The sequence below is a fragment of the Formosa algae genome (genome assembly GCF_001439665.1).
GTDB lineage: Bacteria > Bacteroidota > Bacteroidia > Flavobacteriales > Flavobacteriaceae > Formosa > Formosa algae.
Genome location: NZ_LMAK01000062.1, coordinates 1 through 104,774, shown reverse-complemented (window position 1 = coordinate 104,774; position 104,774 = coordinate 1). Strand labels below are relative to the sequence as shown.

Sequence of the window (104,774 nt, the reverse complement as noted above, 5' to 3'; positions counted from 1 at the left end):
CCGGAATTTACGAAACAGGTTCTGTGCTAAACTACTTATATTTTGGAGTTGTAAAAGGAATTTATCCGCCATTAATCTTTTTAGGGATTGGCGCGATGACAGATTTTTCATCACTTATCGCAAATCCGAAATTAATGTTATTAGGTGGTGCTGCACAAATTGGAGTGTTTGCAACATTCTTAGGCGCACTTTACCTCGGGTTTAATTTGCCAGAAGCAGGAGCGATAGGGATTATTGGAGGTGCAGATGGCCCTACAGCTATTTTCTTATCATCTAAATTAGCAAATGGTATCAACATCCTCGCCGATGGAACTACGGTTAAAAACTTAATTGGTCCTATAGCCATTGCAGCGTATTCTTATATGGCATTGGTTCCGGTAATTCAGCCCCCAATTATGAAGTTGCTTACGTCTAAAAAAGAGCGTTTAATTAGAATGAAACCCCCAAGAGCGGTGTCGCAAAAAGAAAAAATGATTTTTCCAGTGGTGGCTTTATTACTAACCACATTTATATCTCCTAGTGCATTACCGTTATTAGGAATGTTATTCTTTGGAAATTTATTAAAAGAATCAGGAAGAACAGAACGTTTAGCAGATACTGCTCGTACTAAATTAATAGATATTGTAACCATCTTATTAGGAGTAACTGTAGGAGCATCTACCCAAGCAGATATCTTTATTACCTCAGATTCTTTATTAATATTCGGATTAGGAGCTGTATCTTTTGTTATCGCAACTATGGGAGGATTATTGTTTGCTAAGTTTATGAACCTATTCTTAAAAGGCGATGAGAAAATTAATCCGCTTATTGGTGCTGCAGGAGTTTCTGCTGTCCCAGATAGTGCGAGAGTGGTTCATGCAGAAGGTTTAAAAGCAGATCCTCAGAATTACTTATTAATGCATGCCATGGCACCTAATGTGGCTGGTGTTATTGGGTCGGCAATTGCTGCGGGTATCATTTTAAGTTTCTTCGGATAAATAGATAATCGTCATGTTAATGTAACACACTAAGATTATGAATATACCAAATAAAATGTCTGCAGCAGATGCAGTGAAATTAATCAAGTCAGGAGATCGTGTTTTAATTCAAGGAGGTTCAGCAACTCCGCAAGCGCTTATAAAAGCCATGGTAGGGCGAGCTTCAGAACTTAGAGGTGTAAATGTCGTGCATTTGCATACAGAAGGTGAGTGCGGTTATGTATCACCAGAATTAAAAGATAGTTTTTATACAAGTGCTTTTTTTATTGGAGGAAATATTAGAAAAATGATTGGGGTTACAGCCGATTATATTCCTGTGTTTTTAAGTGATATTCCAAGTCTGTTTCGAGAAGGTTATATGAAATTAGATGTGGTTTTAGTGAACGTTTCTCCTCCAGATAAACACGGGTTCTGCTCGTTAGGCGTATCTGTAGATATTGTGATTTCTGGAATTGAAATGGGAAAAACAATTATCGCACAAATTAATCCTAAAATGCCAAGAACCTTTGGAGATGCAATTGTGAATATTAATCAGTTTGCAGCTTGTGTTGAAGTGGAAGAAGAGCTTTACGAAATGAACTTTGTAGCGCCATCAGAAGAAGAGAAAGCGATTGGTAAAAATGTAGCTGGTATTATTGAAGACGGCGCAACCTTACAGATGGGAATTGGAGGTATTCCTAATGCGGTATTAACATATCTCACCAATCACAAAAATTTAGGGGTTCATACCGAGATGTTCTCTGAAGGAATCGTAAATTTGGTAGAGAAGGGTGTTGTAAATGGGTCTCAGAAAAAAGTAAATCCAAATAAAATAGTTTCTGGATTTGCCATGGGGACTCGACGTTTATATGATTTTATGGATGACAACCCTGAAATTGAAATGTTAGATATTGGTTACGTAAACGATACGTCGGTTATTCGTCAGAATCCTAAAGTAACAGCTATTAATTCAGCAGTAGAAATAGATATTACAGGACAGGTTTGTGCCGATTCTATTGGTACGAGAATGTTGTCTGGAGTTGGCGGACAAATGGATTTTATGCGAGGAGCAGCCTTGTCTGAAGGCGGAAAACCTATTATCGCTATAAATTCTAGAACTTTAAAAGGCGTGTCTAAAATTGTACCTACATTAAGAACTGGTGCAGGTGTGGTTACCACAAGAGCTCATGCCAGATATGTGGTTACAGAATATGGTGTTGCCGAATTTTTTGGTAAAACGTTAAAAGAACGTGCTATGGCTTTAAGAGACATTGCACACCCCGAATATAGAGAAGTATTAGATGAAGCTATTTTTGAGAGATTTGGAAGTAGCATCATGATTTAATCACACTAAACATAAATAGTATGAGTACTAAAAATAATACGCTTTTTTCCGAGTTTAGTCCAGTGACTAAGGAGGCTTGGTTGGAAAAAGTTAATATAGATTTAAAAGGAGGCGATTTCAATAAAAGATTGGTTTGGAAAAACTTAAATGGTATTGATATTCAACCTTTATACAATACTGAAGATACTATTAAGTATCTTAAAAATACTGGAGAAAATGCTCAAGCATTGGTAAACTACAGAACTGTAGAAGTGGCTTCAGCAGAACAAGGAAATGCTTTGGCTTTAAAAGCGATTGAAGAAGGTATAAACGGAATAATTTTCCAAATAGAATCTAAAACAGTTGTATCAACTTTAATAGAAGGTATAGATTTAAATACCATTACGGTGTCTTTTGTTTTAACGGACTCGGTATTAGATTTTGCGACAGATTTCTTTACATATGCCGAAAAAAATGTTTCAAATAAAGCGAACTTAAAAGGCTATTTTGACCTTGGTGTTATTTCAAATTATGTCAGAACAGCAACTTTAAAACCCCATACATTTGAAATCTTAGCAAAAGTGATGGTGTTAGGAAGGGCGTTTTCAAACTTTAAAACAGTAACCATTTCTGGAACTACGTTTTTAGATGCAGGAGCCAATCAAGTACAAGAAGTGGCATATACTTTAAATGCTTTGGTTTATGTGATTGAAGAATTAGAAGAACGTGAAGGTGTTTCTGCAGGACATGTTTTTGACAGCTTACACATTCAATTAGCCATTGGGTCGGAGTATTTTGTCGAGATGAGTAAATACAGAGCCCTGAACAGTTTGGTGCATAAAATAGCACATAGTTATGGGATAACAGATTTTAAATTCACCCTAACCGCTAAAACATCTGTTTGGACTAAGTCTGTAACCGATGCACATACAAATATGTTACGTGCTACAACAGAGGCGATGTCGGCTATTTTAGGAAATGTAGATGGGATTTTAGTCGATGCTTACGATAAAGAATTTAATGCATCTTCAGATTTTTCAAATCGAATTTCAGGAAATATCACCACGATATTAAAAGAGGAATCTTACTTCGGAAAAGTATCAAATCCTGTAGATGGTTCTTATTATGTTGAAGAAGTGAGTTCTAAAGTGGCAGCTAAAGCGTTAGAATTATTTAAAGCGATAGAAAGTGCAGGCGGATTCTTTACCGCTTTTGAAAACGAAAGTATTCAGAAACAGATTGCAGAAATTCGTCAGAAAAAAATCAAGCTAATAAGTCAGCGACGTTTATCAATGGTTGGTGTTAATAAATATCCAAATCTGATGGAAAAATTAAATGCTGAGGTGTTGTGTTCTGGAGCAGATGTAAATACTAAAGTTTTAAAACCAAGACGTGCGTCTTTAGAAATTGAAATGTTACGTAAAGCCTCTGAAGATATTGTTGCAGAAGCTGGTAAACGCCCAATTGTAGAGCTTACTAGTTTTGGAAACTTAACGATGCGTAAAGCGAGAGCAGCATTTGCCTACGATTTTATTGGAGTTAGCGGATTTGAAGTGTGGCAAGAAAAAAGTTATAATAGTGCAGAAGAAGCTGCCGAAACAAGTGCGAAATCAGAATCGAGTGTGGTTGTTATCTGTAGTTCAGACCCTGATTACGATGCCCATGCTTTAGCTTTTGTAAAAACGTTTAGAGCTTTAAATAGTGATAAAGTGTTGTTATTGGCAGGTTATCCTGAAGCGATTTTAGAAGACCTTACAGCAGCAGGTTTAGATGGTTGTGTCCATATTAAATCTGATGTCATTCAAACCATTTCTAGCATTCAGGGTAAAATTCAGAAACATATTAAAAAGTAGCGGTGTGACATTGAAAAAACGTCTTTGTTGAGGTTTTATCAATAGCATGTGACCATTGATTAACAAAAAAAGAAACACATGAAACCAAATTTTTCAAATATAACATTAGACACTGCAACCAAACAAAATGCAGTGCCCTCAGATAATACAGACATCTGGAATACACCAGAAGGTATTCCCGTGAAAACGCATTTTACTAAATACGATTTAGACAATGCAGAGCATTTACAGTTTATGTCTGGTTTGCCTCCGTTTACAAGAGGACCTTATAGTGCTATGTATGCGTTGCGTCCTTGGACCATTCGTCAGTATGCAGGATTTTCAACAGCAGAAGAATCTAATGCATTTTACAGACGTAATTTAGCCGCAGGACAAAAAGGATTGTCTGTAGCTTTCGATTTAGCAACCCACCGTGGCTACGATTCCGATCACCCTCGTGTAACAGGAGATGTCGGTAAAGCTGGTGTAGCGATAGATTCTATATTAGATATGGAAATTTTATTCGACCAAATTCCGTTAGATAAAATGTCCGTATCCATGACTATGAATGGGGCTGTGCTTCCCATAATGGCATTCTATATTGCGGCTGCCAAAAAACAAGGTGTTGCTTTAGATCAATTAAGCGGAACCATACAAAATGATATTTTAAAAGAATTTATGGTGCGTAATACGTACATCTATCCGCCATTACCTTCTATGAAAATTATTGGTGATATTTTTGAATACACCACGAATAACATGCCTAAGTTTAACTCCATTTCAATTAGTGGGTACCACATGCAAGAAGCGGGTGCAACTGCAGATATTGAGCTGGCTTATACTTTAGCCGATGGTATGGAATACATTAGAACCGGTTTAGCATCAGGATTAAAAATAGATGAATTTGCTCCGCGTTTATCTTTTTTCTGGGCGGTTGGAATGAATCACTTTATGGAAATTGCTAAAATGCGTGCGGCTCGTATGCTTTGGGCAAAAATTATAAAAACGTTCAATCCGAAGAATCCAAAATCTATGGCGTTGCGTACGCATAGTCAGACGTCGGGTTGGAGTTTAAGCGAACAAGATCCTTTTAATAACGTGGCTAGAACATGTATTGAAGCGATGGCCGCAACTTTAGGAGGAACACAATCTTTACACACCAATGCGTTAGATGAAGCGATTGCATTACCAACAGATTTTTCTGCCAGAATTGCACGTAATACACAGATATATATTCAAGATGAAACGCAAATGACTAAGGCTGTCGATCCTTGGGCGGGTTCTTATTATGTTGAATATTTAACGCAAGAAATCGCTAAAAAGGCATGGACACTTATAGAAGAAGTTGAAGAGCTTGGAGGTATGGCAAAAGCTATTGAGACTGGTGTGCCTAAAATGCGTATTGAAGAAGCTTCGGCAAGAAAACAAGCCCGTTTAGATTCTGGTCAGGATATTTTAGTGGGAGTGAATAAATTTAAAACCGAAGAAAAATCGGCTATCGATATTTTAGAAGTAGATAACACAGTGGTTAGAGATTCTCAAATTGCACGTTTGAAAAAACTGAGAGATAATAGAGATCAAGCGGTTGTAGATGCTAAAATTAAAGCTTTAACAGATTGTGCTGGAACAGGAAAAGGTAATTTATTAGAATTAGCAGTAGAGGCAGCAGAAAATTTTGCTACACTTGGTGAAATATCCGATGCTTTAGAAGTGCATTTTGGTAGACATAAAGCAGATACTAAACTAATAAGTGGTGTTTATAGTAAAGAAGTTAGTGACGATAGTACGTTTGCTAAAGCTTTAAAACTAGCCGATCAGTTTGCTGAAATAGAAGGACGTCGTCCGCGTGTTATGGTGGCTAAAATGGGACAAGACGGTCATGATAGAGGTGCGAAAGTTGTTGCCTCTAGTTTTGCCGACTTAGGATTTGATGTGGATATGGGACCATTATTCCAAACCCCAGAAGAAGTTGCAAAACAAGCCATTGAGAACGATGTACATTTTGTAGGTGCTTCAAGTTTAGCTGCAGGACATAAGACGTTAATTCCGCAACTTATAGAAGAGTTAGCTCGATTAGGTCGACCAGATATTATGGTGTTTGCAGGAGGAGTAATTCCTGAACAAGATTACGATTATTTATTAGCACATAAAGTGGCTGCTATATTTGGTCCTGGAACAGTAATTTCAAAATCAGCAATAACCATTTTAGAAAAGTATTTAGAGCACGAAGAAGTTTAGTGTTAGTATTAGTAGTAGTATTGATTTGCAGAAAAACCCCAATGCTGATGTGCGTCAGTGGTGGGGTTTTTTATCTTTTAATTAAATTATTATTTTTTTGCTTTTACCACAAATTCCCGCAATCCAAAAGTTTACATTCTCAATAGTATTTCCAGAAGAACTTTTCACTTCTATATCTCTTTCCATACACTTTACTTTTTCACAAATACTACACTAAAAATCATAGTGATTGTAGGGTGTTAATGAATTTCTTCACATTTTTAGTACTTAAAGTAGTGAAATTTACCATTATCAGAAATTACTTTATGAATAACACCTTCGTGTATAAAACTTTCTACCACTCTGTGAATTTAAACACGATTAAAATTTGGTAATTGACTTTCTAATCATAGAGCTCTTAAACCATCGCTTCTTGCTTTTTCAAAGCCTTATAATATGGCGATTTTTCATTCATTATTGCAACCAAGTTGCAATAAAGGTATAAACATTGTATATTTGTATTATAAAGTTACAGTCATTTTATTCTACAATTATCTAAATGACTTAACAGTAAAAAACAAGGAATTATATAATTAGAAATCACATTTAGACTGTAGTGTTTTCTATAATTTTAATGAATTTTTAGCTCCAGCACAGCAATTAAATTTTCACAAATTAATTATAATATGTATTGCCTCTTGCAATAGTGGTTAATTGTGATTTTGTAAGACATTCAATTAATAGAAATAAACAATTTAAAATTAAAAACGTAATGAGTAATTTAAACAAAAAGGTAGCAATAGTTACAGGTGCAACTGGTGGAATTGGTTTTCAAGTTGCAAAAAGATTGGGTCAAGACGGATATACTGTTGTTTTAAATGGTATTGAAGATGAAGAAGGAGCTAAAAAAGTAGAAGAGCTTACGGCGGAAGGAATAACGGCAGAGTATGTTGGTTTTGACATGACAAAACCTGAAGTTGTTACTGAAAATATCACTAAAATTGGAGAAAAATACGGTAAAATAGATGTGCTTGTAAACAATACAGGAGGTATTGGTGTTAGAGCTAGATTTGAAGAGATGACAACTGATCAATATAGATTTGTAATGGCTTTAAACCTTGATTCAGTATTCTTTGCTTCAAGAGCAGCAATTCCTTTTCTTAAAAAAGGAGAAAACGCTTCAATTATAAACTATACATCAAACGCAGCATGGAATGGTGCAGGACCTGGAGCTGGAATTTATTCGGTATCTAAAGGTGGAGTACAATCTATAACTAGAGCCTTGGCTAAAGATTTAGCTGAATATGGAATTAGAGTAAACGCAGTATCTCCGGGTACTATTGATACTCCTTTCCATGCACAAATTAAAGCGACTAAACCAGAAGTTTTTGCTTCTTGGGCAAACAGTGTTTTATTAGGAAGATTAGGTCAGCCAGAAGAAGTTGCTGGTGTTATCTCTTTCTTAGCAAGTAAAGATGCGTCTTTCATCACTGCTGAAACAATACAAATTGGAGGAGGTCAGGCTTTAGGTATATAGTTTAATACTAAAAAATTATAGAGAAAGATTACCAATATTTCTTATGTGCTAATATTGCTATAATTATTGGATCTGATACTGTAATTTTAAAATGAGGATTAAAATATTAAAGACATATTTAAAATATGGAGTAACCTAGTAGTTTTATATGTTGATTTGCAGAAAAACCCCATTGCTGATGATATGCGTCAGTAATGGGGTTTTTTATGTGTTGTGAGTTTTGTGAACTCGAATATAAATGAGTTTAAATTAAAATAATGTATATCCAAATATTACAGATACTGTATCGTAATTAGATTCCCAACTTCTGTAATTTGAAAGGACATCATTACCGGTAAGATATCTTAATTCTAAACTATAAAGGTCATTATACTTATAGCCTATACCAAAACCATATCTCGATCCAGATTTAAAATCTAAGGAATTGAACTCTGTATATTTTATTTCAGAATTAAAGCTGAAATCCATAGCAAAAGATCCGTTTATAAATAATTTAGACGTATCGTTTAAAAAGAAATAATGTCTTATTCCAATAGGTATTTCAATTGATTCGTAGTTTACAGAGATAAGATCATCGTTTATGTTTGTCTTTTTGGCATTAAAATACTGATAAGTAGGCTCTATAGTTAATGCCCATTTGTTTTTATTAAAAGGCATAATAAATTCGGCTTCTAAACCAAATCTAAAACCTATTTCATTTTTAAAATCGAGGTTTCTACTACTAGCTCCTGAAGGATTATTAGTTGAAAAAGAAGATATATTTATACCCGGTCTGATACTTAAATTGAATAAAACTTTATTATCATTTTGTTCAAAATTTTGAAATTCAGTGCCATTACATTCGTTGTATTTTTTAAAAATATTTATTAAATCGGATTTTTTATAGTCAACCTTTTCAATATAATTAGTTGAAATGGCATCACATTTTAAATCAACTAACAGTTGCTGTCTAAATCTATAATAAGTTCCAATAGTATTGTCTGATGTTTTATACCTCTTATAAATAAGTTGTTCAATAATAGTATTGCTGGTATTGTAAAAATAACGTTTCAAGTTCCCGTCTTCGTAACTATACAGGTTTGCTTTTCCCTCTATAATCACTTTTAAAAATAATTCTTCTTCATTAAAGATAGGATTTCTCACATCAGATAAATCGCTTGTAATATCACTAGATTTATCAATATTTACAGTTTGTCTAATGTATTTAGATGTATTGTCTATTCCGAATTCTTTTACGGTTCTGATAGTTACATTTTTTTCTTCTGAGTTTTCTGAAAGTTTATATTCAAATTGAGTAGGGTTGTTTTTCCAATCATAATTTTTAATTAAACACTCCGTTTTTTTGTTAGAGTTATCTATAAAATAACCTTTTTCGAATGAGATTTGTGAATAAGAATGAATGCTTAGAATTGTAATTAGAATGCAGAGTAATTGTTTGTTCATAGGTTTTGGTTAAGTTGATTAATAATGTTTAATAGCTATTAAATAATATGCAAGTATAGATTTGGGGGCTATTTTTACATGTTTTTTTTAAAATCTTCCATAATATATTGTGCTGCTTTTACAGGAGATATTTGCGAAGATATAACGTCGCTTTCTAATATGGAAAGTTTATTTTTTATCTGTGGGGAACCGTAGAACAAATGTTTGAGTTCTTCGTTGATGTTATTATACATCCACTTTATTTTTTGCTGATTTCTGTTTTTATTGAAATAGCCGTTTTCCTCTACTAGTGTTTTGTATTTTAATACGTGTTTCCAAACGGTTCGTATTCCGGTGTTTTTAGTCGAAGATGCTTTTGTAACGATTGGCGTCCATCCCGAATCTGGTTGCGGAAAAATGTGTAAAGCATTCTGGTATTGTAATCGTGCCATTTCGCTATTTCTTATGTTGTCACCATCGGCTTTATTAATCACAACCATATCGGCCATTTCCATAATTCCTTTTTTTATGCCTTGCAGTTCGTCTCCAGCACCAGCAAGCATTAATAGGAGAAAGAAATCGGTCATGCCATGAACTGCAGTTTCCGATTGCCCTACACCAACAGTTTCTACCAAAATAACATCGTAACCAGATGCTTCGCAAAGTATCATGGTTTCTCCTGTTTTATTGGCTACGCCTCCAAGGGTGTCTCCAGAAGCAGAGGGTCTGATGTAGGCATTATCGTTATTACTTAATTCTTCCATTCGGGTTTTGTCTCCAAGAATACTTCCTTTGGAACGCTGACTACTAGGGTCTATAGATAAAATGGCGACTTTATGATTTAAAGATGTTAAGTATTTACCAAAAGCTTCTATAAAGGTGCTTTTACCAACACCAGGCACTCCAGTAATACCAATGCGGATAGATTTACCAGAATGCGGTAAGACAGATTGAATAATTTCTTTAGCGAGGACTTTATCACTTTCAAGATTACTTTCTATAATGGTAATAGCACGAGAAAGTATCACTCTACTGCCCTGTAATACGCCATCGATATATGCTTGAGCTGTTAATCTGTTTTTGGGTTTATATACCTTCATTGTATCGCTGTAAATTAATAACGTAAAGACGTTTATCGTGTTATACAAAGATACTTATAACTACAAAAATCACCATAAATACGGTGTTGTTTTTTAAGTAAACAATATTGTATTTATGATGATTTTGCGTTAGTGATTGCAGTGTAAATCCTTTTGCTTTTTTGCAAAAGATTGAAGCGGAAAGCACGACCCATAGGGTAACGCCCAAATAAGTTAAACTTTAGAAGTTAACGACTTTAAGAATACATAGCCAAAACCTAAAAATAACATCAGGTGAAATGGGAATAATCCGAAATCTCCACCTTGATCTCCTACAACAAATGCACTGTACATTCCGAAAGCGAAATACAAAGTAAGGAGTCCTTCAAAAATAACATTTACAGAAATATTTTTCTTGATGTATTTGTTGCCTTTCCAGCTGTCTTTAAGATTGTTAATATTGAATTTTGGTGTGCGTACAAATTCACTACGTTTCCCGATATGACCTTCTAAAACCGCAATAGAATTGTGTAATGAAAAGCCCATAGCTACAGTGAAAAACGTAAAAAACATACCTATATATTTGATGAAGTTTTTAATACCTCCACCATAAATATTACGATACATAAACCAATAGCAAATAAAGAAAATAACACTACTTACTACAAAGAAACTCATAACATAAAAGTATGGTTTTAAGTGGGCGTATTCGTTCTTAATATATAGCATTGGGATACTTAAAACGGCTACTATAAATACATTTAAAAACATGGTACTGTTTAATAAATGTAGCACGCCATGTACTTTGGTTTTACCAGAAATATTATCTGATTTTAAAACGCGCCAAAGCATTTTTCTGAAGTTTTCTGCACCTCCTTTATTCCAACGGAATTGTTGAGAACGTGCAGCACTAATAACTACAGGAAGCTCTGCAGGAGTTTCAACATCTTCTAAATATTTAAATTTCCAGTTTTTAAGTTGGGCACGGTAACTTAAATCTAAATCTTCTGTAAGTGTGTCGCCTTCCCAGTTTCCAGCATCTAGAATACAATCTTTACGCCAAACGCCAGCTGTACCATTAAAATTTATAAAGTGGCCTTTACTGTTTCTTCCAACTTGTTCAAGCGTAAAGTGCGCGTCTAGAGCGAATGCCTGAATGCGAGTAAGTAAAGAATATTCGCGGTTAATATGTCCCCAACGGGTTTGTACCACGCCAATATTTCTGTCATTAAAATAAGGTAATGTTCTTAGTAACCAGTCTGCTTCTGGTAAAAAATCGGCATCAAAAATGGCAATAAATTCACCTTTAGCGATTTCTAAACCTTCTTTTAAAGCTCCTGCTTTAAATCCGCTACGGTCTGTTCTTGTAATGTGTACTATATCTAATCCAGTAGCTTTTAATTTTTGGATATGATCAAAAGTAGTTTTTACCGTTTCGTCTGTAGAATCGTCTAAAACTTGAATCTCTAATTTATGTTTAGGATAATCTATAGTCGCAATGTTTTCCAACAAGCGATCCATAACATACATTTCGTTAAAAACCGGAAGTTGAATGGTAACATAAGGGACATCGTTTTCCTTGGAAAGGTCTAAAGGCGGTAAATGTGTGTCTTTCTTTTGTGCAGAAAGATAGTTTAACAATAAATTTAACTGTGCTAAAGCGTACATGAAAATTAGAGCTAAAGACGTTGAGTATATTGCAATTATTATTGTTTCTAAGATCATTTTTTTATACTATATTTAAAAATCCAGTACAAGATTTTTATGCCTGCAAATATAGCACCTTTTATTGTACCTGAAACTTTTGAAACTCCAATTCTGTTACGATATTTTACAGGAATTTCTCGATAAGAAAAATTCTTTTTTAAAACCTTAAGTTGCATCTCTACAGTCCAACCATAAGTTTTGTCTAACATGTTTAATTCTAATAGTTTAGAATATTTTATAGCACGAAATGGACCTAAATCTGTAAAGGTAGAGTTAAAAAAAAGTCTCATTAAACTAGTTGCTAACCAATTTCCAAATTCTTGTGGCACCGTCATTGAACCAGTTTCTCTGAGGTTTTTAGAGCGAGCGCCCACTACAAAATCAATATTTTCTTCTAGAATTGGAGCGACAATCTCTGTTAATTGTTCTGGGTAATCGCTATAATCGCCATCTAAAAATACAATAATATCTGGCTTAATACTTTGTTTAGAAATATAATCCATGCCTTTTAAACACGCATAGCCATAACCTTTATTATTTTCTGTTAAAACGGTAGCTCCGGCTTTAGTGGCATTTTCTACGGTTAAGTCTGTAGAATTATTACTCACCACAATAATTTCATCTACAAGATCTGGTATGTCACGAATAACGTGCGGAATAGAATCTGCTTCATTATAAGCAGGTATAATAACTTTAATTAGAGCCATATTGGGATTATAGAATGGGATAGCAAATATACTTAGTTATTTGGATTTGCTTTTGTGTTTTTTAAATTCTTCTTCTTGTATTGTTTTAGTAATGAGCTAAACACCAAAAAGATCGCTTTTTAAGGTAGAGCTTGTCTAATCTTAAAAAGCGATCTTAACTAAAATAAAGCTTTAATTACTGTTTAACAACTGTACTGTTGTGCTTAGTCTATAAAGCGTGAACTTACTTTCAAAGAATTTAATTTTCTTCTACTTCTATACTTTTAAATGCTTTAATGGCTTTATTAGGTTCTATAATATTATACCCTTTCCAAAATTCAGGATCGTATTCTGGTAAGTAAATAGGAGTAACTTCTGCTTTCTCTTTAAAGGTATTAAAATCTGTTTCTGTTATGGTCTCATTTTCAAACACCACCAATTCTCTTTTAGAATAATTAGTTGCTATAAAGTCTATGTCTCCAGAAAGTTCGTTTTGTTTTCGTCGGCCTTTAACATGTTTGTTTTTTTCGATAATTTTAAAAGGTCTGTCTATTCCTGTTTTGTTTGCCGTCTCTATTTCGGCATATTTTAAACTATAAGTGTCAGATTTGTTTTTAGCATAAATAAAACTACCTTCTCGCTGATAGACGTCTAACCATACGCCTAAAAGTTTAAACGTTTTTAAAGATTTTACGTTTTTAAAATCTAGTCTTATTACTGCAAAATCTTCTGTGTTTATATACAGTACACCCTTGTAATCTTCGCTGCGCTTTGGCTTAAAAGCAATTTTATACACGTATTGGTCGTTTAGGAAAGAATAATCTAAGAGTTCGAATTCGTAACGGTTAGATTTGTAAATTACGTTTAAGCTAGATGCTTCGCTAGCAAAACTGCTTTTTTCAACGCCATTAATCACGTTTTTTCTGTATTTAAGAAAGTTCTTTTTCTTGCGCTTTTCTTTTTCCTTTTCGGCTTCTATAAAAGCTTCTGTTTTTTCGCTGGTTTCATCTTGAAAAAATGAAGAATCTATATCTTGTTTAGTGCCAAATATACCCGACTTTATTTTAAAATAAGAATCGCGTTTAATTGTTTTCTTAACTATGGCATTCAGCTTTTTTTCATAAGCTTCAAATGTCATTTCGTTATTCTTGTCGTATAATTCTGAAGCTTTTAAAATGTCTAATTTTACAATAGTGTCTGCCTTTTTATCAAGTTTGTTTTTGTATAAATCGCCTAGAATTTCTGTGTATTGGTAAGAGTTTAATGGGATATCGCTTAAAATACTATCTGTTAGCGCTTGATTAAATTCTGGAATTGTAGAGGCTTTAATTTTAATCGATTTTTTTAGAATGGTAGAACCGTAAGTTTCTCTGAAAAAGAGTTTGCTTTTCTCGAAGGTGCCGCCGTGATTTTTATCTAAATTTTCTTCAACTTTATCAATAATTTCTTCAACCGTATAGTTTTTGTTGAAGAGCATAACTTCATTTAGCTCAATAGATTTTGGTTTTAAAAACACTAAGCTGTCCTGAAATGTTTTGGCAGAAAATTGTTTAGACTCGTAACCCAGACAACTAAAAAATAAGGAATCTTGTTCTGAAATGGCTGAGTGTATTTGAAGCTGAAATTGTCCAGCATCATTACTAATAACACCAGATGTATTATTAAAAGAGATGGTTGCAAAAGGTATTGGTTCTTGGTTTGTAGAATCTAAAACCCTGGCATGTATTTGCGTTTGTGCAAGTACAGTTGGAACTGTAAAAATTAAACAAAGAAAAATTAAAGCGTAGTGGTGTTTCATATTGGTAGTTTTACGTGAAAGTAAATGATTACATGAAACGGTAAATATACTTTAGTTTTTTATTAAGTAAACTTTATTATTTTTTAACATAAATGTGTTTTAAGTAATAGTTGTACAGGAGGTTAGGTGGGTGTCCTAATCTGTATTTTAAATGAATTACCATAAAATGATATTGCAAATTCCAAATGCCATTGGTTTGATATCGACGTGCAGATGTGGTTATGTTTTTTTGAATGACAGCAAAGTTTGAAGCGTTATAAATACGATGTATTAAATGATTGTCTTCGTAAATTATGTAAGATTCGTTGTAGCCGTTAAGTGCATTAAAAAGCGATTTGGTAATAAACAGACTTTGGTCTCCGCCTCGGCTAATTTTCCATGAAAAACGTGTTAGCCAACCTGCTAATTTTAACCACCAATGCGACGAGTTAAATGACATTTTAAAACAACCTGCTTGCGTTTTAGTATTTATACGCTCTAAAATGTCTTTGTCGAAATCTTTTGGAGGAAAAGAGTCTGCGTGTAAAAAATATAAAATATCTCCTTTGGCTATTTTAGCGCCGAAATTCATTTGTTTAGCGCGTCCTTTCTCTGACTGTACGAGTTTTACTTGACTAAAATGCTGTATTATATTTTTTGTGCCGTCAGTGCTTCCTCCATCAACAATAATTATATCTTTAATGTTTTGAGTAGACGAGTTTTTTAAAAGGTATGGAATTAATTCCTGAAGATTTTCAGCTTCATTTAAAACAGGAATTAGTATCGAAATACTATGCATTTATATCTGGGGAGGTTTTGTATTAAATAATTTAACTATTATTTATTGTCTTTCTTTTTAGTTAACGGGTAAAAGGTTTGCTCTACAAAATGTGTTGGAAATTCTTCGTCGCCTTCAAATCCTAATTCAATATCTCTTCCGTTATGTGGTATATAATCTGTTTTAAAAATATAATCCCAAAGGCTTAAAGTGATACCGTAATTAGATCCGTAAATGGAGTTTGGTGGCAACTCTTTTGCGTGGTGCCAAATGTGCATTTTAGGATTGTTTAAAATGTATTTAAACGGACCATAATTCCATCCTAAATTAGCATGGTTTATATGCCCGATAGCTATCGCGAAAAAGTGAACTAAAACCACGTCTTGTACATCGAATCCGCCAATAATTGCAATAGGTATGTAAAGTAACGACTTGTATATTACAGGTTCCATCCAGTGGTAACGCAAGTGTCCGGCAAATCCCATTTCTTTTATGGAATGATGCACTTTATGAAAGTCCCAAAGCAACGGAAAACGGTGTAAAAGTCTGTGTGTGTTCCATTGTACAAAATCACTCACTATAAAAAAGATAAATAGGCCAACAACTTTTGGTAATTTGTTTACATTAAACAATTGTAGGTTGTCTAAAGATAATCCAACCACAGCTAGAATATCGTTAAAAACTTCTGCAGCGGTATTTGAAAGTGCAATGAGAATAATTAAATTAAGTAGAAAAAAATTAAAGAACATGTAGAAGGTGTCTAACCAAAAATCTTTTCTAAACGCAGATTGATTTTTACGCCACGGAAAGGCAATCTCTAAACCCCAAACCACTAAAGAAATAGCAATTAAGCCATAGAAATAATTGTCCCAATGGTTTATAGAAATTAACTCGTATTTTAAATACCGCCAATAACCATAATACGAGTTTTGAATAAGGTCTATGTATTTTTCCATGTGTAAAAAGTAATGATAATGGGTCTAATGTAAGACGGAGGAGGTTAAGACCTCCTTCGTCATTAATAAGTAGCACTGATATGAGAATAACAGTCTATTAATACATTATAAAACGAGAAGTGTATTACAATGTTTTAATAAGTTCTTTAAAGAGGGTAATCATGTTTGGTTCTGCTTTTTCTGCCATAGCAATAATATCTTCTATATTTACGGGGTGTAAATTATCCGGATCTCCTTTATCTGTAATTACAGAAACCGCAGCAGCTTTTAAATTTAAATGGTTAGCCACAATAATTTCAGGAACCGTGCTCATTCCAACGGCATCTACACCAAATACTTTAAGCATTCTGTACTCTGCGCGGGTTTCTAATTGCGGACCTAACATACTTGCATACACGCCTTCGTGTAATGTGAAATTGTGTGCTTTTGCGATCTCTTTAAACTTTGCATTTATAGCTTTGTCGTAAGGCGCACTCATGTCTGCAAAACGTTCTCCTAATTTAGATACACCTTTAAAAGCTAATGGTGAACCGCCAAGTAAATTAATATGGTCGTCTATTAACATTAAATCGCCTTTGTTGTAATCTAAATTAACCGCACCAGAAGCGTTAGATACTAAAAGGGTGTGAATACCTAATTGATTCATGATACGAACAGGGTAAGTAATGTCTTGCAAAGTATAGCCTTCGTATAAATGAAAACGGCCTTGCATAACCACTACTTTTTTGCCTTCTAATTCGCCATAAATTAATTTTCCTTTGTGAAATTCGACTGTTGCCGTTGGGAAATAAGGAATCTGATTGTAACTTACTTCGTGGATAATAGTGATGTATTCTAATAGTTTTCCTAATCCGGTACCTAGAATAATTCCGATTTCGGGTTTGTCGAAGCCTTTGTTTTGTAAAAATTCGGTGGTTTCGTTAATGTACTTAATCATAATGCATTCTATATTTTTTAAGTTGAGGATAATCTTTTATATCTTCAAATGTATCGATATCATTTAATTCTTCAAGGAAATATACCGATTTGTTCGTTAAGTTTTTTAAGGATGCTTCGAGCACGGTTGATGTGCCCCAAGCTTTATTTTGGAACAATTCTGTCTGCAACGTTTTCATACCTAATAAATAATAACCGCCATCTTTTGCAGGTCCAATAACTGTATCATGATGTTCTAATTCGTCAAAAGCATCGTTAATCATTTCGGTAGTGAGGTCTAAAAGATCACTTCCTATTATAATTACTTTTTGATAATTGTTTTGAAATAATTCTGAAAAGGCATTGTGCATGCGTTCGCCTAAATCGTCTCCTTGTTGAAGTTTCTTTCTGAAATTATTATCGTCCCAAGTATCATTTTTATGAATGTGTTCAGAATAAAATACAAATCTATCAGCTTTTACGTTTTCAGAAATTTTAGCGGTATGTTGTAAAAGTGTCCTATAAATATCTAAGGCATTTTCGTCTCCAATAGTTTTGGCTAAACGGGTTTTGCATTTGCCCAATTCGGGGTTTCTCGCAAAAATAATAAGCGCTTTTTTTGATGTTGGAAAATGAAATGTTGCTATAGCTTCATCATCATTTTCATTATCGTTCGAGGTTAAAAATCCCATGTTTAATTATTTAAATTGATATGTTTGTACATTTCAGTAATTACGTTCCAAACGCGTAGTTTAATTGTAATACAATTAGGTTGTTACAATAGTTTTGTGGTTGAGAGCTTCTTCATTATAATCTGAAATGTATTTTAAGCAGGTGTTTATTAAAAATAAAGACCTATAGGTAAGTCGTTTATTTTTTAATTTATTTACAGCTAATTTACGGTTTTCTAAAATTGAATTTACCGAGTTCTTGTAAAACTGCATAAATTAGATTTAATTTAATAGATTTAAAATTGTGCCATGGATTATTTTATCATCATTACTAGTCTTGTTTTTCTTTCTGCAGCTTTTGGGTATATAAATGTGCGGTTTTTAAAATTGCCTAACACTATTGGTTTAATGCTAATAACTTTAGTGTTTACGTTGGTGGTACTCGGCATAGCGACTATAGACAAAACACTTTTATTAGCAGAAAGACAGCTAATTACAGAGATAGATTTTGAGACTGTTTTGTTAGATATTATGCTGAGCTTTATGCTGTTTGCTGGCGCTTTGCATACCAATTTTGAACAATTAAAAATTCAGAGATGGCCAGTTTTTGTTTTTGCTACTGTAGGAACTTTACTGTCTACATTTTTAATTGGTAGTTTAGTTTATGGTGTGTTAATGCTTTTAGGTTTAAGCGTAGACTATGTGTATTGTTTGCTTTTTGGAGCTTTAATTTCGCCAACAGATCCTATTGCGGTGCTTGGAATATTAAAAAAGGTTGGAGTGCCTAAAGACTTAGAAGCTAAAATTGTAGGCGAATCACTATTTAATGATGGAGTAGGCGTTGTGGTGTTTTTAACCATATTTGAAATTGCAAATGTTTCCGGAGGTGGTGGTATTGAAGTGAGTGCTGTTGTAGAATTATTTATACGTGAAGTTATAGGAGGTATAGTGTTAGGTTTACTTTTAGGGTATGGAACCTATCGTTTAATGAGATCTATAGATGATTACGATGTTGAAGTAATTATTACTTTGGCAACAGTAATGGTTGGAACAGTAATCGCTCAGAAATTTCATTTATCGGCACCTTTAGCTATGGTAACTGCGGGATTGGTAGTTGGTAACGATACGGTAAGAGGATCTGCTATGTCTGAAATCACAGAGAATTATGTGGATAAATTTTGGGAGCTTGTAGATATTCTTTTGAATACCATTTTATTTGTATTAATAGGTATGGAAATGTTGGTTTTGGAATTTCAATGGACTTATATTTTTGCTGGATTATTAACCATTCCAATAGCGTTAATCAGTAGATATATTTCTTTATATGGGCCAATAAGTCTGTTTGAAAAACGGTTAGATTTTGTACCTAAAACAAATAAAATTATGACTTGGGGCGGTTTGCGAGGCGGTATTTCTATCGCACTTGCTTTAAGTTTAACTTCTGAAATGCATAGAGAATTATTCCTAGTGATTACATATATGTTAGTGGTGTTTTCAATTTTAGTGCAAGGTTTATCTTTAAGCGTGCTTGTAAAACGATTAATTAAGTAATGCCAAAGTATTATGTTTTAAGTCTAATTGGAGTTATGTTATATGTGTTTTGTGTAGAAATGAGGGGATATACGGGTTGAATTAGATATAAATCCAAATGCGTTAATTTGGTAAGCTATTATTTAGTAATTTTCAAACCAACTAATACCCTCTCTTTGTAATGGACGACAAATTTTCAAGTGCTTGGACTAAAATGCTAGATAAGCTAGAAACTTGGTTTGATAATATTGTATTGAATCTTCCCAACTTCATCATTGCTTTTGTAGTGTTTTTAATTGTGTTGTTTATTTCTAAAAACATCAATAAGATTACGCTAAGGTTTTTAGATAAAAGCAAACTTCAGCGGTCAATGAAAAATTTGATCTCAAAACTTATTTCGGCAATTATAATCTTATTGGGTCTCTTTTTTATTTTAGGAATTTTAAACCTCAGTAAAACGTTAAATACCATTTTAGCAGGTGCAGGAGTATTAGGTTTAGCAGTAGGTTTGGCCTTACAAGGTGCTCTGGCTAATTTCTATTCAGGAATTGTCTTGTCTTATGTTGATTTTGTAAAGTTTGGAGATTGGGTAGAAAGTAATGGTTTTGAAGGTGAAATTATAGATATCGATTTGCGTTCGGTAACGCTTAAGCAGGTTGATAATAATTTAGTTTACATTCCAAATAAAATGGTTGTAGATAGTCCCATAAAAAATTACTCAACCACGTCTCAATCTCGTGTTATTCTAGGGTGTGGTGTGCATTACGATTCTGATTTAAATTTAGTTAAAGATTTAGTGATGAATACCATTTACAAAACCTTTGATGCGGTAACCAATAAACAAGATGTTTTGTTTTTATATAAAGAGTTTGCCGATAGTTCTATAAATTTTGAAACGCGCTTTTGGATAGATTCTACTTCTGCTTTGGAGGTAGCGAAAGCCAAATCAGAAGCCATTATAGCAATTAAAGCTGTATTCGATGCTAATGATATTAATATCCCATTCCCAATTAGAACGCTAGATTTTCCTGAAGGGTTTTTAGGTGCAAATACGCAAAATAATCCGACCAATACTAACCCGTAAATTAATATTTTGTTGAAGGATATTCTTTCAAAAATAATTTTAATTCTAAGTGTAATTTTATTACAATCACAAGCTATGTCAAGTATTCTAATATCAAAACATCATACTGCTCCAGAATCTATTAAAAAGGAGGCTTTAGAGGCTCTATCTTTTTATCCGGAATTGAAAGATGTTGAGATTGATATCCGGTTTAAAAAGGAGATTAAAAAATCTACTATGCAAGCTCAGCCACAATTTGGTAGCTTACTAAAAGGTAAAATGGGTAGACGCTATGTTATCTTTATTAGTAAAAAGATTAAAATTTCGAATACAGAATTTTCTACTAAAAGTATTCCTTCTAAAGTGATTGTTGGTTGGTTAGGTCACGAATTGGGGCATATTTGTGATTACCAAAACCGAACGACTTTTGGTCTGATTATATTTGGTTTTAAATATTTATTTTCAGAAAAGTTTATAAAAGAAGCAGAGCGTAATGCCGATTCTTTTGCCATCGTGCATGGTATGGAAGATTACATTATTGAAACTAAAAATTTCATTCTAGATAATGCAAATATTCCGGAGAGTTATAAAAACAGAATTAAGCGTTTTTACTTGTCTCCAGAAGAAATTATGTTGTTAATAGACGAGCGTGATAAAGCTTTAGAAATAGATTAATTCTGGTTTACAAAGTCTTCCCAAGTTTTAAATTTTTCCTCGTTCATAACGCGTTCCATTTTTACTTGACCACCTTTCTTTTTATTTTTAGCGCTCCAGTTATTAAATGTATCTGTAGAGGTAAGTTTTACTTTAAGTCCTTTTAATGCTTTAGATCTGGCTACCGCATAATTTTTATTAGCATCTTTTAAAAATGCGTCTATAGCTTCTGCTATTTTAGTTGTGTCTTCTGTAGTCTGTTCGGTTCCTAAATACCAACAGTGGTAAAAGCCATCTTCAAATTCCTTAGCGCAAATAGTAAATTCAGGTATTTTCATACCAAATTTATCTTCTAAATGCATCATGGCATCATTCATTTTATTTACTGAAAGTTGAGAGCCTACAGTGTTTAAGAAGAATTTTGTACGACCAGTAATTTTTATTTCGGCACGTTCTACATCTGTAAACATAATAGTGTCTCCAATTATATAGCGCCAAGCACCAGCAACAGTACTCATAATTAGTACGTAATCTGTGTCGGGCTCAACTTCTGCTAAAGTTATAGATGGTGCATCTGCTGCTAAACCACCATCTTCTAAAATATATTCAGCTTTAAAAGGCACAAATTCAAAATAAATACCATTATCTGTTACCAATTGCATAGCCGTTGTTTCTGGTCGTGCTTGGAAAGCAATAAATCCTTCAGAAGCGAGGTAAGTGTCTATAACTGTAATGGGCTTTCCCATGAGGGCGTTGAAACTTTTTTCGTAAGGCTGAAAGGCGACACCTCCAGTGGTGTAAACTTGAAGGTTTGGCCAAATGTCATGAATATTGTCAAGGTTGTGGTATTCTATAACCTTTTTTAGCATGAGTTCTAACCAAGATGGTATGCCGCTTAATGCTCCAATATCCCAGTTTTTAGCATGTTCTGCAATTTTCTGTACACGAGTGTCCCAATCATCAATTTTAGAAATATCTTCTCCTGGTTTATAATAGCCGCGAAACCAAAACGGGATATTGCTTGCGCTAATACCACTAATTTCACCTTCGAAATGATCTTCTTTTTCAATTAAATCTGTAGAGCTTCCGAGCATCATGATTTCTTTTTCAAAAAAATCTGCAGGCAAGTCAAAATTACTAAGTGCAAAAACTTGGGCAATTCCAGTATTACGGATAGATTCTATCATGGCTTCTGTAACGGGAATACGTTTGCTAGATTTTCCTGTAGTTCCAGAACTCAGTGCAAAATAATCAGGGTTTCCGGGCCAGGTAATATCTTCTTCATTTTGGTGTAAACGGTGCCACCATTCATCATTAATTTTATTGTAATCAAAATAAGGTATGGAGTCTGCAAAGCGTGTAGACGGATTTTGATTTTCTAATATAGCGTCAAAATTATAGTGTTTACCAAATGCGGTATCTTTTGCAGTTTCTAAAAGCGATTTTAAAACTTCCTTTTGATTTTCTACAGGATTAGAATCTGGAGTTAATGTGTCCTTTATCTGTATCACACCTTTAATAATATTACCAATAATAGCCATAACGTTTTATATAAGAATTCTGAAGTAAAAATAGTAAAGCTGTGCGCTAAAACTGAACTCTATACAGTTAAAAAATAATCTAAATGCTACTAATTTTTAGGTTGGGCTATAAAAACAAAAACCCCGAAAACGTAATGTTTTCAGGGTTTTCTGGTGGTGCCTCCAGGAATCGAACCAGGGACACAAGGATTTTCAGTCCTTTGCTCTACCAACTGAGCTAAGGCACCAGTGCGTAATTGCGAGTGCAAATATACAACCTTTTTTTACTTCTCCAAAACTATTTTATAAAAAATGCTTTCGTAAATTCGTTTTTTTAAAAATTAACTATGAATTTAATAATCGATGTCGGAAATTCTTTTGTGAAACTTGCTGTATTTGAATTGGATAGAATTCTGGATAAAAAAATAATGAATGCTGAAAATTTTTTAGAAAATTTTAAAAAATTTATTGAAAAGCACGAAACTATAGCAAAAGGCATCATGTCTTCTGTTGGAAACTTAACTCAGGCTGATCTTTTATGCATAAAAAAGTCCTGCGATATGCTAGTCTTAAATCAGGATACTCCAGTACCTTTTTCTAATTTATATGCCACGCCAAAATCATTAGGTATAGATAGAATAGCTTTGGTTTGTGCAGCAGTGCATCACTATAAAAACAAAAATGTACTTATAATAGATGCTGGTACATGTATTACTTATGATTTTGTGACCAGTGAAGCTGAGTATTTCGGAGGAGGGATTTCTCCAGGATTATATTTAAGATATAAAGCTTTAAACAATTATACCGCAAAATTACCGTTGTTATCTCCAGAAGTCCCAAAAGGTGTCGTTGGAGACTCTACAAAAGCTTCTATTCATTCTGGAGTAGTCTTTGGGATTTTAAATGAAATAGAAGGAAATGTTTTAAGGTACCAAGATAAGTATGAAGATTTAACAATTATTTTAACCGGAGGCGATTCAGAATTCTTGTCTAAGCAATTAAAAAGTACCATATTTGTTAACTCGAATTTTCTTTTAGAAGGATTGAACTCTATTTTACAATACAACCTTAGTGGCCAATTAAAAAATTAATAAAGTCTTTAAAAAGTGCTTCTACTATTTAAGTAAGATGCTATTTTGTCTGAATTAATGGTCTGGTTATTTTTAATAGATATGCAGTAGGATTTGCATATTTGTTTATTAAAAACTAGTTTATTTATAAGTTTGGCATATAATTTGGTATTGAATTGATAATAAATATGTTTTCTTTGATTTTTTTTATAAGATTCGAAAAAGAAGTACGCGAGATATTAATCTCATACCAATTTAAAGAAAACTTTATTAACTTTAGCGCCAAGTTATCTACTAATGATAGATTGATCGTTATACGGAAATATGATTAACTTTACTCAAAAAAAACAAATTATGAAAATGAAAGTTACTTTAATAGTAGCAGTATTATGTTTAGGGCTAACAAACGGTTTTGCTCAAACTCAAGAAGAATGTACTACTAAATTATCTATTTTTCACGAATACGTAAAAGCTAAAAATTACGACGCAGCGTATACACCTTGGATGGAAGTTAGAAAAGCTTGTCCTAAATTTAATAAAGCGATCTATATAGATGGGTTTAAAATTTTAAATCATAAAATTGAAAACTCTGCAGGTGCAGAGAAAAAAGCTTACATCGAAGATTTAATTAAATTCTACGATGAAGAATATGCTAATTTCCCTAGTAGATCTTCTGACGGAGAGGTGCTGACTGATATAGCTTTGGAAAAATATGATTTCAGATCAGAATTAGGATTGTCTAATTTAGATGTTTATAATGCATTCGATAAAGCATATACTACAGATCGTGAAAATTTTGTAAAGCCTAAAGCTATCTACGCTTACTTTTCTTTAATGGTAGATTTATATGATGCTAAAGAAAAAACACCTCAAGATTTATTTAATAAATATGATGATGTTGTTGAACGTGTAGATGAAGAAGTTGCTAACTATTCTGAAAAATTAAACAAGTTAATCGAAAAAGAAGAAGCAGGTACTGCTTTAACAAGTAAAGAATTAAAGTATAAAAAATACTATTCTGATTATTTAGATGCTTACGATAAAATTGGTGGTAGTATTAATGGTAAGTTAGGTGAGCGTGCAAACTGTGAAAACTTAATTCCTTTATACGAAAAAGACTTCGAGGCACATAAAACAGATGCTGTTTGGTTACAAAGAGCTGCTGGTAAAATGTCTGATAAAGAATGTACAAGCGATCCGTTATTCTTTAAATTAGTAAACGCATATCATAACTTAAATCCTTCTGCAAACTCTGCATACTACTTAGGGATCTTAAAAGATAAAGAAAACAAAAGTAGTGAGGCGCTTAAATACTACGAGCAAGCTTTAAGTTTAGAAACAGATTCTTATAAAAAAGCGAAATTATACAGTAAAATTGCTGATAAATTAAAAAGAAGCAACTCTTACTCTAAAGCCAGAAGCTATTACCGTGAGGCTTTAAAATTAAATCCATCTAATGGTCGTCCTCACTTACAAATCGCTGCTATGTATGCTGCAAGTGCAAACAACTGTGGAGACTCAACATTTAACAAGCGTGCTGTATTCTGGTTAGCTGCAGACGAAGCTGCAAAAGCTGGACGTGTAGATCCAACTTTAAAATCTCATGCGTCACAATCTGCTACGAGTTATAGAGCTAAAGCACCACAAAAATCTGATATTTTCTCTGAAGGAAATGGAGGACAAACAATTAATATCGGATGCTGGATCGGATCTAGTGTAACAGTTCCTAGTATATAACATGTTTCTAAAACATTCTAAAAATATATTCATGGTCATAGCAATTGCTATGACCATGTTTGTTTCTTGCGGTAAAAATTTAAGCGAAGTAAATGGCTTAGATGTTTCTGCGAACGAACCCATTGGTGTTGCAGAGGTTTTAAATCTTAAATACACAGATTCAGGTCGGTTAAAAGCTAATTTGGTAAGCCCAAAAATGTTGGATTATTCTAATCGCGAGTTTGCTTTTTCAGAATTTCCAGAAGGTGTGCATTTGTATTTGTTTGATAAAGACAATAACAAAAGTACTGTGATTTCAGATTATGCTATTGTGTACGACCAAACCGGATTAATAGATTTGCAAGGTAATGTTGTCTTAGCAACATCTACAAACGATACTTTGTTTGCAGATCAGTTATATTACGACCAGAATAAACAATGGCTGTCTACCAACCAACCTGTTAAATTTAGAACTAAAGGCGATTTAATAAACGGAAATGGTTTCGATTCTGATGTGAATTTCAAAGAAGCCGAAGTGCTTGAAATAAACGGAATTATTACACTTGACGAATAATTCGCTACCTTTACAGCAAAATTAATTTTTTCTTTAATCATGAATAAATCATTTAAGCTTTTTCAATATGCTTATTTAATATTTGCTGTTGTGTTTTTTTACGATGTGGTATCTAAATATATGGCAACAGGAGTAGTGTCTTATGCATCTTTGTTGCTAGGCGCTGCTGCTATTTTTATGTTTTTCTTTAGACAGAGATTCAATAAGAAATTTGATAATAAAGACTAGTTGCTATAGATGACAACCGCTATCATCATTATCATTGTATCCTTAATTCTATCTGCATTTTTTTCAGGTATGGAGATTGCCTATGTGTCGTCTAATAAAATCCATATTGAAATTGAAAAAAAGCAAGATGGATTTCTTGCCAATATTTTAACAAAACTCACAGCAAAACCCTCAAAGTTTATTGCGACCATGCTTATTGGTAACAATATCGCTTTGGTAATTTATGGTTTTTTTATGGGCGATTTGTTGGTCGATTGGTTTCAGTCTATGCTGCCTTCTAGTTCTACTTTTGTCAATTACATGTTAGACGATTTAAGTTTGCTAACCCAAACGGTAGTGTCTACACTTATCATTTTAATTACTGCAGAGTTTTTACCTAAAGTTTTCTTTCAGATTTATGCGAATTCATTAATTAAATTTTTTGCTGTTCCTGCTTATATTTTTTATTGGTTATTTAGTTTGCTTTCAGATTTTGTATTGTGGGTGTCTAATTTTGTATTAAGACGCTTTTTTAAAACAGAAGGCGATCAGGTGCAATTGGCCTTTACAAAAGTTGAATTAGGGAATTATATTTCAGAACAAATGAAGTCTGTAGAAGAGCATGACGATATTGATTCTGAAATTCAAATATTTCAAAACGCATTAGAATTTTCAGAAGTTAAAGCCCGAGAAGTTATGGTGCCTAGAACAGAAATTATAGCGGTAGAAATTCAAGAACCTACAAAGAATCTTAACAGTCTAATTATAGAAACAGGCTGCTCTAAAATTTTAGTTTATAAAGAAACTATAGACGATATTTTAGGATATGTACACTCCTTCGAGCTGTTTAAAAAACCTAAAAGCATTAAATCTATTATACTTCCAGTAGAACTAGTGCCAGAAACCATGCTTATTAAAGATGTGCTAAGTGTGCTAATTAAAAAGCGTAAAAGTATTGCTGTTGTTTTAGATGAATATGGTGGAACTTCTGGAATTATGACTGTAGAAGATATTATTGAAGAATTGTTTGGTGAAATTGAAGATGAACATGACACCATAGATTTGATAGAAGAAAAAATAGACGACGAGAATTTTACATTTTCTGCACGTATTGAAGTCGATTATTTAAATGAAAACTACAAGTTAGACATTCCCGAAAGTGAAAATTATGAAACTTTAGGAGGTTTTATTGTAAATCATACTGAAGAAATTCCAGAACAAGATGAGGTTGTTCGTATTAATGATTTTGAATTTACAATCCTTGAAGTTTCTAATACTAAAATAGACTTAGTCGCACTAAGCATAGTTAAGCCCGATTAATTTTTCTAATTCCTAGAAATTAAATGAATTATTGATGTTTTCTACTTTTATTATTAAATAGAAAATGGTATTTTCGCGCCCAATATTTCATATAATTTAAATGACAAATGGCAGTTTTAAATAAAATTAGACAACGTTCGCTTTTCTTAATCTTAATTATTGCATTAGCATTATTCTCTTTTGTGCTTTCAGGATTATTCCAAAACGGAAGTGCATTATCGAATAAATCACAAAATGTTGTCGCTACAATTAATGGTAAAGAAATCTCTAGAGAAGATTTTTTACGTAAAGTTGAGTACGCACAAAGACAAATGGGACAAGGAGTAACAAACACACAAGCAATGAACCGTGTTTGGGATCAAGAAGTAAGACAAGCCGTAATGGAGTCTCAGTATGAAACTTTAGGATTTACTGTTGAGCGTGATCAAATGAGAGATTTGTTAAAGTCAACTTTAGCCGGTAGTCCAGAATTTCAAAATGAAGCTGGGTTATTCGACGAGAATAAACTAAACGAATATATTGCTAATTTAAAAGCAACATCTGAAGAGGCTTACCAACAATGGATAGATTACGAACAATCTATCGCTGCTAGTGGTATGCAACAAGATTACGTAAATATGGTTAAAGCTGGTGTAACTGGAACTTTAGCTGAAGGAAAAGTAGAGCATGAATTAGAAAACAATAAAGTAGATATTAGATATGTACAAGTACCGTTCTCTTCTATTTCAGATAGTACTGTAGCTGTTTCTAAATCAGAAATTTCTAGCTATATTAAAGATCACAAGAAAGAATTTCAGGTAGAAGCATCTAGAGATATTAACTATGTAGAGTTTAGAGAAGTTGCTTCATTAGATGATGAAAAAGAAATTGCTTCAAGCTTAACAGGTTTATTAAATAACTCTGTTGTTTATAACGACATTTCAAAAACAAACGATACTATTTTAGGCTTTGCTCAAGTTAAAGACAATGAAACTTTTGTAAATTCTAACTCAGATATTAAATTCGACGACCGTTTTGTATTCAAATCAGCTTTACCTAAAAATTTAGCAGATAGTTTATACAATAAATCAATCGGAAGTATTTACGGACCTTATAAAGATAATGGCTTCCTTAAATTGTCTAAATTGGTTGCAGAAACATTTATGCCAGATTCTGCTAAAGCAAGACATATTTTAATTCCGTTTGTAGGATCTCGTGGTGCAACTGCAGAAACGACTCTAACAGAAGTAGCTGCTAAGAAAACAGCAGACAGTGTTATGGCTATTGTAAAAGCTAATCCTTCTAAATTTGTAGATATGTTAGATTTATCTGCAGATAAAGTGAGTAACGAAAAAGAAGGTGTTTTAGACTGGTTTACATACAATGCTATGGTTCCTGAATTTAGAGACTATACATTCCAAAATAGTAAAGGAGATGTTGGTGTAGTTAAAACAGATTTTGGATACCACGTTATTGAAATCTTAGATCAAACCTCTAAAGAGAAAGCGGTTAAAATAGCAACCATCGCTAGACAAATCGAACCATCTGATGCTACAATAGATAAAGTGTTTAGAGATGCTTCTAAATTCGAAATCGCAGTTGCAGATAAAGATTTTCAAGCCGTATCTAAAGAAAACGATTATGCTGTACGTCCTGTTAAAGGCATAGAAATTCTTCAAGAAAACATCCCTGGTTTAAGTAGTCAACGTCAAATTGTACGTTGGACATTTAACGAAGAGACAAGTGTAGGAGACGTTAAGCGTTTTAATATTCCTGGCGGATATGCAATTGTACAACTTGCTGCTAAAAATGAAGCTGGCTTAATGTCTGTAGAAAATGCATCTGCAATTGTACTTCCAAAATTACGTAAAGAGAAAAAAGCGGCAATTATTAAAGACCGTGTTAAAGCAACAACTTTAGATGCTTTAGCTTCAGAAGAAAAACAAACCATTAAAACCGCTTCTGCTTTAAATATGAAAAATCCAACTATTTCTGGTGCGGGTAGAGAGCCAATTATTGTTGGTGCTGCTTTTGGTTTAAAAGAAGGAGAAACGTCTAAATTAATTGTTGGTGCTAATGGAGTTTATATGGTAGAAGTGACTAAAGTGTCGCCTGCTGCAACCTTAGAAAACTACCAAGCATTTGCAAACCGTGTTGGACAGCAAAAAGCTAATGTAGTAAACACTAAATTATACGAAGCGTTAAAAGATGCTTCTGAAATTGATGACAATAGAGCTGAGACTGTACAATAGTCTGTAGTAAATTGATATAAAAAAATCCTCATCGAAAGATGAGGATTTTTTGTTATCATAAGGTGTCTTTGTTTTAAACGTGTGCTCGTGTTACAATATCATATCCTGATAAGGTAATATGGTGTGGTAGCCTTTTTCTTTAAAATAAGGTGTTGGATTGTCTTTAGAACAAACCATAACAAAATCTCCTCCCCAAGCCCCTAAGCTTTTAATGCTTCCGTTAAAATCTGGAAATAATACAGTTTTTACCGGTTGCAGTTTAATTACATCTGAAATGATGGCTTCATGCATCTCAATTAGGCTGTTAAATGCATTTAAGTCGTCACAATTCATAAGCGCTTCAGTAATGGTATTAATGGCTGCAATCGCTTTAGATTTGTCTGCAGTGTTAGCTTTATAGTGTGCAATACCTTCACGACTGTTTTGTTTCTGATTTAAGTGTACAAAATAGATGTGTTTATAAAATTCTGGATGAAATGTTACCGGCTTTACAATCGGTGATGTTTCATGTAATGTGTATGTAATTGGGGTATTATTACTCGCGCAAGCAATATCGTAACCACTACCTCCAAACGTTAGTTCTAAAAGTTTGTAGGGGTTTATATCGGCCCAATTAGCAATATTATTTATTAACGTAGACGATGTCCCTAATCCCCAGTTATTGGGAAAATCGAGATGTGTTTTTATGGTATATCCAATATGGTGTTTTAAAAATTCCGAGTTCATAGATCTAGCCGTATTTAATATGGAAGCTAATCTATCAGTGATTTCATTAGTGGTTTCAGATTCTAATTTACCATTTTTTAGAAAGAATTGCACATCAAGCCAAACGGTGTTTTCATGATCAAAACTTTGCCAATTTAAAACAGAAGTTTGATTGTTTTCTACTATAAGGGATTGCCCGAATTTAGTAGGAAGCGCCAAAGCTTCAGCTCCGTTTAATACTAAATATTCTGCAGTAATTAAAAGTTTACCATGACTATAAAATCGATTCATTACTGACGTAGTTTTTCAATTGCTTCAACCACAGCGCTATGCGAAACTGTGTGCGTTTTAAAATGATTCACTAAATTGATTTTTTCTTCAGCATTGGCTTCAAACTGATTTAAAATATTCATCAAATGCATTTTCATATGGCCTTCCTGAATTCCTGTTGTTGTCAGTGAACGTATGGCTGCAAAATTTTGTGCTAATCCTGCAACAGCAACGATTTGCATTAATTCTTTTGCTGAAGGTTTACCTAGCATCTCTAGGGATAGTTTTACTAATGGGTGTAAATTGGTTAAGCCGCCAACCGTACCTAAAGCTAATGGAATTTCCATCCAAAATGTAAATATTCCATTTTCAATTTTAGCATGCGACAAACTACTGTAAGCACCATTTCTAGAGGCATAGGCGTGTACACCAGCTTCAATCGCTCTAAAGTCATTTCCTGTAGCTAAAACCACGGCATCTATACCATTCATAATGCCTTTATTGTGAGTTACGGCTCTAAAAGGTTCAACTTCGGCAATCTGTATGGCTTGTACAAACTTATTGGCAAAGGCTTCTGGAGCTATTGTTTTACTATCGCTCAAGTCTTCAACCATACAACTCACTTCGGCACGGACTAAGCAGTCTGGCACGTAGTTAGATAAAATGCTCATAACAATCTCTATCTGTTGTTCTTCTGCAGAGAAGTCTTCGAAGTTTAGTGCTTCAGCTTTAAATGTTTTTGCAAATTGTTCTAAGCATGAATTTATAAAATTTGCACCCATAGCATCTGCAGTGCCAAAAGAAACATGCAGCTGAAAGTAATTAGGAATATCTGCTGTTTTATCGCGTAATTCAATGTCTTGAATACCACCGCCACGTTTTTCCATGTTTTTAGAAAGTGGCTTTACGGCTTCTAAAAGTTGTGGTTTTACCGTGTTAAAATAATGCTTTAAATGTGTGGTATCACCGCGATACATAAAATGGACTTGACCTATTTTTGTGGTAGAAATAACAGAGGTTTTAAATCCGCCGCGATCCAGCCAAAACTTAGCCGCTTTACTTGCTGCTGCAACCACAGAACTTTCTTCGATAGCCATAGGAATGGCATACATACGGTCGTTTATTAAAAAATTAGGAGCAACGCCTAAGGGTAAGTAATAATTTGTAATAGTGTTTTCTATAAACTCGTCGTGTAATTGCTGAAGTTTTTCATCAGAATTCCAATACTGTTTTAGAATTGTTTTAGCTTGATCTTGGTTTGAAAAATAAGTATTTACAATCCAATCTATTTTTTTTGACTTAGATAGTTTCGAAAAACCTGAAATCGTTTTGTTGTGCATTCAATTTTAATTTAACGCCACAAATATAGTACTTATTAGAGGTAAAATACGGTTTTATAGCACTGTATTGACGATATAAACTGTTAATTGAAGTGGTAATTTCGTTAATTTTTAGTAAACTTGGGGACTTTTTAAAATTCTTCAATTTTAACTCTTTTATAAAAAAATATTCGTGAAGCATTACACTCCTCTATTACTGTTATTTTTTCTAATGACAGGCTTAATCTCAGCACAACAAAAACAAATTACTTTAGAAGATATCTGGAATGGAACTTTTAGAACCGAACGTATGGAATCACTGCATTCTATGGCAAACGGGCAAGAGTATTCTGTGTTAGATTTTAATCGAGAATCCAGATCGACGTCTATAGATATTTACGATTACAAAACCTTAAGTAAGGTAAAAACCTTAGTGAGTTCTAGTGATTTATCAGACATTGATTTCTTTACAGATTACACCTTTAGTGACGATGAAAGTAAAGTGTTATTAGCAACACAAGTCGAGTCTATTTTTAGACGTTCAACTTTAGGTTATTATTTTGTTTTCGATACAGCAACAAAATCTGTTACAGCTATATCTGATGACAAAATACAAGAACCTACATTCTCTCCAGATGGTACAAAAGTAGCTTACGGTTTAAACAATAACCTTTTTATTAAAGATTTAAAAACGGGAGAAACAACTCAATTTACGTCAGACGGTGTAGACAATAAAATAATTAATGGTATTACAGACTGGGTTTACGAAGAAGAATTCGCTTTTGTACGTGCTTTTGAATGGAATGCAACTGGAGACAAAATTGCATTTATAAGATTTGATGAAACCAAAGTTCCTGAATTCTCTATGGATCTTTTTGGTAAAGATTTATACCCTACACAAGATGTATTTAAGTATCCAAAAGCGGGTGAAGCAAACTCAGACGTATCATTACATGTGTTCGACCTTAAGCAGAATAAAATAACTGAAGTGACTTTAGATAAAAGCTACTCAGATTTTTATATTCCTAGAATTAAATGGACCAATGAAGCTAATGTGTTAAGTGCACAATATACGAACAGACACCAAAATGAATTAGATTTATGGATGATTGATGCGTCTGCAATGACATCTAAATTGGTGCTTACAGATAAAGATCAAGCTTATGTAGATGTTACAGATAACTTAACCTTTTTAGAAGATAATAGCTTTATTTGGACAAGTGAAAAAGATGGTTACAATCATATTTATCACTACAAAAAAGATGGTTCATTAATCAACCAAATTACAAATGGTAATTGGGAGGTTACAAATTATTACGGCTACGATAAAAAATCTAAAAAAATATTTTATCAGTCTGTAGAAAATGGTTCTATAAATCGCGATGTATATAGTATTTCTTTAAAGGGTAAAAACAAAACACGTTTGTCTGATAAAGAAGGAACAAACTCGGCGTCTTTTAGTGCTAATTTCACATACTTTATCAATACATATTCTAGCGCGACAACACCACCACTATATACTTTAAATAGTGCAAAATCAGGTAAAGTCCTTAAAACGATTATCGATAATAATTTTTTTTTCAAGCAGAAGACGGCATACGATATTTCTAAAAAAGAGTTTAGTACCATAAAAGTAAATGGTAACGATTTAAACATGTGGATGATTAAGCCATCTGATTTCGATCCGTCTAAAACGTATCCATTATTTATGTATCAATATTCTGGACCAGGCTCACAAAGTGTAGCCAATACATGGTTAAGTGCTAATGATTTTTGGTATGAAATGTTAGCAGAAAAGGGGTATATAGTAGCCTGTGTAGATGGTCGTGGTACAGGACTTAAAGGTGCTGCGTTTAAGAAAGCTACACAAAAAGAATTAGGAAAATTTGAATTAGAAGATCAAATTCAAGCCGCAAAACAATTGGGAGACTTAAGTTATATCGACAAAGAACGCATCGGAATTTGGGGATGGAGTTTTGGTGGATTTATGAGTAGTAACGCTATTTTCAAAGGTAACGATGTCTTTAAAATGGCTATTGCCGTGGCTCCGGTTACAAGTTGGAGATTCTATGATTCTATTTATACAGAACGTTACATGACAACACCCCAAGAAAATGCTTCTGGTTACGATGAAAATTCTCCAATAAATCATGTAGATAAACTTAAAGGTGACTTTTTGTTAGTGCATGGAACTGCAGATGATAATGTACATGTACAGAATTCTATGCAAATGATTGAAGCATTAATTCAAGCTAACAAACAGTTTGATTGGATGATTTATCCAGATAAAAATCACGGTATTTACGGTGGAAACACAAGATTGCACTTGTATACTAAAATGACTAATTTCTTAGATGAGAAGTTAGGAGATAAAATTAAATAATAACTAAACTTATATAACAACTTTAATTACAAATTACTTATGGCAGATACGATTGATGTTAAACAAAAGGAATTATTTGGTCATCCAGTAGGACTATACGTGTTGTTCTTTACCGAAATGTGGGAACGTTTTTCTTATTATGGTATGCGTGCCATTTTAGTATTGTATTTAGTTGCAGAAACTAAAGATGCTAATGCTGGTTTAGGGTGGACAAATGGAGAAGCATTGTCATTATATGGTTGGTATACTATGTTTGTATATGTGTCTTCAATTCCCGGAGGTTGGATTGCCGATAAGTTTTTAGGTCAAAAGAAAGCAGTATTATACGGTGGAATTTTATTAGTTGCAGGTCATGGTATTCTAGCTGTTGAAGAAATGTGGGCGTTTTACAGCGGATTAGGATTAATTATTTTAGGAGTGGGTTTATTAAAACCAAACATTTCTACCATGGTTGGAGGTTTGTATAAAAAAGGAGATATAAGACGAGATAAAGGGTTTACAATATTTTATATAGGAATTAATGTTGGAGCATTCTTGTCAAGTATCATTGTAGGATATGTAGGGGAAGTTTACGGTTGGCATTACGGTTTTGGTTTAGCAGGTATCGGAATGGCGTTAGGTTTATTGCAATATATTGCTGGTCAAAAATATTTACATGATGCATTAAGTCATGAAGAGGGTTCTGCCGATGTTGTAGATCAAAATAGACCTTTAACAAAAGTTGAAAAAGATAGAATTATAGTGTTGTTTATTTCATTCTTCTTAGTCATTGTATTTTGGGGAGCTTTTGAACAGGCAGGAGGACTAATGAATATTTATGCTTCAGAAAAGACAAATAGATTAATCATGGGGTTTGATTTTCCAGCATCATGGTTTCAATCTTTTAATGCGATGTTTATCATTTTACTAGGAACAACAGTTGCTGGTTATTGGGCTAAAAGAAAGCTACAAGGAAAGGTATCTACGTCACTTTTTAAAATGATTGTAGGGCTTATTATAATGGGGATGGGATTCTTTTTCATGACTGCTGCTGCTGCACAATTTAATGCAAACGGACCAGTTATCGATGGTCAAGGTGGTTCTGCTATGTATTGGTTAGTATTAGCATATTTATTTCATACTATAGGAGAGCTTTCTTTATCTCCAGTAGCGCTATCTTATATAACTAAATTAGCTCCTGTTAAATATGCTTCATTAATAATGGGAGTATATTTTGCTATGACTGGAATTGGTAATAAACTAGCTGGTCTTTTAGGAGAAGCTTCAGAAAGTTTAGGAGAGTATACCATATTTACAGGAATAGCAGTATTCTGTGTTAGTTTCGGATTGCTAATGCTTCTGTTTAGAAAGAAATTGGAAGTTTTAACTCACGGTGCTGAAGACAACGAACACGAAATGGCTCATTAATTCACACTACACTTTTAAAGGAAATTAAATTAATGTAATATTATATGACAACTGATATTGATAACCTTTTTAAAGACAAGGTTCTTGGTCATCCAGCAGGTTTATTTGTACTGTTTTTTACTGAAATGTGGGAGCGCTTTTCATTCTACGGAATGCGCGTGCTTTTAGTAAATTTTTTAACTTTTTCTGTAATAGGAGATAATCCTGGTTGGGGATGGTCTGCAGAAAATGCGACTGCTTTATTTGGTACATATGCCATGTTACTATATATCACACCTATTATTGGTGGGATTATTGCAGATAAATTAACGGGTTACAAATTAGCTGTTATAATTGGTTCTGTTATCATGGCGATGGGACATGCTTCAATGGCTATAGAAACAGAATTCTCCTTGTATTTTGGTCTTGGTTTATTGGTCGTAGGAACTGGTTTTTTTAAGCCTAATATTACTTCTATAATTTCTGAAATGTATAAAACACACCCAGAAAAGAAAGATGGTGCTTATACCATTTTCTATATGGGCGTAAATGCCGGAGCGTTTTTCGGCATGATGCTTTGTGGGTATTTAGCAGAAAAAGTAGGTTGGTCTTACGGATTTGGATTGGCAGGTATTTTTATGTTATTAGGAACTTTGCAATTTGCATTTTCTGGAAATCTTTTTGGTGAAATTGGAAAAAAACCATCGAAAGTTCATGAAATAGAAGACGTTCAAGATGCCGATAATTCTATAGCAGAAGTTAGCGAAGATGAAGAAATAGAAAAAGAAAACCCATTTACAGTATTAGATAAAGTGCTAATTGTAATTTCTTCAGTAATTGGATTAGGTTATGCCTTAAACGATCCAATGTCTAAGATTGCAAATATAGATATGTTTTCTGCGTTCCAAATAGGCGGTATAGAAGGGCAATATGTGGTGGTTTTGATAGGATTAATTTTGTTCTTATATCTCGTTATCAGTAGGATTTTAAGATACTCTACGGTGGTAAGAGACCGTATGTTAGCATTTATTATTTTTGCTTTTTTTACCGTATTTTTCTGGTTGTCTTTCGAGCAAGGGGCATCGTCTTTAGTGTTGTTTGCAAGAGATAACGTAGATCGTGTGCTTACAGGAAACTCGGCCTTTGTTTTTAATATAATAAATGCATTATTAACCGTTATCCCTTTAGCTATTATTACCTATGTGTTATACGATTTATGGAAGAAAACGTATAAGAAAATCCCTTATTCTAACATTGTGCTTGCCATTTGTTTTTTACTCATGTGGGCCATAGTGGGGTGGATGTTATCTAGAGAATTTACAGCTGAAGTTTCTGAAATTACAGTCTCGTGGTTTAGTATTCTAAATTCATTTTTTATTATCGTATTTGCTTCATTCTTTTCTAAATGGTGGGAAAGTAAATACAACCCATCAGCAGCAGCAAAATATGCGTATGGTTTGATCATTATGGCTATTGGTTTCGGATTGTTAGCGTTTGGAGCTTATGGCATTCAAGAAGGCGTTAAAGTGAGTATGATTTGGTTAATTCTAGCGTACTTATTTCATACTTTGGGTGAATTATGTTTATCTCCTGTGGGACTGTCTTACGTAAGTAAATTGGTGCCAGCACGTATGATTGCACTTATGTTTGGTATGTGGTATTTAGCCATTGCCATCGGAAATAAATTAGCAGCCGTCTTGGGTGGGCAAATCGAAAATATTACAAAAGCGTATAGCTTATCCACGTTTTTCTTAATCTTTACTATTGTTCCCGTAGTAGCAGGTCTGTTTATCTTAGTTTTAAATCCGTTGCTTAAGAAGTTAATGCACGGTGTTAAATAATTCTAAAAAAAATCTTAATATCATAAAAAGCATCTTCGTTGTAAGGTGCTTTTTGTATTTTAGACACATACATTATATACACTGGTTTTTAAAGTGTAAAAATATTAGAGGATGAAAAAAGGATTACTTTTATTGGTTCTTATGTTTATGGTAGGAATTGTAAATGCCCAAGAAATTAATTGGTTAAGTTTTAATGAAGCGTTAGAACTTCAGAAAACTGCGCCAAAAAAAATAATGATGGATGCGTATACCAATTGGTGTGGTCCATGTAAAATGTTAGATAAAAATACATTTCAAAATAAAGATGTTGTGGCATATGTAAATGAAAATTACTATGCGGTTAAATTTAATGCAGAAGGTAAAGAGGCTGTTTCTTATCAGGGGAATACCTACGAAAATCCAAATTTTGATCCTGCAAAAGAGAACAAAAGAAATAGTGTACACGAATTTGCAAGAGCTTTAGGTGTAAATGCCTATCCTACTATTGTCTTTTTAGACGAGGCTGCTCAAGTTATTACGCCAGTTCGTGGCTACCAAAAACCACAACAATTAGAACTGTATTTAAAATTATTTTCAACAGATAAGTATAAAGAATTAGACAGTCAAGAGGTTGTTAATGCTTACTTTGAATCTTTCGAACCAGAATTCGTAGAGTAAAATTTTTATTCTTTAAAGTTATAAGCTCCCTTTTTACCTGTGTGGTAGAAAGGGATTTTTTTATGCTTACAAGTCGTCTCCCAGCGAGCAATATAAGAAGTATAATTACTTCCGTCTGCAATAATTTTATTTGGATTTAAAGAGTCAATTAAACGATTCAAATTTAGTTTAGGTGAATTTCTAAGCAGTACATAATGTGGTTTGAAACTAGGAACCTGATAAACACTCAAACTGTCTACAATTAATGTACTTTTTCCTTGAATTCGATACACCGATTTTAAGGGTGAATTATTAAAAGTGCGCATGTTTTTTGCAAGCATATAATCTTTTAAAGGATATGCGTTTACATAATTTAAAGTGTCTGATTGGTATATGGTTAAGGCACGTGAGTTACGATGTGCCAAAATACTTTGTTTATTTTTATGAAACAGAATCCATTCTGTTGGCGTTTGAGACCAAGCATTATAAAGCAATGTGGTTTGAAGTATTATAACTGATAACAACACTAAAGTTACAGATTTAAATTTTGGCTTTGTATACACATAAATAAAGCAAAATAGCAGGGCGTAAATGCAAAATAAAGTGTTTAATTCTAATGTTAATGAATCAAATATAAATGCATCCTGAGCTGCAATCCAATTTACAATCGCATTCATTATAGTTATGGTTTCATTGAATAATGTCACTAAAATATTTGGTAACAGTTGAAGCATTGCAAGTGTAATAATAAGGATGCCTAAACCTAAAACATAGCCCAAAACGGGTACAATTAATACGTTAGATAGGAAGAATAAGCCCGGAAACTGATGGAAATAATAGATGCTTAATGGTAATACTCCTATTTGGGCCGCTGTAGTTACAGTTAATGTATTCCATAATAGTTTGCTTAATTTGTGTTTAGGATACCATAAACTATTTAATGTGGGCTGAAATGTTATGATGCTTAAAACGGCTGCATAGCTTAACTGAAAACCAACATCGAAAAGTAATAAAGGTTTCCATAAGAGTAACAAAAAGGCAGAGATGGCAACCGTGTTAAAAATATTAGATGGTCTGTTAGAATTTATGCTAATAGCAACTAATGTAAACATTAATGTTGCTCTGCTTACAGAAGGTGATAAACCAGTTAAAAACGCAAAACACCACATGATAATAATTATCAATATGGTTTTTAGAATCTTGCCATGTGTAAAGCGTTCTAAAGGTGCAAGTAAGTAATTTAAGATCATGAGTAAAATACCAACATGCAATCCAGAAACAGCGAGTATATGTATAACTCCTGCTTTTGTATAGTTGGTATATAATGATGCTGAGATGTCTTGTCGCTGCCCAAGGAACAGCGCATTCATAATAGCGAGTTCGTCTGCTCCAAACGGATAGGTTTGTAGTCGATTATTTATATGTCTATTTAACTGATACGCTTCTCCTAAAAGTGTTGATTTAGATTTCTTAAGTTTTAATAGTTTAGTTGGAGTCGTCGTCATTTGATGATAAATATATTGACGCTCCAAATAAGCTTTGTAATTAAATTGATTAGGATTTAAAGGAGGAAGTATATCCTGAAGTGTGTCTGCAGCTACAAATACATCATCAATGAAATAAGTGTTTGTTAGCGAGTCCTTCTTAATGTTTAATAAAGCAGTGCCGGTAACTAAATGATTATTCACCTTTAAAATATCAATTACATATTTATAATAATATGTATTAGGTTTTAGTACTGTTTTAATCTTAAAAGTAATACGTGATTTTGGTGTTTTTAAATGCGAGTAATGCGAGGACTGTAGGGCTTGATTGTGACTTGCTACCGTTAAAACTCCGATAGCAATCATTAAAAGAAATGCTATTAGGCCAAATGATATTGGAGGTTTATAGCTAGAAGAATTCAATACTAAAAGGAGTCCTAAAATACCAAGTAATATTGCGCAAGTTGCCACACTCCAAAGTAAAGGGAAGTGGGTAAAATAACCCAGACAAATACCGAGAATTAAGAAAAGTGTGAGTTTTACTATTATAAAGCGACTTAACTTCATAACAGTAAGGTACTAATAATTAGAGTATTCTACGTGCTTCTTTAAAAGAATAATACCAGTAACGTTCTGCAAGTGAAGATGTTATAACGCCTTTGCTTGTCGTGGAATGTATAAACTCTACGTTTCCTGTGCTAGAAGCTACTACTAAACCCACATGATTAATGGTTTTTCGTTTAGGGTTAGTTTGGAAAAATAAGAGATCACCAACTTTAACATCGTCTATATTTATTTTTAAACCTTCTAAAGCCATATCTCTAGATACACGAGGTAAATTTATATCATACGCTTTAAAGGTTTCGTATACCAAACCCGAACAATCCATGCCTTTGGTTGTCGTGCCACCATATTTATAACGTACACCTTCAAACTGTTTGGCATAATCGCTAATCTCTATTCCTAACGATTTTAATTCGGCATTACTTTTAGGAGTTAATAAGGCGTTGTCTTCAGACCGATCTGTTTTAATAGAGTTCGTAGGAGATACGGTAACGTTGTTAGACTTTCTGTAGGTTGTTGTTTTTTTAGATGATTTACAGCTGCTTACGCAAATAAGTAAACAAAGTATAAAAGATAGTTTATGCATATTAGGCATTCTGTTTTAGGGCATTGTAAATATGTTCGGCAGTTTTTTTGCTTGCGCCTTTACCTCCAAGCTTCTTTTCTAAATCGTAATAATTAATAAAAAACTTTGTGCGTTCGTACGGATTTAAAATCAAGTCTAATTCCTTTTTTAAGTTTTTAGACGTAAATTCATCTTGAATAAGTTCTTTAACTACAGGTTTATCCATAATTAAATTCACCAATGAAATATATTTCAAAGTGATAATACGGCGACCAATTTGGTACGATAACCAACTACCTTTATAACAGACAACTTGTGGGACTTTAAATAAGGCCGTTTCTAAGGTTGCAGTACCAGAGGTTACTAAAGCGGCATAAGAAACACTAAGTAAATCGTAAGTTTTATTGGCTATAAAATGAACGTCTGTATTTTTTATAAATTGTTGATAATACTCAAATTCTTGACTAGGTGCACCTGCAATTACAAATTGATAGTCCGGATAATCGTCAATAATGCTAAGCATTACCGTTAGCATTTTATTAATTTCTTGTTTTCTACTACCAGGTAAAATAGCAATAATTGGTTTTTCGCTTAATTTATATTCGGCTCTAAATTGATGCTCGTCTACTTGAGTTCTGTCTGCAATGGCATCAATTAATGGATGTCCCACAAAAGTGACATCATAATCATATGTATCATAAAATGATTTTACAAACGGAAGTATCACGTACATATTATCTATGTCGTGTTTTATTTTTTTAACACGTCCTGCTCTAGAGGCCCAAACTTGTGGTGATATATAATAATTGGTACGGTAATTTTGCTCTTTTGCCCATTTTGCGATACGTAAATTAAACCCAGAGTTATCTATAAAAATAATAACATCGGGATGATATGTAGCTATATCTGCTTTACAAAACGATATGGCTTTTAAAATTTTAGATAAATTCAAAATCACTTCTGCAAACCCCATAAAGGCACGCTCTTTATAATGGCTAACTAAAGTACCTCCTACATTTTGCATAAGGTCACCTCCCCAAAATCTAAATTCAGCATCTGTATCTACAACCTGTAGCGCTTTAATTAGATTCGAGCCATGTAAATCTCCCGAGGCTTCTCCTGCAATAATGTAATATTTCATTATATAAATTTAAAAATAAAGGTAAAAATGGCAATACAAACAGTGGCTAATATTACACCTCTTGCTCTGTAATCTTGTCTCTTTTTAATAAAAATAAAAAATGCTGCTAAATTTAAAATGGCACCAATACTTATTAGTTTTCCTAAAAAATCTTCTGCAGCTGCTGCTTTTATTACTGTGGTAACATCATCTCCACGACCTAGTAATAAAGCGGCTAAAAGTAAGCCCATTCCATTGGCTATAACACCAACTATAAATCCTATAAAAACTTCTTTTTTAATCATTCAAATTCCAAGTGTTAATTTGTTTTATGCTTTGGTATGCTGTGAGATCGAATTGTACAGGGACTATAGAAACATAATTATTTTCTAAGGCCCACTCGTCTGTATCTTCGCCTTGGTCTAAATTTTCAAATGTTCCAGCAAGCCAATAATAATCTTTACCCATTGGGCTTTGTCTTTTATCAAACTTTTCTACCCAATTTGCACGGGCTTGTCTACAAACACGAATACCTTTTATGTCTTTTTTAGGAACATTAGGGATATTTACATTTAAAACCACACCCAAAGGTAAACCGTGCTCTAAGGTCTTTAATGTAATATTTTTTATAAAAGATTCTGTATGCTCAAAATTTGCACTCCAACTGTAATCCAATAATGAAAAACCAATAGCCGGAATACCTTCTATACCTGCTTCAATGGCAGCACTCATAGTTCCAGAATAAATAACATTGATTGATGAGTTAGACCCATGGTTTATTCCCGATACACATAAATCTGGTTTTCGTTTTAAAATTTCACGGACACCCAATTTAACACAATCTGCTGGTGTTCCCGAGCAACTGTAGTCTTCTTGCGGACCATTATCTATAGTTAATTTTTCAACATATAAGGTAGAATCTACTGTAATAGCGTGTCCCATTCCGCTCTGTGGACTGTCGGGTGCAACCACCACAACATCTCCAATAGTATTCATAATTCGTATTAAAGTTCTAATTCCTGGGGCAGTAATACCATCGTCATTAGTCACTAAAATGAGGGGCTTTTTAGACATATTTCGTGTTTTAAATAGCTATGCTAAAATACATAAAATCTTGCTGAAACCTCGAATTTGTTTAGTTTAACAAAAAATTACCTTTCATGGATTTTTATTGGCATAGTTTTTTCTCTACTTTAGTGAAAAATATACGATGCATTTTTATAGGCTTATGAAAAGGAATTACAGATATTTAGTATTACTATTGTTATTAGGCTTCGCTTCTTGCAGTTTTACTACTAAAACTTTTAGCGACCCAGATAAAGACAAATTATTAGTTCAAGTTATAACTTACGTATTGGAACGTGGTCATTTCGATCCCAAAACATTGGATGATAATTTCTCTGAAGAAGTTTACAATAATTATTTACAGGCAATAGATCCGCTTAAACGATACTTCTACGAATCCGATATAAAGGAATTTGAAAAGTATAAGCACAATATTGATGAGCAATTAAAAGAGTACGATATTACTTTTTTCAATATTACTCATGAACGTTTGTTGCAAAGAATGGAAGAATCTAAAGTGCTATATAAAGCAATTTTAGACGAGCCTTTTGATTATACTGTAGACGAAGATTTTAATGTAGATTATGAAAATAAATCTTACGTAAATTCTAAGAAAGAAATGAGAAACCGTTGGAGACAACAACTTAAATTCTCTACAATTTCTAATTATGACGATTTACAAACAGAAGAACGTCTTAATAAAGAAAACGATCCTGAGTATGTTTTAAAGTCTGAAAATGAGATGGAAAAAGAGTCTCGTGAGTCAACTTTAAAATCTATAGACAATTACTACACAGATTATATAGACGATCTAGAACGTAGCGATTGGTTTACAATGTACGTTAACGCTGTGGTTGAAAATTTCGATCCGCATACATTTTATTTCGCCCCTGAAGACAAGGATAGATTCGACCAGCAAATGTCTGGTAAGTTAGAAGGTATTGGAGCTAGACTGCAAAAGAAAATGGACAATGTTAAAATCATGGAACTTATTTCGGGAGGTCCTGCTTGGAGAGGAAAAGAGTTAGAAGTTGGAGATGCTATTTTAAAAGTACGCCAAGAAGACGAAAAAGAAGCCGTTAATATTGTGGGTATGCGTTTAGACGATGCCATTAAATATATTAAAGGTCCTAAAGGAACTGAGGTTATCTTAACGGTTAAAAAGGTAGATGGTTCTACTAAAGAAATTACCATTGTAAGAGATATTGTAGAACTTGAAGAAACGTATGCAAAATCTTCGATTGTTACTAAAAATGCTATAAAATACGGCGTAATTAATCTTCCTAAATTCTATGTAGATTTTGAAGATTATAACAGCAGAAATGCCGCTTCAGATATTAAAATTGAAATTGATAGATTGAAGGAACAAGGTATGGAAGGTCTTGTGTTAGATTTAAGAAATAATGGTGGCGGGTCTTTACAAACCGTTGTAGATATGGCCGGTTTATTTATAAAAGATGGTCCGATTGTACAGGTACGTTCTACTGGAGAACCTAAAGAAATTTTAAGAGATAAAGACGAGTCTATAGATTGGGACGGACCTTTAGTGATTTTAGTAAACGAATTATCGGCTTCTGCATCAGAGATTTTGGCTGCAGCTATGCAAGATTATAAACGTGGTATTATTATAGGTAGCGAACAAACTTATGGTAAAGGTACAGTACAAAATGTATTAGATTTAAACCGTATGGTACGTAATAATAGTAATGGCGACTTAGGAGCTCTTAAATTAACAACGCAAAAGTTTTACCGTATAAATGGAGGTTCTACTCAGTTAGAAGGTGTTAAAAGTGATGTGGTTGTTCCAGACCGTTATAGCTTTATTGATATCGGGGAAAAGGATCAAGAGAATCCGTTACCATGGGATAAAATTGCACCTGCAGATTATACATTATGGAATGGCTATTTTGATTATGATACTACCATACAGAAAAGTAAAGAGCGTATGAGTAATAATGAGCAACTTAACCTTATTGCTGAAAATGCTAAATGGATAAAGACGAAAATGGATGAAAACACATTTAACTTAAACTATGCTAAGTATAAAAGTAAGTTAGATTTAAATGAAGATGAAGCAAAACGTTTTGAAAAAATTTCTGATTATAAATCTAATTTAACCTATTCGTCTTTACCTTATGAGGAAGCGCTTTTCGCTAAAGATTCTACGTTAAAAGAGAAACGCGACCGTTGGCACGAAAGTTTAACGCAAGATGTTTATGTAGAAGAAGCTGTTAATGTGCTTGAAGATTTAAAAAATGCTTATACATTAAAAGATGAATTTGCATCAACACAATCTAAAACAGATATAAAATCAACCACTGCAAAATCTGCAAAAAATTAAGTAGTGAATGGGTGGTAAAACACAATCGTTAAAACAATTAGCGCTTCAGAAATTTAAACACAATTTCTGGGGCGTTTTTAGTTTCTGTTTTATTATAATAGTAGGATTAGTATCTGTGTTTGCTTATGTTTTAGCGCCAGATCATTCGCAATATGCCAATCAAATGCATTTGTCTATCCATTCTAAAAGACCGGGTTTTACAATAGATATGCTAACGCTACCTTCTAAAATTCAGAACACTCAAAATGCGTTAGATAAACTGTTTTTTGGCACAGTGAATACAGAAACAGAAGTGCCTGTTTCAGCATTCAAAATTAAAGACTATACCTTATTATATACTGAGTATGCTTCAGATGGTTTAGTTGGAGAAGAAAAAAGCTTAGATTTAAATGCTTTTTCAAAAGTAGAAGAATCCAATTTAGTTGCGCCTAAAACCTTTCATCTTGGTACCGATAAATATGGACGCGATGTGTTAAGTCGTGTCTTAGTAGGAGCAAGAATATCGTTCTTTATAGGATTTGTAGCCGTGTTTATTTCTTTAATTATTGGGTTAACGTTAGGAAGCGTAGCCGGATATTATGGTGGTAAAGTAGATGCTGTTATTATGTGGGTTATTAATGTAACTTGGTCTATTCCTACCTTATTATTAGTAATAGCTATTACATTAGCGTTGGGTAAAGGGTTTTGGCAAGTCTTTATAGCTGTTGGTTTAACCATGTGGGTAGAAGTTGCACGTGTGGTTAGAGGCCAAATTATAAGCGCTAAAGAGATGCAATATGTTACAGCGGCTAGAGCGCTAGGTTATACAGATTATAGAATTATAACAAAACATATACTGCCTAATATTATGGCGCCAGTAATTGTTATTTGTGCCGCTAATTTTGCATCGGCAATATTAATTGAAAGCGGACTTAGTTTTTTGGGTATTGGGGCACAACCTCCTATGGCAAGTTGGGGAGCCATGATTAAAGATCATTATAATTACATCATACTAGGTAAACCCTATTTGGCAATAATTCCAGGATTGTGCATTATGAGTTTAGTAATGGCGTTTATGTTAATGGGGAATGCCTTGAGAGATGCTTTAGATGTAAAAAGCTAATCTAATCTATTTTAAGATTAGAGTTTGTGTCGTCTATATATTGTAAGAGTTCGTCTTTTCCAATTTCTTTAGAGGACGAGGTTACAAAATAGTTAGGCATCTCTTCCCAAGTTTCAAGTAATATGTCGCGGTAAGAATTTATATGATTTTCTATAGCCATTGGTTTTAACTTGTCGGCTTTAGTGAAAATAATAGAAAACGGTATGCTGTGTTCTCCTAACCATGTCATAAATTCTAAATCTACAGGTTGCGGATTGTGGCGAATATCTACCAAAACAAATGCAGAGATTAATTGCTCTCGCTTACTAAAATATTCTGTAATAAATTTCTGAAAGGTTTTTTTAGCACTTTTAGAAACGCGAGCGTATCCGTAACCAGGTAAATCGACAAGAAACCACGTTTTATTTATTAAAAAATGATTTATTAATTGAGTTTTTCCTGGCCTTCCAGAAGTTTTGGCAAGACTTTTACGGTTGGTAAGCATATTAATAAGCGACGATTTTCCCACATTACTACGTCCAATAAAGGCGTATTCAGGGATTCTATCTTTCGGACATTTGGAAACATCCGAATTACTTACTACAAACTCAGCCGATTTAATTTGCATAATATTTTACTGTTATAGCGCTCTAGCTGTTAGCCAAGCATCTAGTATGTTATTAAATTCATCTGGGTGTTCCATCATAGCTGCGTGCCCACATTTGTCAATCCAAAATAAATCCGAATCGGGTAACAGGTTATCAAATTCAACAGCAACTTCTGGAGGTGTAACAATATCGTTTTTACCCCAAATTATACACGTTGGTATATTCATAACAGGCAAATCTTTTGCCATATTATGTCTAATCGCACTTTTTGCGATAGCCAAAGTCTTTATTAATTTGTTGCGGTCGTTTACAGTTTCGTAGACTTCGTCAACAATTTCTTTAGTTGCTACAGCTGGATCGTAAAACACATCTTGTGCTTTTTTCTTAATTACTTCGTAGTCACTTCTCTTTGTATATCCGCTTCCCATAGCGCTTTCATATAGCCCAGAACTTCCAGTTATAATAAGTGCTTTTACTTTTTCAGGAAACAGTTTTGTATGGTATAAACCAATGTGTCCACCAAGAGAGTTTCCTAGTAAAATAACATTGTCAAATCCTTTATATTCAATAAATTCGTGTAAGTAATTTGCGAAACTTTTTACATTCGTTTTTAGTAAGCTCATACTATATATAGGTAGCAGAGGGATTACTATTTTGTAGCCTTTAGCGCTGAAATAATCAGATACTGCGTCGAAGTTGCTCAATCCGCCCATTAACCCATGTAATACAATTATGGGTTGTCCTTCACCCACTTCCATGTAGCTAAAATTCTTTTCTTTTTTTAAGCGATGCGTCATTAATTAGTCATTATCATCAACAAACAAATATAGGTATTTCATTTTTATAAAGACCTATTTAATGCCTCTCAGCTTAAATACTTTTTAAGATTAAATTTTAACAACAAAATTAAAGCGAAAATTTAGGCTCTAATATATTTTAAGTCAGGCTTTAAGCGATTTTTTAGGTATTTAAACCTATAAATATAGAAACTGAGATCATAAACTTATCAACAAAGTGGTATAATGTGGTAAAAAGTGGTATATTTTTCAATATATTTGACAATTGAAGAATCTAATTCCCAAAAATTGTTTTGAACTCATTAATAGGTACATACGAATGTAAAGTAGACGCGAAAGGCAGAATGATGCTTCCTGTTTCGTTGAAAAAGCAGTTGAGTGCCGTATTGCAAGATGGGTTTGTGGTAAAACGATCTGTGTTTAATCCGTGCTTGGAATTGTATCCAATGCAGGAGTGGAATGTGCTAATGCAGAAGATAAATAAGTTAAATAGGTTCAAAAAAAAGAACGTCGATTTTATTAGAAAATTTACTGCAGGTGTGAAAATGGTTGAAGTAGATGGAACGGGTCGGTTGTTAATTCCGAAAGATTTAGCAGTTTTTGGAGGGATTTCAAAAGAAATAGTTGTGGCTTCGGCTGTAAATATTGTTGAAATCTGGGATAAAGATAAGTATGAATTAAGCATAAGTGGTTCGGCTGATGATTTTGCAGATTTAGCTGAAGAAGTTATGGGACAAGATGATGAAGATTATGGAATATCATAACCCGGTATTATTAAAGGAAACGGTAGACGGTCTTAATATTAAAGAAGACGGTATATATGTAGACGTAACTTTTGGTGGTGGCGGACATAGTAAAGAGATGTTAAAACGTCTTGGTCCGAATGGAAAATTGTTTGCATTCGATCAGGATCCAGATGCTTTAGAAAATGCTATAGATGATGATCGTTTTCAATTAATTCATGAAAATTTTAGATACGTAAAACGATTTTTACGCTTTTACGGTGTAAAACAAGTAGATGGAGTGTTGGCAGATTTTGGGGTGTCGTCTCATCAATTTGATGTTGCAGAACGTGGGTTTTCAACACGCTTTGAGGCAGATTTAGATATGCGTATGAATCAGACGAGTCAGCTGTCTGCATATCATGTGGTGAATGAATATGATGAAGAGCAAATTAAGCAAGTGTTGTCTCAGTACGGTGAATTGCGTTCTGCTCCAGCAATGGCAAAAATGATTGTCGAATCTCGTGAGAATGAAATTATAAAAACGAGTAACCAGTTAAAATTAGTGTTGAAGAGGTTTTTATCTCCTAAACACGAAAATAAAATTTTAGCACAAATTTATCAGGCCATCCGTATAGAGGTGAATCAGGAGATTGAAGTTTTAAAAGAGTTTTTAATGCAGACTCCAGAAATTTTAGCACCTAATGGAAGATTGAGTTTATTAAGTTATCACTCTTTAGAAGATAGATTGGTGAAACGCTTTATTAGAAACGGAATGTTTGAAGGGGAGCCGGAACGTGATGTGTTTGGGAATTATGAAGTGCCTTTAAAAAAAGTGGGCGGATTAATAGTGCCGTCTGCTGCAGAAATAAAATTGAATAATAGGGCGCGTAGTGCTAAGCTTAGGATTGCAGAGAAGTTATGAGAAAAGGAGCTTATAGTTTATTAAAAGGAACTTTTCTTGTTAGCGACGATTCGTTTAAAAATTGGCGAATTATTGTATTTGTCTCGTTTCTGGCTTTTATCATGATTGCAAGTTCGCATAGTGCAGATCGGAAAGTACATGAAATTGCAAGGCTAGGCGATGAGGTTAAAGAATTACGGTCTGCGTTTGTAGATGGCCGATCCCGGTTAATGCGGGTGAAGATGGAATCATCAATAGTAAAGAAAATGTTAAACAAGGGCTTGGTGCCTTCGGAAATTCCACCAAGAAAAATTAAAGTTAAAATTAAAAATTAGAGTTTAAACTTGGCAACAAACGAAAAGAACATATTAAACCGATTGTATTTTGTGGCAGGATGTATGTTTATTTTTGCCGTGGCTGTACTTTTTAAGTTATGTTCTATTCAGTTTATAGATGGTGATAAATATCGTAGTCTAGCTGAAAAGCGGACTATTAAATCGGTAACTATTCCTGCAAATCGCGGAAATGTTTACGATTCCGAAGGAAGTCTCTTGGCGACTTCAGTTCCTAAATACGATATTCGCTTCGATGCTGTTACGCCGTCTTCTAAAACGTTCGAGAAATATTTAAAACCATTGTGCGATTCGCTGCATGTGTTTACGGGTAAGCCTTCAAGTTATTATCAGAATATTTTGCGTAAGGCGCGGGCAAATAGAAATAGATACCATTTAATTGCTAGAAATATTGGGTATTCGGATTATATCCGTTTGCGCAATTTTCCGCTTTTAAGTCTTGGGGCATTTAAGGGTGGTTTAATTGTAGAGCAAAAAACAAAGCGAGAGCATCCAATGGGTGGAATGGCGGAACGTACTATTGGTTACGAGCGTATAGACGATCAAGGAAATGTAACGCGTCCAGGAATAGATGGGGCTTTTGGAGTAAAATATTTACGCGGAACAGATGGGAAGCGTCTAAAACAAAATATTGGTAAAGGGCAATGGAAGCCTATTGCAGATTACAATCAGGTCGAGCCTAAAGATGGTTACGATGTGTATACAACCATTAATGTAAATATTCAGGATATCGCACACCATGCCTTACTAAAGCAATTAGAATATTACGAGGCAGAACATGGTTGTGTTATTGTGATGGAGGTTGAAACGGGCGAGATTAAAGCGATTTCAAATTTAGGAAGAACAAAGAGTGGCGGGTATTACGAAAAACTAAATTATGCAGTTGGTGAATCTCATGAGCCGGGTTCTACGTTTAAAACAATGGCTTTAATGGCGGCTTTAGAAGATAAAGTGGTTGATACGGCTACTGTGGTAGATACCGGGAAAGGATGGAAGCGCTTTTATGGAAGAACTATTTATGATTCTCATCATGGAGGTTTTGGTAAAATTTCTGTGGCACGTGCCTTGGAGGTGTCTTCTAATATTGGTTTAGCAACACTTATTGATGAAGGATATTCTAAAAATCCAGAGAAATTTATTAATAGAATAAAGGATTGGCATTTAGATCAGCCTCTGGGAATACCAATTAAAGGTGAAGGGTTGCCAATGATTCCAGAGCCTGGACATGCTAAATGGAGTAGAAATGCTTTGCCGTCTATGTCGTACGGGTATAATTTAAGATTAACACCTTTACAAACGTTAACGTTTTACAATGCCATTGCTAATGATGGTGTTATGGTGAAGCCGCGTTTTATTTACAGTGTAAAAGAATTAGATAAGCCTATTGAAACTTTTGATAAAGAAGTTATTAATGAAAAAATCTGTTCCACAGAGACTTTAAAAGAAATTCAGGCTATTCTTGAAAATGTAGTAAAACACGGAACAGGGAAGTCGTTATATAATCCATATTTTTCTATGGCAGGCAAGACGGGAACTGCGCAAACAGAATATTGGATGGCAGATTGGAAGGAAAACAAGCGTTATGTGTCGTCTTTTGCAGGGTATTTTCCAGCGGTAAATCCGAAGTACTCTTGTATTGTAGTTATTCATAAACCAAGCACAAAGAAAGGGATTTATGGTGCAGATGTGTCTGGTCCAGTGTTTAAACGAATTGCGCAAAAAATATTTACAGATACACCAATTATAGATGAAGTAAATACGCTTCAGGTGGCAGATGAATCTGTAGATAAAGAGTTTGATGGGTTTTATGAAACTGCTCAGACTTACAAAACCATTATGCCTACCGTGGTCGGTTTACCGGTTATGGATGCTGTAGCGTTATTAGAAAATTTAGGATTGGAAGTCGAGATGGAAGGTTTAGGACGAGTGAAATCGCAGTCAATTCCTAAAGGACAAAAAATAAAAAAGAATCAAAAAGTAGTTTTAAAGATATCGTGAGTTTATTAAAAGACATATTATATAAAGTTGCTATTGATACTGTAGTTGGACCAACTAACGTACGGGTTAATAATATTGCTTTCGATTCAAGACAGATTGAATTGAATGATGTATTTGTGGCAATATCTGGAACTGTAGCCGATGGCCATGGGTTTATAGAGACTGCTGTAAATAAAGGGGCTTTAGTAATTGTTTGCGAGCATATGCCAGAGCAAAGAGTTAATGGGGTGACTTATATTCAGGTTGCCGATTCTAAAGTGGCTTTGGCTGTAATGGCTTCAAATTTTTACCAGAATCCTTCAGAAAATTTAAAGCTTGTTGGAGTTACTGGAACCAATGGAAAAACAACTATAGCAACCTTGTTGTATCAATTGTTTAAAGCTGCAGGTTACAAAGTAGGGTTGCTTTCAACAGTTAAAATTTTAATAGATAATACAGAATATCCTGCAACGCATACCACTCCAGACTCATTAACTATAAACTCGTATTTGAGTATGATGAATGAGGCTGGTGTAGAGTTTTGTTTTATGGAAGTGAGTTCGCATGGTATTCATCAAAAACGTACCGAAGGACTTCATTTTGTTGGTGGTGTGTTTACAAATCTGTCGCACGATCATTTAGATTATCATAACACTTTTGCGGAATATCGCGATGTTAAAAAAACATTTTTTGATCAGTTGCCTAAAACGGCTTTTGCGTTGGTGAATGTAGATGATAAGAATGGTGAGGTCATGCTTCAGAATACGAAAGCACAAAAATATACCTATGCGTTAAAAAACTATGCCGATTATAAAGCTCAAATTTTAGAAAATCAGTTCACGGGTTTATTGTTGAAGATAAATGATAACGAAGTTTGGTCTAGGTTAATTGGTCATTTTAATGCGTCTAATTTATTAGCTATTTATGGTGTTGCCGAATTATTAGGGTTGGAGAAAGTTGAAACCTTAAGGTTGATTAGTGGTTTAGAAAGTGTAAGCGGACGATTCCAGTATGTGATTTCGGATTCAAAAATTACGGCTATTGTAGATTATGCGCACACTCCAGATGCTTTGCAAAATGTATTGGAAACTATAAATAGTATCAGAACAAAAAACGAAGATTTAATTACGGTTGTTGGGTGTGGCGGAAATCGCGATAAAACTAAACGTCCGAAAATGGGGCATATCGCTTCTGTGTTAAGTACTAAAGTGGTGTTTACAAGCGATAATCCTAGAAATGAAGATGCAGAAGTCATTATTGAGGAGATTGAAAAAGGGGTTGAGCCTATTAATTTTAAGAAGACAATGTCTATTTCAGATAGACGACAAGCAATAAAAACGGCTTGCCAATTGGCGCAAGCGAACGACATTATATTAATTGCTGGTAAAGGTCATGAGACTTACCAAGAAATTAAAGGAGAACGTTTCGATTTTAATGATTTCGAAATTGTAAAGGACTATTTAAAACAGCTAGAGAAGTAAAATGCTATACTATTTTTTCGAGTATTTAGAAACACATTATCAATTCCCAGGAGCGTCGTTGTTTGGGTTTATCACCTTTCGTGCGGCTATTGCAGTCCTGATGTCTCTAATGATTTCTACGGTGTACGGAAAACGTATTATTCGTTTTTTACAACGTCAGCAAGTTGGAGAGACTATTCGTGATTTGGGTTTAGAAGGTCAAACTGAAAAAGCAGGAACGCCAACCATGGGTGGAATTATTATTATTCTAGCCACTTTAATTCCTGTGCTTTTATTGGCCAAATTAGATAATGTTTACATCCTTCTTTTGTTGGTTACCACCTTGTGGATGGGGACTATTGGGTTTATAGATGATTATATCAAGAAATTTAAAAACGATAAAGAAGGTTTAAAAGGAAAGTTTAAAGTGCTTGGTCAAGTGGGCTTAGGTCTAATTGTAGGAGCGACTTTATATTTTAATCCTAATGTGGCTATAAAAGAAAAATTACCAGAAGCACAGCAATTAGAGATTTTAGCAGAAAACCCAAATGCTTTACCCGGTAAGTTTTTCGCAGATGAAGAGCAATCTACAAAAACCACAATTCCTTTTATTAAAGGGAATGAGTTTGATTATGCAGATTTAATTACTTGGATCGATCCGAGTTTAGCGAAATACGCTTGGATGTTATTTATTCCAATCGTCATTTTTATAATTACAGCAGTATCTAATGGTGCTAATCTTACCGATGGTATAGATGGTTTAGCGGCAGGAACATCTGCAATTATTGTGTTTACTCTAGGGATCTTTGCATGGGTGTCGGGGAATATTATTTTCTCAGATTATCTTAATATAATGTATATCCCAAGAGTTGAGGAAATCACAATTTATATCGCGGCTTTTATGGGGGCTTTAGTTGGTTTCTTGTGGTATAATACCTATCCAGCTCAAGTATTTATGGGTGATACAGGAAGTCTAACTATTGGAGGAATTATTGCGGTAATCGCTATTGCAGTTAGAAAAGAATGGTTGATTCCGGTGTTATGCGGAATCTTCTTAGCAGAGAATTTATCGGTGGTATTGCAAGTAAGTTACTTTAAATACACCCGAAAGAAATATGGTGAAGGCCGACGCATTTTTAAAATGTCGCCTTTACATCATCATTATCAGAAATCAGGATATCATGAAAGTAAGATAGTAACCCGATTCTGGATTATAGGCATATTGTTGGCTGTAATTACAGTGGTAACCTTAAAAATCAGATAAGATGAAAAGGTTAGTGATTCTTGGAGGTGGAGAAAGTGGTGTGGGAACAGCGCTTTTAGGAAAGGAGAAAGGATTTGAAGTGTTTGTTTCCGATAAGGGAAAAATAAAAGAAAAGTATAAAGACGTTCTTATAAATAATGAGATTGCTTGGGAGGAACTACAGCATACAGAAGCACAAATACTGAATGCAGATGTGGTAATGAAAAGCCCTGGAATTCCAGATAAAGTGCCTTTGGTTAAAGTGCTAGTAGAAAAAGGAATTCCTGTAATTTCTGAAATTGAATTTGCTGCTCAATATACATCGGCAACTATAGTGGGCATTACTGGTAGTAACGGAAAAACAACTACAGCAAGTTTAGCGCATTACATCTTAAACAAGGAATTAGATGTGGGGTTGGCAGGTAATATTGGAGACAGTTTTGCCAAACAGATTTTAGAAGACGATTTTAAAAACTATGTGTTAGAGATTAGTAGTTTTCAGTTGGATGGTGTGGTCGATTTTAAACCGCATATTGCAGTAATAACCAATATTACACCAGATCATTTAGATCGGTATAATTATAATTTTGATGCATATATCGCTTCAAAATTTAGAATTGCAATGAATCAGACAACAAACGATTATTTGATTTATGATGCCGATGATCCTGTTTTAGTCGATTGGTTAGAACGTCATCCTGTACAATCGCAATTATTGCCCTTTTCATTAGTAAAACCTATAGAAAATGGCGCCTATTTAGAAGAAGATAATATTAAAATAACAATAGATAACAACCAAATAATTATGTCAGCAAGAGACCTAGCATTAGAGGGTAAGCATAATATTAAAAATGCAATGGCTGCATCAACAGTAGCACACTTATTAAAAATAAGAAAGCAGACCATTCGTGAGAGTTTAGAAAATTTTCAAGGTGTAGAACACCGCTTAGAACATGTGTTAAAAATTAACAAAGTTCAATATATAAACGATTCAAAAGCAACTAATGTTAACGCAACATATTATGCTTTAGAAAGTATGTCGGCACCTACAGTTTGGATTGTTGGCGGAGAAGATAAAGGAAATAGTTATGAAGAGTTGTATTCGTTTGTAAATACTAGAGTGAAAGCTATTATTTGCTTGGGTGTAAACAATGAAAAATTGTTGCAAAACTTTAGCAATATGGTTGATGTTATTGTGGAAACACAATATATGAGTGAAGCAGTTAAAATAGCTTACAAATTAGCTGAAGCAGGTGATAATGTATTGTTGTCTCCAGCATGTGCTAGTTTTGATTTGTTTGAGAATTACGAAGATAGAGGAAGACAGTTTAAAGACGCCGTTAGAAATTTATAATGCAAGAGTTTTTAAAAAAATTAAAAGGAGATCGTTCCATTTGGGCCATAGCTGCATTGTTAGCTTTGTTCTCATTTTTACCTGTATACAGTGCGGCAAGTAACTTGGCGTATTTACGTGGTAGCGGTAGTACTTTTGCTTTTTTCTTAAAACATTTTATGCATTTAGGTGTTGGCTTTTTTATTATGTATGCCATGCATCTTATGCCATACCGTTATCTAAGAGGTCTGTCTATGGTTTTTATACCTGTAGCTTTAGTGTTATTGGGTGTTACTATGTTTCAGGGTACCACTATAGAAGGGGCAAATGCAAGCCGTTGGATACAGATACCTATTGTTGGGATGTCGTTTCAAACATCAACATTTGCATCGGTGATTTTAATGGTATATGTCGCCAGATATATGTCGAAAATGGAAGACAAACCCATTACGTTAAAAGAATCTATTTTACCGCTTTGGGTACCTGTGTTTCTAGTATTAATATTAATTTTGCCAGCCAATTTTTCAACAGCAGCTTTAATATTTTTAACGGTATTGATTTTGGTGTTTTTAGGCGGATATCCTATTAAATACTTGGCATTAATTATCGGGTTGGGTGTATTGTCTTTAGCGATTTTTATTTTGGTTGCTAAAGCGTTTCCAGATGCCATGCCAAACCGTGTAGATACATGGATGAGTCGTATTGAAAACTTTTCTAACGGAGAAGATACAGAAGAAGATTATCAGATAGAAAAGGCTAAGATTGCTATTGCTTCTGGAGGAATTCAGGGGGTTGGACCAGGTAAAAGTGTTCAGAAAAACTTTTTACCACAATCGTCATCAGATTTTATTTATGCCATAATTATTGAAGAATATGGTTTAATTGGAGGTGTGGTTTTAATGTCGGTCTATCTGTGGTTTCTAGTTAGAGTAATAATCGTTTCGCATCAAGCGAAAACTATTTTTGGTGCGCTTGTTGTGTTGGGTGTAGGGTTGCCAATTGTAATTCAGGCATTAATAAATATGGCAGTAGCTGTAGAGTTGTTTCCCGTTACGGGACAAACATTGCCGCTAATTAGTAGTGGGGGAACCTCTATTTGGATGACGTGTTTAGCAGTAGGAATAATTTTAAGTGTGAGTGCTAGAAGTCAAGCTTCGGCAAAAGAAGAAGAAATAGATGAAGAAAATCCGTTAGAAATATTATCGGAAGCAATATAATGAGTAAAACGTATCGTATCATATTATCAGGAGGAGGAACCGGCGGACATATTTATCCGGCGATTGCGATTGCAAACGAATTAAAACAGCGTCATCCAGATGCTAAGTTTTTATTTGTGGGTGCAAAAGATAGAATGGAAATGGAGAAAGTACCTCAGGCAGGGTACGATATAAAAGGGTTATGGATTTCAGGGATTCAGCGCGAATTGACGCTTAAGAATTTAATGTTCCCATTTAAACTTATCAGCAGTTTGTTCGCTGCTAGAAAAATTTTAAAACAATTTAAACCAGATGTAGTTATCGGTACTGGTGGTTTCGCTAGCGGACCTTTATTGCAGATGGCATCAGGAAAACAAATACCGAGTTTAATACAAGAACAGAACTCTTTTCCAGGAATAACAAATAAGTTGTTGTCTAAAAAGGTTCAGAAAATTTGTGTGGCTTACGATGGTTTAGAGCGCTTTTTTCCGAAGCAAAAAATTATTAAAACTGGAAATCCTGTACGCCAAGGCTTGTTAGATATTCAGTCTAAAACAGCAGAAGCGAAAGCATTTTTCAAATTGGTGCCGGAGAAAAAAACCTTGTTGGTTTTGGGTGGAAGTTTAGGGTCTAAGCGTATAAACGAGTTGATTGAGAAAGAGATAGATTACTTGCAAACACGAAACGTTCAAATTATATGGCAATGTGGAAAGTTGTATTATAACACGTATAAAATTTCAGGTAATACTAAAAATGTTCAAGTGCATGCGTATTTAAATAATATGGATTTTGCTTATGCTGCTGCAGATGTTATTATTTCTAGAGCGGGAGCGAGTTCGGTATCAGAACTTTGTATAGTTGGTAAGCCTGTTATTTTTATACCATCTCCAAATGTTGCTGAAGACCATCAGACTAAAAATGCGATGGCTATTGTAAAAGAAAATGCAGCCTTATTAATTCAGGAGCAAGATTTGGAAGTCGATTTTGAAAATAAATTTTCTCAATTAATAGAATCAAAAGAAAAACAACTCCTTTTAGGTGAAAATATAAAGAAATTAGCATTAGTAAATGCAACTAAAGATATTGCTAACGAAGTAGATAAATTATTAAATATTTAAATGAATTTAGACTCCATAGATAACGTGTATTTTATTGGTATTGGCGGAATAGGTATGAGCGCTTTAGCTCGCTATTTCAAGGCTAATAACAAACGTGTTGCTGGGTACGACAAAACGCCTAGTGAGGTTACGCGTGCTTTAGAAGCATTAGATATTGCGGTTCATTTTAATGATTCTGTGGCAAATATTCCAAATTCATTTTTTAATTATGATACTACTTTAGTGGTGTATACACCAGCTGTTCCAAAAGATAATATGGAGCTTGTGTATTTTAAAAATAACAAAAGTTTTAGTGTTTTAAAGCGTTCTGAAGTTTTAGGAATTGTTACTAAAAACACATTTTGTTTAGCTGTGGCTGGAACTCATGGAAAAACCACAACATCTAGTATATTAGCTCATTTATTGTATGAGTGTAATGTACCCGTAACGGGCTTCTTAGGAGGGATTAGTGAGAACTACAATTCGAATTATATTTCTAAGGGCACAGAGGTTTCTGTGGTTGAAGCCGATGAATTCGATCGTTCATTTTTAACGTTATCACCGGATATTGCTTGCATCACTTCTATGGATGCAGATCATTTAGATATTTATGGTGAAGCGGAAGCGTTGCACGACTCTTTTGTAGCATTTTCACAAAGGATAAAAGAACATGGCATGTTGTTTGTTAAAAATGGCTTGCCTATTAAAGGGATAACATATGGTATTGAAGATGATTCTGATTATACCGCACAAAATATAAAGATTGAAAATGGAGGTTATGTGTTTGATGTAAAAACACCTACTGCCATTATTGAAGGTTTTAAATTTGACCTACCTGGTAGACATAATTTGTCGAATGCATTAATAGCCTTGGCGATGGCTGCCGAATATGGTTGCCCTCACCCGCAGCTCGCCAACGCTTTAGCATTGTATAAAGGGGTTAAAAGACGATTTACATACCAGATTAAGACAGAAGATTTGGTGTTTATTGATGACTATGCGCATCATCCAGAAGAGATTAATGCTGTGCATCAAGCGGTAAGAGAAATGTATCCTGAAAAACAAGTGTTGGCTGTGTTTCAACCTCATTTGTTTACGAGAACGCGTGATTTTATAGATGATTTTGCTAAGAGTTTGTCACAATTTGACGAAATCTTGTTATTAGATATTTATCCAGCCAGAGAACTTCCTATTGAAGGGGTGACGTCTGAATGGTTATTAAGTAAAATAGAACATGAACATAAGCGTTTGGTGTCAAAATCAGATCTTATTTCAAATATAAAAGCTAGCAATGCTCAAGTTATTATTACCATGGGTGCTGGAGATGTCGGAGTAGAAGTTGAACCTATTAAAACCGCATTATATGGCAATTAGAGTACATTGGGGGTATATAAAACTATTTGTTTTGGCGGGATTAACTTTGTTTCTGTTTGCATTTGCAGCTGTAAGAAATGGGCATAGAAAAGTGTCTGAACCGGTGATTCATTTTGGAGGCGATGATAACCTGTATATTACTCATGAAAATGTTAGTAACTTGTTAATACAAAATGAGAAAGAGGTTTTAAATTTGAGCAAAGAAGCTCTAGATTTGAATACTTTAGAGTTTGCCCTGAATTCTAATCCATTAATCAAGTCGGCAGAGGTTTATGTAGATGTAAATGGCATGTTAACCGCTGATATTGAACAGAAAAAACCTATTGCTCGCGTCCAAGACGCAACATCTTTCTATATAGATGATGAAGGTGGATATATGCCATTGTCTTCAAATTATACGGCAAGAGTGCCCTTTGTTGTGGGATATATTGAAAAAAATAATTTGAGTAATGTTTTTAAAATCGCCCAGAAAGTTTATAATGATATTTTTTTAAAGACACATGTTGTAGAAATTCATCAAACTGAAGATCTAAACGTGTCATTAAAGTTAAGACAACACCGTTTCGATGTGTATTTAGGAGATTTAAATCAACTAGATAAAAAAATAAATAATCTTAAAGTCTTTTATAAAAAGGCTTTAAAAGAGGATACTCTTGATGATTATAAGACTATTAATTTGCAATTCGATAACCAAGTGGTGTGCACCAAAAACTAAACTATGGAACATAATATAGCAGTTGGATTAGATATTGGGACCACAAAAATTGTGGCCATGATTGGTCGTAAAAACGATTACGGAAAATTAGAAATTTTAGGTATAGGACGCTCTAAAAGTTTGGGTGTACACCGTGGTGTAGTTAGTAATATTACACAAACCATACAGTCTATACAGCAAGCCGTGCAAGAAGCAGAGGCTTCTGCGGGTAATAAAATAGAAGGTGTTACCGTGGGTATTGCGGGACAGCACATTCGTAGTTTGCAACATAGCGATTATATTACACGTCCTAATTCTGAAACCGTTATCGATGAAACAGATATCGATAAATTAATCAATCAAGTACATAAATTGGTGATGCTTCCTGGAGAAGAAATTATTCATGTTTTACCTCAAGAATACAAAATTGATGGTCAGGCAGAGATAAAAGAACCAATCGGGATGCATGGCGGACGTTTAGAAGCGAATTTTCATGTGGTAGTTGGTCAAGTGTCATCTATTAGAAATATTGGACGTTGTATAAAAAGTGCAGATCTAGAGTTGGAACGTTTAACGTTAGAACCTTTAGCTTCTGCTAATGCCGTTTTAAGTCAGGAAGAAAAAGAAGCTGGTGTAGCCCTTATTGATATAGGAGGTGGTACAACAGATTTAGCTGTTTTTAAAGATGGTATTATTCGCCATACAGCAGTGATTCCTTTTGGCGGAAACGTCATTACAGAAGATATTAAAGAAGGCTGTTCTATTATTGAAAAACAAGCCGAATTATTAAAAATAAAATTTGGTTCAGCTTGGCCAGGAGAAAATAAAGATAATGAGATTGTCTCTATTCCTGGGTTAAGAGGCAGAGAACCAAAAGAAATTACACTGAAGAATTTATCTAAAATTATTCATGCACGTGTAGTTGAAATCGTTGAGCAAGTATTTTTAGAAATTAAAAACTACGGTCACGAAGAACAAAAAAAGAAATTAATTGCAGGAATTGTACTCACCGGTGGAGGAGCACAATTAAAACATTTAAAGCAATTGGTAGAATATATCACTGGAATGGATACCAGAATTGGTTATCCGAACGAGCATTTAGCTGGCGATAGTAATGAAGATATTACAAGTCCGTTATACGCAACCAGTGTCGGTTTAGTTTTAGATGGATTAAAACATCAAGAACGCAAACAAAGAGAAACGAGAATTGAAGAAATAGAAGAAGAGGAAATTCAAAATCCAACCACTATTTCAGAAGACGTTTTAGAAGAAAAGGAGGAGTTAATAGAAACAACACCACCAGAAAGAAAGGAGCGCAGAAATTTTTTGGACAAGTTTACAGACAAGATCAAGGATTTTTTGGACAACGCCGAATAATAAAAAAGATACGCAATATCCTAAAAAAGCTATTGCAAGAGATAAAGAGTAAAGACAAAAGTTAAGATTAAAAAACCAGTAAAAAAGAATTTATGAGCAGCAACAAAGAATTCGCAAGTATCTCATTTGACTTACCAAAGAACCAATCAAATGTCATTAAAGTTATTGGTGTTGGTGGTGGAGGTAGCAACGCTATCAATCACATGTTCCAACAAGGCATTAAAGGAGTAGATTTTGTAATCTGTAATACAGATGCACAAGCGCTTCAAAATAGTGGCGTTCCCAATAAAATTCAGTTAGGATTAGATTTAACTGAAGGATTAGGAGCAGGAGCAAATCCTGAAATAGGAGAGCAATCTGCCGTAGAAAGTTACGACGACTTAAAACGTATGTTGGATACCAACACAAAAATGATTTTTATAACTGCCGGAATGGGTGGTGGTACAGGTACTGGAGCTGCACCAATCATCGCTAAAATGGCAAAAGATTTAGATGTCTTAACTGTTGGTATTGTTACTATGCCTTTTCAATTTGAAGGTAAAATGCGTAACGAACAAGCTCAAAAAGGAATTGAAAAGTTGCGTAATGTAGTCGATTCTTTAATTGTAATTAATAACAATAAACTTCGTGAAGTTTACGGTAACCTTGGTTTTAAAGCTGGGTTCTCTAAAGCAGACGAAGTGTTAGCCACAGCTGCTCGTGGTATAGCAGAAGTTATTACACACCACTACACACAAAACATCGATTTACGTGATGCCAAAACCGTTTTAAGTAACAGTGGTTCTGCAATCATGGGATCTTCAATTTCATCTGGTCAAAATCGTGCTCAAGATGCGATTATGAAAGCTTTAGATTCGCCTTTATTAAACGATAATAAAATTCAAGGTGCCAAAAACGTATTGTTGCTTATTGTTTCTGGTTCTCAAGAAATCACTATCGATGAGATTGGAGAAATTAACGATCATATCCAGAGTGAAGCCGGTCACGGTGCAAACATTATTATGGGTGTTGGTGAAGACGAATCTTTAGAAGAATCTATCGCAGTAACAATTATTGCAACAGGTTTTAATTTAGATCAGCAAAATGAAATTTCTAATACAGAAGCTAAAAAAGTAGTTCATTCTTTAGACGAAGAACAAAATTTAGATAAACAAGAGTCTAATAAGGTAGACCGTGAGCCTGCTATTATTACACCAAACATAGAATTAAAAACTGAAAAAGCTCCAGAAGTAGTAAGACACACTTTAGATTTAGACGATTTTGAAGATTTTGATGCTCCTGCAAAAAAGGAAACACCAAAACCTACAAATAACATGGATTTAGTGCCTACTACAGAAGCTATAAAAAATATTGAGGTTGCATTAGATCAATTTAAAGATTTAGATATCGATGCTAAAGATTTTGTTTTTACAGAAGTTAAAGCTGGTAGCCCTCAATCTGAACCTGTAGAGGAAGAAGAAAAGCAAATTACGTTAACTTTTGATATGCCATTACAGAACAGTAATGCAGAGTCATCAGAAAAACCAGAGGTAATAAAACATGCTTTAGAAGATACAGACGATGTTAAAAATACGCCTGTAAATGAGTATGTCGAAATTATTAATGTTACAGAGTCTAATAAGAAAGGTGAAGTAAGATATGCACTTGATGATTACGAAGAGGAAGAGAAGCCTGTTACGCGTAAGCCTGAGCAGAAACGAGTACAAGATGAAACCTTAAATAATTTTAACCAAGAGGTTAGTTTTGTTAAGAAGGATACACCACAAGAACCTGTAAAAGCTGAACCGAAAACGCCTTCAGAACCTATCGACCCTATGAATACGCCAATTTCTGAAATGCTTAAAGAAAGAGCAGCAGAACGTCGTAGAAAAATGAAGGATTTTAACTATAAATTCAATACTTCAAAAATTGAAGAAATAGAAAAAGTTCCTGCTTACAAACGTCAAGGGGTAAATTTAGACGAAACTCAACATTCTTCAGAAAATAATATGTCTGGAACGAGTTTAAGTGTAGATGATAACAACGATATTCAGTTAAGAAGTAACAATTCATTTTTACATGATAATGTAGACTAATTTTACAGTAAAAATCTATTAATATTTTAAGGTTAAACCCATAAACTCTAAGAGCTTTTTGGGTTTTTCTTTTTATCTTCGCAACAAATTAAAATTATGGGTTTACAACAAGATATCATGACAGCTATGAAAGCTGCCATGAAAGCAAAAGACCAAACAGCTTTAGCCGCTTTAAGAGCCGTAAAGTCTGAATTATTATTAGCACAAACCGAGACCGGTTCTAAAGAAGAAATTACTGAAGAACAAGAAATCAAAATACTGTCTAAATTAGTGAAGCAACGTAAAGATAGTGCTGTAATTTTTGCAGAACAAAACCGTGCAGATTTAGCAGAGCCAGAATTGGCACAAGCCAAAGTTATTAGTCAGTTTTTACCAGAGCAATTAGACGAAGCAGCTATTGAAAAAGTAGTTGTAGATGCGATTGCAACAGTTGGTGCAGCAGGCATGAAAGATATGGGTAAGGTTATGGGTATAGTTAATAAAGAATTAGCTGGTAAAGCCGATGGTAAAACCATATCTAACATTGTTAAAGCAAAATTAGCTTAATATAAAAAACCTCCTATTTTTGTGGGAGAATTGGCTGCGTAGTTCAACTGGATAGAATATCAGATTTCGGCTCTGAGGGTTGGGGGTTCGAATCCCTTCGCGGTCACATCGTATTACTTTATAGTAATAAAAACCAAGTATGTTTAATAACGTGCTTGGTTTTTTTATGTCCTTATTTTTTATTTCAATGCTTCGGTTTTAAAGCTATGTAGTTGTTTGATAAACTATCGCATAAATTATTAGAAATAACATTTTAGATTTCTTATTTTTAGTTCAAATTTTTTACCCTCGAATTAGCTGTATAAACCTACTTTATTATGCCTAAAATTACCCAATTTTTATTGTTGTTTATTATAGCAACTCCAACTGCATTTGCTCAAAAATCTTTCGAATATGTGTCGGCTCCAAAAGATAATACAGAGGATATCTATTTTGATACCACAATAAGCGATTCGTACCAATGGATGGAAAATCCTCAAGATCCAAGACTTCAAGTTTGGTTAGAAGAGCAAGAGAAATTTACCAACAAAATAAAAAGTAAATACCTTAAAACTTTTGATTTAAAAGCTCAAATATCTGCCATGTATTATGGTATTAAAAATAAAGAGGTCGATCGTTTTACAGAAAAAGATTCTGAATTTAATAGTAAATACGAGTTTGAATACAAAGTGCAAAGTTCTAATAGTAACCCCAATTTATTATTTAGATTAAGAGATCAAGGTAACTTTATGACTTTGGTTGATACTAAATCCTTTATGAAGTCCAAAGACGATAATATCTTGATTAGGGATTATTTTGTCAATGAAGATTATGATATGTTGGCCGTAACTTTATCGCATAGAGGAGGTGATTGGATGGAATTGTATTTTTACAATTTAAAAAACGGACGGCAAATGCATAGTCCCTTGAAAAATCTTAGAATAGGGAGCCATGTGATTTGGGATGAAATGAATGTGTATTACGATGCTTTTGCGGCACCAAAAGCTGGGCGAGAACTTTTAGATCGTGCAGAGGGTCAGAAACTCTACTATCATAAGTTTGGAGATACTCAAGATAAAGATGTTGCCCTTCTTACTAGTTTAGATAGTTCAGGTGTAAATAACTTTACATATAAGGAAATTGGTGACCGATTGTTTTTCTATAAACTATTTGAGCATAAAGGAAAAAAATATAACGCTTTAGCCGTTTCAGAAAAAGATTCTACAGCTTTAAATCTTAAAAATTTTCTTGTTTATCCTAGGGGTGAAGATATTGCCATGACTGTTGAAGAAGCTTTTGGTGACAAGATATTATTGCAAACCGATTGGGGAGCGCCAAATGGCCGAGTATTGTTGTCTGATTTAAATAAACCCAATCAACCAATAGAACTTGTGCCTGAATATGATGTGCGATTGTTAGCGGTTAATCGCTTGGGGAAAGATAAATTTGTATGTATTTATAAAAACGGAAACAGTGACTTGGCTTTGTTTTTTAATTTAGAAGGCGAGTTGTTAAATAAAATTGACTTTCCAGAAGGTAAAAAGGTTAAAGGCCTTTTTGAATATGATGAGAATGCCCAAACTACTAAATTTTATGTGTCAGCTTTTTACCATCCGGACTTAGAATACGAATTGTCTTTAAAAGATCTGTCTTTTAAACCAAGTGTTGCAGTTTCTGTGCCCTACGATCCGGAATCGTTGGAAACGCGTATAGTAAAATATAAGTCTAAAGATGGGACAGAAATTCCTATGTATATAACGTGTTTAAAGAAAACAAAACTAGATGGAAAGAATCCAACTCTGCTTTATGGGTATGGTGGATACGGCTCGACTGTGGTGCCTAATTTTGATCGGTCTAAAGTATTGTGGGTTCTACATGGCGGTGTACTTGCTATTCCTAATGTTAGAGGAGGTGGTGCAGGTGGTTCCGAATGGGGTAAAGCAGGCCGACGTTTAAAAAAGCAAAACGCTATAGACGATTTTATTGCTGCAGGAGAATATCTTGTAACTCAAAATTACACCAGTCCCGAGCATTTAGGTAGCAATGGAGGTTCTCATGGAGGTTTGCTTGTTAGTGCAGCCGCAATACAAAGACCAGATTTATTTAACGCTGTAGTAGCAGAAGCTGGACCATACGATATGTTACGATTTGGTAAATTTACGGTAGGTTCTATGACTACCAATGTAGAAGAGTTTGGAGATGTTTCAGAACTAGACGATTTTAATAATTTAAAATCTTATTCGCCTATGCATAATATTAAAGCAGGACTAGAGTATCCTAACTTTTTAGTTATGACTGGAGAGAATGACGACAGAGTACCTCCATTACACACCTATAAATTTTTAGCAACACTTCAAGAGCAAGCAAACCCCGAGTCTTTGTCTATAATGTATGTTACTCCAGGTAAGGGGCATGGAGGTGCTTTAACAGTTAATGATTGGTTCGATGAAATCTTGTATAAATATGCTTTTCTATATCATTTTTTAAATTAAGATTTCATACCTATTGTATAACATATTATGGTGTGATAATATAATAGGTATACCTATCTTATAAAAACGACTTCAAGTTAGGAGACTTCTTAGTAGCTATTTATAATTTTTAAAGCGAATTAAAAATCATGGAATAGGTCGTGTTGTTTTAAAAAGGGTGCTGTTTTTTTATTTTTTCTTCCTAATGGGTATAAAATCACATTTAATTTTGCCTTACAAGTTTATGTGTTTAAATATTATGGTTTTAAGTGCTCAGACTTGCATTAAGTACTATGAGATATATTATTTAAAATTTCAGTGCATTTGGAAATTGTAAGTAAAAATTAGTGTAATCTAGACTCTAATCTTACTTCGATACGGTAATCAAAAGTCAATAATTTCGGTAACTACAAGGTTTTCGTAAATATTAAAAAATATAAATACAAGTTAATTCTTACAATTTTTTGTAGTCCAAAAGATGTCATATATGTAATTACTATGGCGCTCTATTGTTAAATTGTTGTTTTTTCGGGGTTATTTTTATATTTCTTACAAAATACTTATGGTTTTAACATTATAATAACATATCTTAGCACTATGAAATTGGTAAACCAATCTAGATAACCAATCTAGATAACCAATTTCATAGATCATTATTGATTTTTTTTAAAAGTATTTTTTAACCAAAACAAATTACAAATGAATTTAAAAACTAAACTAACTTTAATGCTAGTATTGATATTCAATATATCATTATTCGCACAAGACGGATATCAATTATCCGGGACAGTAACAGATGCGGGCAATATGCCCATTCCTGGTGTCAATGTACTTGTGGTAGGGACCACAACAGGGGCCGCTACAGATTTTGATGGTAATTTTGAATTAGAAGTTTCTCCTGGAGACGTTCTACAGTTTTCTTATGTAGGTTACATTAAACAATCGGTTACAATTACAGATCAACAAACACTTACTGTTTCTTTAGTAGAAGATGCTAGTGAATTAGATGAGGTTGTTGTTGTAGGTTATGGTTCTCAAAAGAAGAGTGACATTACAGGAGCTGTATCTTCAGTAAAATCTGAAGATTTAACAGCATTTCCTGTATTAAACGCAGAGCAAGCGCTTCAGGGACGTGCTGCTGGTGTGGTTGTTCAATCTAATAATGGTGGTGAGCCTGGTGCTCCTATTAGTATTAAGATTAGAGGTAATACTTCTATTAATGCAAGTAGTTCTCCGCTTATTGTTGTCGATGGTTTTGTTGGAGCTTCAATGCCTCAAGCAAACGACATCCAATCTATGGAAGTTTTAAAAGATGCTTCTGCTACAGCAATCTACGGATCTAGAGGATCTAACGGTGTGGTTTTAGTAACTACTAAAAAAGGTAGAAGTGGTAAATTAGTTGTAGAACTTAATTCTACTTATGCTATCAACTCTATTTCTAACAAATTAGATTTGTTAAATGCAGATGAATTTGCAGATTACCAAAATCAAATCAGAACTAACAACGGTGTGTCTTCTGCTTATGTTCAAGGCGATTCAGATACAGATTGGCAAGATTTAATTTACAGATCTGGTAGTACTCAAAATCACCAACTTTCTTTTTCAGGTGGTACAGAAAAAATTAACTTCTATGCTTCTGCTAACTACTTTAATCAAGAAGGTATCTTAATTAATTCAGATTTCGAAAGAGCTACATTCTTAACTAACGTAGATGCTCAAGTTACAGACAAATTAAAATTAGGAATGAATCTTTTTGGAAGTAGAGGTACTAAAAATGGTGCTGCGACTCAATCTAACGGTTCAGTTTCTGCAGGTGGTGACGACGTTATTACATTAGCAATGCGTTATGCTCCAGACCAAGGTATTTATAATGAAGATGGAACTTATAACTATGGTAACACAGTGGGAGATCCAGTAGATAATCCATATGCAGTTGCTAAAGAAAGAATAGACGAAACTAAAGCAGATGATTTTAGAGCAAACTTCTACGCAAACTACGATATCTTAGAAAACCTTACGTTTAAAACTACATTTGGTTTAAGTACAGAAAATTCTACACGTGGTATATACTTGCCATCTGTGTTAACTCAAACAGCTGGTGGAGATAATGGTAGAGCATCTGTAGAAACAGATAGAGAAACTAGTGTATTAAGTGAAAACTACTTGACATATACTAAAGAGATTGGAAAGGGTAACTTAACAGTATTAGCAGGTTATTCTTATCAAAAAACAGTAAATGAAAATTTTTATACTGAAGCAACAGGATTTATCTCAGATAGTTTTTCTTACTACGGTTTAAGTTCAGCAACAAATGTATTAACTCCAGATTCTTCTATTTCTACAGTAGAAATTCAATCTCAATTTGGTAGATTAAATTACGATTGGGACGATAAGTACTTAATAACTGCTACAGTAAGACGAGATGGAGCTTCTAACTTTGCTGAAAACGAAAAATATGCAATCTTTCCTTCAGGAGCTTTAGGTTGGAAATTATCTAACGAAGATTTCTTAAAAGATAGCGAAACAATATCTAACTTGAAATTAAGAGCGAGTTATGGTGTAACTGGTAACCCTTCTATTGGAGCTTACGAGTCTTTAGCTAGATTTGAAACACTTTACGCTTCAAGTAATGGTGAAACAGTAAGTGCTATTACTCCAGAACAAGCTGCTAACCCAGATTTAAAATGGGAATCTTCTTACCAAGCTAACTTTGGTGTTGATGTCGCTTTCTTAAATAACAGAATATCTTTCTCTGTAGATTATTATAATATAGATACTAAAGATTTAATTTTAACAGATAATACGATTACTGAATACTTAGGGTATACAGGAGATGATATCTTAGCAAACATTGGTGAAATTAACAACAGAGGTTTTGAATTCGCTATTAACACTAGAAACATTACTAACGATAACTTTAGTTGGTCTACAGATTTCAACATTGCGTTTAATAAAAACGAAGTTGTAAACTTAGCTAACGGAGCAGATTTATTCTTCGATGCGACACCAAGTTACTGGAGTCATGATAGAAGTTACGTATTAAGAGAAGGAGAAGAAGTTGGTTTATTCTGGGGGTATGAGTACGAAGGTGTTTACCAAGGAAATGATTTACCAGAAGGTACAGCAACTTTATCAGGTGGTGTAGCAGGAGATCCTTTATTTGCAGATTTAGATGGAAGTGGAGATATTACTGAAGCAGATAGAACAACTATTGGTAATCCTAATCCAGATTTCACATTCGGATTTACAAACAACTTTAGCTACAAAAACTTCGATATGAGTATCTTCTTCCAAGGTTCTCAAGGCGGTGAAATCTTTAACTTAACAGATTCTCAGTTAACTAATGGAGATGCTAATACAACTAAAAACTATTACAATAATGCTTGGACATCTACAAATACAGATACTAACGATCCAAGAGTAGGAAACAATAGTAACAGAGAAGTGTCTTCTCGTTTTGTTGAAGACGGAAGTTACATCAGATTAAAAAACATCGCAATTGGATATAACTTACCTAGCGATGTTATAGAGAAATTCGGTTTAGAAGCATTAAGATTTTCAGTTAGTGCACAAAACTTATTAACATTTACTAGTTATTCAGGTTTAGATCCTGAAGTAAACTACTACGGTGCTGGAGGAGATAATAATACATCGGCTAACACAGCTCAAGGATTTGACTTTGGAAATTATCCAACAGTAAAATCTGTAAACTTCAGTCTTAACTTGAAATTTTAATAAATAATTTAAAAAGAAACACAATGAAAATATATAAATATTTATTCTTATTCTTGGTAAGTATATCAATTGTAGGATGTTCAGATTTAGAGGAAGAACCGGTAGGGTTACTATCACCAGACGGTTTCTTTCAAACAACAAGTGATATAGAAACAGCAGTTAATGGATCTTTAACTCATGCTATTAACGAACAATTCTGGGGAAGAAAATTATCTATCGCCTTAATGCTACGTTCAGATATGGTAAGTCTTGCTTCTAACGAAACAAGAAGGGTAGAAATGAACGAATTTACTACCTTAGCAAGTAACGGTATGATTAGCGAATTTTGGCCAAGAACATACCAAGGTATTGCAGCGGCTAACCAAGCTATCGCAGGAGCAGAAGATGTAGATGTAGATGAGTCTATTAAGAACCCAGTAACAGCTCAGGCGTATTTTGCAAGAGCATTTTATTACTTCCATTTAGTAAGATTATTTGGAGCAGTGCCTTACATTAGTGAACCAATTACAGATATTGATGCTGCAACTTCTATTAGTAGAACACCAGCTTCTGAAGTTTATGATAATATTATTGCAGATTTAGAATTTGCTAAAACGTGGTTGCCAGATACACAATCATCAAGAGCAACTCCTTCTAAAGCAGCTGCTAGTTCTTATTTAGCGTTAGTGTATTTAACATTAGGAGAATACCAAAATGCTTACGATGAATCTACTGAAGTTATTGCTAATGCAGGAACATATAATTTAGCTTTAGATTCTAATTTCCAAAACTTATTTGATGGAGAAGCTATTGACAATTCTTTAGAGCCAATATTTGCTGTAGATTATAACAACTTTGAAGCAGAAGATAATGCTTACGATCAAGTTGCTCCAATGACAGGAATTAGAGGAGACGACAGAAACCTAGGTGGTGGATGGTCTGTAGCCGTACCTACACTTGCAGTATATACAACTTGGGACGAAGGAGATTACAGAAGAGCTGTTAGTTTAGACGATGAAGCATCTATTAACGGTACTGTTGTAGACTACACAGAATTTGATATTAGTGGACACGAATTCGCTAAAAACAATCCTTACATCGCTAAGTTTATGCGTTACCCAGGACCTTTTGCTCGTGCAAATGCAAGAGCAACAAGTCTTAACTACTCTATGATTCGTTATGCTGAAGTATTATTAATTGCAGCAGAATCTGCAGTAGAATTAGGAAATAATGCAGACGCCCTTATGTATGTAAACCAAGTAAGAGCTAGAGCAAGAATGGGTGGAGATACTAAAACTGGAGCAGATGTAGAATACACATTCCCAGCTAGTGCAGTACCAGCAGATCTTACAGGAACAGTTACTATTGACGATATTTTAGAAGAACGTAAATTAGAATTTGCTTTTGAAAGTATTAGATGGTATGATATTGTAAGAAGACAAATTGGAGATGAAGTATTTAGTGCAAGCGGCTTAGAAGGTGATAAACCATTCTTTAGTTCAGACGACTATTTATTACCATTACCAGAAGATGAATTAGAAAGAAATACAAACTTAACTCAGAACCCTGGGTACTAAGTACCATTTAAAATAATATAAACAAAACTTGTAAGAGATTGTGTTTATGTAATGAAAAATACTGATCTAAGTTTTAGGTCAGTATTTTTTTTTACAACAGAATTAAACTCAGAATCACATTTTAAACGAAACTAACATACATCCTGTTTTTTTAAGAAAAAGGGGGTGTAAGTTAGAGTCCTTAAATCGTGTAATTTGTAAAAAAAATCTTTCTTTAATTCTGTAAGTGTTTTTAGGCATTAAATGCCTAACTTTATTGAGCCTATATGCTTTTAAAGCCAGTAACCACGGCGTTTAAGATCTTTTAGTATTTTAATTTAGAATATTAAAAAGCAAAATAACTATTTGATATTTAGCTGAATTTGGAATAAAATTCTAAATAGCTAAAAGAGAGCGTATAAGCATTTTATATAAACAAAACTAAATTATAAAACTACTAATAACTTATGGCATCAACTCAATTATCATTTAAGGATAAAATTCAAAAAGGACTAAAGGATTTCGGGCCTGCATTCTTTATTATAGGGTACGTCGTTGGTACAGGAAGTGTAACATCTATGGTCGTTTCCGGAGCCAATTACGGTTTAAGTCTTTCTTGGGCTTTATTATTATCCTGTTTTTTCACCTACTTTTTACTTGTATCTATTAGTAAATTAACAATTGTTTCTGGTGAAACACTGATGTTTAATTTCAAGAAATCTTTCGGTAAACCAGTTACTATATTTATAATTGTCGCACTCTTAGTCTCTATTGTGTCTTCGGTTATTGGAGTAATGGGAGTTGTTGCAGAAGTAACGATGGAATGGATCTCTGTAAAAACCTCCATTTCGTTTCTTAATGCACCTATGGTTTCTGTGTTTTTTATCTGTTTACTTATTGGATTATTTTGGACTGGGAAACACGAAAATTTTATAAAAGCAATGAGTGTCATGGTAGGCTTTATGGCGCTTTCGTTTATAGCGACTAGTATTATGGTTGTTAAAGAGACGGGTACAAATATTGCAGATTTCTTTCCTGAATTACCCGTTGGTGATAATTCCGGTCTTGTTATTGCTGGTATTGTAGGAACAACTATGGCTGGTGTCTGTTTAGCATCTAGAAGTATTTTAGTACAAGAACAACACTGGGGAATAGAAGATTTAAAAACAGAGAATAGAGATGCCTTGTCGTCTATGGCATTAACCTTCTTTATTAGTTTTGCAATTATGGTTAGTGCAACCGGAACCTTATATTTTCAAGGCATTAAAGTGAATGATGCCACCGATATGATGAGTGCCTTAGGACCTTGGGCAGGCGATTTCGCTTTAACTTTATTTACGCTTGGAATCATTGGTGCAGGACTATCTTCAATCTTTCCTAACTTACTGTTGTTTCCTTGGTTAATAGCAGACTACACAGGAACAGAGCGTAATATGAAAAAACCTTTGTTTAAAATTCTTGTGGTTGTGGTCGCATTTAGTGGTGCAATCGTGCCGTTTTTTGGCGGAAAACCCGTTTGGATATTAATTGCATCTCAGGCTTTAAGTCCGTTTATAATGCCTTTAATAACCCTGTTTTTAATTATTTTACTGAATAGAAAAGAGGTTATGAAAGAGTTTAAAACAAGCTTATGGATGAATATCGCTTTAGGCGCAACATTAGTTTTTAATATATATATGCTTTACGTGGCCTTAACTGGGTTTATGAGTTATATATAAAGCCCCCTTATTAGAAGGTGTATGAATTCCGCCTTCTAAATTTTTATAGCATCAAATTACATCTTAAATTTACAAATACACATTTAAAATATAATAGAGAAATCATGAGTGATCACTTACAAAAATATGCACATATGCCTTTAAAACAACTTCAAAATAGAGTTTGGAGAACGTATGAAGGTGGCGCATTGATTGATAGATGGAAAAAAACAACTCCTGAAACAGACGGAAGCATGCCAGAAGAATGGATTATGTCTGCCGTTACTGCACGTGGAAATAACAGACCTGAAGATGAAGGATTGTCGCTTATTGAAACTGAAGAAGGAACTATTCCTTTAAAACAATTAATCAATTCTGATCTAGAATTATATTTAGGAAAACCCCTTGCTGAAAAATTCGGAACTACAGGTGTCCTGATTAAAATGTTAGACTCTAAAGAACGTTTAACTGTTCAGGTGCATCCCGATAAAGAATATGCTAGAACTGTTTTTAATTCTGAATTTGGTAAAACAGAATCTTGGTATGTATTAAACACGCGCGAAATAGATGGCGAAAAAAGTGTGGTGTATATGGGATTCAAAAAACATGTGACTAGAGCAGAGTGGAAGACCCATTTTGAGAATCAGAACATTCAAGGCATGTTAGATTGCTTACATAAAATTGAAGTTAAACCCGGAGATGCGTTCATGATCTACGGCGGTGTGCCACATGCCATTGGAGCAGGTTGTTTTTTAATGGAAGTTCAGGAACCTACAGATTACACCATGCGTGTAGAAAAAACAACGCCTAATGGGTTAACTATTGGACCGGAATTAATTCATCAAGGTGTTGGTGAAGAAAAAATGTTAGAGTGTTTTCATTACGATAATTATACACTAGATGAAGCGCTGGAAGCTTGGAAAATTACTCCAGAAGTTTTAGAACATTCAGACGAATTCACTTTAAGAACATTATTTAATACCAAACATACCAATTGCTTTGGGTTAAGTGAATTACTTTTAAATGGAAGTCATACCATTAAAGGAAGTTCAAGCTTTTATGTTGCCGTAATTTATTCAGGAGTAGGCACTATGGTGTGTAACGGAAAAAAATATACGTACAGTCAAGGTGATGAGATTTTTATCTCTGCTGCAATTTCAGAACTTACATTTAAATCTGACGAAGCTTCAAAAATATTGTTATGTTATCCTCCAAATTAGATTGTTAAGTCTGTTGAAATTAGACTAAACACCTAAAATTATAAACTAAAAAGACTTCATCATTTTCAATATGTGAAAAGATGAAGTCTTTTTTTTTTGAATCCATAATAGCATTACAACACCAATTCTTTAAATAAGCGTTGTGCTGTGTGTTCAAGATCGTTACACATACCTGGATGAGGTCTTGAAGTTTGTATTGCCGAGCTTCTAATAGCTGTTAACCATCTGAAACGTGATGGAATATCCATTAAAGCAATCGGACTCGTTTTACAAGTTCCAGTTGCGATGGTTTTAAATGCGCTCATATTTAATTGCAGTTGTTCAATATCAAAATCGTCATCAAAAACTTTAATTTTTTCTGAAGGGATATCGTATAGCACCGTAATAAACTTTGCTTGTTTACTAAATAGTATGATGCCTATATTTATAAATTCTTCGCGTTCTAATCTTGGAACCACGCGAATTACAGCATATTCGTATAATTTAAGATCTGGCATGTTCAATTTCATTTACAAAAATTTCTGAATGGGCTAAGCGTGTATTTAAAAAGTTGAAGTAAACCGTTCTTATGGCATCAGGAGTAAGTTCTAAGTCTTCCCATTCTAACCATTCATCTGGAATAGTATTCACGATGTGTTTTAATATTTCGGGTGTTAAAAGTGCTTTAAATTCGGCGTCTATAGTTCTTACCTCAGAGGCTTGTGGTAATAACACATGATCTTTAATTAACTTAAACGGACTCTTAGCAGATTGTTCCCAATTACTCCAAGAATGATGGAAATATAAGCATGCACCATGATCTATTAACCATAATTCTTTATGCCAGATTAACATATTGGTGTTTTTAAAAGTGCGATCTACATTGGTAATAAATGCATCTAACCACACAATTTTAGAAGCTAAAGTTGCATCTATAATTGTAACAGCTGGGTCGAAAGTTATGGCTCCAGATAAAAAATGAAGTGCTAAATTTAAACCTTGACTGCCTTGTAATAAGTCTTGAATTTCTTCATCGGCTTCCGTTCTTCCAAAAGCTTCGTCTAGATGTGCAAATACTAATTCTGGTAATTGTAATTTTAAAGCTTTCGCTATTTGTCCGCCAATAAGTTCTGCTATTAAAGCTTTAGTGCCGTGTCCAGCGCCTTTAAATTTCAAAACATATTTAAAATCGTCATCAGCTTCAGCTAAAGCAGGAAGCGATCCGCCTTCTCTTAACGCCATCATATATCGAGTGACCTGTACATGCCTTAACTCAAAATTGTTTGTCATATGTGTAATACTAGATTGTAAATTTAGTTATTAGTTATGTGCTTGGGTAAATAAGTTAAGCAAAATTATAAATAGTAAAGGCTTTAAAACGGATAACCAATTGCAAAATTAAAGGTGGTTTCTTCATACTGAAAATCGTAACGCTTACCTTCTTCTAAAGCGGGATCGTGAATTGGTGTCGCAAAATCGAAACGGATAACAAATCCTTGGACATCTACACGTAATCCTACACCCACACCAATACCAAGTTCATTAATAAAATCTGAACTGAATTTTCCGCCAGGCACATCGTCAATTTCTTTAGAGTTCCAAACGTTTCCAGCATCTGCAAAGATTGCACCTTTAAAATAAGAAAATAAAGGGAAACGGTATTCTACATTGGCTTCCAACCTAATGTTTCCTGTTTGGTCTATATAATAATCGTCGTCAGTCTCTTCGTCACTCACATAAGTTCCAGGACCTAAAGATCTAATTCTAAACGCACGAACGCTATTTGGACCCCCAGAATAATACTGTTTTATATACGGCATGTATTCAGAATTTCCATAAGGAATCCCATATCCTGCAAATAATCTAGTAGCTATTTTTTTATCGTTATTGAAGTTGAAATGGTAACGAAAATCAATATCGGCTTTTACATATTGTGCATATTCTAAACCGAAGAAAGTTTGCGTTCCACTGTCGTTTTTAGAATCGAATAGACTAAGACCATTTCCTGCAATATCGAAAGTTATATTAGCGTATAACTGATTCTTTTTTGAAGCATTAACCATTTCGTTATACGTGAAAGAATAATTTAAACCCGCAATAAATTGCTGTTCAAAACTCTGTTCTAAATAGGTGTTCTCGTCAAGGATTTCTTGAAACTCGTCTGAAGTTTCAATTAAATTATTGTAATTGATTGAAATGGGGTTGATATTGTGTGTGGTATATCTGTTAGCATTCCAAGAATATCCAAACTCTGCTGTTCCGGAGAGTAAAGCATATAATTCTGTTCGTTTTAAATAATCTACTCCTAGGCTCGTTTTTGTTTTAGGGATAGAATACTCAAAGAAATCGTCGTTAATTTTTATAGGGAAAATCACTCTAGGGAAAATCATTTCAGATTTTATACCCAAGGCCGTGTTGCTAATGGTACTACCACCACCCATTTGAAGTTCGTAGCCTAAATTAGTACTCAGACTTAAAATTTCGCCACCTCTAAAAATATTTCTGTTATTATAAGAGAATTCTAAAGCAGGGCCTGCAAAATTATTAGATTTTGTAACAGCTTGTAATTCTGCTCTCAAAGATCTTTGGTTTAACGGCGATAAGTATATGTTAGCATCTAAAATTCTTGAGCTATCTGTTAAGGTGCTATCTCTTTCTTCGTATTGAATGTTTACAAATTTATAAGTCCCGATTGTCGATAAGCGTCTTGCTGTATTTCTAGAAGCTTCAGGACTATATAGTTCACCTTCGTTAAGCGTTACAAATGGATCTAAATGTTTAATTTTAAAAAAGATTTCGTCTTGTATATAGTTTTTTTCGTTGTAGCGTGTAGACTTCTGTTTTAGGCTGTCTTTTTTAATATCGTAATCGGGATAGATATTAATATTACCAATTTTATAGGGTTTAATCGCTTCTTGAGGAACAGCACTTTTTAATCTTAAATATAAATCGAAAGTTTTGTTTTTATAACGTGTTGTATCGGCTTCAAAAATTAAAAATTCGGAATTAAAGTTATAGTATCCTGCTTTTTTTAAATCGGCATCAATACGCAAGCGTTCGGTTTTTAGAAAATCTAAATCGAAACGAATGCCAGGTTTAAATTCAGTATTGGTTACACTATTTTTAATTTCAGAAAAAATAGGTTCAGGTAAAGAATCTACCTGATACGTTTTCATTTTATAAGGTTGTTTTATTTGTACTTGATATTGTATCTCTGATTTTTTATCGGCTTCGTTTTCTACAACTTCTGAAGAGGCACTACTGTAAAAGAATCCGTGATTTTCTAAACGATTGACTAGAATGTCTTCAACTTCATACGTTTCAATACTTGATTGGTATACCGGTTCTTCTCCTATTTTTTTATACAACCAACGGTTGATAAAACCTGGTTTTTCTTTTTGATTTTTGTAGTAATAATACAAACCAGGATACATCCCTAAAATTTTAGAGTTCGGCACAGGGCGAATGGTGGACTCTAATTCTGCTTTAAGTTCAGACTCGCTTTCTACTATAGAATCTGTTTTAATTTCTACGGTTGCTCCTGTGTATAATAATTCGTCTTCAGGAATATATTTTACAATACTACAGGCCTGAGAAAAAGTAATAATAAGTAACGCAAATGCGAATTTACAAGACTTAATTACTGCGGTTGTGTTGAGATTGCTTTTCAAAATATTTATTTCGTTGTTTCCTGTTGTTCGTTGTTTTCTTCTTTTTCTAGTCTGCGTCTGGCTCTAGATTTCTCTTGTTCAGAATTAAATAATGCCGACCATAATTCTTCAAACTTATTGAATTCTTTAGTAAAGATTAAAGCCAATCCACTTACAATAGTTTGTCCGTCTATAACCGATTCGAATTCGTTTTTCTGAAATGCTTTCAATCTGTATTTTCCGCTAGGTGTAATTAAATACTCTAAACTTACATCGCCAATAAGTGGTGTTTCTTCACCAGATGCGCTACTTCCTTCAATATCTACATCGCTACCAACACGAACAATTACACGATCGTTAAACAGTTTTTTCTGAGCAGCAACTTCTAATTGTGTACGTTGTTGCGAAGAGTCTCCCGAATAATCTGTAAAGCTATTTAATCCGAAATCGAGTTCTACGCCAGAACTTCCTAATAATTTGTCTGAAAACATATTAAGCTGATCTGAAATGGCGTCGTTTAAATTATCTCTAGCAATTGATGCAAAACCTCCGTCACTACCATCGCTACCAGATTCTGGGTAAAACCTGTTCATGACGAGTAGTGAAAATACTTGGCGGTTTAATTCTCCTTCTTGCTGATTAACCTGTTGTAAACGCCCATATACTTGTCCGCTAACTGCACCTTGGTCTTCTTCGGGCATATCTAGATTAAACGAGATTTTTGGATGCATAAGCTCGCCATCTACATTTAAATACACTTCGAAAGGTAAGGTTTGTTTAAATTCATTTTGAGTAGAACTGCTCGATCCAGAGATTTGAGCAGCCATTAAAGCAGATGCAGAAGTTTCTACATTATATAAGGCTTGAACATCTAAATTGGCATCGAACGGATTGCCAGACCAAGTGACCTGACTACCTGCAACTAACTCGAACTTACGTTTTACAAGTTGATACAAACTCATCTCGTAATGCCCACTAGAAACAGTATATACTCCAGAAAGGTTCATACGTCCGTTAGTGTCCATATTAAAGAGAAAGTTTCCTTGTCCGGAAGTCATAAAATTATCTCCAGTATTTTTATCGATAACTAAAGTTACTTTTGCTTCTTTTGGAATAGAGAAATTGGCATTAACATCGAAGCCAGTAACGGTTGTAATATCTTCTTGATTTCGTGTTAAAATAGCATCTGGATTATCTCTATTTACAAAAAGTACAACCCCATCGCGATCTTCAATATTCACTGTAGAAGACGGCATAACATAAGTAATATTTGTCTTTGGATTTACTCCAGCTTTAATGTTTACAATAGGTACGTTTAAATCGCCTTTAATGGTTCCTTGTGCTTTAAAAGCTAGGAAACCATATAACATATCGTTGTCTTCTTTTTTGGCATTTAAGAGTTGAAAATTGTCTGCTTTTATCTTTAAATCGAATTTTGGATTTATAAGCGATTCTGTATTTATAAAACCACCAAGCACAAAAGTATTATTGTTTTCATCTTTAATTGTGAAGTCGGTCATACTGATGCCCGAATTGTCTATAGTTAGTGTTTCGTTTGGTAGTTCGAAGTAGCTGTTTAGTTTTGTGGCTTTAAATCGCGATGAATTAAATACTAAATTCCCACTGTATTGTGGCGCATCTAAAGCACCATTAATTTCAAAATGTCCATTAAAAGATCCTGTCGCATCTGTGATTTCGCCTAAAGATAATCCTTCAAGTGCTTTTGTTTTAAATTCATTTATATCTACAACTGCATTAATATTAGAGTTGGTTTCTGAAGCCGTATAATCTCCTGTTATATCCAAATCTACATCACCTTCTTTAGTAGCCAAGCTAAAATTGTATCGGGCACTGCTTTCAGAATCACCTTGTAAGGTTAGTGTTCCAAAATTGGTGTTTAATATGTTAAATTGACTTATAGATAAATCTGCTAAATACCCACGATTGCTAAATGGATTTTGCACTGTAAAACTACCATTTAAAACCCCTTGTGCTAATTCCTGCTCTGGGTTTAGATAGGTTAAAAATTCGTTGAGATTAAACCCGTCGAAGTTTATAGATATATCATTAGTTTCTGTTTCAGTAGCCTCACCATTGGTGATGGAAATAGATTGATTGGCTTTTGAGAAATTAACATTATTAAAGATAATGCTGTCGTCTCCGTAAGTGATTAAATTGTCGTTAGGAATTTCCCAGACCGATTTATTTACAATAAAATTATCTGGTAAAATATGAACTGTAAAGTTATCGTCTTCCTTTTTAATTTTAGATTTTAATTGCATTAACACAGCTTCGCCATCGTACGCATACATATTTAAATCTAATTCTTTATCTAACACATTCCCATTAAATTGTGTACGCTTTAAATAGATTGGACCGGCTTTAATGGCTTTAAAACCAAAGTCGAATTTAAACGTGTCGGGGTCGGAATTAAATGTGAATGCTAAGCTGTCAATTTCGTTTCCTCCGTAGTTAATATGTGGTGCTAGCATTTTTGCATCTAAGAGTTTTTTAGATGAATTAAAATCGACTGCAATATCTACCGTGTCAATATTCTTTAAATTAGGAAGGAATAAGTCGGTTAAAATCGGATCGTCACTAAGCTTTCCTTTAAATTGTAAACGAACAGGTTTATTAGTATCCGTTTGTATAGAATCTGAAGCAAAATAACTTGAAATATGCTGTTCTAAAGCTTTGCTAAAAGTTTGCGGATTGGCATTAGACGCTAGTTCTAAATTCAATAATTTATTGGTAACGCTAACAAAAGTAGAGTCTGTATCTACATGGGCATTAGCAACTAGGTCGCCAAGTAAATAGGTTTTATTGTCGTAAACAATAGTCCCTTCATCTACAGCGCTTGTTAGATCAAAATTATCTGCATTTCCTTTAAAATTAGCATTTAGATTTAATCTTGCACGGATGTCTTTGTTTACAACACCTAAAGCAAGTAAATCGACTCCAATAATATTTAAATTAGCATTAACTTCTGGAGAAATACTATCTAAAATAACATGTGTTTGTAGTTCTGCATTTATATTCTTGTCTTTGTAATTAGAACTAATATCTCCAACTCCGTTTTCAATCTCTCCGTTAATAGGAAGGTTTATAATTTCGTAATTTTTCATTTTAAAATTAGAAATCATAGCTTCTAATTTTGCATCTAAAGTATTAATGTTTTTACCACTTCCGCTGGCTTTTACCGATAGACTGAGTGCTCCTAATTCTTCGTTTAATAAGAGTTCGTTAAGTTTAAACTCTTCAATAGTTAAATCGGTTGTAAAATCGAGTCCGTTTATATCTGTATAGCTAGCATCCAGATTTGCTATACCTTGAGAGGTATTTAATTTGGCTTTGGTCTCTAGGTTGTTAACAGTGCCTTTTAAATTTGCTTGTAAAGCAATGTCTTTTGGAAGGTTTATACCTAAGTCTGTTTCGTTTATAAATTTAAGTACATCTGTTTTTACCGTTTCTGCTTTAAAATTTGAGATGTTGAATTTGAGTAGATCAGGATCTGTTGCATTTTCAATGACTCCCGATGTAGACATGCGTGTAGCTTGCCCCCAATTCACTTTAGTGTTTTCTAAGGTTATAGCAGATACATAACCAATCGCATAAATTTGTCCAGTAATTAACTTCTGACTTAAACTATCTACATACGGATTTGTTTTTAAATCCGGTTGAAAACGATAGGCATCTGCAACATCTAATTGAATAACGGGGAGTTTTAAATCTAATTTTGAAGTTTCAGGAGCTTGTATTAAAGCAGACATGGTTGAAAAATCTAAACGCGTTTTACCTTGAATTTTATTGTTATTTAAAGCTACTTTTAAATCTTCTATATTCAGCATATTATCTGTTACAGCAAACTTTAATTCGCCTTGTTTAAGATGTAATCCTGAACCTTCTATAAAAGAAAAAATCTTTAGATTTAAACCTGCTGTTTTATCTTGAAGATAAATGTCTTGGATATTTAAATTGAAATTAGTTAAAACGATAGCATTTGCGTTAAAGTTGTTTGCTATGGGTTTTGCCTCGTTAACTGTATATTGTATGGCATTCTGTTCCAAATCTACTTTATTAATTTTAACCTTTAAGTCTGGCCAAGAAAATGTAGATGTAGTCGTTTCAATAGTATCTATTTCAGTAGATGTAGCAGTTGTTAAAACTGCAATTTCTGAGTTTTTAAGTCCAATTTCATCAATGTCAAATTTATCTTTAGGTAAATCGATGGTTGCCTCTTCAATATAGAAATCTGAAATATTGGTACGCAGTGTCATACCATCTGCAATAGCGTTGTAATCTACTTTTACGTTTTCAATTTTAAAATCGTCTATATAAAGGTAAGGTAATGTTGTGGCTGTGGTGTCTGTAGATGGTGGAGTAGGAGCTTGCCTGTAGGTAATGTCTGAATTAGAAATTAAAGCTTCAGAGACTCTAAAATCCATAGCATCTAAATCGAAGGTATCAAATTCTAAATCGAGTATGCCTAATTTTGTTTTACTTTCTATTCCAAGCACGTCATCATTAAAATCGATGTCAAAATCTTTAAGGTGAATGTCGCCAACTATAATTTTTAACGGATCACTTTCTACTTCCGGTTCTGGAACAGCAAGTGTATCTGTAGTAGCAAAAGCATCAATTAAGAATTGAAAGTTATAACCACTTATAGAGTCTTTTCTAACAATATTTGCACGGAATCCTTCCCAAGTTAATGTTTCAATCCCAATGCCTTTTCCTGTTATGGCAGGCCAAAGTGGTAAATCTGCTTCTACAGATTTTGAATATAACAATGTGTCTCCTTTAGTATCTTCTAAATACAGCCCTTTTAATTTAATATCTCCATCAAAAGTTATAAATAGCTTATCTATGTTAACAACTGTGTTGGTTTTGTCAGACACAAACGTTGTGGCATAATTAACTATTATGTTTTGTCCCCAAGGACTTCTAATAAAAAGTAGGATGAGTAGAATTAAAACAAAAAAGACAATAAAGAATATCTTTAAAAATTTAAAAAACTTATGCTTTTTAGAGGATTTAGTATGTTGTTTTTGGTCTTCCAATGTGTATATAAAATAGGGGCTAAAATATTATAATTAATTTATAGTAATGAACGCTATATGTTTCAATTTTAATCCAAATGTAATCAATAAGTATATTCAAGTACAATTCGCTTAAAAAGATAAGTATTTATTAACAGTTTATTATGCCATGTATTTTCTGGTAAATAGACTTCGTTTTTTTTATTTTATATCATTCTACAAGATTTACCATTATTTTCTATACTAAATTCTAAAATTGAGTTTCATTTTGTGTCTTCTCCACTTTTCAATTTCAAAAAAATAGACCTCAATTTTTAATTTCTAGGGTGCTTTTTACTCTAAAATGAGCCAAAAATCATGCTAAATGTTAAAATTTAACGTATTTCAACGATTAATACTGTTTTTTAACGATGAAAAATTTGGTTTTTATAGGAAAATTAATATATATTTGGCTGTAACTAATTCATTTAGTTGATGTTAATTAGTGTCAAGGCCTCCTTGTGACTTTTTTTATCATAATTATGATTGTTAATGTATAGATATATGTCTTTACATTTTTATTTAAAAACCATTTAAACCTTAATAACCTAAAAAATTAATCTTATGAAATTTTTAAAAATTACTTTATTCGCTTTTGTATTATTTGGATCATTAACTGCTTGTGTAAATGAAGAATTGGATGACGATGTACTAGTTGGATCTGATGAGGTTGAAGCAACTACTTTCACTGGTGGTGGAGTAGATGAAAGAGACTAGTCTTAAAAACTTTTAATTTAAAGCCCTTATCTGAAAAGATAAGGGCTTTTTGTATTGTGAAAAATCAAAAAATATAGATACATTTGAGATTATTAAGATAAATAATTTCAATCATTTTAAAGAACATTTTATTCTGCGTTAGTTTTGTTTACTGCTTGCAAATGGTTGCACAAGCAAAACAACTGGACTCTATAAATTTACTGTTAGAGAAAGCATCTAATAGCGAATTATACACCTATAATCAGCGTTTTACATTTACTATACAAAGTGAAAGATTAGCGTACGATCTTAAGATTGACTCCTTAATTTTGAAGAGTCAAATTTACTTAGCGGCGTTATATGAAGAAGAGCATATGTATGAATTGTTTTTAAAAACAAACAGTTTTAACATACGCCAAGCAAAACGTATGGACGATCTTAAATCTTTAGCAAATATATACGCCATTCGTGGTAATTATTTCTATAGCAGACAATCAGACAGCTCATATTACTACTACGATAAAGCAGAGAAAATTTATAACACCTTAAACGACGCTTTTAATAGATCTGTTATGCTATTAAGTATTGCTATTATACAAAAAAATGAAAAAGATTTTGTTGGTAGTGAAGTCTCTTCTTTTCAGGGTATACAACTTCTAGATTCGTTTCCGCCACAGGATAAAATTATTAGAAAGAAAGCTTATTTATATAATAATTTAGGTCTGGTTTACGATCAATTAGAACAGTATGATGATGCTATAGATTATCATAATAAAGCCTTAGAGTTAAAGCGAAATATCGAGGGAGACAATAAGAACACCATAGATAATTCTCTTAATAATTTGGCAATGGCCTATAAAAACTCAGGGAACTACAATATTGCCTTAAGTTATTACGAAGATGTGTTAAGTACACCAGAATTAAGGCAAAGACGTCCAGATTTTTACGCTTTAGTTTTAGATAATTATGCACATACTCGCTATTTAAGTAATAACGAGATAGACTTGCCAGATTTATTTTTAGAAGCTTTACATATCTGCGATTCTATTGGTGCTAGATATAATTCTATTATTATCAATCAGCATTTGGCACAGTTTTATAACGATAAAAATCAAAAAGATTCAGCTAAATATTATGCACATGTAGCAAAAGATATATCTAATGAATACCACAACGACGATTTATTAAAATCATTATTACTCTTATCAGAAATAGAAAGCGACAGTGAAGCTGTAAAATATTATAAAGAGTACATCCAATTAAACGATAGTCTACAGAAAGTAGAACGGTCTATACGAAATAAGTTTACACGAATTAGTTACGAAACTAAAGAGATAGAATTAAAAAATGCGAGAATAACGCGAGAGCGTCTTTTATTTATGTTACTATCTCTAGTGTTATTAGTAAGTTCGTTTTTAATATACATAATTGTAACCCAAAGGTCTAAAAACAAATCTTTAGAGTTTAAACAATTGCAACAACATGCCAATGAAGAGATTTATAATTTAATGTTATCCCAACAAGATAAAATAGATGAAGCACGAACCTTAGAAAAAAGACGCATCTCTGAAGAGTTACACGATGGTATTTTAGGACGCCTTTTTGGAACACGTTTAAGTTTGGATAGTTTAAATACAAGTAAAGATGATCAAGCCATAAAATCCAGAAGTAATTATATAGAAGAATTAAAAGCGATAGAATTAGAAATTAGAAAGGTGTCTCATGATTTAAATATTGACTTTGTCGCAAATTCTGGTTATATTGATATCATAAAAACATTATTAGAAAAACAGTCCTCTGCCTACAATTTAATGTGTCATTTAAAATATGAAGACAAAATAAATTGGGACAATATTTCTAATAAAACTAAAATTCATTTTTATAGAATTATACAAGAAGCCCTTCAAAACACTTATAAGCATGCAGAAGCAAATAATATCTATATCAATTTTTATACAAAAGAAACAGATATTTGTTTAGATATTGAAGATGATGGTATAGGTTTTGATTTTTCTAAATCGAAAAAAGGTATTGGATTAAAAAATATGACATCCAGAGTCCATGAAATAGAAGGTTTTCTATTAGTTAAATCAGAAAAAAACAAAGGGACAATATTATCTATAAGAACCCCAATTTAAAATAAAAAAAGCCCCAAAGAATATGCAAGAACTTATTAGAATATTGATGACAGACGATCACCCCATGATTATAGAAGGGTATCAAAACACATTATTATCTACTAAGAAACCCGATCAAGAATTACAAATAGATACTGCAAATAATTGCGATGAATCTATAGAAGCCATGTTATCTAGTATTAGACGGGAAGAACAATACGATGTGTTATTTATAGATATTAAAATGCCTCCGTCTGCAGATGGCCTGTTTACAAGTGGTGAAGATTTGGCAAGACATGCCAGAAAAATATTGCCAAATTCTAAGATTGTCATTCTAACTATGTTTAACGAAACCTACCGTATACATAATATAGTTGAAGACATTAATCCAGAAGGATTTTTAATAAAAAGCGATTTAACATCTAGCGAATTAGCAAGTGCTTTTCAAGCCATATTAAATCATCCGCCATTTTATAGCGGAACAGTTAGCAAGTATTTAAAACAAACACTAACGTCGGATATTTATTTAGACGATAAAAATAGACGTATTCTGTATTTATTATCTCAAGGTATTAAAACCAAAAATTTAGCCGAGCATATCGATTTGTCTTTAAGTGGAGTTGAAAAACGTAAAAAACAACTTAAAGTCATATTTAATATTGAAGACGGTCAAGACGAATCTTTAATTAAAGAAGCAAAAAAATTAGGCTTTATCTAACTTTGACTCTTTAAACGGGCAAAAAAAAGCATGAAAAACGCAAAAAAATGCAAAAAGTAAGGTTTTCCCGTAACAGATATCAAATAATAGTTCTTATCTTTGTTATAGTATCAAACAGATATATGATTAATTAATCCCTCATGCAATTAATTGTTGATAATAGCAAATCAATAAAAAAACCTTGGAACTCTCGTTTTAAGGTTTTTTTTTAGAACAAACTGAAACCGGCTTTATACTTCCAGAATTCATTTATAAATAGTCCAAAATACACTACAGAGACTATAAACTTTAAAAACGTCCCCGTTATAAAACCTAAGAAGGAACCAAATGCAGCTTTCATTGCTGTTTTATGGTTGGCTTTGTAAATCATTTCTCCAACAAAAGCGCCAATAAAAGGCCAGATAATAATTCCAAAAAAACCAAGTACAGGAAAAATCATTGAAACCACTAAACCTACTGTAGTCCCAATAACACCAAATTTGCTTCCACCAAATTTTTTTGTGCCCATGGCTGGTATGGCATAATCTAAAATGGCTATACCAATAGCAATAATTAAAGTTATGCCTAAAAAAGTCCAATCGTTAGGTATAGTTCTGGTTAAATACAAAAATAATAAACCAATCCAAGATATTGGTGGCCCAGGTAATACCGGTAAAAAGCTGCCTAGCAAACCTATAACCATACATATAAAACCAAGAATAATTAATAGTATGTCCATGTGTTATCAATTAAGTGTGCAGCGAAGTTACATATTTTATTAATTGTTTTTTTTAACTAAAAAATTAGTTCAAACTAAAATATTAGTTATATTTGTTTTATGTTAAACTAAAAAATTAGTTGAATGAAAGCGTTAACAAAAGCAGAAGAAGAAATTATGCAAGTGCTTTGGCAATTAGAACATGCCAATGTAAAAGCTTTAATAGAAGAATTACCAGAACCAAAACCAGCGTATAATACCGTATCTACCATAGTGCGTATTTTAGAAAGTAAAGGGTTTGTAGATTATGAAAAACAGGGGAAAGGACATATTTACTTTCCGTTGATATCTAAACAAGACTATAGCAACCAATCTTTAAATACATTGGTTGATAATTATTTTCAAGGGTCATTTAAAAGTCTAGTCTCATTTTTCGTGAAGAAGAATGATGTTAGTTTAAACGATTTAGAAGCTATGATGAAGGAAATCGAAAAAAATAAATAATTATGTTGCACTATATCTTACAAATTTTAGCGTTTCAATTATTCTTTTTAATGGTTTACGATTTGTTTTTAAAACGCGAAACCTTTTTTAACTGGAACCGGTTTTATTTGTTGTTTACACCAATAGCTGCATTTGTATTGCCTTTAATAAAGATTGAAGCCTTTAAGAACGTTTTGCCACAACAATATATTGTGCAACTTCCTGCTGTAATTTTAAATCCAGATAGTACAGAAATAGAAACTCAATTATTACCTACTGTATATCTTAAAAATAGCAGTTCGTTTTGGTCGTGGGAGTTTATTATATATGTGGGGATTTGTGTTGCAACATGTTTGTTTTTAGTAAAAATGTATAAACTTATCAGCACCATTTTTTCAAGTGAAAAGCAAACTTTAAACGGACTCACAATTGTGACTGTTAAAAATAGTTCGGCAGCTTTTTCATTTTTTAATTATGTGTTTTTAGGAGATGCTATTACTCCAGAAAGTTATAAAACCATTTTAACTCACGAAAGTATACATACGCGACAGAGACACAGTGCAGATTTATTGTTTTTTGAAGTACTTCGTATCCTATTTTGGTTTAATCCATTAGTGTATATGTATCAGAACAGAATGGTTACACTTCACGAATATATCGCAGATGCTTTGGTTGTAAAGCAACAAGATAAAGCGACCTATTATCAAAACTTACTTAGTCAAGTTTTCGATGTCAATCATATTTCATTCATCAATCCATTTTTTAAACAATCATTAATCAAAAAACGAATCATTATGTTAACAAAAACAAAATCAAAACAAATCCATTTACTAAAGTATGCTTTGCTTATTCCTATGGTGTGTAGTATGTTATTGTATACGTCTTGCGATAAAGATAGCAATACGTCTGGAACGCCATTAGAAGGTAGTGTAGACCGGAGCGATATTTTACAGAATATCGAAATCTTAAAAGAATCTATTGCTGCAAAAGGCAATATTTCAGATGAAGAAGATGCGGCATTAAAATCGTTACTAGTGTTAACCACACCAAACGGATTTACAAATCCAGATTTAGCCGATGCAGTACAAGATGTAGAGGTTCCTTTTGGTGTTGTAGAGCAAGTTCCTATATATCCAGGTTGTGAAGGTTTATCTTTAGAAGAACAAAAGAAATGTATGTCAAACAAAATTTCTCAATTTGTAGGAGAGAATTTTAATACAGATTTAGGGAAAGAGCAAGATATTAAAGGGTTTCAGCGTATAAATACTATGTTTAAAATAGATAAAAAAGGTAATGTGTTGGACGTGAAAGCAAGAGCAGATCATGAAATATTCCAAGAAGAAGCTATTCGCGTGCTTAGTCAGTTGCCACAAATGCAAGCAGGTAAACAAAAAGGAATGGCCGTTACCGTGCAGTATTCATTACCTATAGTATTCCAAGTGCAAGAATAAAAAATAGAATTTAAACAAAAAAACCAAAGCTAATCACTTCGGTTTTTTTGTTTTATAAAACGAATAAATTTTCAGAAGGCTTTCATTATTAATCATTTTGGTTTAAGAATTGTACTGTAAAAAGGATTAAATACTAAAAATATTGTATTTTCGATTTTCATCTTGTACTATGAAGCATTTTGTATTTATTCTTGCATTACTATTACTTTGCGCTTGCGACGATTTAAAGGTGAAAAAAACATCTACAGAGGCCATCTTAAATGAAGAATTAAAATCGTTTAAATGGAATGAAGTCGATGAATATCCAACCTTTTCTTCCTGCGAATTTTCAAGTACGCAACAGGATAATAAACTATGTTTTGAGCAAACCTTATCTGCTGTAATTCTAGAACGTTTACAAGCTGAGCGCATCATTGTAAATCATGATGTTTTAGATACTATACTTATAAAATTTAAGATTTCAGATCTTGGCGATCTAAGCTTGTTGCACTTTGAGGTCGATTCGCTTACTCAAGCTGAAATTCCGAATATTAAATTTTTAATTACATCTAGTTTAGATAGTTTGCCTGTTATTGAGCCAGCTATAAAACGCGGACAAAAAGTGAATTCGGAATTTACGCTTCCTATTATTATTAAAGTAAATTAACTTTTAAATACTCTGTCTTTCCAAGTGTACGATGTGAAAAATGATGCTACGGCGACATACGTGCAAAATATTGGGTATACTATGGCCACTAGACCATACCATTTTAATTCTTTTTTCTGATTAAAGAATGTGGCACTTTGGTAGATAAGCACATAGTCAATACTCCATTTTATAAATAATATACAGCAATAATGACCGAGAGACATAGAGCCAAAATACATAAAAATAAATAAGCAAACCAAGAGTGCATTCATACTTAAAACCAATAGTCCCGTAATTTTACTAAAGTTGTTTTTATACGCTTTTGTTTTCGATGCCCACCGTATACGCTGACTTATTAAATCTGAAATTGTGGGTTGTGCATGTGTGTAAATTACCGCCTCTTTAGATTTTAAATAGCGTACGCTTTCAGGGAATTGATGACTTATTTTTTCAAGTAAAAAAATGTCATCGCCACTAGCAATGGTATCATTTTCGGCAAAACCATTTACATTATAAAAAGCCTCTTTTGTGTAGGCTAAATTGGCTCCATTACATAAAAATGGGATGTTAATTCCAAACCCACCTAAGGTAGCGCCTTGTAAACTCATCACATCAAACCACTGAAAAATATTTAAAAATTTTGGAGTCGTCAGGTAAGTTATTGGTGCTACAATAAACAGACAGGACTTATACTGCTGTATAAAACTATTATAAGTGTTTAGCCAAGTTTTTGGTAATACGCAATCGGCATCTGTAGTTATCATCCAATCGTATTTAGATTTAGAGATAGCAAGACTAATGGCATCTTTTTTGGGTGATTGAGATACGCGTTTATTTTGAAGTAATGAGACATGTAGCTCTGGTTGAGTATTAATAAACTCAGTAACGATGGTTTCAGAAACGTCTTCAGAACCATCATTTATTAATAAAATTTCAAACCGATTTTTAGGATAATTTAATTTAGAAATAGAGTGCAATAATTCTGGTAAATGTTCAGCTTCATTTCTAAACGGAATTATAATAGTAAAGCCTGTAAAACTAGAAGTGACTTCAGCTTTAAAAGGCTTCACTCTAGTAAAACCATAACATAAGCTTCCGATTAATCCTGTATAAAGTATAAGAATAATAATACTAAAAATAATCATGAATTAAGATTTTAGGAGTTTAAAATTCCATACAAAATAACTGCCTATAAGGCTTGGTAACACAACGTTAAAAAGCCACATAATGGTAATACAACTTAAGGTAATGGATTCTGGAATATTAAAAAACGAAAATAAATATACCGCAATACTGCCTTTTACTACAACATCAAAAATAAACACACTAGGTAAAATAGAAGCTAAAAGGTACATGCTAGATATTAACATCATAGCATTTAAGTAGCTAATATCGGTATGAAACCATTGTAATAATACATAAAACTGAAATGAAAATATAAAATAGCGTATTCCCGAAATGAGTAATGTTTTTAAAAATAAAGACAAGGATATGGAGCGTAAAAAAGCAATTGTTTTTGAAACCCAAACATTAGGCGTTTCAAACTGTTTTAATACCATAAAAAGTATAATGCCAATACACCCAAATATGGCATAGTGGGACCAACTGAAAGCGTTTATATTAAAATGTAAAGGAAATTCTAAAGAGAAAAAAAATAAACCAATACTTCCTGATATAGTGGTAATTAGCATCTGTGCCAAATTACCAATACCGTTTAATCCTACAATTTTTGGTCTTAATTCCGATGCGAAATACAAGGCTTTTGCACCATAATCTCCAATGCGATTTGGAGTAAATAAAGAGGCAGTATGTGCACCTAAAGTTTGCTCTATAGCCGTTTTAAAAGGTATAGATTTAACAGATTGTACTAAATGTTTCCATTTTAAAATCTCAAAAAACCAATTTAACAGGGATAACATTGTGATAATCAAAATGAATTGAAAAGAAAATAAATTATTCGTTAATATATTTGTTTTAAATTCGGAATTCGATAAATCGTTGTTGTTAAATAGTTTATGGTATATCGCATAAAAACTAAAAGCAATTATGCTTATCTTAACAAGATAAATTAAGAATTGATAAGATTTAAAAGTATGTGCTTTGGTGTGCATATTGCAAATTAAACCTTTTATTATAAGATGTCTTCTATTTTAAAACAACAAAAATATTTAACGGTACTCGTTATTTTTCTATTTCTATGTTCTACTCACGGATCTGCTCAAATTGAAGAAGATGTATTGCGTTTTGAGTTGGGTATTGGTCTCAATCAAGCTTCCGAAAGCGGATTTGCAGAGTCCTTCACGAGTAAAGGTCTGAATTTACCAACCATAAATGTGGGAGCACAATATATGTTTACAGAAGAACTTGGTGCTAAATTCGATCTTGGGTTTAATCGTCTAAAAGGAGAAAGCAGTTCGTCTGATTTTAAAATTAACTACACACGTCTTAATCTTCAAGGGGTTTACGATTATACAGATATTGTAGGTTTAGTCGATGTTAAAAAATTAAAATTCCAAGTTCATGCCGGTCCAGGATTTTCTTTTGTAAGACCTTTAAACACTCCGTATGATACGGATCAGAATTATTTTAATGTGATAATTGGCACAGAAATCTTGTATAGACTTAACGGAAACTCGTCTGTATTTTTTGATGTGTCTTATATTCATGGGTTTACAGATGTAGAGACTTATTCGCCAACTTCAGCCGGATTTGGTGCTTTTAATGGCAGTATACTTACCTTTACAGTTGGCATTTCCTTATCTTTGAGCGGATGTTATTATTGTAATTAATGAGTAAAGAACGTATTATTTTAGGGATTGATCCCGGAACCACAATTATGGGGTTCGGACTAATAAAAGTTGTGGGGAAAACTATGACTTTTCTGCAATTGAATGAATTAGATTTAAAAAAATACGACGATCATTACCTGAAATTAAAGCTTATTTTTGAACGGACTATAGAGCTTATTGAAACCCATCATCCCGACGAAATCGCAATTGAAGCGCCTTTTTTCGGTAAAAACGTACAGAGTATGCTTAAGCTTGGTCGTGCACAAGGTGTGGCCATGGCGGCAGGTTTATCTCGAGAAGTTCCAATTACAGAGTATTCCCCCAAAAAAATAAAAATGGCCATTACCGGAAATGGAAATGCCAGTAAAGAACAAGTAGCTAAAATGCTTCAGAGTGTTTTAGGATTAAAAACACTTCCAAAAAATTTAGACTCTACCGACGGACTTGCAGCAGCTGTGTGTCATTTTTATAATGAAGGTCGCGTAAAAGTCGGTAAAAACTATACCGGTTGGGCTAGTTTTGTTAAGCAAAATGAATCGCGGGTTAAATCGCCTACAGCCAAAAAAACCACCATTAAATCCGGAGTAAAACAGATTAAGAAATGAGTTTAAATCTAGAGCCCCATTCTACTACAACTATAGATGGTGTTGGCATTTACATTCATATTCCGTTTTGCAAACAAGCTTGTTTTTATTGCGATTTTCACTTTTCTACATCCTTGAAAAAGAAAGATGAATTAATAGATGCATTAATTCTAGAATTAGAATTACGAAAAACAGAATTTGAAACCAACACAGTGGCTACTATTTATTTTGGAGGCGGTACGCCAAGTGTCTTATCTCTAGATGAAATTAATCGTATTCTAAATGCTGTATTTACAAATTATGCGGTTACTGAAAATCCGGAAATTACACTCGAAGCCAATCCAGACGATTTATCGGAATCTAAAATAATAGAGCTTTCTAAAAGTAAAATTAACCGGTTAAGTATAGGTGTACAATCTTTTTTTGAAGCCGATTTAAAACTTATGAATCGAGCACATAACGCAGATGAAGCAAAAAGATGTTTAACTTTGGCTACCCAATATTTCGATAATATTTCGGTCGATTTAATTTATGGTATTCCTGGAGCATCTCATAAGCAATGGCAAGACAACATACAGACAGTATTAGATTTTAATATTCCGCATATTTCAAGTTATGCCTTAACAGTAGAACCTAAAACGGCATTAGATGCATTAATTAAAAAAGGAAAAATTGAAAATGTAAATGAAGCACAAGCAGAAGTGCAATTTCATATGTTAATCGAGCAATTAACAGCTCATGGGTTTCAGCATTACGAATTGTCTAATTTTGGAAAGTCTGGATATTTTAGTGTTAATAATTCAGCCTATTGGCAAGGTAAAAAGTATATAGGTATTGGCCCTTCTGCACATTCGTTTACAGGCGAATCTAGAAGTTGGAATATCGCTAATAATTCAAAATATATAAAGGCAATTCAATCTAAAACATTGCCAAGTGAAATTGAAAATTTATCTGATAACGATAAATATAACGAATATATTATGACCGGATTACGTACCATTTGGGGCGTGTCTTTACAGACTATAGAAACCCAATTTGGTTCAGATTTTAAAGCTTATCTGTTAGCACAATCAGATAAATATTTAAAAGAAGAATTATTGTACCTTGACGGTGATACTCTTAAAATAAGTAATAAAGGAAAATTTTTAAGTGATGGCATTGCGTCTCATTTATTTAAGATTTAAAAAATAGTATTTAACATGATTGCAAGTATTCAAACCAATTCTAAAAAGTATAAAATAGACCTCACAAAACCTATAGATATTTCTATTCCATTACGCGGATCGCATACAAATGTGTCTGCTTGGTATGTAGAGCCACCAAAAATGGAACCTGTAAAAGACGAAGACGGGTTTTCTGCTCGTGTATCTGAAGGTGCTGCATTCAACTTTAATAATATTTCCTTTAACCCGCATGCTCATGGTACACATACAGAATGCGTTGGGTATTTAACACGTGATTTTAATTCGGTAAACGACAGTTTAAAACAATTTTTCTTTTTAGCGGAAGTGATTACCGTTGCTGTTGAAAAATGCGAAGACGATTTTGTGATTTCTAAAAAACAAATTCAGTTTGCCCTAGGAAACAAAAAACGTAAAGCGGTTATTATAAGAACTATTCCGAATACTTTAGAGAAATTAAATAAAGATTATGCGCACAGTAATCCACCTTATCTTATGGAAGATGCTGCCATATATTTACGCGAAAAAGGAGTAGAGCATTTATTGGTAGACTTACCCAGTTTAGATAAAGAAAAAGATGGTGGCGAGTTGCTAGCTCATCATGCATTTTGGAATACCAAAGGAAGCGTTAGAAAACAAGCTACCATTACAGAATTAATTTATGTTCAGAATTTTATTCAGGACGGCACTTACTTTTTAAATTTGCAAATAGCCCCTTTTGAAAATGATGCTACACCAAGTAAACCCATGTTGTACGAAGTTATAACATCGTAAATTTTATCGTTTTGTTTTAATATACATATCTTTAAATTCAACAGAATATTAAAACGACATGAAAACCGTATTAAAACTTGAAGACATAGCATTATTCGGAATATCTATTTGGCTATTCAGTCTATTATCCTTTAGTTGGTGGTGGTACTTGGTCTTGTTTTTTTTACCAGATTTAGGTTGTATAGGTTATATTTTTAATACAAAAATAGGCGCCCTGTTTTATAATGTTTTACATCATAAAGGAGTCGCCATTTTGTTGTTTTCGGCTGGTAGCTATTTTACTATAGAGAGTTTGCAGTTAGCCGGTGTGGTTATGTTTGGTCATGCTGCGTTCGATCGCGTATGTGGTTACGGTTTAAAATATAACGATAGTTTTAAGCATACACATTTAGGATATATTGGTAAATCTTCAACATTATGATGAATATAGAACAGCTTTATGCGTATTGCTTGAAAAAGAAAGGCGTTACCGAAACGTTTCCGTTTGATGATAATGCCTTAGTTTTAAAAGTGCAAGGGAAGATGTTTTTGTTAACCTCATTAAAAAGTTGGGAAGAGGGACAGCCCACCATGAATTTAAAATGCGATCCTACAGAAGCAGAATATTTAAGAGCCCATTACGAAAATATACTTCCGGGGTATCACATGAATAAAAAACATTGGAATACATTACAATTAAATAAAGGCGATTTAGATACACCTTTAGTATTAAAATTGATTGATCATTCTTACGATTTAGTCGTTAAAGGATTACCTAAAAAGCTAAGAGAAACGTTGTAATGTATTCAATTTCATAGATGCATTATCGGCGCTTATAAGCAGAAGGTATACCGCCTTTTACGCTTTTAAATTGTCTATTAAAATTAGAAATATTTTTAAATCCAGAACGATATGCAATTTCAGAAATAGACAAATCGTTGTCTTTTACAATCAATTTACATGCATGTTCAATCCGTAATTCATTTAAAAACTGAAAATACGTTTTATTGGTTCGTTTTTTAAAATATTTACAAAATGCATTTTTAGTCATTACAGCCACTTCAGAAATCGTTTCTAAAGTAATATCCTGATTAAAATGTGTCATGGTATATTCAAACACATCTCGCATGCGTTTTCCCTCATTATCCGTATACCGTTTATCGTAACTGTAAGACGATAAACTTTCAAATGCCGTTGTAGCCGTGGTTTGTAAAAGCCGAATTAGAATAATAAAACACTCTAATTTAGAACTTGTTTTAAGCGCATAAAATAAATCTGTAACCTGTTTTTTTTTAGAGGTTACTTTAAATCCTTGTTCGGCACGTTTAAAAAAAGGTTCTAAAGCTTCAAGTTCAACCAAATCAAAGAAATGTGGACCAAATGCATGTTTTGTAAAAAACAATGTCATCATATGCGACGGTTTCGTAGTGTGTTCATCACTTATAAATACATGTGGTAAATTGCTTCCAATAATTAAAATATCGCCAGTTTCGTAATGGTTTATTGTGTCGCCAACAATTAAAGAACCTTCTCCCGAAACAATCAAACTAAGCTGTATTTCTTCATGTTGGTGTAGTTTATCATAAAATATAACATCCAAATCGTCCTGAAAAACAAGTGCGTTTTGTTGTGGTTTAGGGATTTTAAACGGTAAAACTTTCATGTTTAACTTTCTTTTTCGCGTTTAAAATTACGCAAATAATATTCTAAAATATTCTAAAAACTCAATAAATGGATACTTTTATATTAACTGTGGATAATAAAAATTACCATAAAATCTAATTTCCTAAGTAGCTTTGTTTATTAAACAAGGATTTGGGTGTTACCCTAGCGGGTCAGGCTTTCGGCACTCGCTTTTTTTAAGGTTTTAATGCCTTAAAAAAGAGCTCAAACAAAGCCTCAATCCTTAACACATATAAAACCGAATTATAAAACACAACAATTTTCCTTATTACTCTATAATCAGGTGTTTAAACTTAGTATTACTTAAATAAAAGGTAAGGCGTTGCTAAATGTGTGTTTATAATTCAAAAAATAAAAATAATGATTACAGGAAAAAATTATATTGGTTTTACAGCATCTGCAATAGGAACAAAAACATACAAAACCTTTAATCCGCAAACCAATACAGATAACGATGCCGTTTTTACAGAGGCAACTTCAGAAGAAATAAACCAAGCAGTAGCTTTAGCGACAGAGGCTTTTAAGCATTTTTCTAAAATATCAGGAAAAGCAAAAGCAGAATTTCTAAATACTATTGCAGATGAAATTTTAGCTTTAGACACTCTAATAGAAACCTATTGTAAAGAGTCCGGTTTGCCAGAAGGTCGTGCCATGGGAGAGCGTTCAAGAACTATTGGACAATTACGAGCTTTTGCAAATTTAGTAGAAGAAGGCGCTTGGGTAGAAGCCGCAATAGATACCGCACAGCCCGAACGTTCACCAATGCCAAAACCCGATTTACGTAAAATGTATAGGGGATTAGGTCCTGTTGTGGTATTTGGTGCGAGTAACTTTCCTTTAGCATACTCTACAGCTGGCGGAGATACAGCAGCAGCTCTTGCAGCAGGTTGCCCAGTAATCGTTAAATCTCACCCTATGCATGCCGGAACAGGAGAGCTTGTGGCTTCAGCAATCATTAAAGCGGCTAAGAAAACCAATATGCCAGATGGTGTGTTTTCTAATATTAATAGTAGTGGTATAGAAGTGGGGCAGCAATTGGTAAAACATGCAGGAGTTAAAGCTGTTGGGTTTACAGGAAGTATTAAAGGTGGTCGTGCGTTATACGATTTGGCTGCAGAACGTGAAGAACCTATTCCTGTGTTTGCAGAAATGGGCAGTATCAACCCAGTGGTTTTATTACCAAAAGCGTTGTCTGAGCAAGGAACAGAATGGGCGAAAACATATGCCGGATCAATAACACTAGGTACGGGACAGTTTTGTACAAACCCAGGATTAATCTTAGGGATAGCAGGTGAAGATTTAGATACATTTATTGATGTACTCTCTCAAGAAATTGTAAAAGTTGAACCAACTTGTATGTTACATCCTAACATAAAAGGAGCTTATTTAAAGAATAAAGAAAAAGCTTTAGAGCAAGATGGTATTACTGTTGCGGCAGTATATAAATCTGAAGTACAACCTAATTATGCGCAACAAACAGTTGTAAGTGTAGCTGGTTCTACATTTTTAGAAAATATAAACTTACACCAAGAGGTGTTCGGTCCATTTTCTATGGTAGTTGCTTGTAGTAGTTTGGAGGAATTAGAGCTTGTGATATCTAAATTAGAAGGGCAGTTAACAGGAACATTAATTGCAGCAGACCAAGAAGCAGATGCGCATCCAGGTATTATAAGTGCATTACAAAATCGTGTTGGACGCATTATTTTTAATGGTGTACCTACAGGAGTCGAAGTTTGTCCGTCTATGGTTCATGGTGGGCCATATCCATCCTCTACAGATAGTCGTTTTACAGCCGTTGGTACACAATCTATAAAACGATGGGTTAGACCTTTTAGTTTTCAAGATTGGCCAGATCATTTATTGCCTTTAGAATTGCAAAATGCTAATCCACTTGGGATTTTAAGATTAGTAAATAACACACAAACTACAGATGCTCTTTAGTATTTTAGGCCTATATAATTAGTGCTGCACAATCTAAAAGTGAATACTGTAAACTATATTAAAATACACTTTAGCTATTAAAATAACATTAAATTTGGATGATTTTTATCCGGATAGAACACTTAAATATGAGATATAAACAAATTTCAAATTCCCTTTTTATAAATAACAGAATACGTTTTACTGCTAAAATGGAACCCAATACTATTGCCATTTTAACGTCTAACGATATAAAACATAATAATGCAGACGATATGATGGGGTTTACCCAAAATAACGATCTGTTTTATCTTTCAGGAATAGATCAGGCCGAGACTGTATTAGTCCTATATCCAGATGCGGTAAAGTCCGAAAATAGAGCAATTCTTTTTGTGACAGAAACATCTGAACAAATTAAAATTTGGGATGGAGAAAAGTTAACCAAAGCACAGGCTACTGAAATTTCAGGAATAGATCGTGTAGAGTGGAATCAGGATTTCGAGAAATTACTTCAGCTTATGGCATTCGAGGCTGATGGTATTTACTTAGGACATAATGAACATGTTAAACGTGTAACACTTAATCAACAAACGCAACAAGACCGTATGATTTTATGGATTAAAGAAAAATATCCATTACATACCTTACACCGTGTAGCACAATTAACTCGTGATTTACGACCAATAAAATCTGAAGCAGAAATTGCTTTAATGCAACACGCTGCAGATATTAGTGTAGAAAGTTTTAAACGTGCACTAAAAGTAACTAAGCCAGGGATAATGGAATATGAAATTGAAGCAGAACATATTTATCATTTAACAAAATCTGGAGGGTTGCGTCATGCCTTTAAGCCCATTATTGCATCAGGTAAAAATGCCTGTGCCTTACATTATAATACTAATGATGATGTTTGTAAAGATGGAGACCTGATCCTTATGGATTTTGGAGTATGTTATGCCAATTACAATAGTGATACAACAAGATGTTTTCCTGTAAATGGCGTCTTTTCAGCACGTCAGAAGGACGTGTATTCTGCTGTTTTACATTGTTTAAAAGAAGGTGCTAAATTATTAAAACCAGGTACAATTTCTGCCGATTACGAAAAGCAAATGGGGAAATTGGTCGAAGGACAATTAATTAAAATAGGATTGTTAAATGCTGATGAAGTTGCAAATCAAGACCCAGAACAGCCATTATATAAAAAGTATTATATGCATAATTCTGCACATCACATAGGTTTAGATGTGCATGATGTAGGTTTGTATTCACGACCGTTTGAAGTAGGAATGGTACTTACTTGCGAGCCTGGAATTTATATTCCAGAAGAGGGTATTGGATGTCGTTTAGAAAATGATTATCTAATTACCGAAGAGGGTAATCGCAATTTAACAGAAGCAATGCCTATAGAAATAGAAGACATTGAATTAATAATGAAAAATAACAAATAAAGGATGATGACATTAGGAGTTGGGGGTTCGACCATTGAAGCAGAATTAGCTGCCATAGAATCTAAAGCACATTTGGCTAAGCCTATTGGAAAAGAAGCTTATCCAAAACGTATTAAACGCGCTTTAGAAATCATGGCTACAGAAAATGTGTCGGCAGTATATTTACATGCAGGTACTAATTTATACTATTTTACAGGCACAAAATGGAGTGCTAGCGAACGTATGGTTGGAGCGTTATTATTAGCAGATGGTACAATTCATTATATCGCACCATATTTTGAAGAAGGTACAATTTTAGACTTTATGGAGTTTGAAGGACCTGTTCATGGTTGGGAAGAGCATGAAAGTCCGTTTGAATTACTCGTAACGGTTTTAAAAGAGAATGGCATTACAGAAGGTAATATTGCCATGGATGAAGTGACGCCGTTTTTTATTATTGATGGTGTTTTAAATTGTCAGTCAGAATTTAAATTAGTCAATGCAAAAGCTATTACTGCAGGATGCCGCATGATTAAATCTGATGAAGAAATAGCCATCATGCAAACCGCTATGGATATTACCATGGAAATACATAAGGCTGTAGCACGAATTTTAAAACCAGGAATAGCAGCTCAAACGGTAGTCGATTTTATTCATGAAGCACATAAACGTTACGGTGCTCCTAACGGTTCGTATTTTTGTATTGTTTTGTTTGGTGTAGATACTTCGTTTCCTCATGGTGTAAAAACACCAAAAGATTTAGAAGAAAACGATGTGGTTTTAATAGATACAGGCTGTATGCTTCATGATTATATCTCAGACATAACAAGAACTTATGTGTATGGAGATATTACAGATGAGCAACGTCGTATCTGGAATTTAGAACGTGAAGCTCAGTTTTCTGCCTTTAATGCAGCACAATTAGGACAAACCTGTGGTTCTATAGATGTAGCTGTAAGAGAAACATTAGAAGCAAACGGATTAGGGCCAGATTATAAATTACCAGGATTACCACATAGAACAGGGCATGGTATTGGTTTAGATATTCATGAATGGCCATTTTTAGTAAAAACAGATCAGACTATTTTAGAACCAGGTATTTGTGTGAGTAACGAGCCCATGCTTGTGGTTCCAGAAAAATTTGGTATTCGTTTAGAAGATCATATTTATATGACCGAATCTGGACCAAAATGGTTTACAGAACCTGCATATAAAATAGAAGATCCTTTTGGACTTTCAAAATAAACAGTTGTGTAGACTATAATTAAAGCGGTATTTAGAGAGATCTAAATACCGCTTTTTTGTTTAAAGTACTTCTAGTCTGTAAAACAGTTTAAATTCACTTGTTGTAATTCGTTTTTAACCGTATTTTTGCGAAGCTAAAAATTAAAATCATGAGTGTACTCCAAACGTTAGAAGAACGCAGTAATACTAGTTGCGAATTATGTGGATCAAAAGATCAATTAAAACAATATGTAATACCGCCTTCATTAAACGAAAATGTAGATAATAGTGTTTTGGTGTGTAACACCTGTTTGCAACAAATAGAAGGAAATGAAGATATGGACGTGAACCACTGGCGTTGTTTAAACGATAGTATGTGGAACGAGCATGTTGCTGTACAAATTATGTCTTGGAGAATGTTACAACGTCTGCGTGGAGAGGGTTGGCCAAAAGATTTAATAGATATGATGTATTTAGATGATGAGGCTATGGCTTTGGCTCGTGCAACTGGAGAACATGAAGATGAAAGTGCTAAAATTATTCATCGCGATGTTAATGGTGTGGTTTTAGAAGTAGGAGATTCTGTAGTTTTAGTTAAAGATTTAAAAGTAAAAGGATCTAGTATGGTTGCTAAACAAGGAACTGCGGTTAGAAACATTCGTTTAGATCATGAGAATGCTGAATACATTGAAGGTAAAGTTGGAAGTCAGCAAATTGTGATTATCACTAAATATGTGAAGAAGCTGTAATTAAAGCGTTTTAATAGTATATATAAAACGGGCTGTAATATGATGTTACAGCCCGTTTGTTTATTATAAAAATGTTTTCTGTTTCTTGTAAAATGCATCAGCTTGAAACTGCATAAGTTCTCTAGTTTTTTGCTTTTTAAATTTATAAAATTCATCTTCATTAGCCATATCAGTATACACTTTATCGTTTACTGTAGCATTTGTACTTACTATACGCTCACGCTCGTAAATTTGCTGATCGACCCAACTCTTTATAGCAGATTCTTCATTTTCCAACTTATAATCGTATGCTCCTTTTGGAGATAATAATTTAGAAAATATTGGAGCTGTTTCTATAGCTAAAAACAATAGAAATATAAAAAAGGAAGGCAACCACGGTAATGTGCCTAATGCTGTAATTCGAGCCATAATTCCGTCAAAATTATCAATTATAGGCTGTGTTTTGGCAACCTGAGTATTATAAGTGCTTTTAAGTGTTTCAATTTTAGTTTCAAGAGTCGTTATTTTATCTGAATTCTTTATTTTTAAATCTTGTAATGCCGCTAATGCCGCATCATGTTTGTCTCGTTTTTCTTTGTAAACAGGGCCTTTGCCTAACTTATTGGTTCCGCTGGTGCCTTCTGCTTCTGTGATATAGGTGTTATACAAAGTGTTTACTTCTGCCGATTTTGTGTCTACTTCAGACTTTAGTATACCAATTTCAGAATTTAACGCTTCAATTTCTGGATTGAATTGATTTGCAATCTGATCTTGATTCGCTAGAGTTAATGCGTTTTTTTGCGTTAGTAAGACTTGATTAATTTCTTTTTCAAAGATCTTTAATTCTAAAGGTTTTGAAATAACAATCGCTATAATTAAAGCGAGAAGTAGCCTAGGAATAACCTGTAAGAATTCATTTAAAAAGGACTGTCTTTTTTTTAATGTAGACACTATAAAACGATCTAGATTAAAAATAAGTAGCCCCCAAATAATACCGAAAAATATAGCAGAAACAAGATTATTAAATACCATTTGTAAAGCGAAACCTGCTGCGATGCTTGCCATTAGTGCCGTAAAAAATACAGTAGCACCAATACCAGCATATTTGTTTTGTTCGCCGTTGGAGCAAGATTTTAAAATACTTTGATCTGCTCCAGAGCAAAGTATGAAGAATTGTTTTAACATGATGATTGATTTGATTGATGAATGCTATTAGAACGTCGTTTTATGTTAATTGTTACACTCTAAAGTCTGAAAGTTTAAAATTTGTTGTGAAAATCACATTTTTAATGTCGTGTTTTTCAGAACTTCCAAATCTTGAATAGACTTTTGAAAAGTTTTATTATTCTATCTTTAAAACTTTATTCATCTTTTGTGTCTCTTATGAAAAAATTACATTTAAGTCTACTTTTTGCTATGTTTAGCATGGCATGGTCTTATGGCCAATCGGTTACCGATATTATTAATGCGGTAAATTTAGATTCGCTCTCACTTACGGTTAGAGAGTTTTCGGGAGAAGTTTCTACAGTGGTTGGAGGTAATACAGTAACGCTTTTAAACCGAAAGCAAGACAATAACAATTTGGCAGCAGAATATATTTATGAGCGATTTGAAGCTTTAGAAAACACGACTGTGACCTATCAACTTATGAATGATAATGAGGGGAGGCGAAACGTTATAGCAACACAATTAGGAACAACCAACCCAGAACAGATTTATATGATTTGTGCACATTATGATGCTGTAGCCGACTATTGTGCAGATGATAATGCTAGTGGTGTAGCCACAATTTTAGAAATAGCAAGATTATTATCTGAACAATGTACAGAGAATACTATTATTTATGCGTTGTGGGATGAAGAGGAAATAGGATTAATTGGGTCTAAATATTATGCTGAACTAGCAGAAACAAATGGAGATGCTATTCTAGGAGTTTATAATATAGATATGATAGGTTACGATGGAGACGACGATGAAAGTTTTGATATAGATATAAAGCAAGATGATTCCGGTTCGCAAGCCATGAGCGATGATATTGTGGCGGTATTAAATTCGTATCCGTTTAAATTGAATGCAAATATTATAACACCGGG

The 104,774-nt window shown here is 33.5% G+C and carries 84 protein-coding genes and 2 tRNA genes; 57 read left to right on the top strand and 29 right to left on the bottom strand.

Features of this window, described 5'->3' with window-relative positions; translation table 11 throughout:
- The 5 genes from AST99_RS13355 to AST99_RS13335 form a co-directional block, all read left to right on the top strand.
- The coding region (locus AST99_RS13355) for a sodium ion-translocating decarboxylase subunit beta (protein WP_057782437.1) at positions 1 to 977 on the top strand (977 nt) is incomplete at its 5' end.
- A gap of 37 nt (positions 978 to 1,014) precedes the next feature.
- Complete coding sequence (locus AST99_RS13350; protein WP_057782435.1) at positions 1,015 to 2,301, top strand: acetyl-CoA hydrolase/transferase family protein; 1,287 nt, start codon at positions 1,015 to 1,017, stop codon at positions 2,299 to 2,301.
- 20 nt (positions 2,302 to 2,321) lie between these two features.
- Positions 2,322 to 4,133 carry a methylmalonyl-CoA mutase family protein gene (locus AST99_RS13345; RefSeq protein ID WP_057782434.1) on the top strand — a complete coding sequence of 604 codons (1,812 nt, stop codon included), beginning with the start codon at positions 2,322 to 2,324 and terminating at the stop codon, positions 4,131 to 4,133.
- Positions 4,134 to 4,211: 78 nt separating this feature from the next.
- Positions 4,212 to 6,350: a methylmalonyl-CoA mutase gene (gene scpA / locus AST99_RS13340; protein WP_057782432.1), complete on the top strand. Its 2,139-nt coding sequence runs from the start codon at positions 4,212 to 4,214 to the stop codon at positions 6,348 to 6,350.
- Positions 6,351 to 7,101: 751 nt separating this feature from the next.
- Positions 7,102 to 7,866, top strand: coding sequence for an SDR family NAD(P)-dependent oxidoreductase (locus tag AST99_RS13335; protein WP_057782450.1), 765 nt, complete (start codon positions 7,102 to 7,104; stop codon positions 7,864 to 7,866).
- Positions 7,867 to 8,115: 249 nt separating this feature from the next.
- Here the strand turns inward: AST99_RS13335 and AST99_RS13330 are convergent, their stop codons facing one another.
- The 9 genes from AST99_RS13330 to AST99_RS13290 form a co-directional block, all read right to left on the bottom strand.
- Positions 8,116 to 9,309: a porin family protein gene (locus tag AST99_RS13330; protein WP_057782427.1), complete on the bottom strand. Its 1,194-nt coding sequence runs from the start codon at positions 9,307 to 9,309 to the stop codon at positions 8,116 to 8,118.
- Positions 9,310 to 9,383: 74 nt separating this feature from the next.
- The gene (gene meaB, locus AST99_RS13325) at positions 9,384 to 10,388 is read right to left on the bottom strand and encodes a methylmalonyl Co-A mutase-associated GTPase MeaB (protein ID WP_057782419.1); all 1,005 of its coding nucleotides are present in this window, start codon (positions 10,386 to 10,388) and stop codon (positions 9,384 to 9,386) included.
- Between the two features lie 213 nt (positions 10,389 to 10,601).
- The gene (locus AST99_RS13320) at positions 10,602 to 12,092 is read right to left on the bottom strand and encodes a cellulose synthase family protein (protein WP_057782416.1); all 1,491 of its coding nucleotides are present in this window, start codon (positions 12,090 to 12,092) and stop codon (positions 10,602 to 10,604) included.
- On the bottom strand, positions 12,089 to 12,781 hold the full coding sequence (locus AST99_RS13315; protein WP_057782414.1) for a glycosyltransferase family 2 protein: 693 nt from the start codon (positions 12,779 to 12,781) through the stop codon (positions 12,089 to 12,091). The genes AST99_RS13320 and AST99_RS13315 overlap by 4 nt, the downstream gene beginning before the upstream one ends.
- Before the next feature lie 238 nt (positions 12,782 to 13,019).
- A complete protein-coding gene (locus AST99_RS13310) occupies positions 13,020 to 14,558 on the bottom strand; it encodes a carboxypeptidase-like regulatory domain-containing protein (protein WP_057782412.1) in 1,539 nt (512 codons plus the stop codon).
- A 76-nt stretch (positions 14,559 to 14,634) separates the two neighbouring features.
- Entirely contained in the window at positions 14,635 to 15,336 is a 702-nt protein-coding gene (locus AST99_RS13305) for a TIGR04283 family arsenosugar biosynthesis glycosyltransferase (protein WP_057782410.1), read from the bottom strand.
- A gap of 38 nt (positions 15,337 to 15,374) precedes the next feature.
- Positions 15,375 to 16,271, bottom strand: coding sequence for a sterol desaturase family protein (locus tag AST99_RS13300; protein WP_057782408.1), 897 nt, complete (start codon positions 16,269 to 16,271; stop codon positions 15,375 to 15,377).
- A 124-nt stretch (positions 16,272 to 16,395) separates the two neighbouring features.
- Positions 16,396 to 17,208 (bottom strand): purine-nucleoside phosphorylase, encoded by an 813-nt coding sequence (locus tag AST99_RS13295; protein ID WP_057782406.1) that lies wholly within the window; start codon positions 17,206 to 17,208, stop codon positions 16,396 to 16,398.
- Positions 17,201 to 17,878: a TIGR04282 family arsenosugar biosynthesis glycosyltransferase gene (locus AST99_RS13290; protein WP_057782404.1), complete on the bottom strand. Its 678-nt coding sequence runs from the start codon at positions 17,876 to 17,878 to the stop codon at positions 17,201 to 17,203. The genes AST99_RS13295 and AST99_RS13290 overlap by 8 nt, the downstream gene beginning before the upstream one ends.
- Before the next feature lie 288 nt (positions 17,879 to 18,166).
- Here AST99_RS13290 and AST99_RS13285 point away from each other — a divergent pair, with 288 nt between their 5' ends.
- The 3 genes from AST99_RS13285 (at position 18,167) to AST99_RS13275 (ending at position 21,125) form a co-directional block, all read left to right on the top strand.
- A complete protein-coding gene (locus AST99_RS13285; RefSeq protein ID WP_057782402.1) occupies positions 18,167 to 19,408 on the top strand; it encodes a cation:proton antiporter in 1,242 nt (413 codons plus the stop codon).
- A gap of 160 nt (positions 19,409 to 19,568) precedes the next feature.
- Positions 19,569 to 20,471 (top strand): mechanosensitive ion channel family protein, encoded by a 903-nt coding sequence (locus AST99_RS13280; protein ID WP_057782400.1) that lies wholly within the window; start codon positions 19,569 to 19,571, stop codon positions 20,469 to 20,471.
- 75 nt (positions 20,472 to 20,546) lie between these two features.
- The gene (locus AST99_RS13275) at positions 20,547 to 21,125 is read left to right on the top strand and encodes a hypothetical protein (protein ID WP_057782398.1); all 579 of its coding nucleotides are present in this window, start codon (positions 20,547 to 20,549) and stop codon (positions 21,123 to 21,125) included.
- Here AST99_RS13275 and AST99_RS13270 read toward each other — a convergent pair.
- Complete coding sequence (locus AST99_RS13270) at positions 21,122 to 22,645, bottom strand: GH3 family acyl-acid amido synthetase (protein ID WP_057782396.1); 1,524 nt, start codon at positions 22,643 to 22,645, stop codon at positions 21,122 to 21,124. The two genes, AST99_RS13275 and AST99_RS13270, sit on opposite strands and share 4 nt — an antisense overlap.
- 151 nt (positions 22,646 to 22,796) lie before the next feature.
- Positions 22,797 to 22,872: transfer RNA gene (locus AST99_RS13265), tRNA-Phe, on the bottom strand.
- A 99-nt stretch (positions 22,873 to 22,971) separates the two neighbouring features.
- On the opposite strand from AST99_RS13265, the gene AST99_RS13260 reads away from it, so the two are divergent.
- The 6 genes from AST99_RS13260 to AST99_RS13235 all read left to right on the top strand — a co-directional run bounded on the left by AST99_RS13260 (position 22,972) and on the right by AST99_RS13235 (position 29,742).
- Complete coding sequence (locus AST99_RS13260) at positions 22,972 to 23,715, top strand: type III pantothenate kinase (protein ID WP_057782394.1); 744 nt, start codon at positions 22,972 to 22,974, stop codon at positions 23,713 to 23,715.
- A gap of 333 nt (positions 23,716 to 24,048) precedes the next feature.
- Positions 24,049 to 25,431, top strand: a complete 1,383-nt coding sequence (locus AST99_RS13255) for a hypothetical protein (protein WP_057782448.1) — start codon at positions 24,049 to 24,051, stop codon at positions 25,429 to 25,431.
- A 31-nt stretch (positions 25,432 to 25,462) separates the two neighbouring features.
- Positions 25,463 to 25,984, top strand: a complete 522-nt coding sequence (lptC, locus tag AST99_RS13250) for an LPS export ABC transporter periplasmic protein LptC (RefSeq protein ID WP_232301627.1) — start codon at positions 25,463 to 25,465, stop codon at positions 25,982 to 25,984.
- A 39-nt stretch (positions 25,985 to 26,023) separates the two neighbouring features.
- Entirely contained in the window at positions 26,024 to 26,212 is a 189-nt protein-coding gene (locus AST99_RS13245; RefSeq protein ID WP_057782390.1) for a hypothetical protein, read from the top strand.
- Positions 26,213 to 26,221: 9 nt separating this feature from the next.
- Positions 26,222 to 27,511 carry a hemolysin family protein gene (locus AST99_RS13240; protein WP_057782388.1) on the top strand — a complete coding sequence of 430 codons (1,290 nt, stop codon included), beginning with the start codon at positions 26,222 to 26,224 and terminating at the stop codon, positions 27,509 to 27,511.
- Positions 27,512 to 27,618: 107 nt separating this feature from the next.
- The gene (locus AST99_RS13235) at positions 27,619 to 29,742 is read left to right on the top strand and encodes a peptidylprolyl isomerase (protein WP_057782386.1); all 2,124 of its coding nucleotides are present in this window, start codon (positions 27,619 to 27,621) and stop codon (positions 29,740 to 29,742) included.
- 90 nt (positions 29,743 to 29,832) lie between these two features.
- Here the strand turns inward: AST99_RS13235 and AST99_RS13230 are convergent, their stop codons facing one another.
- Positions 29,833 to 30,738, bottom strand: a complete 906-nt coding sequence (locus AST99_RS13230) for a GYDIA family GHMP kinase (protein ID WP_057782384.1) — start codon at positions 30,736 to 30,738, stop codon at positions 29,833 to 29,835.
- The gene (locus AST99_RS13225) at positions 30,738 to 32,057 is read right to left on the bottom strand and encodes a hydroxymethylglutaryl-CoA reductase, degradative (protein ID WP_057782382.1); all 1,320 of its coding nucleotides are present in this window, start codon (positions 32,055 to 32,057) and stop codon (positions 30,738 to 30,740) included. The genes AST99_RS13230 and AST99_RS13225 overlap by 1 nt, the downstream gene beginning before the upstream one ends.
- Before the next feature lie 211 nt (positions 32,058 to 32,268).
- Between AST99_RS13225 and AST99_RS13220 the strand changes: the two genes are divergently transcribed.
- From AST99_RS13220 to AST99_RS13205, 4 genes are all read left to right on the top strand, one after another.
- Positions 32,269 to 34,419 carry a S9 family peptidase gene (locus AST99_RS13220; protein ID WP_057782380.1) on the top strand — a complete coding sequence of 717 codons (2,151 nt, stop codon included), beginning with the start codon at positions 32,269 to 32,271 and terminating at the stop codon, positions 34,417 to 34,419.
- Between the two features lie 39 nt (positions 34,420 to 34,458).
- A complete protein-coding gene (locus AST99_RS13215) occupies positions 34,459 to 35,826 on the top strand; it encodes a peptide MFS transporter (protein ID WP_057782378.1) in 1,368 nt (455 codons plus the stop codon).
- A 44-nt stretch (positions 35,827 to 35,870) separates the two neighbouring features.
- Entirely contained in the window at positions 35,871 to 37,646 is a 1,776-nt protein-coding gene (locus tag AST99_RS13210) for a peptide MFS transporter (protein ID WP_057782375.1), read from the top strand.
- 111 nt (positions 37,647 to 37,757) lie between these two features.
- Positions 37,758 to 38,303, top strand: coding sequence for a thioredoxin family protein (locus AST99_RS13205; protein ID WP_057782373.1), 546 nt, complete (start codon positions 37,758 to 37,760; stop codon positions 38,301 to 38,303).
- A 5-nt stretch (positions 38,304 to 38,308) separates the two neighbouring features.
- On the opposite strand, the gene AST99_RS13200 is transcribed toward AST99_RS13205, so the two are convergent.
- Genes AST99_RS13200 through surE form a run of 5 tightly spaced genes read right to left on the bottom strand, consistent with a single transcriptional unit; the run spans position 38,309 to position 43,089 of the window.
- Entirely contained in the window at positions 38,309 to 40,333 is a 2,025-nt protein-coding gene (locus AST99_RS13200) for a ComEC/Rec2 family competence protein (RefSeq protein ID WP_069727857.1), read from the bottom strand.
- Between the two features lie 19 nt (positions 40,334 to 40,352).
- Positions 40,353 to 40,916: a C40 family peptidase gene (locus AST99_RS13195; RefSeq protein WP_069727860.1), complete on the bottom strand. Its 564-nt coding sequence runs from the start codon at positions 40,914 to 40,916 to the stop codon at positions 40,353 to 40,355.
- A 1-nt stretch (position 40,917) separates the two neighbouring features.
- Positions 40,918 to 42,036 carry a lipid-A-disaccharide synthase gene (lpxB, locus tag AST99_RS13190; RefSeq protein WP_057782367.1) on the bottom strand — a complete coding sequence of 373 codons (1,119 nt, stop codon included), beginning with the start codon at positions 42,034 to 42,036 and terminating at the stop codon, positions 40,918 to 40,920.
- Positions 42,036 to 42,320, bottom strand: a complete 285-nt coding sequence (locus AST99_RS13185) for a hypothetical protein (RefSeq protein ID WP_057782365.1) — start codon at positions 42,318 to 42,320, stop codon at positions 42,036 to 42,038. The genes lpxB and AST99_RS13185 overlap by 1 nt, the downstream gene beginning before the upstream one ends.
- A complete protein-coding gene (gene surE / locus AST99_RS13180; protein ID WP_057782363.1) occupies positions 42,313 to 43,089 on the bottom strand; it encodes a 5'/3'-nucleotidase SurE in 777 nt (258 codons plus the stop codon). Before surE ends, AST99_RS13185 begins: the two co-directional genes overlap by 8 nt.
- Positions 43,090 to 43,243: 154 nt before the next feature.
- Here surE and AST99_RS13175 point away from each other — a divergent pair, with 154 nt between their 5' ends.
- Together AST99_RS13175 and AST99_RS13170 are read left to right on the top strand one after the other, a co-directional pair.
- Positions 43,244 to 45,421: a carboxy terminal-processing peptidase gene (locus AST99_RS13175; protein ID WP_057782362.1), complete on the top strand. Its 2,178-nt coding sequence runs from the start codon at positions 43,244 to 43,246 to the stop codon at positions 45,419 to 45,421.
- A 7-nt stretch (positions 45,422 to 45,428) separates the two neighbouring features.
- Positions 45,429 to 46,523, top strand: coding sequence for an ABC transporter permease (locus AST99_RS13170; RefSeq protein WP_057782360.1), 1,095 nt, complete (start codon positions 45,429 to 45,431; stop codon positions 46,521 to 46,523).
- Position 46,524: 1 nt separating this feature from the next.
- On the opposite strand, the gene yihA is transcribed toward AST99_RS13170, so the two are convergent.
- Entirely contained in the window at positions 46,525 to 47,130 is a 606-nt protein-coding gene (gene yihA / locus AST99_RS13165) for a ribosome biogenesis GTP-binding protein YihA/YsxC (RefSeq protein WP_057782358.1), read from the bottom strand.
- Positions 47,131 to 47,142: 12 nt separating this feature from the next.
- On the bottom strand, positions 47,143 to 47,907 hold the full coding sequence (locus AST99_RS13160; protein WP_057782357.1) for an alpha/beta fold hydrolase: 765 nt from the start codon (positions 47,905 to 47,907) through the stop codon (positions 47,143 to 47,145).
- A gap of 293 nt (positions 47,908 to 48,200) precedes the next feature.
- On the opposite strand from AST99_RS13160, the gene mraZ reads away from it, so the two are divergent.
- From mraZ to AST99_RS13060, 20 genes are all read left to right on the top strand, one after another.
- A complete protein-coding gene (mraZ, locus tag AST99_RS13155; protein WP_057782355.1) occupies positions 48,201 to 48,671 on the top strand; it encodes a division/cell wall cluster transcriptional repressor MraZ in 471 nt (156 codons plus the stop codon).
- A complete protein-coding gene (rsmH, locus tag AST99_RS13150) occupies positions 48,658 to 49,554 on the top strand; it encodes a 16S rRNA (cytosine(1402)-N(4))-methyltransferase RsmH (RefSeq protein WP_057782445.1) in 897 nt (298 codons plus the stop codon). Before mraZ ends, rsmH begins: the two co-directional genes overlap by 14 nt.
- Positions 49,551 to 49,868 (top strand): FtsL-like putative cell division protein, encoded by a 318-nt coding sequence (locus tag AST99_RS13145; RefSeq protein ID WP_057782353.1) that lies wholly within the window; start codon positions 49,551 to 49,553, stop codon positions 49,866 to 49,868. The genes rsmH and AST99_RS13145 overlap by 4 nt, the downstream gene beginning before the upstream one ends.
- Before the next feature lie 63 nt (positions 49,869 to 49,931).
- Positions 49,932 to 51,884 carry a penicillin-binding protein gene (locus AST99_RS13140; RefSeq protein WP_057782351.1) on the top strand — a complete coding sequence of 651 codons (1,953 nt, stop codon included), beginning with the start codon at positions 49,932 to 49,934 and terminating at the stop codon, positions 51,882 to 51,884.
- Positions 51,881 to 53,344, top strand: coding sequence for a UDP-N-acetylmuramoyl-L-alanyl-D-glutamate--2,6-diaminopimelate ligase (locus AST99_RS13135; RefSeq protein ID WP_057782349.1), 1,464 nt, complete (start codon positions 51,881 to 51,883; stop codon positions 53,342 to 53,344). The genes AST99_RS13140 and AST99_RS13135 overlap by 4 nt, the downstream gene beginning before the upstream one ends.
- 1 nt (position 53,345) lies before the next feature.
- Positions 53,346 to 54,587: a phospho-N-acetylmuramoyl-pentapeptide-transferase gene (gene mraY, locus AST99_RS13130; RefSeq protein WP_057782347.1), complete on the top strand. Its 1,242-nt coding sequence runs from the start codon at positions 53,346 to 53,348 to the stop codon at positions 54,585 to 54,587.
- A gap of 1 nt (position 54,588) precedes the next feature.
- Positions 54,589 to 55,920: a UDP-N-acetylmuramoyl-L-alanine--D-glutamate ligase gene (gene murD / locus AST99_RS13125; RefSeq protein WP_057782345.1), complete on the top strand. Its 1,332-nt coding sequence runs from the start codon at positions 54,589 to 54,591 to the stop codon at positions 55,918 to 55,920.
- Positions 55,920 to 57,116, top strand: a complete 1,197-nt coding sequence (locus AST99_RS13120) for an FtsW/RodA/SpoVE family cell cycle protein (RefSeq protein ID WP_057782343.1) — start codon at positions 55,920 to 55,922, stop codon at positions 57,114 to 57,116. Before murD ends, AST99_RS13120 begins: the two co-directional genes overlap by 1 nt.
- Positions 57,116 to 58,213, top strand: coding sequence for an undecaprenyldiphospho-muramoylpentapeptide beta-N-acetylglucosaminyltransferase (gene murG, locus AST99_RS13115; protein WP_057782341.1), 1,098 nt, complete (start codon positions 57,116 to 57,118; stop codon positions 58,211 to 58,213). Before AST99_RS13120 ends, murG begins: the two co-directional genes overlap by 1 nt.
- Positions 58,214 to 59,566: a UDP-N-acetylmuramate--L-alanine ligase gene (murC, locus tag AST99_RS13110; RefSeq protein WP_057782339.1), complete on the top strand. Its 1,353-nt coding sequence runs from the start codon at positions 58,214 to 58,216 to the stop codon at positions 59,564 to 59,566.
- Positions 59,556 to 60,281 carry a cell division protein FtsQ/DivIB gene (locus AST99_RS13105; protein ID WP_232301626.1) on the top strand — a complete coding sequence of 242 codons (726 nt, stop codon included), beginning with the start codon at positions 59,556 to 59,558 and terminating at the stop codon, positions 60,279 to 60,281. The genes murC and AST99_RS13105 overlap by 11 nt, the downstream gene beginning before the upstream one ends.
- Before the next feature lie 3 nt (positions 60,282 to 60,284).
- Positions 60,285 to 61,637 (top strand): cell division protein FtsA, encoded by a 1,353-nt coding sequence (ftsA, locus tag AST99_RS13100; RefSeq protein WP_057782337.1) that lies wholly within the window; start codon positions 60,285 to 60,287, stop codon positions 61,635 to 61,637.
- Between the two features lie 92 nt (positions 61,638 to 61,729).
- Positions 61,730 to 63,712 carry a cell division protein FtsZ gene (gene ftsZ / locus AST99_RS13095; RefSeq protein WP_057782335.1) on the top strand — a complete coding sequence of 661 codons (1,983 nt, stop codon included), beginning with the start codon at positions 61,730 to 61,732 and terminating at the stop codon, positions 63,710 to 63,712.
- A gap of 96 nt (positions 63,713 to 63,808) precedes the next feature.
- Positions 63,809 to 64,258 (top strand): GatB/YqeY domain-containing protein, encoded by a 450-nt coding sequence (locus AST99_RS13090; protein WP_057782334.1) that lies wholly within the window; start codon positions 63,809 to 63,811, stop codon positions 64,256 to 64,258.
- A 32-nt stretch (positions 64,259 to 64,290) separates the two neighbouring features.
- Positions 64,291 to 64,364 (top strand) — tRNA-Arg (locus AST99_RS13085).
- A gap of 211 nt (positions 64,365 to 64,575) precedes the next feature.
- Positions 64,576 to 66,729 carry a prolyl oligopeptidase family serine peptidase gene (locus AST99_RS13080; protein WP_057782332.1) on the top strand — a complete coding sequence of 718 codons (2,154 nt, stop codon included), beginning with the start codon at positions 64,576 to 64,578 and terminating at the stop codon, positions 66,727 to 66,729.
- Between the two features lie 678 nt (positions 66,730 to 67,407).
- The gene (locus AST99_RS13075) at positions 67,408 to 70,443 is read left to right on the top strand and encodes a SusC/RagA family TonB-linked outer membrane protein (protein WP_057782330.1); all 3,036 of its coding nucleotides are present in this window, start codon (positions 67,408 to 67,410) and stop codon (positions 70,441 to 70,443) included.
- Positions 70,444 to 70,466: 23 nt separating this feature from the next.
- Positions 70,467 to 71,999 (top strand): RagB/SusD family nutrient uptake outer membrane protein, encoded by a 1,533-nt coding sequence (locus AST99_RS13070; protein WP_057782329.1) that lies wholly within the window; start codon positions 70,467 to 70,469, stop codon positions 71,997 to 71,999.
- Between the two features lie 446 nt (positions 72,000 to 72,445).
- Entirely contained in the window at positions 72,446 to 73,696 is a 1,251-nt protein-coding gene (locus tag AST99_RS13065) for an Nramp family divalent metal transporter (RefSeq protein WP_057782327.1), read from the top strand.
- A gap of 104 nt (positions 73,697 to 73,800) precedes the next feature.
- Complete coding sequence (locus AST99_RS13060) at positions 73,801 to 74,895, top strand: type I phosphomannose isomerase catalytic subunit (RefSeq protein ID WP_057782325.1); 1,095 nt, start codon at positions 73,801 to 73,803, stop codon at positions 74,893 to 74,895.
- A 113-nt stretch (positions 74,896 to 75,008) separates the two neighbouring features.
- Here the strand turns inward: AST99_RS13060 and AST99_RS13055 are convergent, their stop codons facing one another.
- The 4 genes from AST99_RS13055 to AST99_RS13040 form a co-directional block, all read right to left on the bottom strand.
- A complete protein-coding gene (locus AST99_RS13055; RefSeq protein WP_057782323.1) occupies positions 75,009 to 75,392 on the bottom strand; it encodes a DUF3037 domain-containing protein in 384 nt (127 codons plus the stop codon).
- Entirely contained in the window at positions 75,379 to 76,164 is a 786-nt protein-coding gene (locus AST99_RS13050; protein WP_057782321.1) for a HipA family kinase, read from the bottom strand. The genes AST99_RS13055 and AST99_RS13050 overlap by 14 nt, the downstream gene beginning before the upstream one ends.
- Before the next feature lie 83 nt (positions 76,165 to 76,247).
- The gene (tamL, locus tag AST99_RS13045; RefSeq protein WP_083495688.1) at positions 76,248 to 78,545 is read right to left on the bottom strand and encodes a translocation and assembly module lipoprotein TamL; all 2,298 of its coding nucleotides are present in this window, start codon (positions 78,543 to 78,545) and stop codon (positions 76,248 to 76,250) included.
- Between the two features lie 5 nt (positions 78,546 to 78,550).
- Entirely contained in the window at positions 78,551 to 83,422 is a 4,872-nt protein-coding gene (locus AST99_RS13040) for a translocation/assembly module TamB domain-containing protein (RefSeq protein ID WP_232301625.1), read from the bottom strand.
- 744 nt (positions 83,423 to 84,166) lie between these two features.
- Between AST99_RS13040 and AST99_RS18620 the strand changes: the two genes are divergently transcribed.
- The 3 genes from AST99_RS18620 to AST99_RS13030 all read left to right on the top strand — a co-directional run bounded on the left by AST99_RS18620 (position 84,167) and on the right by AST99_RS13030 (position 87,133).
- Positions 84,167 to 84,319: a hypothetical protein gene (locus tag AST99_RS18620; RefSeq protein WP_157486390.1), complete on the top strand. Its 153-nt coding sequence runs from the start codon at positions 84,167 to 84,169 to the stop codon at positions 84,317 to 84,319.
- Between the two features lie 161 nt (positions 84,320 to 84,480).
- Positions 84,481 to 86,436 carry an ATP-binding protein gene (locus tag AST99_RS13035; RefSeq protein WP_057782318.1) on the top strand — a complete coding sequence of 652 codons (1,956 nt, stop codon included), beginning with the start codon at positions 84,481 to 84,483 and terminating at the stop codon, positions 86,434 to 86,436.
- Between the two features lie 22 nt (positions 86,437 to 86,458).
- Positions 86,459 to 87,133, top strand: a complete 675-nt coding sequence (locus AST99_RS13030; protein WP_057782316.1) for a response regulator — start codon at positions 86,459 to 86,461, stop codon at positions 87,131 to 87,133.
- A 208-nt stretch (positions 87,134 to 87,341) separates the two neighbouring features.
- Here AST99_RS13030 and AST99_RS13025 read toward each other — a convergent pair whose 3' ends face one another.
- Complete coding sequence (locus AST99_RS13025; RefSeq protein ID WP_057782313.1) at positions 87,342 to 87,851, bottom strand: DUF456 domain-containing protein; 510 nt, start codon at positions 87,849 to 87,851, stop codon at positions 87,342 to 87,344.
- Between the two features lie 123 nt (positions 87,852 to 87,974).
- Between AST99_RS13025 and AST99_RS13020 the strand changes: the two genes are divergently transcribed.
- The 3 genes from AST99_RS13020 to AST99_RS13010 all read left to right on the top strand — a co-directional run bounded on the left by AST99_RS13020 (position 87,975) and on the right by AST99_RS13010 (position 90,410).
- Positions 87,975 to 88,334: a BlaI/MecI/CopY family transcriptional regulator gene (locus AST99_RS13020; RefSeq protein WP_057782310.1), complete on the top strand. Its 360-nt coding sequence runs from the start codon at positions 87,975 to 87,977 to the stop codon at positions 88,332 to 88,334.
- Positions 88,335 to 88,336: 2 nt separating this feature from the next.
- On the top strand, positions 88,337 to 89,764 hold the full coding sequence (locus AST99_RS13015) for a M56 family metallopeptidase (protein WP_057782308.1): 1,428 nt from the start codon (positions 88,337 to 88,339) through the stop codon (positions 89,762 to 89,764).
- Between the two features lie 169 nt (positions 89,765 to 89,933).
- The gene (locus AST99_RS13010; RefSeq protein ID WP_057782306.1) at positions 89,934 to 90,410 is read left to right on the top strand and encodes a hypothetical protein; all 477 of its coding nucleotides are present in this window, start codon (positions 89,934 to 89,936) and stop codon (positions 90,408 to 90,410) included.
- Here the strand turns inward: AST99_RS13010 and AST99_RS13005 are convergent.
- Together AST99_RS13005 and AST99_RS13000 are read right to left on the bottom strand one after the other, a co-directional pair.
- Positions 90,407 to 91,537, bottom strand: a complete 1,131-nt coding sequence (locus tag AST99_RS13005; protein WP_057782304.1) for a glycosyltransferase family 2 protein — start codon at positions 91,535 to 91,537, stop codon at positions 90,407 to 90,409. The genes AST99_RS13010 and AST99_RS13005 overlap by 4 nt on opposite strands.
- A gap of 3 nt (positions 91,538 to 91,540) precedes the next feature.
- Positions 91,541 to 92,311 (bottom strand): hypothetical protein, encoded by a 771-nt coding sequence (locus AST99_RS13000; RefSeq protein WP_232301624.1) that lies wholly within the window; start codon positions 92,309 to 92,311, stop codon positions 91,541 to 91,543.
- A gap of 219 nt (positions 92,312 to 92,530) precedes the next feature.
- Between AST99_RS13000 and AST99_RS12995 the strand changes: the two genes are divergently transcribed.
- The 6 genes from AST99_RS12995 to AST99_RS12970 are packed head-to-tail and all read left to right on the top strand — an operon-like array spanning position 92,531 to position 96,500.
- Positions 92,531 to 93,181 (top strand): outer membrane beta-barrel protein, encoded by a 651-nt coding sequence (locus AST99_RS12995; protein WP_057782300.1) that lies wholly within the window; start codon positions 92,531 to 92,533, stop codon positions 93,179 to 93,181.
- A complete protein-coding gene (gene ruvC, locus AST99_RS12990) occupies positions 93,181 to 93,786 on the top strand; it encodes a crossover junction endodeoxyribonuclease RuvC (RefSeq protein ID WP_057782298.1) in 606 nt (201 codons plus the stop codon). Before AST99_RS12995 ends, ruvC begins: the two co-directional genes overlap by 1 nt.
- A complete protein-coding gene (gene hemW / locus AST99_RS18790; protein WP_057782296.1) occupies positions 93,783 to 94,949 on the top strand; it encodes a radical SAM family heme chaperone HemW in 1,167 nt (388 codons plus the stop codon). The genes ruvC and hemW overlap by 4 nt, the downstream gene beginning before the upstream one ends.
- Before the next feature lie 15 nt (positions 94,950 to 94,964).
- Positions 94,965 to 95,720 (top strand): cyclase family protein, encoded by a 756-nt coding sequence (locus AST99_RS18785; protein ID WP_057782294.1) that lies wholly within the window; start codon positions 94,965 to 94,967, stop codon positions 95,718 to 95,720.
- 58 nt (positions 95,721 to 95,778) lie between these two features.
- Complete coding sequence (locus AST99_RS12975) at positions 95,779 to 96,141, top strand: DUF4260 domain-containing protein (protein ID WP_057782292.1); 363 nt, start codon at positions 95,779 to 95,781, stop codon at positions 96,139 to 96,141.
- A complete protein-coding gene (locus AST99_RS12970) occupies positions 96,141 to 96,500 on the top strand; it encodes an MmcQ/YjbR family DNA-binding protein (RefSeq protein WP_057782290.1) in 360 nt (119 codons plus the stop codon). Before AST99_RS12975 ends, AST99_RS12970 begins: the two co-directional genes overlap by 1 nt.
- A 22-nt stretch (positions 96,501 to 96,522) precedes the next feature.
- Here the strand turns inward: AST99_RS12970 and AST99_RS12965 are convergent, their stop codons facing one another.
- Entirely contained in the window at positions 96,523 to 97,362 is an 840-nt protein-coding gene (locus AST99_RS12965) for an AraC family transcriptional regulator (RefSeq protein ID WP_057782288.1), read from the bottom strand.
- A gap of 380 nt (positions 97,363 to 97,742) precedes the next feature.
- Between AST99_RS12965 and AST99_RS12960 the strand changes: the two genes are divergently transcribed.
- The 4 genes from AST99_RS12960 to AST99_RS12945 all read left to right on the top strand — a co-directional run bounded on the left by AST99_RS12960 (position 97,743) and on the right by AST99_RS12945 (position 102,702).
- Positions 97,743 to 99,323: an aldehyde dehydrogenase (NADP(+)) gene (locus tag AST99_RS12960; RefSeq protein ID WP_057782285.1), complete on the top strand. Its 1,581-nt coding sequence runs from the start codon at positions 97,743 to 97,745 to the stop codon at positions 99,321 to 99,323.
- Between the two features lie 128 nt (positions 99,324 to 99,451).
- Positions 99,452 to 100,750 carry an aminopeptidase P N-terminal domain-containing protein gene (locus AST99_RS12955; protein WP_057782284.1) on the top strand — a complete coding sequence of 433 codons (1,299 nt, stop codon included), beginning with the start codon at positions 99,452 to 99,454 and terminating at the stop codon, positions 100,748 to 100,750.
- 3 nt (positions 100,751 to 100,753) lie between these two features.
- Entirely contained in the window at positions 100,754 to 101,974 is a 1,221-nt protein-coding gene (locus AST99_RS12950; RefSeq protein WP_232301623.1) for a M24 family metallopeptidase, read from the top strand.
- A gap of 149 nt (positions 101,975 to 102,123) precedes the next feature.
- Positions 102,124 to 102,702, top strand: a complete 579-nt coding sequence (locus AST99_RS12945; protein ID WP_057782280.1) for a PhnA domain-containing protein — start codon at positions 102,124 to 102,126, stop codon at positions 102,700 to 102,702.
- A gap of 63 nt (positions 102,703 to 102,765) precedes the next feature.
- On the opposite strand, the gene AST99_RS12940 is transcribed toward AST99_RS12945, so the two are convergent.
- Positions 102,766 to 103,866: a DUF4407 domain-containing protein gene (locus AST99_RS12940; protein WP_057782278.1), complete on the bottom strand. Its 1,101-nt coding sequence runs from the start codon at positions 103,864 to 103,866 to the stop codon at positions 102,766 to 102,768.
- 198 nt (positions 103,867 to 104,064) lie between these two features.
- Here AST99_RS12940 and AST99_RS12935 point away from each other — a divergent pair.
- On the top strand, positions 104,065 to 104,774 hold a 710-nt coding region (locus AST99_RS12935), incomplete at its 3' end, for a M28 family metallopeptidase (RefSeq protein WP_157486388.1).

Bases quoted from the DNA above. Each gene is read 5' to 3' on its own strand.
- AST99_RS13345 (WP_057782434.1), top strand. From the start codon at position 2,322: ATGAGTACTAAAAATAATACGCTTTTTTCCGAGTTTAGTCCAGTGACT.
- AST99_RS13235 (WP_057782386.1), top strand. From the start codon at position 27,619: ATGGCAGTTTTAAATAAAATTAGACAACGTTCGCTTTTCTTAATCTTA.
- AST99_RS13285 (WP_057782402.1), top strand. From the start codon at position 18,167: ATGGATTATTTTATCATCATTACTAGTCTTGTTTTTCTTTCTGCAGCT.
- AST99_RS13290 (WP_057782404.1), bottom strand. From the start codon at position 17,878: ATGGGATTTTTAACCTCGAACGATAATGAAAATGATGATGAAGCTATA.
- AST99_RS13280 (WP_057782400.1), top strand. From the start codon at position 19,569: ATGGACGACAAATTTTCAAGTGCTTGGACTAAAATGCTAGATAAGCTA.
- AST99_RS13335 (WP_057782450.1), top strand. From the start codon at position 7,102: ATGAGTAATTTAAACAAAAAGGTAGCAATAGTTACAGGTGCAACTGGT.
- AST99_RS13300 (WP_057782408.1), bottom strand. From the start codon at position 16,271: ATGGAAAAATACATAGACCTTATTCAAAACTCGTATTATGGTTATTGG.
- AST99_RS13195 (WP_069727860.1), bottom strand. From the start codon at position 40,916: ATGCATAAACTATCTTTTATACTTTGTTTACTTATTTGCGTAAGCAGC.
- AST99_RS12975 (WP_057782292.1), top strand. From the start codon at position 95,779: ATGAAAACCGTATTAAAACTTGAAGACATAGCATTATTCGGAATATCT.
- AST99_RS18620 (WP_157486390.1), top strand. From the start codon at position 84,167: ATGAAATTTTTAAAAATTACTTTATTCGCTTTTGTATTATTTGGATCA.
- AST99_RS13305 (WP_057782410.1), bottom strand. From the start codon at position 15,336: ATGCATAGTATTTCGATACTAATTCCTGTTTTAAATGAAGCTGAAAAT.
- murD (WP_057782345.1), top strand. From the start codon at position 54,589: ATGAAAAGGTTAGTGATTCTTGGAGGTGGAGAAAGTGGTGTGGGAACA.
- AST99_RS13210 (WP_057782375.1), top strand. From the start codon at position 35,871: ATGACAACTGATATTGATAACCTTTTTAAAGACAAGGTTCTTGGTCAT.
- AST99_RS13330 (WP_057782427.1), bottom strand. From the start codon at position 9,309: ATGAACAAACAATTACTCTGCATTCTAATTACAATTCTAAGCATTCAT.
- AST99_RS13275 (WP_057782398.1), top strand. From the start codon at position 20,547: ATGTCAAGTATTCTAATATCAAAACATCATACTGCTCCAGAATCTATT.
- AST99_RS12970 (WP_057782290.1), top strand. From the start codon at position 96,141: ATGAATATAGAACAGCTTTATGCGTATTGCTTGAAAAAGAAAGGCGTT.
- lptC (WP_232301627.1), top strand. From the start codon at position 25,463: ATGGTCATAGCAATTGCTATGACCATGTTTGTTTCTTGCGGTAAAAAT.
- AST99_RS13120 (WP_057782343.1), top strand. From the start codon at position 55,920: ATGCAAGAGTTTTTAAAAAAATTAAAAGGAGATCGTTCCATTTGGGCC.
- AST99_RS13000 (WP_232301624.1), bottom strand. From the start codon at position 92,311: ATGTTATCCCTGTTAAATTGGTTTTTTGAGATTTTAAAATGGAAACAT.
- AST99_RS13255 (WP_057782448.1), top strand. From the start codon at position 24,049: ATGAAAATGAAAGTTACTTTAATAGTAGCAGTATTATGTTTAGGGCTA.
- AST99_RS13350 (WP_057782435.1), top strand. From the start codon at position 1,015: ATGAATATACCAAATAAAATGTCTGCAGCAGATGCAGTGAAATTAATC.
- ftsA (WP_057782337.1), top strand. From the start codon at position 60,285: ATGGAACATAATATAGCAGTTGGATTAGATATTGGGACCACAAAAATT.
- AST99_RS13020 (WP_057782310.1), top strand. From the start codon at position 87,975: ATGAAAGCGTTAACAAAAGCAGAAGAAGAAATTATGCAAGTGCTTTGG.
- AST99_RS13215 (WP_057782378.1), top strand. From the start codon at position 34,459: ATGGCAGATACGATTGATGTTAAACAAAAGGAATTATTTGGTCATCCA.
- AST99_RS13035 (WP_057782318.1), top strand. From the start codon at position 84,481: ATGGTTGCACAAGCAAAACAACTGGACTCTATAAATTTACTGTTAGAG.
- AST99_RS13025 (WP_057782313.1), bottom strand. From the start codon at position 87,851: ATGGACATACTATTAATTATTCTTGGTTTTATATGTATGGTTATAGGT.
- AST99_RS13230 (WP_057782384.1), bottom strand. From the start codon at position 30,738: ATGAATCGATTTTATAGTCATGGTAAACTTTTAATTACTGCAGAATAT.
- AST99_RS13055 (WP_057782323.1), bottom strand. From the start codon at position 75,392: ATGCCAGATCTTAAATTATACGAATATGCTGTAATTCGCGTGGTTCCA.
- meaB (WP_057782419.1), bottom strand. From the start codon at position 10,388: ATGAAGGTATATAAACCCAAAAACAGATTAACAGCTCAAGCATATATC.
- AST99_RS13080 (WP_057782332.1), top strand. From the start codon at position 64,576: ATGCCTAAAATTACCCAATTTTTATTGTTGTTTATTATAGCAACTCCA.
- AST99_RS12950 (WP_232301623.1), top strand. From the start codon at position 100,754: ATGATGACATTAGGAGTTGGGGGTTCGACCATTGAAGCAGAATTAGCT.
- ruvC (WP_057782298.1), top strand. From the start codon at position 93,181: ATGAGTAAAGAACGTATTATTTTAGGGATTGATCCCGGAACCACAATT.
- AST99_RS13175 (WP_057782362.1), top strand. From the start codon at position 43,244: ATGAAAAGGAATTACAGATATTTAGTATTACTATTGTTATTAGGCTTC.
- AST99_RS13240 (WP_057782388.1), top strand. From the start codon at position 26,222: ATGACAACCGCTATCATCATTATCATTGTATCCTTAATTCTATCTGCA.
- yihA (WP_057782358.1), bottom strand. From the start codon at position 47,130: ATGCAAATTAAATCGGCTGAGTTTGTAGTAAGTAATTCGGATGTTTCC.
- AST99_RS13295 (WP_057782406.1), bottom strand. From the start codon at position 17,208: ATGATTAAGTACATTAACGAAACCACCGAATTTTTACAAAACAAAGGC.
- AST99_RS13105 (WP_232301626.1), top strand. From the start codon at position 59,556: ATGGCAATTAGAGTACATTGGGGGTATATAAAACTATTTGTTTTGGCG.
- AST99_RS12965 (WP_057782288.1), bottom strand. From the start codon at position 97,362: ATGAAAGTTTTACCGTTTAAAATCCCTAAACCACAACAAAACGCACTT.
- AST99_RS13205 (WP_057782373.1), top strand. From the start codon at position 37,758: ATGAAAAAAGGATTACTTTTATTGGTTCTTATGTTTATGGTAGGAATT.
- lpxB (WP_057782367.1), bottom strand. From the start codon at position 42,036: ATGAAATATTACATTATTGCAGGAGAAGCCTCGGGAGATTTACATGGC.
- AST99_RS13185 (WP_057782365.1), bottom strand. From the start codon at position 42,320: ATGATTAAAAAAGAAGTTTTTATAGGATTTATAGTTGGTGTTATAGCC.
- AST99_RS13315 (WP_057782414.1), bottom strand. From the start codon at position 12,781: ATGGCTCTAATTAAAGTTATTATACCTGCTTATAATGAAGCAGATTCT.
- AST99_RS13010 (WP_057782306.1), top strand. From the start codon at position 89,934: ATGAAGCATTTTGTATTTATTCTTGCATTACTATTACTTTGCGCTTGC.
- ftsZ (WP_057782335.1), top strand. From the start codon at position 61,730: ATGAGCAGCAACAAAGAATTCGCAAGTATCTCATTTGACTTACCAAAG.
- AST99_RS12940 (WP_057782278.1), bottom strand. From the start codon at position 103,866: ATGTTAAAACAATTCTTCATACTTTGCTCTGGAGCAGATCAAAGTATT.
- AST99_RS13140 (WP_057782351.1), top strand. From the start codon at position 49,932: ATGTTTATTTTTGCCGTGGCTGTACTTTTTAAGTTATGTTCTATTCAG.
- AST99_RS12960 (WP_057782285.1), top strand. From the start codon at position 97,743: ATGATTACAGGAAAAAATTATATTGGTTTTACAGCATCTGCAATAGGA.
- murG (WP_057782341.1), top strand. From the start codon at position 57,116: ATGAGTAAAACGTATCGTATCATATTATCAGGAGGAGGAACCGGCGGA.
- AST99_RS13160 (WP_057782357.1), bottom strand. From the start codon at position 47,907: ATGACGCATCGCTTAAAAAAAGAAAAGAATTTTAGCTACATGGAAGTG.
- surE (WP_057782363.1), bottom strand. From the start codon at position 43,089: ATGTCTAAAAAGCCCCTCATTTTAGTGACTAATGACGATGGTATTACT.
- AST99_RS13225 (WP_057782382.1), bottom strand. From the start codon at position 32,057: ATGCACAACAAAACGATTTCAGGTTTTTCGAAACTATCTAAGTCAAAA.
- AST99_RS13070 (WP_057782329.1), top strand. From the start codon at position 70,467: ATGAAAATATATAAATATTTATTCTTATTCTTGGTAAGTATATCAATT.
- murC (WP_057782339.1), top strand. From the start codon at position 58,214: ATGAATTTAGACTCCATAGATAACGTGTATTTTATTGGTATTGGCGGA.
- AST99_RS12945 (WP_057782280.1), top strand. From the start codon at position 102,124: ATGAGTGTACTCCAAACGTTAGAAGAACGCAGTAATACTAGTTGCGAA.
- AST99_RS13065 (WP_057782327.1), top strand. From the start codon at position 72,446: ATGGCATCAACTCAATTATCATTTAAGGATAAAATTCAAAAAGGACTA.
- AST99_RS13260 (WP_057782394.1), top strand. From the start codon at position 22,972: ATGAATTTAATAATCGATGTCGGAAATTCTTTTGTGAAACTTGCTGTA.
- AST99_RS18785 (WP_057782294.1), top strand. From the start codon at position 94,965: ATGATTGCAAGTATTCAAACCAATTCTAAAAAGTATAAAATAGACCTC.
- AST99_RS13075 (WP_057782330.1), top strand. From the start codon at position 67,408: ATGAATTTAAAAACTAAACTAACTTTAATGCTAGTATTGATATTCAAT.
- mraY (WP_057782347.1), top strand. From the start codon at position 53,346: ATGCTATACTATTTTTTCGAGTATTTAGAAACACATTATCAATTCCCA.
- AST99_RS13030 (WP_057782316.1), top strand. From the start codon at position 86,459: ATGCAAGAACTTATTAGAATATTGATGACAGACGATCACCCCATGATT.
- AST99_RS13015 (WP_057782308.1), top strand. From the start codon at position 88,337: ATGTTGCACTATATCTTACAAATTTTAGCGTTTCAATTATTCTTTTTA.
- AST99_RS13270 (WP_057782396.1), bottom strand. From the start codon at position 22,645: ATGGCTATTATTGGTAATATTATTAAAGGTGTGATACAGATAAAGGAC.
- AST99_RS13245 (WP_057782390.1), top strand. From the start codon at position 26,024: ATGAATAAATCATTTAAGCTTTTTCAATATGCTTATTTAATATTTGCT.
- hemW (WP_057782296.1), top strand. From the start codon at position 93,783: ATGAGTTTAAATCTAGAGCCCCATTCTACTACAACTATAGATGGTGTT.
- AST99_RS13320 (WP_057782416.1), bottom strand. From the start codon at position 12,092: ATGATCTTAGAAACAATAATAATTGCAATATACTCAACGTCTTTAGCT.
- AST99_RS12955 (WP_057782284.1), top strand. From the start codon at position 99,452: ATGAGATATAAACAAATTTCAAATTCCCTTTTTATAAATAACAGAATA.
- AST99_RS13200 (WP_069727857.1), bottom strand. From the start codon at position 40,333: ATGAAGTTAAGTCGCTTTATAATAGTAAAACTCACACTTTTCTTAATT.
- AST99_RS13005 (WP_057782304.1), bottom strand. From the start codon at position 91,537: ATGATTATTTTTAGTATTATTATTCTTATACTTTATACAGGATTAATC.
- AST99_RS12995 (WP_057782300.1), top strand. From the start codon at position 92,531: ATGTCTTCTATTTTAAAACAACAAAAATATTTAACGGTACTCGTTATT.
- AST99_RS13145 (WP_057782353.1), top strand. From the start codon at position 49,551: ATGAGAAAAGGAGCTTATAGTTTATTAAAAGGAACTTTTCTTGTTAGC.
- scpA (WP_057782432.1), top strand. From the start codon at position 4,212: ATGAAACCAAATTTTTCAAATATAACATTAGACACTGCAACCAAACAA.
- AST99_RS13220 (WP_057782380.1), top strand. From the start codon at position 32,269: ATGACAGGCTTAATCTCAGCACAACAAAAACAAATTACTTTAGAAGAT.
- AST99_RS13310 (WP_057782412.1), bottom strand. From the start codon at position 14,558: ATGAAACACCACTACGCTTTAATTTTTCTTTGTTTAATTTTTACAGTT.
- AST99_RS13060 (WP_057782325.1), top strand. From the start codon at position 73,801: ATGAGTGATCACTTACAAAAATATGCACATATGCCTTTAAAACAACTT.
- AST99_RS13170 (WP_057782360.1), top strand. From the start codon at position 45,429: ATGGGTGGTAAAACACAATCGTTAAAACAATTAGCGCTTCAGAAATTT.
- AST99_RS13090 (WP_057782334.1), top strand. From the start codon at position 63,809: ATGGGTTTACAACAAGATATCATGACAGCTATGAAAGCTGCCATGAAA.
- AST99_RS13050 (WP_057782321.1), bottom strand. From the start codon at position 76,164: ATGACAAACAATTTTGAGTTAAGGCATGTACAGGTCACTCGATATATG.
- rsmH (WP_057782445.1), top strand. From the start codon at position 48,658: ATGGAATATCATAACCCGGTATTATTAAAGGAAACGGTAGACGGTCTT.